Origin of the sequence: Streptomyces sp. ISL-12 (genome assembly GCF_018614415.1) — a bacterium.
Classification (GTDB): Bacteria; Actinomycetota; Actinomycetes; order Streptomycetales; family Streptomycetaceae; genus Streptomyces.
In genome coordinates, this window is sequence record NZ_JAGGOO010000002.1 from 1 (window position 1) to 88,205 (window position 88,205).

Here is an 88,205-nt window from a genome sequence, read left to right on the forward strand (position 1 = left end):
GGGTGAGTGCGGGCCGCCGGGGGCGGGGACGAGGCGCACCTCGTGCCCGTGGTCCTGGACCCAGAGCGCGGTCTCGACGCCCATGAGTCCGTCGTCGTCGAACACCACGACCTTCATACCGGGATCCCCTCCAGCTCTCGTGTCACCGCCGAACGGTCTGACCGTCCGGGTCGCTCAGGTGTGACAGCGGCGTTCGTGGGGGGGGGCGGGAAACGGCGTGTGCAAGCATGAAGCACACTGTGTTGCACTTAGTCACATGGTGAGAGAGGTAGTGTTCATGGTGGACGCGATGGCGTCGGTGTTCGCCAACTTCCGGCAGTACCTGATGGGGTGGGGTCCGCAGGACGGTCCGGGCGACGGTGTCGACCGGTCCCGCAGCGGGCTGGCCGCCCCGCAGTTCAACGGTGTGGTGCGGGTGCGGTCCGGGTCGGCGGCCGGGCTGGACGTGGCGGCCGTCCGCCGGGAGCTGGCGGGTGTGCCTTGGTGGTGGTGGGTCGGGCCGGACAGTCCCGAGGACACCGCCGGTGTGCTGCGGCGGCACGGCGGCCGGGAAATCGCGGTCATGCCGGTGATGGTGCGGCCCCTCGGCCGCCCCACCGGGCCGGACGGCGGACCGGGCGACGGACCGGGCGGGGGCCCGGCCGGCGCGGATGCCGGGCTGCGGGTGGCTCCGGTGCGGGACGGGGAAGGGCTGGCCGAGCTGGTCCGCACGTACCGGACGTCGATGGGGATCGGGCCCGGTGCGGAGGCCCGGATGGTGCGTGTCGAGACGAGGCGCGCGGACAACGCGGACATCGTCCGGCTGGCCGCGTCGCTGGAAGGCCGGGTGATCGGCACCACCGTGGTGATCACCGCGCACACGGTGGCCGGGATCTTCCTCGTGCACGTGGCCGAGGAGCAGCGCCGGCGAGGCGTGGGGACGGCGTTGACGGCGGCCGCGCTCCAGGTGGGACGGGAGCGCGGGATGCGCCACGCGGCGCTGGTGGCCAGCCCGGCCGGGGAGCCGCTGTACCGGCGGTTCGGGTTCGTGACGGCGGCCGAGTACCGGCTCTTCGGCTTTCCGTCCTGAGCCGGGGCGCCGCCGCGTGGACGGGGTGCGGTACCGCCCGCGCGGCGGCTCGCCGGTCAGGAGAGCCAGTCGGTGTACCGGGTGGCGGCCAGGTGGGCGTTCTTGTCGGTCAGGACGTCGCCCTCGACGGCGGCGAACATGCCGGCGGTCGGGTCGGTGACCACGGTGCGCGTGTCGCCCTTGTGGGACAGGGTGATCCGGCCCAGCTCGTCGAGGGCGAAGACCTCGGGGCCGACGATGTCGCGGATGCCGTTCAGCGGGGCGCCCGCGGCGACCTCCGCCACGGCGCGGGAGACGTCCTCGGCGGCGATGGGCTGGATCGGGGTGGCGGGCAGCCGGACGGTGTCACCGTCGGTGGTCCAGGACAGGACGGCCTCGATGAACTCCATGAACTGCGTGGCCCGGACGATCGAGTAGGGCACCGGACCGGCTTTGAGGAGGTCCTCCTGAAGCACCTTGGCCCGGTAGTAGTCGAGTTGCGGCACCTGGTCGACTCCGACGATCGACAGGATGACGAAGTGTCCGACGCCGGCCTCGTGGGACGCGGCCAGGAGGTTGTCCATCGAGGTCCGGAAGAAGGCCGGGGACGCCTCGTCGAAGGTCGGTGAGTTGGTGAGGTTCACCACGACGTCGGCTCCGGTGACGGCCTGCTGGAGTCCCTGGCCGCTGATGACGTCGACCCCGGTGGACTGCGAGTGCGGTACGGCCTCGTGGCCGGCGTCCTTCAGGAACTGGACGACCCGCGAGCCGATCAGCCCCGTTCCGCCGATCACTGCGATCTTCATGACACGCCTTTCGGTGTGGGTGGTGTGGGTCCGGATGGTTCAGTGGTACCGCCGGGGCGGCCCGGTCAGACGAGATCCAGTCCGCCGTCGACGGTGATCACCTGACCGGTCGCATGGCGGCCGGCCGGGTCGGCCATCCGCAGGACCCAGTGCGCCACCTCGTCCGGGTGCGCGATGTGGTGGGTGGGGATGCGGTCGCGCTCGTAGGCGTACATGTCGTTGGCGGCCTCCGGGGTGAGACCGGCGTGCAGCATGACATCGGTGCTGGTGGGGCCGGGCGCCACAGCGTTGACGCGGACGCCGTCACCCGCGAGTTCCAGCGCCCAGCTGCGCGTCAGCTGTTCCACGGCCGCCTTGGTGGCCGCGTAGTGCGCGCCGCCCGGCATGGGCCGGTGTCCGTAGGTGCTGGACAGGTTGATGATCGAGCCGGACGACTGGCGCAGGTGCGGCAGGGCGGCGTGGGCCAGGAGACTCGGTGCGACGACGTTCAGCGCGAACAGGTCGACGACCGTCTGCCGGTCGGTCTCCGCCAGCGGCATCACCGCCGTCGCCCCGGCGTTGTTGACCAGGTGGTCCAGACGTCCCCACCGCCGCACGGCGGTCCCGATCACCTCGGCGGGAGCTCCGTCGGCGCAGATGTCGGCCGCCAGGATCTCGATGCGGGGGTGGGCCGCGGCGGTCTCCTTCAGCGGCTGTTCCCGGCGGCCCACTCCGAGCACCCACGCCCCGGCCTCGGCGAAGGCGACGGCCGTGGCCCGGCCGATCCCGGACCCGGCGCCGGTGACGACGACGACCTGGCCGTCGAAGGTCCGGTCCGATGAGGGCCGGCCCGAGGTCCGGCCCGATGAGGTCTGGCCGGACGGGGTCTGGCCGAGGGGGTCTGCGGGCATCACGTGCTCCTCGTTCGATGTTCGTTGAACATGGAACACACTATGGTGATTTCCCACGTTCGCGTCAAACGTTGGCAGTGGGTGTGGTGTTGTCGGGTGGCACAGTGTGTCCGGGTCGCTGGGCGTACCGCTCAGGCGGCGCGCGGCACGCTCCGCTGGTCCGCGCCGGGCGACCGACGGGACGCCGACGGCAGTTGGTGCACCTGCGCGTCCCTGGGGACGAGCAGCCGCACGAGGTCTTCCATGTCCCCGGTGCCGGCCGCGGTGCGGAACGCGGCGACCAGACGACGGTGCGACTCGGCGGGCACCGGCCGCTCTCTCCCGCACTCCAGGCGGGCCTGTGCCCGATGCACCACCACCCGTGCGTTGGTGGTGCTGATCCTGAGCAGCGCAGCGACCTCGGCGTAGGCGTAGCCGAACCCCTTGCGCAGCACGTAGGCGGCGAGCCGGTCCGGGGTCAGCCGCGCCATCAGCAGGGCCAGGGCGCCCTCGACCGCCGCGGCCCGTTCGGCGCTCAGCACGGGGTCCTGGGCGGTCCGGTCACCGAGGTCGGCCAACTGCGGCTCGTCCGGTATCTCGCGGCGGTGCCGGGCGGACTGGACGACGTTGAGCGCCAGCCGGGTGGTGACCGTGACCAGGAATGCGGTCGGGTTGTCGATCTCCGCGCGCCGGGTGAGCTGCCAGCGCAGCCAGGCGTCCTGGACCACGTCCTCGGCGCCCGTGACGTCGCCGACGATGCGGTAGGCGATGCGGAACAGCCGTGTCCGCTGGGCCAGGAAAAGGTCGAGCGCGAGGTCCAGGCCGTCCTCGGCCGGCTGGGTGACCGGGGGTGCGGTCGGCTGGGTCGTCTCCGGGCTGGGCGCGGACATCGGGAACTCCTCGGGGTGGACGGGCGCCCGTCGAGGGGCGACGATTCCACCCTCGCCCCGTGGCCCGGCCCACCGCGCCCTTGCTCCCCGTGGTCGAGTCCGTGGGACCCCGTGGGAGCGGTCCCGTGGGAGGCGGCGGAGGCCGGGGGCGGCCGTACGGAGTGCGTGGGAAGGCCGTGGGAGAGGCCGGAGGCGGCCGTGGTGGCGGGCCTGGTGAGGCGACATCGGTGAGTGTCCGCAGGGCCTCCCGGGGGGGACCCGTGGTGCGCACGTGGGGCCCCGTAGTGAGTGCGTGGTGAGTACGTGGCAGAACCCCGTGGTGAGTACGTGGCAGAGCCCCGTGGTGAGTACGTGGCAGAACCCCGTGGTGAGTACGTGTGAGTCACCTGGGGGCGATGGCCACCGCGGCCGGCCCCGCCGTGCTCAGGCGGTGCGGGCCGTTTCCTCGTCGTCGAGGGCGACGGCCGGGGTGTTCGCCAGGGCGCCCGGCAGGGCGCGGCGGGAGTTGATGCCGAGCTTGGTGTACACCTTGCGCAGGTGCCACTCCACGGTGTGCGGGCTGATGAACAGCTCCGCGCCGATCTTCGCGTTGGTCATGCCGTCCGCGGCGAGCGTGGCGACCTGCGACTCCTGCGGGGTGAGGGCGCTCAACGGCTTGTTCTCCCGCACCCGGACGTGCTCGCCGGTGGCGAGCAGTTCGCGGCGGGCGCGTTCGGCGAAGGCGTGCGCCCGCATGCCGTCGAACATCCCGTGCGCCGTGCGCAGGTGTTCCCGGGCCAGCGCCCGGCGCCCGTCGCGGCGGAGCCACTCGCCGTACAGCAGGTGGGTCCGGGCCACCTCCACGGTCACCCCGCCGCGGCCGAACTCCTCGATCGCCGACCGGTACAGCCGGTCGGCCTCGTCGCCCTCGGTGAGCAGTGCCCGGCTGCGGGCGGCGGCGCCGTGCGCCCAGCCGGAGTCGGCGGCCCGGGTGAGTTCGAGCAGCCGGGCCAACGAGGCGCGGGCCTGGTCGAGTTCACCGCACCGCGTGGCGGCCTCGACGTGCTCGACCAGGGACAGGCCGGTGAAGTTGAAGCCGTCGTGCTCGACGCCCTCGCGAGCGGCCTCCAGGGCCTCCTCGTAGCGGGCCAGGCCGTTGAAGAGCACGCCCTGGATGTAGCCGGAGGCGCCCAGCAGGGACACCTCGCCGCGCTCTTCGGCGCGTTGTCTGGCTTCCTCGATGATGCCGGCCGCGACGTCCGCCTCGCCCCGCCAGGCGGCCAGCACCAGCGTCGCGTACTGGTGCGGAGCGTGGCCGGTGGCCGCGGCCAGCGCGTCGGCCTCGTCGATCATCCGGGCGGCCTCGGCGAAGTCCCCGTAGTGGATGTGCACTCCCCCGGCGTAGATGAGGGCCGGCGGGAGCGCGCCGAGGGCGCCGATGTCACGGGCCAGCCGCACCGCACGGCTGGACAGGGTGTCCCAGGCGTGCAGGTCCCAGGCGTAGTGGATGAACGCCTCCAGCGCGACCGGCACCAGCAGCAGCCAGCGCATGGTCGCCTCCCGGGTGCCGAGTTCCTCGTGCGCGAGCAGGTCCAGTGCGGCGCGCAGGGCCGGGACGCCGGTCTCGTACCCGTCGGTGAGGAGCGCGGCGACCCCGTCGAGGAGGAGGTCGGCGGCCTCCGAACCCGAGGGCGGCGCCCCGGACTTGCGGGCCGCGATCGCGGCGGCGCGGGCCCCGGTCGGGCCGTGCACCCGGCCCGCGAAGATGGTGGCGCTGATCGCCTCCAGATACGTCTCCCGGGCCAGCGGTGACCCGGCGGCGGTGAACTGGGCGGCGGCCTCCAGGAGCAGCGGGGCCGCCTCGTCGCTGCGGCTGCGGGCGAACAGGATCCTGGCCCGCAGCCGGGCCAGCCGGGCGCGGTCCAGCGTGCTCAGCGGGCACAGCTCGGCGACCGTGGCGAGTTCCGTGGCCCGGTCGGGCGCGGCGGCCGAGAAGTGCGCCTCGGCGGCCGCGAGGGCGCGGCGGCCGCGCTGCCCGGGGTCCGGCGTGATCTCGGCGGCGCGTTCCAGCAGCACCGCCTCGGCCGCGATGCCGCCGCGCTGCCTGGCCCGGTCGGCGGCCCGTTCCAGGCCTGCGGCCACCTCCTCGTCCGGTCCGGCGGCGGCCTGGGCGGCGTGCCAGGCCCGCCGGTCGGGGTCGAGGACCGGGTCGGTGGCCTCGGCCAGCGCGCGGTGCACGGCCCGGCGTTCCTCGGGTTCGGCTCCGTGGTAGACGGCGGACCGGACCAGCGGGTGCCGGAACCGGACGGACTCGCCGAACTCGATCAGCCCGGCCGCCTTGGCCGGCGCGGCGTAGGGGACGATCTCCAGTGCGGCGGCCGCGCGGACCAGCAGCCGGGCGTCGCCGACCGGTTCCGCGGCGGCGATCAGCAGCAGTGTCCTGGTCGCCGCCGGCAGCGCGGCGAGACGGCCGGCGAAGTCCCGTTCCACCCGGCTGGCCACCGGGCCTTGCACGCCGGGCTGCCCCGACGCGTCCAGCCCGTAGGCCAGTTCGGCGGCGCTGCGGCCGCGGGAGAACTCCAGCAGGGCGAGCGGGTTGCCGTGCATCTCGGCGACGAACCGGTCCCGGACCCGCTTCTCCAGCCGGCCGCCCACCGTGGCCTCCAGCAGTTCGCCGGCCGCGGCGGCGTCCAGGCCGTCCAGCCGCAGCGTGGGCAGGCCGCTCAGCGCGGACTGGCCCTCGGGGTCGCGGACCGCGAACGCCATGACGACGGCCTCGGCGAGCAGCCGGCGGGCCACGAACTCCAGGGTCTGCAAGGACACCTGGTCCAGCCACTGGGCGTCGTCGACCAGCACCAGGACCGGCCGGGTCTCCGAGGCGCGGGTGAGCAGGGTGAGGACGGCGAGACCGACCAGGAAGCGGTCGGGCGGGTCCCCGGCGGCCATGCCGAAGGCCACCCGCAGGGCCTCGCGCTGGGGTTCGGGCAGTGTGTCCAGTTCGTCCAGGAACGGTGTGCACAGCTGGTGCAGGCTGGCGTAGGGCAACTCCATGTCCGCCTCGATGCCGTGCGCCCAGGTCACCTTCATCCGGGACGCCCGCGCGGCCACGTACTCCAGGAGCACCGACTTGCCGATGCCGGCCTCGCCGCGGATCACCAGCACCCGGGCCCCGCCTTCGCGCAGCCCGACCAGCAGATCGTCCAGTGCCGCGCATTCGCGTCGCCGGCCGACCAGGTCGGGAAGCGGGCTGGCGATCATGCGACGCGGCTCCTCGGGGAAAGTCAGGGAGGGAGAGTCCCACAAACAGTGTCGGAACGAGCCTTGTAACGATACCCGGAACGGCCCACACACGGTGTGTCCGGTGCCTGTGACGGACTCCACTCGGGGAATTCCTCTTCGGCTGTCACAAACCGGCCCGCTGTCCGGTCCTCCACTGCCGGTGATCCAGTTCGTCCGTCGTCGCCTCCCCTCCTCCCCCGGTTCCTCCCCCTGCCTTCACCGTCCGCTCTTCCCTCCCTCGTCCCGTCCGTTTCTCTCCCCCGTCCCGTCCGTATCTCTCCCCCCGTCCCCGTCCGTTCGTCTTCGCCGTCTGTCCGTCGCTCTTCCAGGAGGTCCCCCATGTCTTCGCTCGGACACCAGCTCGCCACGTCCGTCCTCGTGGTGGGAGCCGGTGGGGCCGGCCTCCGGGCGGCCATCGAGGTCGCGGAGGCCGGTGTCGCGGTCATCGCGGTGGCCAAGCGCGCGGCCGAGGCCGCGCCCGCGGCCACCGCGCCCGGGGGCGCCCCGTGGGAGACGGCCGGCACCGGCGAGGCGTGGGAGCGGCACGCGGCCGACACGCTGCGCGAGGGCCATCTGCTGGCCGACCCCCGCACCGCCCAGGTCGTGGCCCGCTACGCGGCGCGCGGGCTGCAGGACGTGCGGCGCTACGGCACGTGGCCGGACCACCGGGGCCGGGGCCTGCCCGGCCGGCACCGGCCGCCTTGGCGTCCCGGGGACCGGCACGCAGCGTTCGAGGAGGAGTTCACCGGCGCCGAGGTACGGCGGGCGCTGCGCTCCCGGGCGGCGGAACTGGGCATTCCGGTACTGACCGGCGTCTACGTCACCCGGCTGCTGGTGGACGACGGATCGGTCTTCGGCGCCTACGGGTTCGACCTCGCCGACGGCTCCCGCTACCTGGTGCACGCCGACGCGGTGATCCTCGCGACCGGCGGGCACACCCGTATCTGGCGGCGTACCGCCGCGCGCCGCGACGAGGGCGGCGGCGACGCGTTCCGGCTCGCCGTCGAGGCCGGCGCCCGGCTGCGCGACCCCGAGCTGGTGCGCTTCCATCCGCTGGGGCTGATCGGGCCGGAGCCGGCGGCCGGCCTGCTGGTCAGCGAGGCGGCCCGCGGCGAGGGCGGGGTGCTGCTCAACAGCCTCGGTGAGCGGTTCATGGCCCGCTACGACGCCGAGCACATGGAACGGGGCAGCCGGGACCGGGTCACCCGGGCCGTGCACGCGGAGATCGAGGCGGGCCGGGGCACCCGGTCCGGCGGGGTCTGGCTGGATCTGTCCCATCTGCCACGGGAGACCGTGCTGACCCGGCTGCCGTGGGTGCACCAGACCTTGCTGGACGTGCAGACGCTGGACATCACCCGCGATCCGGTCGAGGTCGCGCCGACCGCCCAGTACTCGATGGGCGGGGTCTGGGTGCGGCCCGAGGACCACAGCACCGAGGTCGGCGGGCTGTTCGTGATCGGGGAGGCGGCCAGCGGTCTGCACGGCGCGGACGGGCTGGAGCAGAACGCGCTGATCGAACTCCTCGTGTACGGCCGGATCACCGGCCGGGCGGCGGCGGAGTACTCGGCCGGGCTGACCGTCCAGCGGCGGTCGCCGGCGGCGGTGCGGGCCGCGGCGGCGGATGTGCACCGGCTGCTGTCCGCCGACGGCGACCAGAACGTCCGCGCGCTGCTGCGGTCGGTGCGCCGGGTGATGACCGAGCGGGCCGGTGCCGCGCGCGACGAGGCCGGGCTCACCGCCGGACTCGACGAGATCGGCGAGATCGCCGACCGCGCGGAGTTCGCGGGGGTGCACATCGACATCGGCGGTTTCCAGGAACTGGCCCACGCCTACGACTTGAGGTCCGCCGTCCTCGCCGCCCGCGCGACGCTGGAGTGCGCGAGGGAGCGGCGGGAGACGCGGGGCAGTCACCACCGTTCCGACCACCCCGAGGCGGATCCGGACCTGACGGTCAACCTGGTGTGGTCGCCGGCGACCGGGGTGCGCCGGGAACCCGTTCCGCCGATCCCCACCGACATCGCCGAGTTGATGCGGGACGTCGCAGTGGACGCGGGGCGGCCCGGGTAGCCGGCGGGGCGGCCCGGGTCAGGACCGGCCGAACCGGGAGACCTCCTGATAGACGGCGGGTTCGGAGGTGATGTGCAGTCCGGAGTCGTCGAACAGGCGGCGCAGCGAGGCGAGCCACGCGGGGTCGGCGGTGGCGCGGTCGAGCGCGGTGCCCGAACTCCAGTCGGCGATGTGCAGGAACCGCGCCTCGGGTGCGTCGGCCAGCGGCCGGTGCAGGCGGGAGCGGACGAAGCCGGGCTGGGCCGCCATGAGGCCGGCGTTCTCCCGGTACGCCTCGACGAAGCGGTCGGCTTCCGCCGCCGGCACGGTGTAGCTCTTGATCACGGTGACCGGGCCGTCGACGCCGGTCTTCCAGGTAAGGGACTGGCTCATACGTCGATGACCGGGCCGGCTCCCTCGGTGTGACAGGCGGTCCGGTCGTCGAGGGCGGGCAGCAGCGACAGCAGCCGCAGAGCGGTGTGGCTCTCGGTGCCGGGGGTGGCGGTGTAGACCACCAGCCGCTGGGACTGGTCCGGGTCGACCAGGGTCTGGCAGTGCAGTTCCAGGGTGCCGACGGCCGGGTGCCGGGAGCGTTTGACGCCGCACTGGGGGCCCAGCACGGGCCGCTCCCGCCAGATGCGGGCGAACTCCGCGCTGCGCCGGTTCAGCGCGTCCACCAGTTCGGCGGCGCGGGAGTCGTCGCCGTCCCGGGTGCGGGCGCCGTGCAGGTCCGCCACGAGCAGGCGGCTGTGCTCGGCGTGGTCGCTCTCGGGGTGCGGGAGGCGGGCGGCGGGATCGGTGAACCAGCGGTAGTGGGCGCTGCGGGCCAGTCCGGTGTACGCCGTCCCGTCGCCCAGCAGCGCCACCGCCGGGTGGGTCTGCCTCAGGGTCTCGCCGACGTGGTTGACCACCTGGGCGGGCGTGTCCTGGAGCCGGTCCAGGATCCGCATCATCCCGGGGTTGATGTGGTCCCCGCGCCGCACCCGGCGCGGGGAGGCGTGACCGGCGAGCCGGAAGAGCAGGTCGCGTTCCTCCAGGGACAGGCGCAGGCCCCGGGCGAGTACGGCGAGCATCTGCTCCGAGGGGTGGGGGCCGCGCGGCTGTTCGAGCCGGGCGTAGTAGTCCGCCGACATGGCGCAGAGCGCGGCGACCTCCTCGCGGCGCAGCCCTCCGGTGCGCCGGCGCCGCCCGCGGGGCAGTCCGACGTCCTCCGGCTGGAGCGCTTCCCGGCGGGCCCGCAGGAAGGCCGCCAGTGCTGCTCGGTCACTCATGGCTGTCCTCTCCCACATGACACTGTCACCGTGTCAAACAGTGGGGTCGCAGTGCGGCATTCCCCCACACACTGTGCCGGGTACGGTCAGCGGGTGATCGCCTTGGTCTCCAGGAACTCCTCCAGACCGGCCCGGCCCATCTCCCGGCCGTTGCCGGACTGCTTGTACCCGCCGAACGGGGCCTGGAAGTTGTGCGGTCCGCCGTTGACGTCGACCTGGCCGACGCGCAGCCGCCGGGCGATGGCCATGGCGTGCTCCTCGTCGCCGGTGACCGCGCCGTTGAGCCCGTAGATCGTGCCGTTGGCGATCTCCACGGCGTGGTCGTCGTCGGTGTAGGGGATGACGACGAGGACGGGGCCGAAGATCTCCTCCTGGGCGATGGCCGACGCCGGGTCGACGTCGGCGAAGACGGTGGGCCGGACGTAGGCGCCGGTCGTCCGGTCCGCCGGGCGGCCGGGGCCGCCGGTCACCAGCGTGGCGCCGTCGGCGATGCCGCGCCGGATGCAGCCGTCCACGCGCCGGCGCTGGGTCTCCGAGGCGAGCGGGCCGATCCGCGTGTCCTGGCTCGCCGGGTCGCCGACGACGTACTCCTCGGCCGCCGCCCGCAGCTTGTCGACCACGGCCGGCTGGAGGTGCTCGGGCACGAGCAGCCGGGTGTACGCGCCGCACGCCTGGCCGGCGTTGGCCCAGGCGAGGGCCAGGCCCCGGGTGACGGCGAGGTCGAGGTCGGCCTCGGGCAGGACGATGTGGGCGGCCTTGCCGCCCAGTTCGAGCGCGACCCGCTTGACGGTGCCGGCGGCGGCGACGGAGACGCTGCGGCCGGCCCGGGTGGAGCCGGTGAAGGAGACCATGTCGACCTCGGGGTGCCGGGACAGGGCCTCGCCGACGACCGGACCGGTGCCCTGCACCATGTTGAACACCCCGTCGGGCAGCCCCGCCTCGCCGGCGATCGCGGCGAACAGCCGGGCGCTGAGCGGGGACAGCTCCGAGGGCTTGTGGACGACCGTGCTGCCCGCCAGCAGCGCGGGGACCACCTTGGTGACCAGTTGCTGGAGCGGGAAGTTCCACGGGGTGATCGCCGCGACCACGCCGATCGGCTCGCGCACCACGAGGGAGTTGCCGACCTGCTCGCTCCACTCGAACTGTTCGGCGGTGGTGACCGCGGCCAGGACGGAGGCGATCGGGAAACCCACCTGCGCCTGCCGGGAGAAGCCGATCGGGGCGCCCATCTCCAGGGTGATGACGGCCGCCAGTTCCTCGCGGTGCCGCTCCAGTGCCCCGGCCAGGCGCCGCACGATCGAGGAGCGGTGCTCCGGGGTGGTCGCCGCCCACTCGGGGAACGCGGTGCGCGCGGCCCGCACCGCCAGGTCCACGTCGGCGGCCGTGGCCTCGCGCACCGTGGCGACGACCGACTCGTCGGCGGGGTTCACCACCTCGATGAGCCGCCCGGCGCCCTCGACGGCACGGCCGTCGATCCAGTGGGCCGGGGCGGGGAAGGAAACGGTGTGTTCTTCGTTCATGCCGCCCAGGGAACACCCGGGGCGGTACGGCAGCCATGCCCTGCGGTGTCCGTGATCGCCGTCACTGGCCCGCCGGGCGCCCGCCCGGGGTGTTGTTATGCTCCCGGCGTGGCGGGGACGGAGTGAACGGCCGGGAGGTCCCGGAGCGGTTGCGGGGCCGGCGACGGGAGCGGGAGCTGCTCGACGGGCTGGTCACGGAGGTGGCGGCCGGACACAGCGCCGTACTGGTGCTGCGCGGCGAGGCCGGGATCGGGAAGTCGGCGCTGCTGGACCATGTGGCGGACCGTGTCGCGCGGTACCGCGTCGCCCGCGCGGCGGGTGCCGAGTCGGAGATGGAACTCGCGTTCGCGGGACTGCACCAGCTGTGTGCCCCGTTCCTGCCCCGCGCCGACCGGCTGCCGCCGCCGCAGCGGGCGGCGCTCGCCACGGCGTTCGGGCTCAGCGCCGGGCCGCCGCCGGACCGGTTCATGGTCGGTCTGGCGGTGCTCGGGCTGCTCACCGATGTGGCCGCCGAGCAGCCGCTGTTCTGCCTGGTGGACGACGCGCAGTGGCTGGACCGGGTCTCCGCGCAGACGTTGGCGTTCGTGGCGCGGCGGATGCTCGCCGAACCGCTGGCGCTGGTGTTCGCCACCCGCGAGCGGCGGGGCCGCGACGAGCTTGCCGGGCTGCCCGAGCTGGCCGTGACCGGTCTGGACGACGCCGACGCCCGGGCGCTGCTGAACGCGGCGGCCGAGGGGCCGATGGACGAGCGGGTGCGCGACCGGGTGCTGGCCGAGGCCCGCGGCAATCCGCTGGCGCTGCTCGAACTCCCGCACGGCCGGCTGGTCGCGGACCCGGCCGACGGGCCCGACCGGACCGGACCGCACCCGGTCACCGGCCGCATCGAGCGCAGTTACCTGGCGCGGGTCCGCGCGCTGCCCGAGGAGACGCAGCGGCTGCTGCTGGTGGCCGCCGCCGAGCCGGTCGGTGACGTGACGCTGCTGCGGCGGGCCGCCGAGCGGCTCGGCATCGATCCGGGCGCGGCCGGCCCGGCGGTGGCCGCGGGCCTGCTCACCGTCACCGCCCTGGTCCGCTTCCGGCATTCGCTGCTGCGCTCCGCCGTCTACCGGTCGGCCGGGCTCGCGGAACTGCGGGAGACCCACCGGGTGCTGGCCGAGGTGACCGACCCCGCCCTCGACCCCGACCGGCGCGCCTGGCATCTGGCGCGGGCGACGGTGCGGCCGGACGAGGCGATCGCCGGGGAGCTGGAGGCGTCGGCCGGGCGGGCGCTGGCCCGGGGCGGCACCGCCGCGGCAGCCGCGTTCCTCGCCCACGCGGCCGTACTGACGCCCCATCCGGGGCGCAAGGCGACGCGGGCGCTGACCGCCGCCCGCGCGAAACTGCGCGCCGGGGCGCCCGCCGCGGCCCGTGATCTGCTGGCGCTGGCCCGCGGCGGCGCGCTGGATGAGCCCGGCCGGGCCCACGCGGACCTGGTGCGGGCACAGATCGCGTTCGCCACCGGGCGCGTCGACGAGGCGCTGCCGCTGCTGCTGGCCACCGCGCGGCGCCTGGTGCCGCTCGACGCCGCGCTGGCCCGGGACACGTTCCTGGAGACCCTCTCGGCCGCCATGTTCGCCGGGCGGCTGGCCACCGGCGCGGACGTACGCGCGGTGGCGGCGGCGGCCCGGCAGGCCCCGCCGCCCGGCCGGCGGCCACCGCGCGCCGCCGACCTGCTGCTGGACGCCCTGGCCACCCGGTTCACCGGCGGGCACGGCGCCGGGGTGCCCGAGGGGCGCGCGGCGCTGGACGCGTTCCTCGCGGAGTCCGACCCGGGGCAGATCCTGCGCTGGTCCTGGCCGGCCTCGACGCTGGCCGCCGACCTGTGGGACGACGAGCGCTGGACGGAGCTGGTGACCCGGCACGTACGGACCGCGCGGGGCGCCGGGACGCTGGCCGAGCTGCCGCTGGCGCTCAACTCCGGGGTGGTCGTGCACACCTGCGCCGGCGATCTGGACGCGGCGGCGCTGCTGGTGGCGGAGATCGGACGCCTACAGGAGGCGTCCGGCGGCACCTTCGCGCCGTTCGGCACGATGACCCTGGCCGCCTGGCAGGGGGACGCGCGGGCGGCCGGTCCGCTGATCGGGGCGAGCGCGCGGGAGGCCGTGCGGCGCGGCGAGGGCATCGGGGTGGCCGTCGCCCGGCGGGCGGAGGCGGTGCTCCACAACGGGCTGGGCAGGTACGAGGAGGCGTTCGACGCGGCCCGGGCGGCGAGCGCCCATCCGCAGGACCTGATCGCGGCCAACTGGGGGCTGGTGGAACTGGTGGAGGCCGCCGTGCGCAGCGGCCGGCCGGACCCGGCCCGGGCCGCGCTGGACCGGCTGGTGCGGACCACGGACGCGGCCGGCACGGACTGGGCGCTGGGTGTGCAGGCCCGCTCCCGGGCCCTGTTCGAGCAGGGCGCCGTGGCCGAGGAGGGGTACCGGGAGGCGGTCGAACGGCTGGGCCGTACCCGGATCACGATGGAACTGGCCCGGTCCCGGCTGCTGTACGGGGAGTGGCTGCGGCGGGAGAACCGGCGCGCCGACGCCCGGGAGCAGTTGCGTGAGGCGCACGCGCTGTTCACCCGGTTCGGCGCGGGCGCGTTCGCCGAGCGTGCCGTACGGGAGCTGCGGGCGGCCGGGGAGACGGTGTCCCGGCGGGCCGGCGCCGCCGCGGCGGCGCTCACCGCGCAGGAGGCGCAGATCGCGCGGCTGGCCCGGGACGGACTGACCAACTCAGAGATCGGCGCCCAGCTGTTCCTCAGTCCGCACACCGTGGAGTGGCACCTGCGCAAGGTGTACGCCAAGCTCGGCGTCACCTCGAGGCGGATGCTGCGCACGGTGCTGTGAGAGAGGCCGCCACGTGGGTCGGCTGCCCTCCGGCGGGGCGGCGGTCACCGGCCGGCCGCGGACGGTTCCAGCGCCGCGAGGTGCTCGGCGAACGTCCGGCGGCCCCGCAGGTACTCCCCGCGCGGCAGCAGGCCGCCGCCGGTCATGGCCTTGCCCACCCGGCCGGGCAGGGTCACCGGCACGACGAGGCGGCGGCGGCCCCGGACGCGTGCGGCACGGCGGGCCATGTCCACCATCTGCAGCTGTTCGGGGCCGGCGATCTCCCGGGCCGTCCCCGCGGGTCCCTCCACGGCGTGCCGGACGAGCCGCTCGGCGACGTCCCGGGCGGCGACCGGCCGGGTGAGCATCCTCGGCACCACGGCCACCGGTGACCGGCCGGCCAGCAGGGGTTCGGGGAACTCGAAGAACTGGGTGGCGCGCAGCACCGTCCACGGCACCCCTCCGTCGCGGACCAGTTCCTCCTGTACGCGCTTGCCGTAGTAGTACCCGAAGTCGACCTTGTCGCTGCCCACGACGGACAGCGTCACCAGGTGCCCGATCCCGTGCGACCGGGCGGCGGTGAGCAGATGGCCGGTGGTCAGGGCGAAGAAGCCGACGGCGGTCTTCTTCCGCGTGGTGACGACGTTGGTCACATCGATCACCGCGTCGACGCCGGACATCCTCTCCTCCAGGCCGGCCCCGGTGGTGAGGTCCACCCCGTGGGAGCGGGCCAGGACGACGGCCCGGTGCCCTTCGGCCTCCAGTTCCGTGACGACGTGCCTGCCCACCAGACCGGTTCCTCCGGCCACGGCCACTCGCATCTGACGCCTCCTTGAGCCTGTGACGGTCACCGCCCTACCGACCGGGTGGCGCGGGCTGCTGTGACAGGCCGGGTGTCACAGCCGTCAGCGCCGCCCGGTCTGTGCGGGAAAGGGGCACCCGGCCGAGAGGAATCTCAATGACCGTGTCAACCCGTCTGCGCGACCGGCGGGGCGGAGGTGAAGAGCCTCTTGTCGCGCGGCATCGCCCACAGCACGTCGACCCGGCGACGGGCCAGCGCCAGCAGAGCCTGGGTGTGCAGCAGCCCCTCTCCGCGCTTCTTCAGGTAGTAGTCCCGGGACGGACCGGGCCGCATCATCGAGGTCTGCGCGGCCAGGTGGAAGATGTGCCGCAGGCGCCGGTTGTACCGCTTGGGCCGGTGGTAGTTGCCGGTGCGGCGCCCGGAGTCCCGGGCGACCGGGGCCAGGCCGGCGTGGGAGGCCAGGCGGCCTGCGTCCAGATAGCCGGACAGGTCACCGCCGATGGCGACGAACTCCGCGCTCAGGATGGGGCCCATGCCCGGCATGGACTCGATGATCCCGGCGCGCCCGTCGGCGCGGAAGGTCTCGCGGATCTCACGGTCGTTGTCCTTGATCCGCTCGTCCAGGGCCAGCAGCTGGTGGGCAAGGTCGCAGACCAGCTTCGCGGCCCGCTTCTCGCCGGGCAGTTCGGCCGTCTGCGACTGGGCGGCCTCCACTGCCTTCGAGGCAACGGCACCAGCTCCGCGGACCTTGCGGCGTTCCAGCCAGGTGGTGAGCCGTTTGACACCGATCCGCCGCAGGGCGGCCGGGGTCTGGTACTCGGTCAGCATGACGACCGGGCCCTTGGCCGCGGAGCAGTCGAAGGCCCGCTCCAGGGCCGGGCAGATGCCGACCAGCAGGTCCCGCAGCCGGTTGATCAACCGGACCCGGTCGGCGATCAGGTCGGCCCGGTAGTTGGTGAGCACCCGGAGCGTGGTGACCAGTTCGGGAGGCGTGTCCAGCCGGGCGAAGCCCTTCGGGCGCATGCGTACCTGATCGGCGATGACACGCGCGTCCTTGGCATCGGTCCTGCCTTCGCCCTGGCAGGCGCCGGACATGCGGTTGACGGTGCGGCCGGGCACGTAGACAACGTGCTGGCCGTGGGTGATCAGCAGGGCCAGCAGCAGCGTCGAGGCACGTCCGGAGATGTCCACCGCCCACCGGATCTCGCCGGCCCTCTCCCGGGCGGTCTCGATGAGGGCGAGGATCTGCGACTCGTCGTTGCTCACCTTCGCCGAGAACACCGTCTCGCCGTCGGCGTCGACCGCCACCGCCCAGTGATGCCCCTTGCCGGCGTCGATGCCGACCCATATCCGCTCGTGAGACGCGCCCAAGCCCGTCGCTCCGTTCCACCGTGACCAGCATCTTCGTGGCCCGAAGAACACTCCGCCGACAGGTCCCTAACCAGCGATGACCGCAGTTCTCGATCAGTGGTCGGAGCGTCCCGAAGGACCGGGCGGCCATTCCTCGCGAGCCACAAGCGGCAAACACCCATCAGCCACACCCGGTCCTCCCGGACCGCCTCACATTCTTAGGGAACACCCATGAACACGCGTCTTGTGTCCGTCGCCGAGGGCGCACGGCTCACCCGCTCCGTCGCGATCGGCGCGCACACGCTGACGGCCGACGAATCCGAGCCCGTCGGCGCGGACGCCGGCCCCACCCCTGGGGAGCTGCTGCTGGCCGCGCTGGGGTCCTGTACATCGATGGCGGTGCGGGCGCTGGCCGACCGGCGGCTGGACCGGGTCGACGTGGCCGTCCGGTTCGGACCCGGGGGCCGGGTGGTGAAGAACGTCGGGCTGACCGGTGACCTGGAGACCGGCCAGCGGGAGCAGTTGCTGGCCGCCGCCGGGCGGTGCCCGGTGCACCGGCTGTCGGCCAAGGAGGTCACCATCCTGACCGTGCCCGCGCTGCCGGCCGAACCCGAGGACACCGGCGCGGCCGGGGTCTCGCCCCGGTGAGCGGCGGGCCGGCCGGGTCAGGGGGTGGCCGGCTGGGCGTCCAGCCGTACCGAGCCGATCTCCTTGCGGGAGGAGATGCCGAGCTTGGCGAAGACCTTCCTCAGGTGCCACTCGACGGTGTGCGGGCTGAGGAACAGCCGGGCGGCGATCTCCGGGTTGGTGAAACCGTCCTGGGCGAGCCGGGCGATCTCGGTCTCCTTCGCGGTGAGCGCGGCCGGGGTGGCCGGGGCGGGGCCGCGTACCGTCACCCCGGCGGCCCGCAGCTCCCGCCGGGCGCGCTCGGCGAACGCCTCGGCACCGGCCTCGCTGAGCATCTCGTACGCCTCGCCCAGCCGGGTACGGGCTTCGGCCCGCCGGTCGTTCAGGCGCAGCCACTCGCCGTACCGCAGCCGGGCCCGCGCGCTGTCCATCCGGGTGCCGGCCGCGTCGAGCCGCTCGACCGCCTCCCGGTACAGGGCTTCGGCGGCCGGACCTTCGCTCACCAGGGCCCGGGTGGCGGCGGCCGTACCGCGGGCCCAGGGGGTCGGGCTGACCTCGGCCATCTCCTCGATGACCCGCACCGCTGCGGCCGCCCGCTCGGTCCGGCCCAGCCGGACGGCCGCCTCGACCAGCTCCACCCGGGACTGCAGGGACAGTCCGAGTTCCTGCGGGTTCTCGCAGCCGCGCTCGGCGGCGGCGTACGCCTCCCGGTACCGGCCGAGGCCGTTGTGCAGGACCGCCGACGCCCACTGGGTGGCCGTCACCACCTTGCCCTCGCCGCTGAGCAGCCGGTCCTGGGTGACGGCCTCGATCGCCCGCCGGGTGGTGGCCTCCCCTCCTCTGAACGGCTCCACGACGAGCGCCCCGTAGTGCGCGAAGAAGCTGCTGCCGGTGGCCTCGCCGATCGCGTTGGCCTGCGCGGTCAGCGAACCGGCGCCGCGCAGGTCGCCGGCGAACACCCGGTTGGACAGGCGCAGCAGGAGCGCCGAGGGCAGCACGGCGAGCGCGCCGCCGGCGCGGGCCAGGTCGACCAGCCGGGCCGACAGCTCCGACCAGGCGGCGAAGTCCCAGACGTTGTGCGCCATGCGGCACACGAACGGCAGCCAGCCCAGGCCGTCCTCCTCCGCCCACCCGTGCGTCCGGAAGGCGGTGACGGCCCGCGTCAGCAGGGGCGCGCCCACCGCGTACCCCTCGGTGACCACCCGTGCCAGTCCGGTCAGCAGGAGCGTCTCGCGGGTCTCTGCGGCGTCGTGGCCGGGCACCCGCAGCACCGTCTCGGCGACGTCCCGGACCCCGCCGGTGGCCAGCCGGCCCGCGGTGAGGGCGGCGTAGACGGCGTCCCGGTAGGTCTGGGTGGCCAGCCGGGGGTCGTACGGCCGGAGCCGTTCGGCGGCTTCGAGCAGCAGCGGCAGGCCGGCGCTCGCGCTCTGCGCGGCGGAGACGATCTGTCCCCGCAGCAGCAGCGCCCGGCCGGCCCCGGCCTCGCCGAGCGGGGCGGACTCGGCGGTGTCGACCAGTTCCAGGGCGGTGTCGAAGGCGCCCGCCTGGTAGGTGGCCCGCGCGGCGGCCAGCGCTCTGGTGCCGCGGCGTACCGGGTCGGGGGTCAGTTCGGTGGCGCGGTGCAGGAAGGCCGCCGCCGCCGCGACGCCGCCGCGGGCGTGTGCCCGGCCGGCCGAGCCCTCCAGTTCGGCGGCGACGGTCTCGTCCGGCTGTGCCGTCGCGCTGGCCAGGTGCCACACCCGGCGTTCGGGGTCGAGGCGCGCGTCGATCGAGTCGGCCAGCGCCTGGTGCACGCGCCGGCGTTCCTCGAAGGCGGCGGCGCGCTGGGCCGCGGAGCGGACCAGGGGGTGGCGGAAGCGCACCCAGGTGCCGAGCGTGAGCAGGCCGGAGGCTTCGGCATGGGTGACGGCGGTGTCCACGGGGATGCCCAGGCGTTCGGCGGCCCGCCGCAGCAGGGCCACGTCGCCGACCGGCTCGATGGCGGCGATCAGGAGCAGCCGCTGGGCCTCGGCCGGGAGCGACTGGATGCGGCGCAGGTAGCCCGCCTCGATCTGGCTGGTCAGCGGCCGGGCCGTGGGGCCTTCGTAGCCGCCGGCCGTCTCCACGGCGCTCAGGCCGTGCGGCAGTTCGAGCAGGGCCAGCGGGTTGCCGCGGGTCTCGGCGACGACCCGGTCGCGCACCCGCGGGTCGAGGGGGCCGGTCAGGACGGAGTCCAGCAGGCGTCGGGAGTCGTGCTCGTCCAGTCCGCGCACCGGCAGTTCCGGCAGGTCGGGCAGGATGTCGCGGGAGCCGGACTCGCGGACGGCCAGCACCAGCAGGACCGACTCGGCGTCGAGCCGGCGGGCTACGAACTCCAGGGTCTGGGACGACACCCGGTCCAGCCACTGGGCGTCGTCGACCAGGCAGACCAGGGGCTCGTCGCCGGCCGCGCCGGCCAGCAGGCTCAAGGTGGCCAGGCCGACCAGGAACCGGTCGGGCGCGGCACCGGAGCGCAGGCCGAACGCCGTGCGCAGGGCGTCGCGCTGCGGCTCGGGCAGTGCGTCGAGGAGGCGGGACAGCAGCGGAGCGCACAGCTGGTGCAGCCCGGCGTAGGAGAGTTCCATCTCGCTCTGTACGCCGGCCGCCTTGACGACGCGGCATCCGGTGGCCCGGCCCAGGAGGTGGTTGAGCAGTGCGGTCTTCCCGATGCCCGCCTCTCCGCGCACCACCACGACCCCGCTGCGCCCGGCCCGGACCCGGGCGAGCAGGTCGTCGAGGACCTGGCACTCGGCCTGCCGTCCGACGAGCCCGACGCGTGCTCGCTCCCTCACCATGCCCGCCTCCCCGCGGTCACGATACCCCTGGCGGCCGCCGGACCGGCCGGGCGGTGGCGGCGCCGTCGCGGGTCAGGCCGTCGAGCCGACGACGACGGCGGTGCCGACGAAGGTCACCAGGGTGATCACGGTCATGGCGATCATGGTGCCGCGCAGCCATCGCGCGAACCGGACGCGGTGTGCCGCGTCGGCCGCGTCGAGGCGGTCGGCGATGTGCTGCGTCACCATGCGCGCCACGTACCGCTGTTCATCGAGGTACCACGACTCGATGTCCCTCCTCTGTTCCTGGGTGAGCCCGTCCGTGCGTGCCGTGAAGGCGGTCACGCGGCGGCGGGCGGCGCCGAGGTGGGCTTCCTGGTGGAGGTACGCCTCTATGTCGACCAGTCCACGGGCGGCCTGCTTCTCGGTGTTCACGAGGTGCTCCGCCGGCCGGTGGCCCGCGCCGCCTCGTCGATCAGGCGGGCCACCTCGTCCGGTCGCGAGACACTGACCGCGTGGGAGGCGTCGACGGTCCTCGCCGTGGCGCCCGCCCGCTCGGCCAGGAAGGTCTGCAGCCGCGGCGGGACGGTGCGGTCTGCCGTGGGCACCAGGACCCAGGACGAGATGTCCCGCCAGGCCGGCTCGCCGGCCGCCTCGGCCAGGGCGGTCTCGGTCACGGGCCGCTGGGTGGCGGCCATGACCGCCGCCGTGTCCTCGGGTACGTCGGCGGCGAACTGCTGGTGGAACCTGGCCTGGTCGATGTAGAGGTCCGTGCCCGGGCTGCCGTCGGGGAGGGTGACCGGCACCGGGCGCAGGGTCTCCGCCAGGGTGCTGCCCGGGAACCGGGCGGACAGCGCGACCGCGCTCTCGCCGGCCTCCGGCAGGAACGCCGCGGCGAAGACGAGCGCCCGGACGTGGTCGAGTCCGCGCGCGGCGGTGCTGATGACCGAGCCGCCGTAGGAGTGCCCGCCGAGCACCACGGGGCCGTCGATGGAGGTCAGGAGCTGCCTGACGTAGTCGCTGTCCGCCGCCAGTCCGCGCAGCGGGTTGGCGGCGGCCACCACCGGGTAGCCGCGGGTCCGGAGCCGGTCGACGACCCCGTTCCAGTTGGAGGCGTCCGCGAACGCGCCGTGGACGAGGACGACGGTCGGCTGCTGTGCACGCATGGATGTGCCTTTCGGTCGGTGCGCCGAGCGCGGGTCAGTCGGTGCCGAGGGCCTGGCGCAGCACGTGCACGGCCTGCTCGATCGCCGCGGTGGACGCCTGGGTGCCGCGCACCGGGTCGAGCATCATGAAGTCGTGCAGGGTGGCGTTGTAGCGCACGCTCGTGGTCGGCACACCGGCCTGGATCAGCTTGCGGGCGTACGCCTCGCCCTCGTCGCGCAGGACGTCGTTCTCGTCGATGACGACGAACGCCGGGGGCAGGCCCCGCAGTTCCTCCAGGGTGGCGCGCAGCGGGGAGACCGTGGCCTGGTCGCGTTCGGCGGGGTCGGCGGTGTAGGCGTTCCAGAACCACTCCATCGCCTTGGCGGTCAGGTGCGGTCCGTCGGCGAAGAGGCGGTAGCTCTCGGTGTCCTGCCCGGCGTCGGTGACCGGGTAGTACAGCGACTGGTGCCGGAAGGTCACGTCGCCGCGCCGCTTGGCCAGGTGGGTCAGGGCGGCGGTCATGTTGCCGCCGACGGAATCACCGGCGACCACCATGCGGGAGCCGTCCAGGCCCTCTTCGGCGCCCTTGGCGGTGACCCACTGGGCGGTGGCGTACGCCTGCTCGACGGCGACCGGGTACTTCGCCTCCGGGGAGCGGTCGTACTCGACGAAGACCACGGCCGCCTCGGCGCCCACGGCCAGTTCGCGCACCAGGCGGTCGTGGGTGCCGGCGTTGCCGAGGATCCAGCCGCCGCCGTGCACGTACAAGACGACGGGCAGGACCCCGGTGCTGCCGACGGGCTTGACGATGCGCACCCGCACGTCGCCGACCGGGGCCGCGACGGTGATCCACTTCTCGTCCACGTCGGGCTTGTCGACCGGCCCGGACTGGACGTCGTCGAGCAGCTTGCGGGCGCCTTCGACACCGAGTTCGTACAGCCGCGGCGGCTGGGCGGCGGCGTCGGCGAACTGCTGCGCGGCGGGTTCGAGAACGATGTCACTCATGGTGGTCTCCTGGGTGAGGCGATGAGTGTGAGAACTTCGTGTGAAGGGCTCGTGCGAGGGGCGCTTCACCTCTTGAGACCGGGGCGGGGCGTGATGTGTGACGTTCCGGGGGGAACGGTTCGTCACCTCACTGTTCGGCGGGTTTCGGCAGCCGGTGGCCGTCGACGTACAGATCGACGTGTTCGTTGTAGAACGCGGTCAGCCCGGCGATGCGGTGGGCCTGGAGGGTGGGGAAGTCGTACGCCCAGGCGATGTCCTCGTGGGTGGCGTCCGGGCCGCCGAAGGACCAGTAGCCGCTGGTCGTCCCCTTGTACGGGCAGCGGGTCACCGTGTCCGAGGGGCGCAGCCGGGTCCAGTCGACGTCTGCGCGGTCGAGGTAGTAGCGGGTGGGCAGGCCGGTCTCGAACAGCTTCACGCAGCCGGTGGCCTCGGCCAGGACGACCCCTTCGACCTCGACCCGGACCGTGCTGTTCGACCGCAGGGCGTCCACCCGGGAGTAGGGGCTGCGGGGGTGCACGAAGACCGGTTCGTCCTCCTCGAACCAGGAGTCCAGTGCGTCCCACTCGAAACGCACGGTGTTGTGCAGGGGGGCCGGGGCGCCCTCCGCCCAGACCCACGCCGCGCCCGCCCGGGTCTCCGGCCCGACCTGGAGCGTGTGCCGGTGGGCGGGGCCGGCCCCGAGTTGTTCGGTGTGTCCGTCGTCGTGCAGCACACCGTCCACCAGGTCCTCGACGGGGATGCTGAACTGGGGGTACGCCTGCCATTCCCACACGTACAGGGCACGCCGGGTGTCGAAGGCGACCCGGCCGCCGATCGTCCCCCGGATGCGGCGGGGCACGGGTTCGACGTGTCCGACCGGGACGATGAGGCGGGGGTGCAGCACACTTTCGGTTGCCATGGTGACCACCTTGCGTTCGTCGGGGCCATCGACGGCCCCGGTCTGTGCGCCCGATGCTAGTGGCCCACACTGTGTGCTGGGTCATGTCACAGACGCGGTGGGTGTCCGGTCAGTGGGATGTAACTGTTTCTCACGTGGGAGATCCGTCATGGAAGCTCGACTGGACTACTTCGGCAACGCCCTGGCCGGCAAGGTCATGAAGCACCTGAACTCGGCCGGTGCGGCGGTGCACTCGGCCCTGCCGGTGGCCACGCAGGAGCTGGTGAAGATCCGCGCCAGCCAGATCAACGGCTGCGGTTTCTGCACCGACATGCACACCAAGGACGCCGCCGCCGCCGGTGAGGACCAGCAGCGGCTGAACCTGGTGGCGGTGTGGCGGGAGGCCACCGTCTTCACCGACGCCGAGCGTGCGGCGCTGGAGCTGACCGAGCAGGGCACGCGGCTCGCGGACGGTTCGGCGGGGGTGTCGGACGAGGCGTGGGCGAAGGCCGCCGAGCACTACGACGAGGACCAGCTCGTCGCGCTGATCTCGCTGATCGCCGTCATCAACGCCTACAACCGCATCAACGTCATCAACCGCCAGCCGGCCGGTGGCTACAAGCCCGGCATGTTCGGCTGATCCGACCGCCGCGGCCGGGCGGGGGCGGGCGGCGCGACCGACCGCCCCCGCGGGGCCCGCGGACCCGCGCCACCGCCACCGCCACCTGATCAGGGCAGGACCCGACATGGACCACTCCGCCGCCGCGGCGCCCGCCGCCGGTCTGCGCGTCGCCAGTGCCCGAGGACGGTGGACGCTGCTGGCCACCGTGCTGGGCTCCGGTGTGGTCCTGCTCGGCTCGACCGTCACCAACGTGGCGCTGCCGCACATCGGTGCCGACTTCGGCGCCGGTCTCGCCGTGCTGCAGTGGACGGTCAACGCCTACATGCTGACCCTGGCGGGGCTGATCCTGCTGGGCGGTTCGCTGGGCGACCGGTTCGGGCGGCGGCGGGTCTTCGTCGTGGGCACCGTCTGGTTCGCGGCCGCCTCCCTGCTGTGCGCCCTGGCCCCGGACGCCGGCACGCTGATCGCCGCCCGGGCGTTGCAGGGCGTCGGCGGCGCGCTGCTCACCCCCGGTTCGCTGGCGATCATCGAGGCGTCGTTCCACCCGGACGACCGGCCGCGCGCGATCGGCCTGTGGTCGGGTTTCGGCGGCATCGGCGCGGCGCTGGGGCCGTTCCTCGGCGGCTGGCTGGTGGACGGCCCCGGCTGGCGCTGGACCTTCCTGCTGAGCACCGTCCCGGCGCTGCTGTGCGTGCCGGTCGCGCTGCGCCACGTCCCGGAGTCCGTGGGGGCGCCCCGGCCGGCCCCGGCCGGCGGGCTGCGGCCGGGTTTCGACGTGTCCGGTGCCGTGCTGGGCGCGCTGGCGCTGGCACTGGCCACCTACGCGCTGACCGAGGCGCGCGGCGGCGGCCCGGTGGCCGTGACCGCCGCCGTCGCCGCCGTCCTGGTGGGCGCCGCGTTCCTGCGCGTCGAGCGGCGCGGCGGTGACCCGATGATGCCGCCGGCGATCTTCTCGTCCCGGCAGTTCACCGCCGTCAACCTGATCACCGTGTGCGTCTACGCGGGCACCGGCGGGTTCTTCTTCCTGACCGCGCTGCACTTGCAGATCGTCGTCGGGTACTCGGCGCTGGGCGCCGGTGCGGCCATGCTGCCCAACACCGTGCTGATGCTGCTGTTCTCGGCCGGTGCCGGGGCGCTCGCCCAGCGGCTGGGGCCGCGACTGCCGCTCACCGCGGGCCCGTTGGTGTGCGGGGCGGGCATGCTGATGATGCTGCGGGTCGGGCCGGGCGCGTCCTACCCGGCCGAGATCCTGCCCGCGCTGCTGGTGATGGGCGCCGGCATGGTGGTCCTGGTGGCGCCGCTGACGGTGACGCTGCTGTCGTCGGTGGACGCCGCCGACGCCGGGCTGGCCAGCGGCATCAACAACGCCGCGGCCCGGGCGGCCGGGCTGGTGGCCGTGGCGGCGCTGCCGCTGCTGGTCGGGATGGGGCCGGACGCCTACCGGTCGGACGCGGCCTTCACCGCCGCGTTCGGCCGGGCCATGCCGCTGTGCGCGGGCCTGCCGGCCGTCGGCGCGGCGCTCGCCTTCGGCCTGCTGCCGCGGACAGCCTCGGCTCCCGGCCGCCCGCACGGGCGGGCCCACGGCTGGCTGATGGAGCCGCCGCTGGTCTCCCGCTTCCTGCACCACCGCACCACCGCACCCCACCTGTGACACCCGGCCGGAACCCCCGGCCGCGAGGAGAAGGAGCACACCATGTCGTACCCGTACCCGGAGCAGAAGTACTGGGGTGAGGACGGTGAGGTCAGCGCCGTCTTCCGGCCGGCCGGCACCCCGCCGGCCCTCGGGGAGAGCGGTACCGGCAAGGACGCCACCCACTATCTGGCGACCACCGCCACCACCCGGGGCGAGTTCGGGCTGTACCGGGTGGAGATGCGGCCCCGGGCGGGCGGCCCCAAGACGCACTTCCACAAGCGGATCTCCGAGTCGTTCTACATCCTGGACGGCACCGTGCGGGTCTTCGACGGGGTGCGGTGGGTGGACGCCCGCAAGGGCGACTTCCTGCATGTGCCGCAGGGCGGGCTGCACGCCTTCCGCAACGACTCCGACGCGCCGGCCGACATGCTGCTGCTGTTCACCCCGGGCGCCCCGCGCGAGGAGTACTTCGAGCAGGTGGCGCACCTGGCGCACGCCCCGGAGGAGGAGCGCGCCGCGTTCTTCGACAAGCACGACTCGTACTTCGTGGAGTAGCCGGTCCTACGACGGGGCCCCGCGCCCGTGACATCCCGGCGGCTTCCGGTGTCACGGGCGCGGGGCCCCGTCGTACGAGTCAGGCCCTGGGCCGGGGGGCGCGCAGGTGGGCGCGCTCCTTCAGTTCGGCCTCGTCGACCAGGGTCAGCATGGGCTGGCCCGGGGCGCACAACATGGTGACGACGAACTCGGTGCGCTCGTCGGCCAGGGCGTTGCCGTCCTGGTAGTGGATGGCGTCACCGCCGGGCTCCCAGAAGGTGCCGCCGGCCTCGACGACCCGCTCGGGCTCGCCCTCCAGCTCGAAGCGGACAGCGCCCTTGGTGACGTAGCCGAACGCCGGGCCGGAGTGGCGGTGCGGCGGGGTGCCCGGGTCGCCGGGCTCCCACTGGACGTGGATGGTCATCGCCGAGGCGCCTTCGGGGATGACGACCGGGGAGGCGTCCTGGATCACCTTCGCCGCCCGGGTCCAGCTGGGGCCGTCCTCGCCACCGGCTGCGTGCCCGTGGTGGCCGTGGTGGGTGTGCTGTGCGTTCTCCGACACTGGGTCGCACCTTCCGTAGTCGTGTCCGTGGCCCTCGGCCGCGGTGGCCGTGCCACCCTCCTGACCGGCTGACCGGTGGATCTGTGACAGTGCGCGCACGACACGGTGTCACAGGATTCGAAGCGGGCCGGTCTAGGTGGATGAGCACGGTGGCACTCCGACGCCCGCCACCGGCCGCGACGGAGGAGAGCCAGATGAGAGTCGTCGTTGTAGGTGCCACCGGTCTGATCGGTGCGCGGACCGTCGCCCGGCTGCGGGACCACGGGGTGGAGGCCGTGCCGGCCTCCCGCGAGCACGGGGTCGACGTCATCACCGGGGAGGGCCTGGACCGGGTACTGCGCACGGCCGAGGTGGTCGTGGACGTCACCGACGCGCCCACCCGGGAGCAGGACGTCAGCACCGCGTTCTTCACCACCGCCACGGGCAATGTCCTCAAGGCCGCCGCCGCGGCCGGCGTCGAGCACTACGTGGCGCTGTCGTTGGTGGGCGCCGACCGGGTCGGCTCGGGCTACTTCCGGGCCAAGGCGGCGCAGGAGGACCTCGCCCGGCACGCCACCGTGCCGTACTCCCTGGTGCGGGCCACACCGTTCTACGAGTCCCTGGCGGCCGTCGCGACCGCCGGTCTGCGGGCCGGCGGTGTGCATGTGCCGCCGCTGCTGCTGCGGCCGGTCTCGGCGGACGACGCCGCGGCGGCACTCGCCCATGTCGCCGTGGGGTTGCCGCGGTTCGGCGTGCTCGAAGCCGCCGGGCCCGAGGAGCTGAAGCTGGAGAGCGCCACCGTCGAGCTGCTGGCCCGCCTCGGCCGGACCGGCCCGGTGATCCCCGACCCGCGCACCCCGTTCTTCGGCGCGGTGCTCCAGGAGCGGACCCTGCTTCCCGGACCGGACGCCCACCTGGGCAACCACAGCTTCGCCCAGTGGCTGCAGAGCCGCTGAACCCGCCCGCCCGCACCGACCGGAAGGCCGCCATGAGTGTTCCGTCCCGGCCCGCTGAGCCCCCCGTGCCCAGTGAGCTCGACCAACTGCCCGACCGCGACCGGGAGGAGACCGCCGAGTGGCAGGCGTCCCTGGACGCCGTCGTGCGCCACGCCGGGCCGGAACGGGCCGCCTATCTGATGCGGCGGGTGCACGAGTTCGCCGAGCGGACCGGCACCGCCCTGCCGGGGCTGCTGTCCTCCGACTACATCAACACCGTGCCGGCCGCCGCGCAGCCGCCGTTCGACGGCGACCTGGAGCTGGAGACCCGGATCACCGCGCTCAACCGGTGGAACGCCGCGGCGATGGTCACCCGCGGCGCCCCGCTGGGGCTGGGCGGCCACATCTCCACGTACGCCTCGGCGGCCTGGCTCTACGAGACCGGCTTCCACCACTTCTTCCGGGGCAAGGACGGCGACGGCTCGGGCGACCAGCTCTTCCTCCAGGGGCACGCCTCCCCCGGCATCTACGCCCGGGTGTTCCTCGAAGGGCGGCTGAGCGAGCGGGAGTTGGACGCCTTCCGGCGGGAGGCGGGCGGGCACGGGCTGCCGTCCTACCCGCACCCGCGGCGGCTGCCGTGGCTGTGGGAGTTCCCGACCGTCTCGATGGGGCTGGGCCCGCTCAACGCCGTGTACCAGGCCCGGTTCAACCGCTATCTGCACGCGCGCGGCATCAAGGACACCTCCGCCTCGCGGGTGTGGGCCTTCCTGGGCGACGGCGAGACGGACGAACCGGAGTCCCTGGCCGCGCTGACCCTGGCCTCCCGCGAGGGCCTGGACAACCTGACCTTCGTCATCAACTGCAACCTGCAGCGCCTGGACGGGCCGGTACGGTCCAACTCCAAGATCGTGCAGGAGCTGGAGGCACGGTTCCGCGGCGCGGGCTGGCACGTGGTCAAGACGCTGTGGGGCGCCGCCTGGGACCCGCTGCTCGCCCGGGACACCACCGGTGACCTGGTGCGCCGGCTGGGCGAGGTGCCCGACGCGCAGTTGCAGACGCTGGCCGCGCGGGACGCGGCGTACGCCCGCGAGCACTTCTTCACCGGGCCCGCCCTGGCCGCGCTCGCCGCCTCGCTGAGCGACGCGCAGGTCACCGACCTGTTCGAGAACTCCCGTGGCGGACACGAGCCGTTGAAGGTGTACGCCGCCTACCGGGCCGCGGTGGAGCACCGGGGGGCGCCGACGGTGGTCCTCGCCCAGACGGTCAAGGGACACACCCTCGGCTCGGCGTTCGAGTCCCGCAACGCCAACCATCAGATGAAAAAGCTGACGATGGCTCAGTTCCGGGAGCTGCGCGACCTGCTGGACCTGCCCATTCCGGACCGCGCGCTGGCCGGCGACCAGGTGCCGTACTGGCATCCGGGCGAGGACTCCCCCGAGGTGCGGTACCTGCGCGCGCGCCGGGCCGCGCTGGGCGGTCCGCTGCCGCTGCGGCGGGTGAGCGCGGGGCCGCTGCCGCAGCCGTCCGCCAAGCCCTTCGAGGAGCTGGAGAAGGGCTCCGGGCACCAGGAGATCGCCACCACCATGGCACTGGTCCGGCTGGTCAGGGAGCTGATGCGGGACGAGCGGACCGGGGCCCGCTGGGTGCCGATCATCCCCGACGAGGCCCGTACCTTCGGCATGGAGTCGATGTTCCCCACGGCCGGCATCTACTCGCCGCTGGGCCAGACGTACGACCCGGTCGACGCCGGCCAGCTCCTGCACTACAAGGAGAGCGAGACCGGGCAGCTGCTCATCGAGGGCATCACCGAGGCCGGTTCGGTGGCCGAGTTCACCGCCGCGGCGACCTCGTACGCCACGCACGGCGAGCCGATGATCCCGTTCTACATCTTCTACGCCATGTTCGGTTTCCAGCGCACCGGCGACCAGTTCTGGGCGCTCGGCGACCAGATGGGCCGCGGTTTCGTGATCGGCGGCACCGCCGGGCGTACGACCATGACCGGTGAGGGCCTCCAGCACGGCGACGGCCACTCGCACCTGCTGGCCGCCACCAACCCGGCGGCGGTCAGCTACGACCCGGCGTTCGCCTACGAGATCGCCGTGATCGTCCGGGACGGTCTGCGCCGGATGTACGGCGAGCGGCCCGAGGACGTCTTCTACTACCTGACCGTGTACAACGAGCCCCGGCACCAACCCGCCATGCCGGCGGTGCCGGGCGTCGAGGAGGGCATCGTCCGGGGCGTCTACCGGTTCCGGCCCGCCGAGCCGGCCGCGGCCGCGGCGGCCGGGCCCCGGCTGCAACTGCTCGCCTCCGGTACGGCGATCCACTGGGCCCTGCGCGCGCAGGAACTGCTCGCCGCCGACTGGGACGTGCACGCCGACGTGTGGTCGGTGACGTCCTGGACGGAGCTGCGGCGGGACGCGATGGCGGCGGACGACGCGCGCACGCGCGGCGAGGACCGCACGCCGTACGTCACCCGGGCGCTGGCCGGGGCGCCGGGGCCGGTGCTGGCGGTCAGCGACTGGATGCGGCAGGTGCCGGACCAGATCAGCCAGTGGGTCGAGCAGGACTACTACTCGCTGGGCACCGACGGTTTCGGCCTGTCCGACACCCGTGCGGACGTACGCCGGTACTTCGGGGTCGACCCCGAGTCGATCGTGGTGACGGCCCTGGACCGGCTGGCCCGGGCCGGGCGGCTGTCCGCCGAGACCGTCGCGCGGGCCCGCGAGCGCTACCGCCGGGGGCCGTCCGGGCCCGCCGGTCAGTGAGGAGTTGACCGACGTCATGACGATTGCCCTGACCCTGCCCGCGCTCGGCGAGTCCGTCACCGAGGCCACGGTGACGCGCTGGCTGAAACAGGCGGGCGACCGTGTCGAGGCCGACGAGCCGCTGCTGGGGGTGTCCACCGACAAGGTCGGCACCGAGCCCCCCGCCCCGGCCGGCGGGGGGCTGCTGGAGATCACCGCCGCCGAGGACGAGACGGTGGAGGTCGGCGCCCGGCTGGCCGTCATCGGGACCGGGACGACGGCGGACACGGGGGGGGGGGTGGTGTCTGAGGGGGGTCCGGCGGTGCCGGCGACTCCGGTGGCTCTGGTGACTCCAACTGCCCCTACCACTCCGGTAACCACACCGATGAGCCCCGCCCCGGCGGCGGACCGCCTCCCGCTGCGGGGCCGGACCGTTCCGCTGACCCGGATGCGCCGGGCCATCGGCGACAACCTGAAGAAGGCGTTGCGCGAGCAGGCGCAGCTGACCACCACGGTGGAGGCCGACGTCACCCGGCTGATCCGGCTGCGGGCCGGTGCGAAGGACGGGTTCCTCGACCGGGAGGGCGTCAAGCTGTCACCGCTGCCCTTCTTCCTCAAGGCCGCCGCCCAGGCGCTGAAGGCGCACCAGGTGGTCAACGCCAGGATCGACGAGGCCGCGGGGACGATCACCTGCTTCGACACCGAGAACGTCGGCGCCGACGGCAAGGAGTCCATCGGCGTCCGGGACCTGGTGCACCTGTCCCTGTCGTACGACCACCGGCTGGTGGACGGTGCGGACGCGGCCCGCTATCTGACCACCGTCAGGGCGCCGCGGCCACCCGGGGCAGCCAGGTGCGCCGCGCCTCGGCCGGCGGGTGCCCGCAACACCCAGGGCCGTTCCGAGGCAGGCGGCCAGCGCCACCGTGCAGGGATCACCGGAGGTGCCGAGGAGCACGGCACCCGGCGGTCACCGCGGACAGCGTCAGGTTCGTCGCGGCGAGCAGCCACTGCCCGCGCCCAGCACCAGGCAGCCAGTCAGCAGCAGCACGACGCCGCCGGCGTCGAAGCGGTCAGTTGGCCCATGATGTGGGCGGCCTGGCCGTCGATGCGGGCACCGGCTCCCTCCAGGTCGGTGCCGACCCGGACGGGCGTGCTTTCGGTGTCGGGCATCTGATGTCCTTCGGCGGAGAGGGGTGGTCATCCCAGCCGGGCCGGCGGGAGCCGGACGGCGGTGAGGTCGGCCAGGTTGGCCTGCGGGGCGGTCACCTACTTCCGCCGCCGGCGGCGGGGATCCGGCCGGCCGGGCCGAGGAGCCGGACCGAGGCGGTGACCGCGCCGTCCGTCTCCACCCGCCGCACGGGGACGGGCGCGTGCCGCAGGATGGCGTCGATCCGTGTGTCCCCCGGCAGACAGAGCCCGTAGAGCGTCTCCCAGCCGCCGTCGAGCGCGTGCCGGAGCAGGGCGTGCAGCAGGCGGGTGCCCAGTCCGCGGCCCTGCCAGGCGTCCTCCACCAGCAGCGCGGCCTCCACGTCGGAGTGGTCCGGCATCAGGTGTCCCACCGCGACGAAGCGGCCGGTGGTGTCCCGCGCCGCCAGATGGACCGACCCCGGCCGGCCCAGCAGCGTGGGCAGACAGGTTCCGGGGTCGGCCATCGCACGGTGGTAGCGGCTCCACAGGGTCCGGGTGGAGCAGCGGCGGTGCAGCGCCACGACCCGGGCGAGATCGGCGGGTCCGGTCGGGACGATCCGCGGTGCGCGACGCATCGGTTCGCCGCCGGTCAGCGCACCGAACGGGCGGCGTCCTCGATGACGTCGGTGACCGTGTCCGGCCGTGACACGCTCACCGCGTGCGAGGAGCGGACCTCGAAGGTGTGGGCGCCGGCCCGCTCGGCCATGAACCGCTGGGCGGCGGGCGGGATGTTGAGGTCGCGGGTGGCGACCAGCACCCAGGACGGGATGGTCTTCCAGGCCGGCTCGGCCGCGCCCTCGGCCAGGGCGGCCTCGGTGACCGGCCGCTGGGTGACGGCCATCAGGTCGGTCTTGGCGCGCGGCACGTCCGCCGCGAACTGGTGACGGAACTTGTCCTGCTGGATGTAGAGGTCGGTGCCCGTGGAGCCGTCGGCGCCGGTGACGGGCACCGGCCGCAGCGCCTCGCCGAGCGTGCCGCCGGGGAACTTCCCGGACAGGTCGACCGCGCTCTCGCCCTCCTCGGGGAGGAAGGCGGCCAGGTAGACCAGTGCCTCGACGTCCCGGTCGCCGGTGGCCGCGTTGCTGATCACCGAGCCGCCGTAGGAGTGGCCGGCCAGGACGACGGGTCCGTCGATGCCGGCCAGGACGTCCTTGAGGTAGGCGCTGTCACCACTGAGGGAGCGCAGCGGGTTGGCGACGGCGACCACCGGGTAACCGTCGTGTCTCAGTTTCCCGATGACGTCGTTCCAGCTCGTGGAGTCGGCGAACGCGCCGTGCACCAGGACGACGGTGGGCTTGGCGGCGGGGGCCGGGGCGCCCTTGTCGGCGGCGGCCGGGCCGACCGAGGTGACCAGGACGCTCGCGACGACACTGGCGCCGGCCAGGACGGTCAGGGCGAAACGGGCCCGGGCGGTGCGGGTGGTACGGGTTGACAGGGGGGTGCCGGTGGTGTGCGGGGAGCGGTTCATGTCGATCGCCTTTCGTGAAGGGGTGGGACGGTGCGGTGAGCGAGCCGGGGGTCAGGGACGGGTGCGGCCGGTGATCTCCCGGTACTCGGTCTCCGAGGGCTTGGTGATCTGGCTGCCGGGGCCGTAGAAGGCCCGGCTGAGCCCGGTGCGCAGCCGCCGGGTGCGGGCGGTCGGGGAACCGTCCGTGTCCCGGGCGGGGACGGGCTCCAGGGGGCGGTACTGCTCGTGCGCGGTCAGCGCGTGCCGGTGTGCCTGGTCCAGGGGTTCGTGGACCTCGACGTACTCGCCGTGCGGGAGGCGTTTGATGACGCCGGTCTCGCGCCCGTGCAGCACCTTGTCGCGGTCCCGGCGCTGCAGGCCCAGCGCCAGGCGCTTGGTGACGACGAAGGCCAGCACCGGGACGACGAACAGGCCGATCCGCACCGCCCAGGTGACCCCGTTGACGGAGACGTGCAGCCGGGTGGCGATCACGTCGTTGGCGGCGCCGGTCAGCGCCACCGCGTAGCCGCTGAGCCAGGCCACGCCCAGGGCGGTGCGCACCGGCCGGTTGCGGGGGCGGTCCAGCAGATGGTGGTGGCGGTCGTCGTCGGTGACCCATGCCTCCAGGAACGGGTAGGCGCCCAGGGCCAGGAAGAACAGCACGCCGGCCAGCAGCGGAAGGAAGTTGTCCAGGGCCAGGGTGTGGCCCCACACGTCGATCTCCCAGCCGGGCATGACCCGCAGCAGGCCGTCGGCGACACCCATGTACCAGTCGGGCTGGGAGCCGGCGGAGACCTGGTCGGGGCGGAAGGGACCGTAGTTCCACACGGGGTTGATCTGCGCGACGGCGGCCATGACGAAGATGACACCGGCCACGAAGCAGAACAGGCCGGCGGCCCGCACGGCGTACACCTTGGCCGGCCGGCCGACCACGTTGCGTTCGGTACGCCCCGGCCCCGGGTACTGCGTGTGCCGGTGGAGCACGGCCAGGGCCAGGTGGGCGGCGAACAGGGCGACGATCAGCGCGGGGATGACCAGCGTGTGCAGGGTGTTGAAGCGGGCGATCAGGTCCTCGCCGGGGAACTCGCCGCCGAACAGGAAGAACGACAGGTACGTCCCGACCACCGGGACCGACAGCAGCGTGCCGTTGACCACCTGCAGGCCGGTGCCGGACAGCAGGTCGTCGGGCAGGTCGTAGCCGGTCAGCCCGGCGAACATGGCCAGCACGAGCAGCAGGAAGCCGAACACCCAGTTCAGCTCGCGGGGTTTGCGGAACGCGCCGGTGAAGAAGACCCGCATCAGGTGCGTGAACAGGGCGGCGACGAAGACCAGCGCCGCCCAGTGGTGGGCCTGGCGGATGAGCAGTCCGCCGCGGACGTCGAAGGACAGGTGCAGGGTCGAGTCGAACGCCTCGGAGACCAGCTGGCCGCGCAGCGGGGCGTAGCCGCCGTCATAGATGACGGGGTCGGTGGAGGGGTGGAAGTAGAAGCTCAGGTAGACGCCGGTGACCAGCAGGACGACGAAGCTGTAGAGCGCGATCTCGCCGAGCAGGAACGACCAGTGGTCGGGGAAGACCATGCGCCGGGTGGAGGAGGTCAGCCGGTGGTAGCCCGAGCGGCTGTCCAGCCAGCGGGCGAGCCTGTCCCCGCCGTGCCCCTGTTCCGGCCCGGCCGGCCGGCTGTCGTTGCCCATCTCTTCACCATTCGTTTCTGCCGCCCGCGCGGCGCACGGCGGAGCCGACTCGTCCATGACGGTGCCGTTCGCGGTGATGGGGATGATTCGTGAACGGCTGTCGTGAGTCATGACCGGTGACCCGGCGAGGGTGTGACACCCGGCCCGGGTCAGCGCGCGACGACGTTCCGCAGTTCCGCGCCCGCGGCGAACCGGGCCAACTGGTCCCGGATGAGCGTTTCCAGACGGGGCCACAGGGCCGGCGTGAACGCGCCGACGTGCGGGGTGATCAGCACCCCGGGCACGGTGCGCAGCGGGTGCCCCGGCGGCAGCGGTTCGGGGTCGGTCACGTCGAGCGCGGCCCGCAGCCGGCCGCCGTCGGCCTCCTTCAGCAGGGCGTCGGTGTCGACGACGGCCCCCCGGGCGACGTTGACCAGCAGGGCGCCGTCCTTCATGCGGGCGAGCAGCCCGGCGTCGAACAGCCGCCGGGTGTCCGGGGTCAGCGGGACGCACAGCACCACCACGTCCGCGTCGGCGACGAGCCGGGGCAGGCGGGCGACGGAGTGCACCGGCCCCCGGGGCGTCCGGCGGCCGGTACTGGCGACGCGGGTCACGGCGCAGCCGAACGGGGCCAGGAGGTCCTCCAGCGCGGATCCGACGGCGCCGTAGCCGACGATGAGCACCGACCGCCCGTACAGCGAGGAGTGCACCCGTGGCTCCCAGGCCCCCTGCTCCTGGGCGCGGAGCGCCTCGGGGACACCCCGCAGGGAGGCGAGGACCAGGGTGAGCGCCAGCTCCGCCGTGCCGGGCGCGGGGACACCCCGCGCGTTGCACAGGGTCACCTCGCGGGGGACGCGGTCCAGTGCGGCCCGCAGTTCGTCGGTGCCGGCGCTGAGGGCCTGGACCGCCCGCAGCCGGGTCATCCGGGCGAGCGGCCCGGCGATGACATCGATGTCCTGGGTCAGCGGCGGGGCGTAGAACTCCACTTCGGCCGGGTCCGTCGGGTAGGGCGAACGGCCGTCCCAGCGGGCGTACTCGAGCCCCGGGGGCAGGTCGGTGAGACGGGTGAACTGCGCGGGCAGCCATACCTGGGGGGAACTCGCGGTCATGACGACGTACTCCGCTCTCACTACGGTTTCACGAAAGCCGCAGAGTTGACTGCGCGTCCCGTCCCGCTGTGACAGCGGACGGCGGTGACAACGGTCACTCCCCCAGCAGCGGATGACACTGTCACAGGTCCGGTCCACACGTTGTCTTGCTGGACATGCATACCGTTGTCACCCGAGCGCCGGCGGCCGTCCGGCCGGCCCCGGACGCCTACGCCGTCACCGCCGAGTTCTACGACATCCTGCAGGCCGAGGCGGACGCGGCGCGGGTGCGCCGGCTCTACCGCCGGGCGGTCGCGTCGGCCCGGCTGGGTGTGCTGGACATCGGTGCCGGCACCGGACGGGTCACGCTGATGAGCCTGGCCGAGTCCCGGGCCGACGTGCACGCCGTCGAACCGTCCCGGGCCATGCGCGGCGCCCTGCTGACCCGGCTCGCCGCGCTGCCCGCGCGGCAGCGGGAGCGGGTGACCGTGCACCCGTACCCCCTGGACCGGGCGGGGCCGGCCGCCGTCGCGGACGTGGCCGTCTGCCACAACATGGTCGGCTGTCTGCCGCCGGCCGCGCGGGAGTCGCTGTGGCCCGGGATCGGCACCGCCCTGGTGTCCGGCGGTTCGCTGTTCCTGCAACTGCCGCCCGACCGCATGCCCGCGCGCACCCTCGTGCGGCTGCTGCCCGAGCAGCGGGTCGGTGCGCACACCTACGGCGGGCGCCTGACGATGTCGCCCGCCGGGTACCGCATCCGCACCCGCGCCGACTACTGGGTCAGGGGCGCTCAAGGGGTACTGCGGGAGCACACCGAGACGTTCTGGATGTGGCCCGCCTCGCGCGCCCGGCTGACCGGGGAACTGGCGCGGTACGGGTTCGTGCCGCTGCCGGGGCACGACGAGCCGGAACTGCTGGCGGTCACGCTCGCCGGACCGCACTGAGGCGGCCGGAGACGGACGGTGTCACAACCCGTGCCGCCGCCCGGTCTCATGGACGACCGCACCGCACGGCTCGCTGTGCGCGCCGCACGACCTGGGACTGGGATCATCATGCCGCGTGTCAATACGTTCGTGATCGTCGGAGGCGGCCTGGCCGCCGGCAAGGCCGCGGAGGAACTGCGCGAGCACGGCCACGACGGGCCGCTCCTCGTCATCGGCGACGAACCGGAACGCCCCTACATCCGCCCGCCGCTGTCCAAGGGTTATCTGCTGGGCAAGGAGGACCGCGAGTCGATCCATGTGCACCCCGAGAGCTGGTACCGGGAGAACGGCGTCGACCTGCTGCTGGGCACCCGGGTGACCGCCGTCGACCCCGGCGGGAACACGGTGACCCTGGACGACGGGCGCCGGCTGCCCTACGCCGCGCTGCTGCTGGCCACCGGCTCCACCCCGCGCCGCCTGGCCGTGCCGGGGGCGGACCGGGAGAACGTGCTGTACCTGCGGCGGGTCGGCGACAGCGAACGCCTGAAGGCCGCCTTCACCGAGGGCGCCCGGATCGTGGTGGTCGGCGGCGGCTGGATCGGCCTGGAGACGGCGGCCGCGGCCCGCGCGGCCGGCGCCCGGGTGACCCTGCTGGAGCGCGGCGAGCTGCCGCTGCTGAAGGTGCTGGGCCGGGAGGCGGCCGAGGTCTTCGCCCGGCTGCACCTGGACCACGGTGTCCATCTGCGGCCGCACGCCCGGGTCGAGCGGATCACCGGAACCGGCGGCCGCGCGGACGGCGTACTGCTGGCCGACGGCACCCGCCTGCCCGCCGACGCCGTGGTGGTCGGCGTCGGCATCACCCCCAACGTCCAGCTCGCCGAGGCGGCCGGGCTGGAGGTGGCCGACGGCATCGTCACCGACCAGCATCTGCGCACCTCCGCGCCCGGCGTGTACGCCGCCGGTGACGTGGCGGCCGCCTACCACCCGCGGCTCGGCCGGCGCCTGCGGGTGGAGCACTGGGCCAACGCGCTGCACCAGCCGCGCACCGCCGCGCTGAGCATGCTGGGCGAGGACGCGTCCTACGACCGGCTGCCGTACTTCTACACCGACCAGTACGACCTGGGCATGGAGTACACCGGCTGGACCGAGCCGGGCGGTTACGACCGGGTGGTCTTCCGCGGTTCGCGGCAGGAGCGGCGGTTCGTCGCGTTCTGGATGTCCGGCGAGCGAGTGGTCGCGGGGATGAGCGTCGACGTGTGGGACGTCATCGGCACGGTCCGCGCGCTGATCGAGTCCGGCGCGGCGGTGGACGACGCCCTGCTCGCCGACCCGGGGCTGCCGCTGGAGAGCCTGCTGCCGTGACCCGCCCGGCCCGCGCCGCCCAGCGCCGCACCGCCCAGCGCCGCAGCGCCCCTCGCCCGCACCCCGTGCCCGAGTTCACGAGAGCAGACCCATGACCGACCCTTCCCCGCCCCCGCTGCCCCCGCTGCGCCCGATGCCGGACGACTGGCGGCGGGCGCTGGCCGTGGTGGCCCACCCCGACGACCTGGAGTACGGCTGCTCGGCGGCGGTGGCCGCCTGGACGGCCGGCGGCCGGGAGGTGAGCTACGTCCTCGCCACCCGCGGCGAGGCCGGCATCGACACCCTCCCCCCGGCCCAGGCCCGGTCGCTGCGGGAGGCCGAGCAGCGCGCGGCGGCCGCGGCCGTCGGCGTCACCACCGTGGAGTTCCTCGGCCACCCCGACGGTGTCATCGAGTACGGGACGCGGCTGCGCCGGGACATCGCCGCGGCCGTCCGCCGGCACCGGCCCGAGCTGGTGCTCACGCTGAACCACCGGGACACCTGGGCCACCGGCGCCTGGAACACCCCGGACCACGTGGCGGTGGGCCGGGCCGTGCTGGACGCGGTGGCGGACGCGGGCAACCGCTGGTTCTTCCCGGAACTCACCGGGCGGGGGCTGCCGCCCTGGAACGGCGTGCGGTGGGTGGCCGTCGCCAACTCACCGGCGCCGACCCACGCGGTGCCCGCCGGGCCGGGGTTCGACCAGGGGGTGCGGTCCCTGCTGGCGCACCGCACCTACCTGGAGGCGTTGAGCGACGCGGACCCCGAGACGTACGCGCGCCGTTTCCTGGCCGACAGCACCGGCACCCACAGCGCCCGGTTCGGCGGCCGGCCCGCCGTCGCCTTCGAACTGTTCGGCCGGTGACCGGCCGCCGGCCGGCCCGACCGCCGAGAAAGGACCTCCCATGAGTGACGACTCCCCCGCCGTCCTGGACGCCGGACCGTCCGACGGCGTCGACCCGGACGCGTTCGTACGCGCGGCCATGCGGTGGCACTTCGCCCCGGAGACCGGCTCCCGCTACTGGCTCGACCGGGCCGCCCGCCTCCCCTTCGACCCGCGCCGGGACGTCAAGGGGGTGGCCGACCTGGCGCTCTTCCCCGCCCTCACCGACGACCTGCGCGAGGTGCCGGTGGCCGACCTGGTCCCCCGGGGCTACGGCAGCGGCGTGCGGGTGCTCGACGTCTTCGACAGCGGCGGCACCACCGGGGCGCCCAAGCGGGTGATCCAGCTGGCCGACTGGGCGCGGCACAGCACCGAGCAGGTCGACCGGCGGCTGCGGGCCCACGGGGTGCCGGCCGGCCGGCCGTGGCTGACCGTGGCCCCGACCGGCCCGCACCTGGTCGGGGACGTGCTCCAGCGGGCGGCGGCGGCCCTCGGCGGTCCGGCGCTCGGCGTCGACATGGACCCGCGCTGGGTACGGAAGCTGATCGCCGCCGGCCGGAGCGACGAGGCCGAGGCGTACACCGACCACCTGGTCGAACAGTGTCGGCGCATCCTGCTCACCCAGGACATCGGCGTGCTCGCCGCCACCACCCCGCTGCTGGAGCGGCTGGCCCGCGAGGACGACCTGCTGGAGCGCATCAACGGCTCCGTGGGGGCGATCGTCTGGGGCGGCACGCACATGGACCCCGACACCCGCCACCTGCTGGCCACCGAGGTCTTCCCGGAGGTCCCGCTCATCGGCATGTACGGCAACACCATGATGCTCACCGCGCTGCTGGAGCGGCCCGGTTCCGGCGCCGCGGAGCCCTGTGTGTTCGACCCGGTGTCGCCGTACGTGTTCCTGTCGGTGGTGGATCCCGGCACCGGGGAGCGGGTCGCGGTGGGTGAGCGCGGCCAGGTGGTGGTCAGCCACGTCAGCAAGTCCATGCTCATTCCCAACAACGCCGAACGGGACACGGCCGTGCGGGTGCGGCCAGCCGGCGGTCAGGCGGGCGACGCGGTCGCCGATGTGGCGCCGGTGCCGGTGGTGCGCGGCGAGACGGTGATCGAGGGCGTGTACTGATGGCGGACCGGGAGACGGCCGACCGGGACCCGGCCGCGGCGGCGGTGGCTGAGCCCGGCGGCCCGCCGTACCTGGACGCGCTGGGCCCCGGCGGCCCGTACCGGACCCGGCGGCCGAGCGCGGTGACCGATGTGTCCGGGGCCGAGGTGGCCCGGCTGAGCCTGGTGCCACCGCTGTACGTCGGCCGGACGCTGGCCGCGCTGCGCAAGGCCCCGCCGGTGGCACCGGCCGGCCTGGACGCGGTACTGGCGGCGGCGGCCGGGGAGTTCGCCGCCGGCACCGTCGGCGGACTGGGCGTACGCGCCTACGAACACCTCGTCAGCCGGACCTCCGGCACCCCGCTGGCGGTGGTGCGCGCCGCGACCCGGGGCACCGCCCGCTTCGTCGCCCTGGCCCGGTCCTCCGCCGAACAGGGCCGGCCGCGCGGGACGGTGGCCGGCCGCCGGGACCCGGTCCTGGGCGCCGGGCACGCGGTGTGGGCCCGGCGCGGCGAGGTGTTCGCCGTGAACGCCTCCGGCAACCACCCCGGTGTGCACCGGCTGTGGCTGGAGGCGCTGGCCCTGGGCTACCGGGTCGCCGTCCGCCCGTCGCGGCGCGAGCCGTTCACCCCGCACCGGCTGGTCGCGGCGCTGCACCGGGCGGGTGTCCGGCCCGACCAGCTGGTCCTGCTGCCCACCGACCACCCCGGCGCCGACACCCTGCTCCGGGGCGCCGACCGCGCGGTGGTGTATGGCGGCGACGAGGTGGTGGCCCGGTACGCCCGCGATCCGCGGGTGCTGCCGCAGGGTCCCGGCCGGAGCAAGATCCTCGTCACCGCCGGCACCGACTGGCGCGACCACCTGGACACGATCGTCGGTTCGGTCGCCGACGAGGGCGGCACCGCGTGCGTCAACACCACCGCCGTCTACGTCGAGGGAGACCCCGCGCCGCTCGCCGAGGCGCTCGCGGCCCGGCTGTCCTGGCTGCCCTCGCTGCCGCCCCAGGACCCGCGGGCGGTGCTGCCGGTGGTCCCGCTGGACCGGGCCCGGGCCCTCGGCGGCTACCTGCGGTCGGTGGCCGCGGGGACCCGCGCGTGGCTCGGCGCGGACGGTGTGGTCGACGGCCTCGGGGACGGCAGCGCCGTCCTGCGTCCCGCCGTCCACCAGGTCGCCGACGCCGGCGCGGCCCAGCTGCGCACCGAACTCCCCTTCCCCTGCGTGTGGGTGGCGCCCTGGGACCGGGCGGCCGGCACCGCCGTGCTGCGGGACACCCTCGTCCTCACCGCCCTCACCCGCGACCGGGCACTGCTCGACGCGCTGCTGGCGGAACCCACCATCGCCAACGTGTACGTCGGGGACCACCCCACCCACTGGATGGCGCCGGGCGTGCCGCACGACGGGTATCTGTCGGAGTTCCTGATGCGCGGCAAGGCGGTCGTCGGCGGCCTGTGACCGCCGCGCTCAGTGCGGCAAGAGCAGCATCACGGCCGTGCCGAGCGCCATCGCCCCGTCGCGCGCGTGCCCGTACGGGTCGCGCGCGGCGGTGCGGTGCGCGTCGTCCGTGGCGGACCGCAGCGCGGGCATCGGACGGGTCAACGACCGTACGCCGCACGCCAGCAGACCCACCGCCAGTACCGCGGTGACCGCGGGCTCCGGCAGCGCGGCGGCCGCGGTGTGGTGCGCGGCCGGTCCGCCCGCGGCCAGGGTCCGGTGGGCGGCGCCGTGCGGGGCGCGCAGCATCCAGGCCATCGCCGCCATGCCGGCCGCGGCCGGCAGCCGGGCGGCGACCGCCGCCACGGTGCCCGCCAGGGGCCGGCGCGGCGTGGTGCCCGCCGGGCGGCGGCGCGGCGCGGACAGCACGAACCACAGTGCGGCGGCAGCGCACACGGCCACGGCGGTGCGGCCGGCCAGCGGGTGGGCGAGGCCCCACGGCATCACCGCCATGCCCCCGGCCATGCCGGCGTGCAGCAGGTGGTCCACCCGGTCGCGGCGTCCTGCGCCCCCGGGGCGCAGGACCTGCCGCAGCGCATGGGCCGACACGAGGGTGAAGAGCACCGTCAGCAGCGCGTGCACGAGGTCGGCCGGTGTCTTCTGCCACACGGTGTGTGCCTTTCCTGGTCCGGGCGGTTCACTGTCCTGACCAGGTGTGCGAGCCATCCGTGACACGGTACGCGCGGACGGTGCGGGCGCCCGATGTCACGGTGTGTCCGCACCGTCTCAGGGGCCGGCCCGGGTTGCCACCGGCCACCGGCACGTCCGTCACCGGCCGCTTGTAGCATGATGCGCACGACGCCCGAAGGGACAATCGATGGACGCTGGCTCCCACTCCGACTCCCTCGACCGAGCGACGGAGGACTTCCTCGCGGCGCGCCCCCAGCTCTTCGGCATCGCCTACCGGGTCCTGGGCAGTGCGGTGGAGGCCGAGGACGTCGTACAGGAGACCTGGCTGCGGTGGCAGCACACGGACCGCGCCAAGGTGAAGGAACCCGCCGCCTTCCTGACCACGGTCGCCACCCGGCTGGCGATCAACCTGGCGCAGTCCGCGCGGGTGCGCCGGGAGTCCTACGTCGGGCCCTGGCTGCCCGATCCGGTGGACACCGTGCAGGACCCGCAGTTGGGCGCGGAGCGGGCCGAGGCGCTGGAGCTGGCGGTGCTGCTGCTCCTGGAGAAGCTCAACCCCGTGGAGCGCACCGCCTATGTGCTGCGGCAGGCGTTCGACTACCCCTACGGGCGGATCGCCGAGATCCTGGAGACCACCGAGGCCAACGCCCGTCAGCTGGTCAGCCGGGGACGCAAGCACCTGGCCGCCGAGCGCAGGGAACGCGTCACACCGGCCGCCCACCGGCGGCTGCTGGAGGTGTTCCTCTCCGCGGCCCGCACGGGCGACCTGTCGGTCCTGGAGGACGTGCTGACCGCCGACGTGGTCAGCTACTCCGACGGCGGCGGCATCCGCGGCGCGTCCAAGATCCCGGTGATCGGCCGCACCCATGTCTCGCGGTACCTGGTGGCGTTCGCCCCGCGCTTCTGGCCGCAGGCGGAGATCCGGTGGGTCGAGGCCAACGGCCTGCCGGCGGTGCTGGTCTCGATGGGCGGCACCGCCGTCGCCCTGCTGTGCCTGGACATCTCGACGGAGGGCATCGACCGGATCATGTGGGTGATGAACCCGGCGAAGCTGACGCCCTACGTGGCCTCCCTGGCGGGCTGACCGGCCGGCGTCACAGGAGCGGGCGCCGGCCGGTCATCCAGTAGTCCGGCCCCGGGCTCGCGCTGATCCGGAGGCGGACCGTACCCAGGCCCCGGGTACGGCGTGGCCGCCGGCGGCGGGACGCCGTACCACGACGACATCGGAGTCACGCCGTGACCGACCGGATACCGCTGCCCGCCCTGTCCACCGAGAAGGACTACGACGGGGACGAGTTCTGGCCCCTCTACACCACCACCGTGACCGTGCACGGCGGCGCGGTCTCGCACGGACGGGCCTCCGGCCGGGCCCGTTCGTCCGACGGCGCCCTGGACCTCGATCTGCGGATGCCCGCCGAGCTGGGCGGCGACGGGCGGGGCACCAACCCCGAGCAGCTGTTCGCGGCTGGTTTCGCGGCCTGCTTCCACGGCGCGCTGAGCCTGCTGGCCCGGCAGGAGGCGCTGGACCCCGCGGCGATCTCCGTGCTGGCCACCGTGGCCTTCGGCCGGGACCCCGGGGACGGCGGCTATCTGCTCCACGTCGACCTGGTGGTGCGCTGGCCGGGGGCCGACCGGGCCCTGGCCACCGCGCTGATGGAGCGGGCGGACGCGCTGTGCCCGTACGCGCGCATGGCCTGGCGGGGCACGCCGACCACCATCACGCTCGCCTCCTGAGCGGCCGGCCGCCGGTCAGGAGGGGAACCACAGGTCGGCGTCGGCGGCTTCCTCCTTGGCGACGGCGAACACGGAGATCGCCTTCTTGGGCCGGCGCTGCCGGGGCAGAGCCGTGACCAAGGGGTGGTCGCCGGGCGGCACGGACGGGCGGAACTCCGCGTTGACGGCCCGGTAGTGCGCCCAGTGGTCCGGCAGGTCGTCCTCGTGGAAGACGGCCTCCACCGGGCAGACGGGCTCGCAGGCGTGGCAGTCGACGCATTCCTCGGGGTTGATGTACAGCGTGCGGGTGCCCTCGTAGATGCAGTCCACGGGGCACTCGGTCACACACGCCCGGTCCTTGATGTCGACGCAGGGCTGTGCGATGACGTACGGCATGGCCTTCCCCTTCCTCGGGTCCTCCGGCTCGCAGAGGTGACCGGAGACACCGTCATGTTGTGACACCTCACACGGTCGCGGTCGCCGCCGCCGCTGTCCGTGTCACAAACCCCCACCCGGTCCTGTCCTATCGGTGACCCACTCAGAGCGACGGGAGCGATCGTGGCCATTACCGAACAACGTCTTGCCACCACTGTGCTGGTCATCGGTACCGGCGGAGCCGGCCTGCGGGCGTCGATCGAGCTGGCCGAGGCCGGCGTCGACGTCATCGCCGTCGGCAAGCGCCCCAAGGAGGACACCCACACCTCCCTGGCGGCCGGCGGGATCAACGCGGCCCTGGCCACGATGGACCCCGAGGACAGCTGGCAGCAGCACGCCGCCGACACGCTCAAGGAGAGCTACCTGCTCGGTGATCCGCGTACCGCCGAGATCGTCACCCGGGGCGCCGCCCTCGGCATCGACGACCTGGAGCGCTACGGCATGGCGTTCGCCCGCGAGCAGGACGGCCGCATCTCACAGCGTTTCTTCGGCGCCCACACCTACCGCCGCACCGCCTTCGCCGGCGACTACACCGGCCTGGAGATCCAGCGCACCCTCATCCGGCGGGCGGTGCAGCTGGACATCCCGGTGCTGGACAGTGTGTACATCACCCGCATCCTGGTGCACGACGGCGCGGTCTTCGGGGCGTACGGCTTCGACCTCACCGACGGCACCCGTCATCTGATCCACGCGGACGCCGTGATCCTCGCGGCGGGCGGTCACACCCGTATCTGGCGCCGCACCTCCTCGCGCCGGGACGAGAACACCGGTGACTCCTTCCGGCTGGCGGTCGAGGCCGGGGCCCGGCTGCGCGACCCCGAGCTGGTGCAGTTCCACCCCTCCGGCATCATCGAGCCGGAGAACGCCGCCGGCACGCTGGTCAGCGAGGCGGCCCGGGGCGAGGGCGGCATCCTGCGCAACGCCCTCGGCGAGCGGTACATGAGCCGCTACGACCCCGAGCGGATGGAGCTGTCCACCCGCGACCGGGTGGCCCTCGCCTCCTACACCGAGATCAAGGAGGGCCGCGGCACCCCCAAGGGCGGGGTCTGGCTCGACGTCTCCCACCTGCCTCGCCGGACCATCATGGAGCGGCTCCCCCGGGTCTACCAGACCCTCCTGGAGCTGCAGATGCTCGACATCACCCGCGACCCGATCGAGGTCGCGCCCACCGCGCACTACTCGATGGGCGGCGTCTGGGTCCGGCCCGAGGACCACGGCACCGACGTGCGCGGTCTGTACGCCATCGGCGAGGCCGCCAGCGGTCTGCACGGCGCCAACCGGCTCGGCGGCAACAGCCTGATCGAACTCCTCGTCTACGGCCGGCTCACCGGCCAGGCCGCCGCCGCCTACGCGGAGTCGCTCACCGCACAGCCCCGCAGCGCGTCCGCGACCCGCGCGGCCCGCGCCGAGGTCGACGAACTGCTCGCCGCCGACGGGCCGGAGAACGTGCGCGCGCTGCAACGCGCCATCCGCGACACCATGACCGAACACGCCGGAGTGGTCCGCGACGAGCAGGGGCTGCGCGCCGGGCTGGCGGAACTGGACCTCATCGAGAAGCGCATGGAGAACGTCGGGGTGCACCCGGACATCGCCGGGTTCCAGGACCTCGCCCACGCCTTCGACCTGAAGTCGGCCGCGCTGGCGGCCCGCGCCACCCTGGAGGCGGCCCTGGAACGCCGGGAGACCCGCGGCTGCCACAACCGCAGCGACTTCCCGGACCTGGACCCGGCCCTCCGCGTCAACCTCGTGTGGTCGCCGGCCACCGGTGTCACCCGCGAGAGCATCCCGGACATCCCGGCCGAGATCGCCGCCCTCATGGCGGACGTCTCCACCGAGGGCAAGCTCGTCGAGTGACGGTGTAACACAAACCCCGCCTACCCGGTCTTCTCCAGTACAGACAGCATCACACCACCCCGAAAGGATTCCCACCATGAAGGTCGTAGTGATCGGTGGCACCGGACTGATCGGCTCCAAGCTGGTCGCCAAGCTCAACGAGCACGGTCACGAGGCGGTCCCGGCCGCCCCCAACACCGGCGTGAACACGCTCACCGGCGAGGGTCTGGCCGAGGTGCTGACCGGCGCCTCGGTCGTGGTCGACGTCTCCAACTCGCCCTCCTTCGCGGACGACGCCGTCATGGAGTTCTTCCGCACCTCGACCACCAACCTGCTGAAGGCGGAGGCGGAGGCGGGCGTCACCCACCACGTGGCGCTCTCCGTGGTCGGCACCGAGCGGCTCCAGGAGAGCGGCTACTTCCGTGCCAAGCAGGCGCAGGAGGAGCTGATCAAGGACTCGGGCATCCCGTTCTCCATCGTGCACGCCACGCAGTTCTTCGAGTTCATGAAGGGCATCGCCGACGCGGCCACCGACGGTGACACCGTCCGCCTGGCCCCGGTCAAGATCCGGCCGGTCTTCTCCGACGACGTGGCCGCCACCGTGGGCCGCACCGCCGTCGGCACCCCGGTGGGCGGTGTGGTGGAGGTCGCCGGTCCGGACGTGTTCCAGCTCGACGAGCTGATCGGCAAGGGCCTGGCCGCCAAGAACGACCCGCGCAAGGTGGTGACCGACGTGCACGCGCCGTACTTCGGCGCGGAGCTGACGGAGACCACGCTGCTGCCCGGACCGGACGCGCACATCGCGGAGACCCGGTTCACCGACTGGCTGGCGCAGCAGCAGCACTGAGCCGCCGGGGGGCGAGCCCTGTGAGGGGGGCCCGTCACCCGTGCGTGGGGCCTGTCGTCCGCGGCGCGGTACGGCAGGCCCCTTTTTTTCTCATCCCGGCCCACCTCCTTTCCCACCCCGGCCCACCTCGTCACCGACGGGCACCATCGTCCGAGGAAGCGAAGCGAATGACCATGTCCCTCCATCACGATCAGGCCGTCTCCCCCGGCTTCCGTACGTACCCGGGCCTGACCGGCGCGTACACCATCGACCCGGTGCACAGCATGATCGGCTTCTCCGTGCGGCACGCCATGATCTCCACCATCCGCGGCCGGTTCGACCGCTTCGAGGGCCTGCTCCTGCTCAACGGCTCCCACCCCGCCCGGTCCGAGGCGTACGTCAGTGTGCAGACCGACAGTGTGAACACCGGGGTCAAGGAGCGCGACGGCCATCTGGCGGGCCCGGCCTTCTTCGACTCCGCGACGTTCCCGCTGATGAGCTTCCGCTCCACCGGTGTCCGCCCGCTCGGTGACGACACGTTCTGGCTCGCGGGCGCGCTGCGCGTCAAGGACGTCGAACTGCCCCTGGACATCGACGTCGCCTTCGGTGGCGCCGGCGACGACGCCCACGGGCGGCACCGGGTCGGTTTCGAGGGCTCGGCCACCCTGCGGCGTTCGGACTGGGGGCTGGCCTGGAACACGCCACTGGAGACCGGCGGGGTCCTCGTCGGTGACAAGGTGACGCTGACCCTGGACGTCTCGGCGGTCCGCGCCGACCGGGAGTCCGGCGCCTGACCGGCGGCCGGCGCGTGTGGGGCGGGGGTGGTTCCGGTGCCGGAACCACCCCCGCCCCACACGCGGCCGTGCTCACGCGGCCGTCATCGTCCGGGCCGGGCCGAGTGCCGTACGCCGGCGCAGGGCGCGGCGCTCGCCTTCGGTCGTACCGCCCCAGATGCCCTCGACGGGCCCCGCTTCGACGGCCCAGGCCAGGCACCGCTCGGCCACCGGGCACTGCCGGCAGACCGCCTTCGCCTCGTCCGTCTGCACGGCCGACAGGCCGCTGTCGGCACTGCCGACCGGGAAGAAGAGATCAGGGTCCTCGCGCAGGCACAGGCCCCGGTCACGCCAGTCCATGGAACACCTCCGGTGTGGGAAACGGACACTGTGGGGGGGTATCCGGGAAGACCGGACGGTCGACGTGGGTGTGACACGAAAGACGACGGCAAAAGGTGCCAATCGATGGTGTGGTGAATCCGTCGAGAAAGTCGGCGCGCACCTGTTACGAACCGTCCGGCCCCTCGGTCTTCTGGGACGGAGGTGACCGCGCCACCCCACCGCTGACACCGGTCCCGCCCGCCGGCCGCCTCCGTTAACACGTTGGCAACACAGAAACGGAGACCCAAGGACCATGCATCCAGAGGCGTCCACCGTGGGAGGCGACCTGAGCGAGGCCGTCTCCGTCTTCGTAGAGCTACGGCCCCGTCTCTTCGGCATCGCCTACCGCATGCTGGGCAGTGCGGCGGAGGCCGAGGACGTGGTCCAGGAGGTGTGGCTGCGCTGGCAGCGCACCGACCGGTCCGTCGTGGTCAGTCCCGTGGCGTTCCTGTCCAGCGCCACCACCCGGCTGGCCATCAACGTGGCCCAGTCGGCCCGGGTCCGGCGCGAGACCTACATCGGTCCGTGGCTGCCCGAGCCGATCGACACCAGCAACGACCCGCAGGCCGGCGCCGAACGCGCCGAGGCGCTCGAACTGGCCCTGCTGCTGGTGCTGGAGAAGCTCCCGCCGACCGAGCGCGCCGCGTACGTGCTGCGGGAGGCGTTCGACTACGGCTACCCCGAGATCGCGCGCATCCTGGGACTCAGCCCCGTCAACGTACGGAAGATCGTCAGCCGGGCGCGCAGACACCTCACCGACGACCAGCGCGACAGCGTCGACGCCGTCGAGCACCGCAAGCTGCTCGACGCCTTCGTGGCCGCCGCCCGGCGCGGGGACACCGCCTCGCTGGAGGAACTGCTCACGCCGGACGCGGTCAGCCTGTCCGACGGCAACGGCATGCGGGGCGCGGCCCGGGTGCCCGTGCTGGGCCGGGTCCGGGTGGCGAACCTGTCCACCGCATACCCGCGGTTCTGGCCCACGGTCGAGGTGGAGCCGGTGGTGGCCAACGGGCGTGGCGGTGTGGTCCTGCACCGGGACGGACGGCCCGCCACCTTCATGACCGTCGCGGCCACCCGCCGGGGCATCCACCAGGTGATGTGGGTCTTCGAGCCGGGCAAGCTCGCCGCCTACCTGGCCACCCGTCAGGGGCGGTTCCAGGAACGCAGTTTGTCGGGATTGAGGACCACCCAGACCTGGACGACGCGGGAGCCGGCCACGTCGAGGGTGACGACCGCGGCGACCGTCTCCTCGTAGCGGGCCACCAGGCCGGTGCCGCCGTTGACGGGGCAGGCCCGCAAGGTGGTGCGCGGATGCCCGGCGAGCAGGGTCAGCAGGCTCCGGGCGACCCGCTCGCGGCCGGTGACGGGGCCGGTCAGGGCGCGGACCTTGCCGCCGCCGTCGAAGAACGCGGTGACGTCGTCGGCCAGCAGGGCGGCCAGCCGCCCGGTGTCCTCGTCGGCGCACGCCTGCCGCAGGGCGTGCGCGATCTCGTGCTGCCGGCGCGGCGGGGCCGGGCGGGCGGTGCGGGCGCGCAGGCTGTGCCGGGCCCGGTCCACCGGGTCCGGGCGGGCCGCGCGGTCGCCGGCGGCCGGTGCCCCGAAGACGTCGTTGAGCACGAACGCCGCCCGTTCGGCCGGGGACAGGGTCTCCAGCGCCCGCAGCAGCGCCCGGTCGGCCGCGTCCCGCAGCCCGGCGTACGGCTGCTCGCGCGGCGGCGCGGGCTCCGGCGGGTCCGGGCGGCCGGTGCCGGGCGGGGCCAGCCGGGCCAGCGCGAGGCCGCCCACCACCCGCGTCAGCCAGGCCCGGGGCGCCCGTATCCGCGCCCGCTGCCGCTCGGAGAGCCGGTACCACTGGCGGTACGCCTCGTCGGTGACGCGCTCGGCCGCGACCCGGCTGCCCAGCATCCACCGGGCGACCTCCACCAGGTGCCGCCGCTCGTCGAGCAGCTCCGCGAGAGGCACGGTGTCACCGACGGGTTCCATACCGCCTCCTTCCGTTCCGGAACGGCCCTCCGGCCTCTCCCGGCCGCCGCGGTGGCGTACCGCCACAGCACCCGCACCTGAAACACTGTCACACAGTCACGTCGTACCTGGTCACACTTAATGGCAATTCAGTGTGTCGTGTGCGCGGGCCGCCCCTTCGCGGTCTCCCTTACCCCGGGCGTCCGGCCGCACACGCGTCTTTCCGAAGGGAATCAGTATGCGCACCATGTTGCGTGCCGCGGCGGTCGGGGCCGCGGTCACCGGGCTCTCGCTCGTCCCGGGCGCCGCCCAGGCGACCCCCGGCGGCCCCGGCGTCACCGGGACGGTGCTGGCCCAGTGGTCCGAGGCCGGCCGGGACTACGTCCTGCGCGAGATCACCATCCCGCCGGGCCAGGCGACCGGCTGGCACTACCACGACGGCACTCTGTACGCCTACGTCCGGCAGGGGACGCTGAGCCACTTCGACGCCACCTGCGCCTCGGACGGCGTGTACAAGAAGGGCAGCTTCCTGAAGGAGCCGGCGGGCGCGGACCACGTGCACATCGGCCAGAACCGGGGCGCGGACAACGTCGTCCTGGAGGTCCTCTACGTCCTGCCGCACGGCGCCCCGTTCTCCGAGGACGCCCCCGACCCGGGCTGCGAACTGCCGTAACCAGGCGGTGCCGGACGGCTGTCACAGGCTCCCCCACTGCGCGGTCAATGCGGTGTCAACGGCTTGCGGCGGTGTCCGCCCGGGCCCCGCAGCGAAGGAGGAGGAGCATGGCAGGGACACCCGTCGGCCGATGCGTCCGGGCGGCCACCGCCCGGACCGTCGCCGCACGTCAGACGCCCGTCCGCGGGCTTCCGGAGCGAGGGGAGGAGGGCCGGGAGGATGCCGCGCAGCACTGACCGGCCGACCGATCCCGCCGCCGCCACCGCGTCGCTCGCCGCGGAGGCCGCCCTGCTCGAAGGGCGGCTGACCCTGCTCCGCGAGGCGATCGACACAGTGGACGCCCGGATCGACGCGGTCTCCGAGACCCTCAGCCGGCTGCGCCGCTCGGTGGCCGCGCCCACCGACGGTGCGGCGTCCCCGGACGAGGAGCCGGCCACACGTCGTCCATAACAGTGTGTTCCGCACACGGCCCACACCGGTCCGTCCCCGCCCGGTGTGGGCCGCCGCATATGATGTCCGGGTAGCATCCCCCGGTGCCGGGCCAGGATGACGGAACCGGCACATCGGGCGGTTCTGTCCGGACAAGGGTTGAGGACGAGAGGAACGCATGGTCTCCGTGACCCCGACGGCTCGCGACATCGAGAACACCGCCGAGAGCCTCCAGGAGGACCTGGCCCGGCTGGAGATCCAGCGGCAGGCGCTGGAGAGAGAGCTCGCCGCGGTCACCGCGCACCTCGACTCCGTGCAGCGGGCGCTGGCCGCCCTGCAGGCGCTGCTGCCCGGCACCTCCCCGTCCGCGGTCCCCGCACCCGCGGCGGTGCCGGCACCCCCGGTGGATCCGGCGCCCGAGGCGGCCGCCGAGGACGCCGGCGGCCGGTCCGCGGCCGGCCCCGCCGACTCCGGTCCCGTCCCCGCCCCCGAACCCGCCGCCACCCCGTCGCCCGCCGCCACCGCCGCTACTGCTTCTTCCGCTTCCGCCTCCGCTTTCTCCGCTTCAGCCGAAGCCGGGAAGTCGTACGGCAAGCTCACGGAGCAGATCCTGGCGTACTTCGCGGAGAACGCGGGCACCGACGTCCGCGCCCGCGATGTCGCGTCCGCGCTGGGACGCGACACCGACAGCGGCAGCATCAACGCCGTCCGCAGCACGCTCGACCGGCTGGTCGGCAGCTCCCGGGTGCGTCGGGTCGGGCGCGGTCTGTACCGCGCGGTCAAGCAGTGAGCCGGTCCTCGCGCACCGGGGACTCCTCCGCGCGACGTGGTTCGCCGTGCGAGACGAAAGCCTCCCTCGGGTGCTGCACCGAGGCCAGGGAGACGATGTCCCGGCCGTAGAGGGCGGCGGTCACCCACACGGCGAACACCCGTGCCTTGCGCTCCCAGCTCGGTATCGCCAGCACGTGATAGCCGCGGTGCGTCAGCCAGGCCGGGAACCCCTTGATGACCAGGGACCGGTACTGGAAGATGCCACGGCCCATCCCCAGCGTGGCCACCACACCCAGGCTGCGGTGCCGGTACTCCTTGACGGGCCGGCCGCGCAGCGCCGCCACGATGTTCTTCGCCAGCAGTTTGCCCTGCCGGACGGCGTGCTGGGCGTTGGGCACGGTACGGGCGCCCGGCCGGCCGGCCGCGAGGTCGGGCACCGAGGCGTCGTCGCCGGCCGCCCAGACGTCCGCCACCACCCCGGTGTCCGCACTGACCCGCAGGTCCGCGCGTACGGTGAGCAGGCCGCGTTCGTCGACCGGCAGGTCGGTGTGGTTGTGCACGATCGGGTTGGCGGCGTTGCCCGCCGCCCACACCAGCAGGCCCGAGTCGTACGCGGTGCCGTCCGACAGCCGGACGTGGCCGTTCTCCGCCGACACCAGCTGGGTGTTCAGGTGCACCCGGGCCCCCCGCTTCTCCAGTGACCGCACCACCCACGCGCCGGGCCGGTCGGTGACCTCGGGCAGGATCCGGCCCCGCGCCTCGACCAGGTGGAAGGCCGGCTCCTCGGGGCCGATCTCCGGATACTGCTTGAGCAGCGCGGTCGCCAGGCTCAGCAGCTCGCCGAAGCCCTCCACGCCGGAGAAGCCGCCGCCGACGACGGTGACGGTGAGCAGCCGCGCGCGTTCGGGGCCGGGCGGCAGGGTCGCCGCGCGGTCGAACGAGGTGAGGAGGCGGTCGCGGATCGCGACCGCCTCCTCGACGTGCTTCAGTCCGTACGCGTGGTCGTGCAGCCCCGGGATGGGGAAGGTGCGGGTGACCGCGCCCGCCGTCACCACCAGCACGTCGTAGGGGAGGTCGAACGACGGCCCGGACTCCGGGCGGACGGTGACGGTGCGCGCGCTGTTGCGAATCTCCGTCACCGAGCCCGCGATCAGCCGGGTACGGCGCAGATGGCGCCGCAGCGAGACCGCGGCGTGCCGGGCCTCCACCGATCCGGCGACCACCTCGGGCAGGAACGGCTGGTACGTCATGTACGGACGGGGGTCGACCACGGTGACCCGTGCCTCCCCCCGGCGCACCTTCTTCTCCAGGCCCCACGCGGTGTAGAAACCCGCGTAACCGCCACCCACGATCAAGATCTCACGCACGGTGTCCTCTGTTCTCTTGGCTTCACCCTCCTAGACCGGTCGGTGCCACTCGGTGTGACATGGGGGTGTCAGTGCCCGCTGTGCGCGCGAGAGCCGACGGTCACGTCGTTCTCGTAGACCAGCGACGTGCGGTGGCCGTACTGGATGGTGTACATCTTCTTCGCGCCGAAGACGACCTTGGTGGCGGCCGACGGGAAGTAGTCGGTGGTCCGCCGGGGGACGGGGGTGGCCACGTACGCCTGACCGGCCGGCACGGTGTACATGCTCAACGGCGCCTGGGTGGACGGCGAGAGACCGGCGGGGATCTCGGCGGCGTCCGGGTAGCTGGTGCCGTAGACCGGCACCGGGCCGGTGCCGGCCGGCGTGACGATCGTGGCGTCGCGGGCCGGTACGGTGTTGCGGCCGTGCGGGTTGTGGAACCACACCTTGGTGCCGCTGAACCAGATCGCGGTCCAGTCTCCCTCGCGGCCCGCGACGACGAACTGCTGGCCGGCCTGGGCGGTGCTGCCCCAGTCGTTGATGCGGGTGGTGCCGGGCTCCGAGGGGTGCAGGGCCTGGTCGCCGAAGAGGGGCGCGGACGCCCGGGGCGCGGTGCGCAGGTAAACGAAGTTCGACGCCCGGGTCGTGTCGGTGCACTCGGTGGTGGCGCCGGTCGGGTCGTCGGACGGGCAGATCCGCACGGTGTTCCGATTGTGGGTGAAGCCGGGTGCGATGGTCACGGCGGTGCCGACGCCGCCGACGCCGTGCGCGCCCCGGACCGGGACGCCGAGCAGGTCCATGAAGTGCTCCCAGTCCCAGTACGGGCCCGGGTCCCAGTGCACGCCGGACACCAGCGCGGAGTTGGGTCCGACGACGTTGTCGTGGCCGACGATGTGCCGGCGGTCGAGCGGGATGTCGAACCGTGCGGCCAGGTACTTCACCAGCTCGGCCGTCGCCTGGTACTGGGTCTCGGTGTACCAGGTGGCGCCGTGCGCGGCGAACGCCTCGTGCTCGATGCCCACCGAGTGCATGTTGGCGACGTAGTTGCCCGCGTGGAAGGCGAGGTTCTCGGTGGGCACCATCTGGGTCACCGCGGCGTCCGAGGAGCGGATCACGTAGTGCGCCGAGGCCGTGCCCGCGAGCTGGGCGTTGGCGATGGCGGACGCGTAGGACCCCTCGGTGTCGTGGATGACGATCTGGTCGATGACGGTGCCGTTGGCCGGGCGGTCGGCGACCTGCCCGTTCGACGGGTGGGCCGGCACGAACGCGCAGTCCAGGGTGGCCGGGCACTCGGTGCCGGCGTCCGTCCCGGTGGGCAGGTCCAGCGCGTCCAACTGCGCGGGGGCCGGTGTGACGGCGGAGTCGGCGGCGAGCCGGACCCGCTGTCCGTCGGAGGTCTCGCGGGCGGCGCCGTGGCGCATCGTGGCGAAGACCCGGCCCGCGTAGGCGGCGGCGCCGCGCCGGTCGGTCGCCTGGCCGTAGCGGGCGACCGCCGCGTACCAGTCCTCCGGGTCGTCGGACAGCGGACCGTCGAGCTGCCTCTGGTACGACGCCAGCAGCGCCGCCCCGCCGCGGATGTTGGCGGCCGGGTCCGCGCGCAGTTCGGCGGCGGACAGGCCGGTCAGCCCGGCCGCGTCGCGCAGGGTGTGGCGGGCCTTGTCCCGGGCGAGCGCGCGCGCCTCCGCGCGGCCGGCCATGCCCGCCGCCCCGCCGGTCAGCATGCCGGTGGTGACGTCGGTCAGATGCATGGGGCCGTAACCGCCGGAGGCGCTGTGCTCACCCTGGTGCGTCTCCCAGGCCGACTGCTGGTAGGCCACGGCCATCAGCACCTCCCGGGGGACGTGGTAGTCCTCGGCCGCCTCGGTGAACATCCGTTGCAGAGCGGTGTCCTGGGCCGGGGTGTCCTGGGTCGCCTGGGCCACCACGGGGACGGTTATCGCCCCCGCCACCACCAGGGCCGCCGCACCGAGCACGAGGGGCCGTCGGCGCAGGGCACGCCTGCGGTGGGAAGGTGTCTTGTCTGTCAATTGAAGTCCCACTGTCGAAAGAGTCGGTTGACGTCACCGTCAAAGGGTGTGAGGCAGGCCGACGGAGGGCGGCCGCGAGCGGTCCACGGCCGCCAATTCCGGTGGGCGCGCCGGGAGTTCACACCGTTGCACACTGAACGTACCAGACGCCTGCCGGTACCGAGGTGCGGTACGGATCAACCGGTGTTCAGGCGCCCTGGTGCGCGCTCCAGTGCTTCTCCAGGATGTAGGCGACCTCCGCGGGCCGTTGCAGCGGCGGCCAGTGGTTGCAGTCCATCTCGATCACCGTCGAGGCGTGCAGGGAGGTGCCGAGCCGGCGCCCGAACTCGATCTGGCAGGCCGGGTCGAGGGCACCCCAGAAGACCAGGCACGGCGCCGGGACGGCGGACAGCCCCGCCTCCCACTCCGCGCCCATGGTGACCGCGGACCGGTACAGCTTGAGGATGGCGTCCTTCATCGGCTCGTCCACCCGGCCCACCGTCTCCTCGGCCAGGTGCGCGGGCACGTCGAAGCCGGCCGCGAGGTCCTGGGCGAAGGACTCCAGGCGCAGTTCTCTCATGAAGCGGTCGCCCTCGACCGGGTCCTGCCAGATCTTGGCCAACGGATGCCAGACATACCCGGCGTTGACCGGCCCGTTGCCGCCGGCCCAGGTGCGGACCAGGTCGGGACGGAGGCAGGCGACGCGGAGGCTGAGGATGCAGCCCCAGTCGTGACCGACCAGGTCCACCGGCTCACCGACCCGCTCCAGCCGCTCGATCAGCCAGTCGACGTACTCCTCCTTGGTGGAGCCGAAACCGGCCGGGCGCGGGGCGCCGAAGCCGGGCAGGTCCCAGGCTTCCACGTCGGTCCGGGTCAGGTGCCGGCGTACGCCGTCCCACACATGGTGGGTGTCGGGGACGCCGTGGATCAGGATCGCGGGCATGTCTGTGCACTCCTTCATCGGAGGTGGCGCCTCGTACGTGGGCGCGGCACCGCATCTTGTCACACTGTGTTGCACCGACGGTCCGGCCCGTGGGGCTGCCGACGGGCGCGCGGTCGTACCGGGCACGGTGCGAGAGCAACCACGCGCCCTGCCCGGATGTCACATGATCCGTGCGTGTCCGGTCTGCTCTGCGGAGGGCACCGCGGCCGACAGTGCTGGTGGCGATGTGGTGTCCCGGGAGAGGAAGGACCACTCGATGGGCGAGACCGGTGGCGCGGTACCGATCGCGGAGCTGCTCGACGAGCGACGGCATCTGCTCGACGTGGCCCACTGGATGCTGGGCACCGCCCCCGGGGCGGAGGACGCCGTGACCGAGACCTACCGGCGGTGGTACGCCCTGACCGACGCCCGCCGGGCGGCCGTCGCCGAGCCGCGCGCCTGGCTGACCAGGACCACCGGCATCATCTGCCTGGCCCGGCTCGCCCGGCCCGGACGCGCTTCGCCCGGGCGCCTTTCGCCCGAGCACCTTTCGCCGGGACACCCTTCGCCCGGACTCCCCTCGTCGCGGCGTCCCTCCCCCGCGCGTACGGGGTCCGCGCGCACGGGGTCCGCGGCGGCCGGCGGCGGGGCGGGCCGGCCGGCCCGCCCGCCCGATCCGGCTTTGACCGAGGAGATCAGCGGCGTCCTGCTCGACGCCCTGGCCACGCTCTCCCCGGCGGAACGGGCCGCGTTCGTCCTCAACGATGTCTTCGCCATGCCGCCCCGGGCGGTGGCCGGCATCGTGGGGCGGTCACCGCGCGCGTGCGCCGAACTCGCCGACCGGGCCCGGCACAGCCTGCGGGCCGGCCGCGCCCGCCCCACGGCGGACCGGGAGCACGACAGTGTCGTCCGGGCCGTCCGGCGGGCGTGTGCCACGGCCGACACCACCGGGCTGGCGGCCCTGCTGGCGCCGGACGCCACCGCCCTCTTCGACGGCGGCGGCAAGGTCCGTGCCCTGACCCGCCCGGTGCGCGGAAAACACCATGTGACCCGTACTCTCCTCACCCTCCTCGCGCTCCGTCCGCGCACCACCCTCCACCTGCGCCGGGCCAACGGCCGCACCGCGATCGTGGTGCGCCACCGCGCCCGGACCGCCGCCGTCATCAGCTTCGACGTCTCCGGTCACCAGGTCACCGAGGTCTGGGCCGTGCTCAACCCCGACAAGCTGCGGGCCTGGAACCGCTCCCGCTTCCCCGTCGACGAGCGCGGCCCGCGGGACGGCTGAGCGGGCCCGGACCGGTTCCACCCGTTACGCTCTGCCCACAAGAGTGGCAACAATTGACGGACACGTTTTCACCCGTCCATCACTGTGTCTTCCTCGTGGGAACAGGAGGGGCTGGGACAGGAAGCGGCGACGATGAGAGGGAAACATGGTTCCGGCATCTCGCGCAGCACGCACCATCGAGAGCACCGCTGAGCGCCTCCAGGAGGATCTCAGCCGCCTGGAGTGGCAGAAGCGGGCGCTGGAACGGGAGCTGGCCGCCGTCCTCGCCCATCTGACCTCCGTGCAGCGGGCCCTGAGCGCCCTCGAAGCGGTACTGGAGGAACCGTCCGACACGGTGCGGCAGGAACCGACGGGCGCGGCACGGGAGGAACAGCCGGGCACGGAGCGTGCGTACGGCCGGCTGACCGAGCAGATCCTGCACTGCCTCGCGCAGGCCGGTGACACCGATGTGCGCGCCCGTGACGTGGCGGTGGCACTCGGCCGACCCACCGACAGCGGCAGTGTCAACGCGATCCGCAGCACGCTGGACCGGCTCGTCGGTGCCTCCCGGGTCCGCCGTACCGGCCGGGGCCTCTACCGTGCCCAGCGTCCCTGAAGAGGCGGCGTCCGGCGGGCTGATGGCCCCGAACGCCGGCTCGCGGGGGATCGAGCGAACGTCCGGGGCCGCAGCACCCGCTCGGCTCTGGAGAACGGGTGCGACAACGTCGACTCTACCGCAGGTTGACACTCTTTGAAGTCACCGTGGCGACGCGCACCCGACTCCCGTAACAATGTTGTGTCGAGTGTGCGGCCGACTCGGTCGGACCACGCCCACAACGGACCATACTGGTGGATGTGAACGATCCGCACGAGCGCCCGTCCCCGCCCCCGCCGGCGGAGGTCGCCGCGCCGCTCCGGCCGGCCCCGCCGACGCACCCGCCCGCGCAGCCGGGTGACAGTGTGGACGTCATGCTGCGGCAGTGGGAGGGGCCGCTGCCCGGGGTGGACGTGTCGTCGAGCGCGGTGCTGGCGCGGCTGCTGCGCGCGGCCCGGCTGGCCGAGGAACTGTTCGTGGAGCGGCTGCGCCGCCAGCCCGGTCCGGCCCTCACCAACGTCGGGGACTTCGACCTGCTGCGGACGCTGCGCCTGGCGGCCCCCGGCAACGCGCTCACGCCGGGGCAGCTGATGCGTTCCCTCGTCATCTCGTCGGCCGGCCTCAGTGGGCGGCTCAACCGGCTGGAGCGGGACGGCTGGATCGTGCGGACCGCCTCCCCGGACGACCGCAGGCGCTCCCTGGTCACCCTCACTCAGCAGGGCCGGCGGGAGTTCGACCGCCGTCTGGAGAGCCACCTGGCCGTGGAGCGTCAACTGCTGTCCGTGCTCAGTCCCGAGGAGCGCGGCGCCGTAGTGACCGCGCTGCGCAAGCTGCTGCTCGCGCTGGAGACGGCCGAGTGAGCGGCCGGCCCGGTACCGCGGGGCCCGCGCGGTACCGGGGCGGTCACCCGGAAGCCACCAGGACCAGACCGACGCCCAGGGCGATCACCGCCGTCCCCAGTGCCGCCAGCGCCACCCCGGCGAACCGGCGCAGCCGGGCGTAGCGCTGGGTGTGCAGGGCCTCCACCATCGCGATCTGGTCGGTCAGGTGCTCGGTGATGGTGCGGGACACCCCGAGCTGTTCCTCCACGTACCACCATTCGATGTCGGCCCGCTGTCCCTCGCTCAGTCCGGGCACCCGGGCGGCGAACCGCGCGGCGCGGTGGTGGGCGGCCCGGCGATGGGAATCCCAGTACAGATAGTTCTGTATGTCCGTCAGGCCGCGTTCGGCCTCGTCCTTCGGATCCATTGGTGAACTCCCCGGTCGAAACTCGCACCATCGTATCTCTCGCTCGCGAGAGAGGCACACGGTGGCATCTATGCTGTGTTTCCATGTGAGGCATTCCGTAACAGTGTGATCACTTGTGCCGTCCTGACTTGATGTGCCGGCGCCCCGGCCGGATCATCGGGCAGTGTGAAGCACTCATCTCGGCCATCGGCCCTGTCGCCCGGCACCCACTCGATCACCGTTCCGCACGGCCCCGCCCGCGTCGAACAGCGCTACCACGTCGCCGGTTCGGGACCGGTCTGCGTCGCGCACTCCGGCGGCCCGGGCATCGGCTGGGAGTATCTGCGCATGGCCGGGCTGGAGGACCACCTGACCATGGTCTACGTCGAACCGGTGGGCACCGGCCGGTCCGGGCGGCTGCCCGATCCACGCGAGTACACCGTGGCCACGTACGCGGGTCTGCTGCACCACCTGGTCGAGCACCTGGAGCTGCCGCACGTCACCCTCCTCGGCCACTCGCACGGTGGTTTCGTCGCCCAGCGGTACGCCCTCGACCACCCCGGCCGGCTCGCCGCCCTCGTGCTGTACGACACCTCGCCGGTCGCTGACGGGGAGTTCTGGTCGGCGGCGGTCGCGGGCATGGAGCGGTTCGTGGCGCGGCATGCGGCCGACCATCCGGAGGTGACCGATTACGTCACCGCCCTCAACACCCGTCTGGACCTGATGCCCGACACCGGCGCCACCGCCGTGCTGCGGCAGATCATGCCGGCCTACGTCTTCGACTACTGGGGCCGGGAGGCGGAGTTCGCGCCCGCCCGCCGGTCGCTGCGGATGTACGCGGAGCCCAACGGGGGGCAGGGCGCCCCCTTCGACGTCCGCGCCGAGCTGCCCGCCATCACCGCACCGGCACTCGTGCTGGCCGGACAGCAGGACTTCATCTGCGGACCGCGCTGGGCCCGCCTGCTGGCCGAGTCACTGCCCGCCGCCGACCTCACGCTGCTGACCGACACCGGCCACCTCGCACACGTCGAACGCTCCGCCCGGTTCACCACCGAAGTCCTGTCGTTCCTGCGCGCACACGGTGTGCTGGAAGGAGGCGCCTGACCCCGAGCCGCCCCCGGGGGTGTCACAAGTGACGCCACTGTCCGGTCAGTTGGACGAAGACCCGGAAGCTGGCACACGTTCCACCCAACCAAAAATACGCATCTTATCTACCAGTTTGGAGTCAGTATGCTCTCCAGCGAGTCGGCACGGATCGTCCGCACCACACTGCCGGCCGTGGGCGCCTCCCTCAGCACCATCACCGAGCTGTTCTACCGCCGGATGTTCGAGGAGCGTCCCGATCTGCTGCGCGACCTGTTCAACCGCGCCAACCAGGCGAGCGGCGCCCAGCGGGAGGCGCTCGCCGGAGCCGTCGCCGCCTTCGCCACCGCCCTCGTGGACCATCCCGACCAGCGGCCCGACGCGGTCCTGGGCCGCATCGCGAACAAACACGCCTCCCTCGGCATCACCTCCGACCAGTACACGCTGGTCGCCCGCCACTTGCTCGGAGCCGTCGCGGAGGTGCTCGGCGACGCGGTGACCCCGGCGGTGGCGGCCGCCTGGGACGAGGTCTACTGGCTGATGGCCAACGCCCTCATCGCCATGGAGGCCCGCCTGTACGCCCAGGCGCGGATCGAGGACGGCGCCGTCTGGCGGACGATGGAGATCGCCGAGCGCCACGAGGAGACCCCGGACGCCGTCTCCCTCGTCCTGCGGCCCGCCGACGGGTCGCCCACCGAGCCGTTCGTCCCCGGCCAGTACGTCAGCGTCCGCGCCGAGCTGCCCGACGGGGCCCACCAGATACGCCAGTACAGCCTGTCCACCGCGCCCGGCCGCAAGACCTGGCGCATCACCGTCAAGCGCGAGCGCTCCGCCGACGGCCGGGTCCCCGAGGGGGAGGTGTCCTCCTGGCTGCACACGCACGCCCGCCCCGGGGACGTCCTGGAGGTCTCCCTGCCCTTCGGTGACCTGCTGCTCCCCGAGGGCGACGGCCCGCTGCTGCTCGCCTCGGCGGGCATCGGCGTCACCCCGATGCTGGCCATGCTGGAGCACCTGGCCGCCGTCTCGCCCGACCGGCCGGTGACCGTCGTCCACGCGGACCGCTCCCCGGTCCACCACGCCCACCGGCTCGAACTCACCGAGCTGGTCGGGCGGCTGCGCAACTCCTCGCTGCACGTGTGGTACGAGGACACCGACCACCCGGACGCCACCGGGGACCACGTCAACGAGGGCTGGGCCGACATCACCCGGCTCTCCCCCGACGCCGGCACCACGGCGTTCCTGTGCGGTCCGCTGTCCTTCATGAAGGCCGTCCGCACCGATCTGCTCGCCCACGGGCTCAGCCCCAGGGACATCCACTACGAGGTGTTCGGCCCGGACCTCTGGCTCAGCAAGTAACGGCCCCGAAGCGCCGCTCGGCCGGTCCGGACGCCGCCGGCTCCGGCGCCCGGACCGGCCGGCCCGAACACTCCAGAAGGGTGAGGAGAACAGTGTCTTCGCAGACACGGAGTGACGTTCCCCGCGAGGTGCGCGGAATCCCGCCGCACGCGGAGGGACCCCTGCGCGCCGACGCCGAACGCAACCGCCGGCGCATCATCGCGACGGCCCGCCGACTCTTCGCCCGGGAGGGACTCGGGGTCTCCCTGACCTCCGTCGCCCGGGAAGCCGGCGTCGGCAATGCCACCCTGTTCCGCCGGTTCGCCAGCAGGGAGGACCTCATCGACGCGGTGTTCACCGACCGTGTGGACGCCCATCTCGCCGCGGTCGCCGCCGCGCTGGACGAGACCGACCCGTGGCAGGGGTTCACCGGCTACGTCCAGTCCCTCTGCGCCCTGCAGGCCGCCGACCCGGGCTTCATCGAGGTCCTGACCCTGGCCTTCCCCGCGGGAGACCTGGAGCGGCGACGCGCCGAGGCCGCTGACGGCGCCCTGCGGATCATCTCCCGCGCCCAGGAATCCGGTCACCTGCGGGCGGACTTCCACGACCTCGACCTGTCCCTGCTGCTGATGGCCAACGCCGGCGTCGCCGACGCGGCCGGCGACACGCTGCCGGGGGCTTCGCGCCGCCTGGTGGCCGAACTGCTGCGCGCCTGGGCCGCCCCGGGCACCCCCGTCCCCCCACTGCCCGAAGCCCCGCCGCGCACCGCGCTCCACCACGCGATGGTCCGTCTCATCCGCACACGTCCGGTCTGAGTCCTGAACACCGCGGGCACTTGCCGCACCCACCGCAAGGACGTGCGACAGAAGAACCGACGGCACGACCCAGCTGAACGATCTCGGTCAGCCGAGGAAGCTCAGCCGAACCTTGCGGTCGGGGTTGTCCACGTTCGTGTCGACCAGGCACACAGACTGCCAAGTCCCCAGTTCCAGCCGTCCGTCGATCACCGGCAGGGTCGCGTGTGGGGGCACGAGGGCGGGGAGGACGTGGTCGCGGCCGTGGCCGGAGGTGCCGTGGCGGTGTTGCCAGCGGTCGTCGGCGGGGAGGAGGGTGTGCAGGGCGGCGAGGAGGTCGTCGTCGCTGCCCGCGCCCGTCTCGATGACGGCGATGCCGGCCGTGGCGTGCGGGACGAAGACGTTGAGGAGACCGTCGCGGCCGGCCGCGGCCTCGCGCAGGAAGCTCTCGCAGTCGCCGGTGATGTCGAGGACCCGCTCCGAGGAGCCGGTGGTGAGGTGCAGGATCCGGGTGGTGAACGCTTCTGGCATGGGTCCCATCCTGACGTACGCGGCCGGTTGCGGCGGCGGGGTGCGCCCGTCGGTGGGAAGATCCGGTCCGGCCGCGCTGTTGGCAGTGCTGTGAACCGCGTACACGAGACCGAGGTCGTCGTCATCGGCGCCGGGCAGGCCGGGCTGTCCGCCGCCTACCACCTGCGGCGCACCGGGCTCGAACCGGAGCGTGACTTCGTAGTGCTGGACCACTCCCCCGGCCCGGGCGGGGCCTGGCAGTTCCGCTGGCCGACGCTGACGTACGGCAAAGTGCACGGGATGCACTCGCTGCCGGGCATGGAGCTGACCGGCGCCGATCCCGGGCGGCCGTCCGCGGAGGTCGTCGCGGAGTACTTCACGACGTACGAGCGTGAGTTCGATCTGCGGGTGCGGCGGCCCGTCGACGTCCGTGCGGTGCGTGAGGGGCCGGGTGGGCGGCTGCTCGTCGGGACGTCGGACGGGGACTGGTCGGCGCGCGCGCTGATCAACGCGACCGGCACCTGGGACCGGCCCTTCTGGCCGCGCTACCCGGGGCAGGAGACGTTCCGGGGGCGGCAGTTGCACACGGCGGGGTACGCCGGCCCTGAGGAGTTCGCCGGGCAGCGGGTGGTCGTGGTGGGCGGGGGCGCCTCGGGCACCCAGCACCTGCTGGAGATCGCTCCGTACGCGGCCGCCACCACGTGGGTGACCAGGCGTCCGCCCGTGTTCCGGGAGGGGCCCTTCGACGAGGACGCGGGGCGGGCCGCCGTCGCGCTCGTGGAGGAGCGGGTGCGGCAGGGACTGCCGCCGAAGAGCGTCGTGTCCGTGACCGGGCTGCCGCTGAACGACGCGGTCCGGGCCGGTCTCGACTCGGGCGTGCTGGACCGGCAGCCCATGTTCGACCGGATCACACCCGACGGGGTGGCGTGGGCGGACGGGCGACAGGTGTCCGCCGACGTCATCCTGTGGGCGACCGGCTTCCGGGCGGCCGTGGACCATCTGGCGCCGCTGCGGCTGCGGGAGCCGGGCGGCGGCATCCGCGTCGAGGGCACCCGCGCGGTCGCCGACCCCCGGATCCACCTCGTCGGCTACGGGCCGTCGGCCAGCACCGTCGGCGCCAACCGGGCCGGACGCGCGGCCGTGCGGGACATCAGGCGGCTGCTGGCCGGGCAGGAACGCCTGGCCGCCTGACGCCCCGCGGGGCCGCCTCGGCCTCACGTCCTGGCGGGGGCCGTCCCGGGTGAGGATTTCTGGTGAGAGGCACCCTTGGACGGGGCTTCGCGCCGGTTCTCGTTGAACTCGGCGACGTTGCGCTGGTGCTCCTCGTGATCGGCGGTGAACCGCGTGTCGCCGGGCTTGACGGTGACGAAGTAGAGCCAGTCCCCCGGCGTCGGATTGATCGCGGCACGCATCGCGGCACTCCCGGGATTGGCGATGGGCGTCGGCGGCAGCCCCATGCGCTGGTACGAGTTGTAGGGGCTGTCGATCTTCGTGTCGTCCTCGGTGGTGTTCAGGGTGGAGCGGTTCAGCGCGTACTTCAGGGTGGAGTCCATCTGCAGCGGCATCCCGCGCTCCAGGCGGTTGAAGACCACCCGGGCGACCTTGCCCATGTCGGCCTCGGTGGCGGCCTCGGCCTGCACGATGCTCGCGATGGTGACCGCCTGGTAGACGTTCATGGCGTTGCGCTCGGCACCCGCCGCGACCGGAGCGCCGTTGAACTCGCGGTTCGCCGCGTCCACCATCGCCCGCAGCAGTTTCTCGGGGGTGGTCTTGTCGTCGAGCGGATACGTCGCCGGGAAGAGGTACCCCTCGGGGTTGCCCTCCGCGTCGGCGGGCAGCTTCAGGCGGGCCTTGCCCAGGGACTTCCCGGTGGTCCCGGCCGGCAGGGCGAGGGCCTTGTCCACGGCCTCGTACACCTGGGAGGCGCGTCGGCCCTCGGGGATCACCAGGGCTTCGGGGCGGGCGTCCTCCTCTTCGCCCAGCGTCAGCAGCGGCACCGCCACAGCGGCGCCGGCGACGACGGCTCCGGTCGCGATCAGGGCGATCCGGCCCCGGCGCGTCAGTCGAATCGTGCTCCTCGTGCTCCGTGACGGAGTGTTCATCTGCATGCGGGCACGGTAACCCCCGGAACATCACAAACCAGACACACCGGGCATATTTTCATCTTGTCGGTACCTGTCGTGCGTCCCGGCGGACGAGAGCCGCGTACCGGCCGTCCCGCTCCAGCAGTTCCTCGTGGGTGCCCCGCTCGGCCAGGCGCCCGGAGGCGAGGACGGCGATCTGGTCGGCGTCCCGGACGGTGGACAGGCGGTGTGCGATGGTGATCGTGGTGCGGTCCGCGGACAGGGCGTCCACCGCCTGCTGCACGGCGGCCTCGGTGCGCGTGTCCAGGGCGCTGGTCGCCTCGTCGAGGATGAGCACGGGCGGGTCGCGCAGGATCGTGCGGGCGATGGCCAGACGCTGCTTCTCGCCGCCGGAGAAGCGGTGGCCGCGCTCCCCCACCACGGTGTCGTAGCCGTCGGGCAGCGCGGCGATGTGGTCGTGGATCTGCGCGGCCTTCGCCGCCTCCGCCAGTTCCTCGTCGGTGGCGTCCGGCTTGGCGAAGCGCAGGTTGTCGGCGACGGAGGCGTGGAAGAGGTACGTCTCCTGCGAGACGACGCCGACCGCGCGGGCGAGGGTGTCAAAGTCGAGGTCACGCACGTCGACCCCGTCGAGGGTGACCCGGCCGCCGGTGACGTCGTAGAGCCGCGGCACCAGGTAGCCGAGGGTGGACTTGCCGGCGCCGGTCGGGCCGACCACGGCGAGACTGCCGCCCGCCGGGACGGTGATGTCGATGCCGTCGAGGACCGGTCCGCCCTTGTCGTCGTAGCGGAACTCGACGTTCTCGAAGCGGACCTCGCCCTTGATCTGGTCGAGGTGGACGGGGTTCTCGCGTTCGGTGATGTCGACGGGCAGGTCGAGGTACTCGAAGATGCGCTGGAACAGGGCGAGCGAGGTCTGGATCTGGACGCCGGTCGACAGCAGGCTGACCGCCGGGCGGAACAGGCCCTGCTGGAGTGTGACGAAGGCGACGATCGTACCGATGGAGACGTCCGGACCGCCGAGCTTCAGGGCCATGCCCGCGGCCCAGTAGATGACGGCGGGCAGCGCGGCCATGACGACGGTGATGACGGCCATGCGCCAACGGCCCGCCATGTTCGACCGCACCTCCAGGTCGACCAGCTGCTCGGACTCGTCGGCGAAGGAGCGGGTGAGCGAGTCGGAGCGGCCCATGGTGCGGCCCAGCAGGATGCCACTGACCGAGAGCGACTCGGTCACCGTGGCGGCCATCGCGGCCATCTGCTTCTGGCGCTGGGTAGTGATCTTCTTGCGCTCGTTGCCGACCCGGCGGCTGATCCACACGAAGACGGGGAGGAGCAGCAGGGAGACGACGGTCAGGCGCCAGTCGAGGGCGATCATCGCGACGATGGTGGCGACGACGCTGGTGGCGTTGGAGACCAGGGAGGTGGCGGTGGAGGTCACGGTGGCCTGCATGCCGCCGATGTCGTTGGCGATGCGGGACTGGACCTCGCCGGTGCGGGTGCGGGTGAAGAAAGCGAGCGACATGCGCTGGAGGCGGCCGTAGACGGCGGTGCGCAGATCGTGCATGACGCGCTGGCCGACGGTCGTGGAGATCAGCGTCTGGAGCACGCCGAAGACGCTGGTGAGGACGGCGCCGAGGATCATGCCCAGGGCGAGCAGGCTCAGCAGGCCGGTGCGGCCCTGGGGGATGGCGACGTCCAGGATCTCCCTGAGCAGGAACGGGGTGGCGACCGAGACCAGCGACGCGGCGCCGACGAGTGCGCCGACGACCGCGAGACGGCCTCGGTAGGGGCGGAAGAGTCTCAGGATGCGCCGCACCTGCCGGGGCTGTTCCTGCGCGCCGGCGGGAGGGGTCCAGGAGAGGTCGTGGTCGGGTTTCATGGGCTCCTTTCGGAGGTTGTCCGGACGGGCGGCCCGGGGGGTGTCCGGGGCGGTCGGTCGTCCGGCTCGCGGGCTGGGCGGGGGCGAGCGGCACCCGGGGTGCGGCGCCCGCTGTACGGGCCCGCGGTCGACGGTGCCGGACGGTCTTCAGCGGTTGTTCGGGCCTACGGCGGCACAGGGCTGCCGATGACCGGCGGCGGCCATCACCAGCCCCGGTCCGCGCAGGCCTCCCTCGGTGATGCACCGCGCCCGGTACGCAGCCGCCGTACGGGCCGGTGCGCGGCCGGTCGGCACTCGGTGGGCGGTCGGTGCCCGGGCGGGCCTCACGGATCGTAGCTCATTGTTACCTACACTCACAATGAACAGCACCCTGATATTGTTCCCGCATGACCGCCCCCGACCCCGACGGCGTCCTTGCCGAGCAGTTGCTGCGGCTCACCCGCCGGGTGCACCGCATCCAGAAGCGGCATCTGGAGCGAGGCGACCTCGGCATCACCCCCGCCCAGTCCCGCCTGCTGCGCACCCTCGCGCACTACGGCTCGCCGCCCCGGATGACCGACCTGGCCGAGCGCCTGGAGGTCGTGCCCCGAGCGGTGACGACACTCGTCGACGGACTGGAGTCCGCCGGGATGGTGCGCCGGGCGCCGGATCAGGCCAATCGGCGAGTGATCCGCATCGAGCTGACGGACGACGGGCGCACGGCGCTGAGCGAACTGCGCCGCGCGCGCCGCTCGGCGGCGGAGGAGATCCTGGCCCCGTTGACCGCCGAGCAACGCGCCGTGCTCGGCGGGCTGCTGGACACGCTGATCGACGGAACCGCCGTGGTGCGCCCCGGCACCGACGCCGGCTGACGCCGTCGTCCGCGGCGGACCGCCGCGTTCCACCGCCCGGCCCAGCCGCCCCGGCACCGCCGTGAGCAGGGACTTCGCGGGCTCCGAGCCGCCTGGCCCGTACTCCGCCGGGGTTTCCCGGAGTAACTCGAAACGGTCGCAGCCGGATCCCTGCGCCGGTGCGGAAAACCGCTTGATTTCCACTACGCGGCGACGCGAACCTGTCACGGTTTGCTGCCCTCCGGCGCCGCACCGAGCGGCCCCGCCTGACACGAGCCACTGGGACCTCATGCAGATCCAAGACCTTCCGTTCTCCGACCCGGGCGTGCCCGACGCGCGCTCGGGCCCCCGATTCCTGTGGTGGCTCTTCCGGAACCAGCTGGGCGGACAGCTCAAATCGCTGGCCTGGGGGCTGCTGCACTTCGCCTCCGTCTCCGCACTTCCCTTCTGCGTCGGCCTCGCCGTCCAGGCCGTCGTCGACCGGTCCGGCGGCCGGCTCGCCCTGGCCGGCGCTCTGCTGGCCGTGTGCTGCGCCGGCAACGCGCTCGGCGACACCTTCCTGCACCGCGCCGCCATCACCAACTGGATCACCGCGGCCGCCCGCGTACAGCAACTGCTGGCCCGCAAGGCCGCCCTGCTGGGCTCGGCGCTGACCCGGCGGGTCGCGGCCGGCGAGGTCGTGGCCGTCTCCACCGGCGATGTCGAGAAGATCGGCTGGTTCGTCGAGGCGGTGTCCCGGTTCACCGCGGCGGCACTGACCATCGTGCTGGTCTGCGTCGGCCTGCTCCTCTACCAGCCGTCCCTCGGCATCGTCGTCATCATCGGCCTGCCCGTCCTGGCGCTGGCCGTGCTGCCGCTGCTGCCCCGTGCCACACGGCGCGCCGACGTCCAGCGGGAGAAGGCGGGCCGGGCCACCGAACTGGCCTCGGACACCGTCGCCGGACTGCGCGTGCTGCGCGGCATCGGTGGTGAACAGCTCTTCCTCGACCGCTACCGCCGCGCCTCCCAGGACGTGCGCCACGCTGCCGTGCGCAGCGCCCGCATGTGGTCCCTGATCTCCGCGATCCAGGTGCTGTTGCCGGGCCTGCTGCTGATCGCGGTGGTCTGGCACGGCGTGCACCTGGCCCGGGACGGCCGGATAGGCGTGGGCGAGCTGGTCACCGTCTACAGCTCGGTCATGATCCTCACCTACCCTCTCCGGCACTTCGAAGAGATCGCCATGGCGTACTCCTTCTCCCGGCCCTCGGCCCGGCGGGCCGCCCGGGTGCTGGCGCTGGAACGGGCCACGGACGCGGGTGGATCCGGCACGGGCGGCCCCAGGACGAGCGAATCCGGTACGCGCGAATCCGGTACGCGCGAATCCGGTACGAGCGGTGGTCTCCCGTCCGGCGATCTGTACGACCCGGAGACCGGTCTGCTGGCCCCGGCGGGCCTGCTGACCGCCGTGGTGTGCGGTGACCCCGACGCCGCCGGCCGGTTGGCCGAACGGCTCGGCGGCCACCCCTCGGAGCTGGGCACGCCGGTCTCACTGGGCGGGGTGCCGCTGGACGAACTCCCCCTGGACTCCGCGCGCACGGCCGTGCTGGTCCAGGACAAGGACCCGGTACTGCTGTCCGGGACGCTGCGCGACCTGCTCGACGTGCCCGCCTCCGGTGCCGTCGGCGCCGCCCAGGCGCTGGCCGCCGCCCAGTGCGAGGACGTGCTGGCGGCTCTCGTGCAGGGTTCGGTCGACGCGGAGGACCCGATGGACGCCCGCATCACCGAACGGGGCCGTTCGCTCTCCGGCGGCCAGCGCCAGCGGCTCGCCCTGGCCCGGTCGCTGGTGACCGACCCCGAGGTCCTCGTCCTGGACGAACCCACCTCCGCCGTGGACTCGCACACCGAGGCGCGCATCGCGGACGGCGTACGGGGCCTGCGGCAGGGCCGCACCACCGTCGTGTTCACCTCCTCACCGCTGCTGCTGGACCGCGCCGAGCGCGTGGTGTTCCTGCACGAGGGCGAGGCCGCGGCCGTCGGCACCCACCGCGATCTCGTACGCGGCGACCCGCGGTACCGGGCCGTGGTGACCCGCGAGACCGATGAAGAGACCGGCGTCCAGCGGGAGGAGCACGCCGTCCTGGGTGGCCTCGCCGGCGACGGCCCAGGGCTTGCTCCGAGCGGCGACGCCCTCGGGAACGGCCGCCTGGACGACGACGTACTGCACCGCCTGGAAGAAATCGAGGAGACGGCATGATCGGCGTGGCGCCACCGTCGTACGACCCCGCGGCCCCGACCACGGCGAGCACCCTGCCCGTCGGCAACGCCGCGACCGTGCGCGGCTATGTGACGGAGCTGCTGCGCCGGCACCGCCGCGCGTTCGTGCTGCTCGTCACCGTCAACACCGTCGCCGTGATCTCCTCCATGGCCGGTCCCTACCTGCTCGGCGGGCTCGTGGAGCGGGTGTCCGACGGCGCTCGCGAGCTGCACCTGGGCATCACCGCCACGCTGTTCGTGGTCGCCCTGGTCCTCCAGGCCGCCTTCGTGCGTGAGGTGCGGCTGCGCGGCGCGGTGCTCGGCGAGCGCATGCTGGCCGACCTGCGCGAGGACTTCCTCGTGCGCTCGGTCGGGCTGCCGCCGGGGGTGCTCGAACGGGCCGGCACGGGTGACCTGCTGTCCCGGATCACGACCGACATCGACCGGCTCGGCAACGCCATGCGCGAGGCCGTGCCCCAGCTGGCGATCGGTGCGGTGTGGGTGGTGCTGCTGCTGGGCGGTCTGGTGGTCACGGCACCGCCGCTTGCCCCGGCCGTGCTGCTGGCGGTGCCGCTGCTGGTGGTCGGCTGCCGCTGGTACTTCCGGCGGGCGCCCTCCGCGTACCGTTCGGAGGCCGCCGGGTACGCCGCTGTGGCCGCCGCGCTCGCCGAGACCGTGGACGCCGGGCGCACCGTGGAGGCCCACCGTCTGGGCGCCCGGCGCGTCGGGCTTTCGGACCGCCGGATCAGGGAGTGGACGGCCTGGGAGCGGTACACGCTCTGGCTGCGGTCCGTGCTCTTCCCGGTCATCAACGTCACCCATGTGACGGTCCTCGCCTCGGTACTCATGATCGGCGGCGTGTTCGTGCTCCAGGGCTGGATCGGGGTCGGCCAGCTGACGACGGCGGCCCTGATCGCGCAGATGCTCGTCGATCCGGTCGGACTGATCCTGCGCTGGTACGACGAGCTCCAGGTGGCCCAGGTCTCGCTGGCCCGGCTGGTCGGTGTGCGGGAGATCGAGCCCGAGAGTGACGACACCGCGTCGGCCCCGGAGGGACGCGATGTGCACGCCGACCGGGTGCACTTCGGCTACCTGGAGGGGGTGGACGTGCTGCGCAAGGTCTCCCTGGAGGTCGCCCCCGGCACCCGGCTGGCGCTGGTGGGTCCCTCCGGCGCGGGCAAGTCCACCCTCGGCAGGCTGCTCGCCGGTATCTACGCTCCCCGCGAGGGCCGGATCACCCTGGGCGGCGCGGAACTGTCCCGGATGTCCGCCGAACGGGTCCGCTCGCACGTCGCCCTCGTCAACCAGGAGCACCACGTCTTCGTGGGCTCCCTGCGTGACAACCTCCGGCTGGCCCGTGGTGGTGCCACCGACGCCGAGCTGTGGGCCGCGCTGGGCGCGGTCGACGCGGACGTCTGGGCCCGCGCGCTCGACGAGGGGCTGGACACCGAGGTCGGTTCCGGCGGCTTCGCGCTCACCCCGGCGCAGGCACAGCAGATCGCGCTGGCCCGCTTGGTGCTGGCCGACCCGCACACCCTGGTCCTGGACGAGGCGACGTCGCTGCTCGACCCCCGGGCGGCCCGGCATCTGGAGCGGTCCCTGGCCCGGGTGCTGGACGGCCGCACCGTCGTCGCGATCGCCCACCGGCTGCACACCGCCCACGACGCGGATGTCATCGCCGTGGTCGAGAACGGCCGGATCAGCGAGCTGGGCAGTCATGAGGACCTGGTCGCGGCGGACGGAGCGTACGCGGCGCTGTGGCGCTCGTGGCACGGCTGACCCGGACGGGCCCTCACCGGCGGGGTGGGTGACAGGCGTCTCACGGGGCGCGGCCGGGGGCCGGCGGAGAGCGGCGGGTCCCCGGCCCGGGTCCGTGCCGTTGCGTGGTCCCGAGAGGGGGTGGAAATCTGGGAGAAGGCACCGGCGCGGGGAACGCCCGAAGACCCCGCGACGCGTCGACCGGCGACGCCCTGTCCCCGTGCGGCGGCAATCCGCCGAGCCCCGCGGTGTGAGCGGGCCGGGCCCCACCCTCTGGAGGTATCCGTGAACAGCGCCGACGGATGGGGAGACGATGTCTACCAGCCCGACGGTTCCGAACAGAGGGAGGACACCGGGCTGCTCGACGCGGAGGACACCCTGGAGTACGGCGGTGTCGATGACCCCCTCGACGCGGGCTGGTCCCCTCCGGAGCGGCCTTGGGCCGTGGAACACGACGGCGTGACCGCGGCCGAACGCCATCACGGCGAGAGCCTGGACCAGCGGCTTTCCGAGGAGATCCCGGACGCCGCGGTACCCGACGGGGACGGTCTCGGCGACTCCGAGGACACCGACGGCGAACTGCTGGACGACGAGGTCGGCGCCACCCGTTCCGGCCGGCTCGTGGCTCCCGACGAGGGGGCGCGCGAGGACGAGGAGGCCGCCCTGGTCGCCAGGGACGTGGGCATCGACGGCGCGGCGGCGTCCGCCGAGGAAGCCGCGATGCACGTCGTCGACGAGGACGCCCTTCCCCGCTGAACCCGCTGTTCCCCCGGCGTCGCCGCGCCGCGCGCCGCCCCCGCCGCACAAGGAGCGCTCATGCAGCAGGACAAGCACCCCGACTACCATCCCGTCGTCTTCCGGGACCGCGCCGCCGGTTACGCCTTCCTCACCCGGTCCACCGCGACCAGCGACCGGACGATCGAGTGGGACGACGGCCGGAGCTACCCGGTCGTCGACGTGGAGATCTCCTCGGAGAGCCATCCGTTCTACACGGGGCAGGCACGGACGGTCGACACGGAGGGACGCATCGCCCGGTTCGAGCGGCGCTACGGCGGCGGGACGGGCACCGAGGACCGGCCCGCCTGAGCAACCGCCGCGTGCTCCGCCGTCCGACGCGTCGAGGCAGGCAGTCACAGACGGGACGACGTCGAGGGCCCGACGGCCTCGGGCGCGGCTGACGTGTGCCATACGGTCCGGCGGGCAGGGACGCCACGTCGCTCGACGCCGGACGACACCGACGCGCCCCCGCCGTCCGTCAGAGCGTGCGGTGGCGGCTCTCGGCCGCCCTCGACCTCGCCTGACGTCCTGCTCGGGGTTGTCGGGCCGGCGGGGACGTGTCGGCTGCGCTCGGTCCCGTCCGGCGTCCTGCTCCGGGGTGCCGGAGGCGAGACCGCGGGTCAGATGACGTTGAGCGCGGCCGCGCAGCCCACCCCGCCGAGCAGCATGAACGCCGGCATCAGCACCTTGAGCTCGACCCAGCTGCCCGCGCGGAACCGCAGTGCCTTGGGCGGGCCGATCGGGTACCAGCGCTTGCGGCCCACCGGTATGGGCCACAGTATCGGGCAGCCGGACACGGTCAGCGCGTCCCCGATGTCGTGCACCAGCGCGCCCAGCACGATGGGCAGCCCCAGCCACAGGTACTCCTGTCCCGGCGCTGTGAACAGCCAGTCCGACCCGTTGCCCGGTTCGTCCAGGACGCCCGCGATGATCCAGGCGCTGGTCGCGGCCAGCAGCCAGACCAGGACGTCGCTGCTGGAGCCGCGGGCCGCCCGCCACAGCAGGCCCTCGATGGCCAGCACCATGTGGATGAAGAGGATCGCGAGCACACCCCAGCGGTCCCCGGTGATCGCCACGACCGATGAGCCCGCCCCGATCAGGACCGCCCACAGCCAGGTGTGGGTGAGCGTGCGGTGACCGCCGGAGCGGCGCGGGTCGCCCTGCTTCTTGGTGGCCTTGTAGACGGCGTACGAGAGTTTGTCGACGATCTCGCACAGACCCCGGGACACCGGTCCGAAGGCCCGCGAGATGGTCGCGGCTTTGTGGTCGAGGTCCGGAGCGAGCGCGGCGCCGGCGCAGATCAGGGCTCCGGTCAGCAGGACCGGCCAGGGCATCGGGTGCCCGGCCGCGGCGGTCGCCGCCCCTACACCGAGCCAGGCCGCGGCGCCCGACAGTGAGTGTGCTGGTCCCATCATCGCCGTTGCCCGCCCCATTCCTCGTGTGCCGCTGTCCAGTTGACCAGGACCGCCGACATGGCGTCGGCGACCCAGGGTAACCTTCATGATCTTCGGTCCCGCATCCGATTCCCGCATCGGGGTCGGGGCCAGGCAAGATGGTGGCGTGACCCTCATCGATCGCCTGCCGCCGACCGCCGACCCCGACGCCCTTTACGAAGCCTTCGAGTCGTGGGCCCAGGAGCGCGGTCTCACGCTCTACCCCCACCAGGAGGAGGCGCTGATCGAGGCGGTCTCCGGGGCGAACGTGATCGTCTCGACTCCCACCGGATCCGGCAAGAGCATGATCGCGGCGGGCGCGCACTTCGCCGCCCTCGCCCGGGACGAGGTCACTTTCTACACCGCGCCGATCAAGGCGCTGGTCTCGGAGAAGTTCTTCGAGCTGTGCAAGCTCTTCGGCACCGAGAACGTCGGCATGCTCACCGGCGACGCCTCCGTGAACGCCGACGCCCCTGTGATCTGCTGCACCGCCGAGGTGCTGGCGTCGATCGCGCTGCGCGACGGCAAGCACGCGGACATCGGCCAGGTCGTCATGGACGAGTTCCACTTCTACGCGGAAGGGGACCGCGGCTGGGCCTGGCAGATCCCGCTGCTGGAACTGCCGCAGGCCCAGTTCGTCCTGATGTCCGCCACGCTCGGCGACGTCTCCTTCTTCGAGAAGGACCTCACCCGGCGCACCGGCCGCCCGACGTCGGTCGTCCGGTCGGCGACCCGCCCGGTGCCCCTGTCCTACGAATTCCGTTACACCCCGCTCACCGAGACCCTCACCGACCTGCTGACGGCCAAGCAGGCCCCCGTCTACATCGTGCACTTCACGCAGGCACAGGCCGTGGAGCGGGCGCAGGCGCTGATGAGCATCAACATGTGCACCCGCGAGGAGAAGGACAAGATCGCCGAGCTGATCGGCAACTTCCGCTTCACCACCAAGTTCGGCCGCAACCTCTCCCGCTACGTGCGGCACGGCATCGGCGTGCACCACGCCGGCATGCTGCCGAAGTACCGGCGCCTGGTGGAGAAACTCGCCCAGGCGGGGCTGCTGAAGGTCATCTGTGGGACGGACACGCTCGGCGTCGGCGTCAACGTGCCGATCCGGACCGTCCTGTTCACCGCTCTGACCAAGTACGACGGCAGCCGGGTGCGGACGCTGCGCGCCCGGGAGTTCCACCAGATCGCGGGACGGGCCGGACGCGCGGGCTTCGACACGGCGGGGTTCGTGGTCGCGCAGGCACCCGAGCACGTCGTCGAGAACGAGAAGGCCCTGGCCAAGGCGGGCGACGACCCGAAGAAGCGCCGCAAGGTGGTCCGCAAGAAGGCTCCCGAGGGCTTCGTCGGCTGGAGCGAGCAGACCTTCGACAAGCTCATCGCCTCCGAGCCGGAGCCGCTGACGTCCCGTTTCCGGGTGACGCACACGATGCTGCTGTCGGTGATCGCCCGGCCCGGCAACGCCTTCGAGGCGATGCGCCGTCTGCTGGAGGACAACCACGAACCGCGCAAGCAGCAGTTGCGGCACATCCGGCGGGCCATCGCCATCTACCGCTCGCTGCTGGACGGCGGCATCGTCGAGAAGCTGGACACTCCGGACGCCGAGGGCCGCATCGTCCGCCTCACGGTCGACCTCCAGCAGGACTTCGCCCTCAACCAGCCGCTGTCCACGTTCGCCCTGGCCGCGTTCGAACTGCTCGATCCCGAGTCGCCGTCGTACGCGCTGGACATGGTGTCGGTGGTGGAGTCCACGCTGGACGACCCGCGGCAGATCCTCGCCGCCCAGCAGAACAAGGCGCGCGGCGAGGCCGTGGCCGCGATGAAGGCGGACGGCGTCGAGTACGAGGAGCGCATGGAGCGCCTTCAGGAGATCACGTACCCGAAGCCGCTGGAGGAGCTGCTCTTCCACGCGTACAACACCTACCGCAGGAGCCACCCCTGGGTCGGGGACCACCCGCTGTCGCCGAAGTCGGTGATCCGGGACATGTACGAGCGGGCGATGTCCTTCACCGAGCTGACCTCCCACTACGAGCTGGCGCGGACCGAGGGCATCGTGCTGCGCTACCTCGCCGGCGCCTACAAGGCCCTGGACCACACCGTCCCCGACGACCTGAAGTCCGACGACCTCCAGGATCTGATCGAGTGGCTCGGCGAGATGGTGCGCCAGGTCGACTCCAGCCTGCTCGACGAGTGGGAGCAGCTCGCCAACCCCGCGGAGATGACCGCCGAGGAGGCGCAGGAGAAGGCCGACCAGATCCGGCCCGTCACCACCAACGCGCGCGCCTTCCGCGTCCTCGTCCGCAACGCCCTGTTCCGACGGGTGGAGCTGGCCGCCCTCGACCAGGTCGACGAGCTGGGCGAGATGGACGGCGACGCCGGATGGGACGCCGACGCCTGGGGCGAGGCCATGGACAAGTACTGGGACGAGTACGACGACCTCGGCACCGGTCCCGACGCCCGCGGCCCGAAGCTGCTGGTGATCCAGGAGGAGCCGCAGGACCGGCTGTGGCGTGTCCGGCAGATCTTCGACGATCCGAACGGCGACCACGACTGGGGGATCAGCGCGGAGGTCGACCTCGTGGCCTCCGACGCGGAGGGCCGGGCGGTCGTCCGCGTCACCGATGTCGGCCAGTTGTGAACACAGGAGAGCATCACCCATGACACCCACGCCCAACCCGGCCGACAGCCTGGTCGACCTGCTCGACCTGGAACAGATCGAGGTCAACATCTTCCGCGGTCGCAGCCCGCAGGAATCCCTGCAGCGGGTTTTCGGCGGCCAGGTGGCCGGCCAGGCCCTGGTCGCCGCGGGCCGCACCACCGAGGGCGACCGCCCGGTGCACTCGCTGCACGCGTACTTCCTGCGGCCGGGCCGGCCGGGCGTGCCGATCGTGTACCAGGTCGAACGGGTCCGGGACGGGCGGTCGTTCACGACCCGCCGGGTCACAGCCGTGCAGCAGGGACGGACGATCTTCAATCTCACCGCCTCCTTTCACAAGCCTGAGCAGGGAAGTTTTGAACATCAGCTGCCGCCGGCCCGGGCGGTGCCGGACCCGGAGTCGCTGCCGACGGTCGCCGACGAGGTCCGGGAGCATCTGGGCGCGCTGCCGGAGCAGTTGGAGCGGATGGCGCGGCGGCAGCCCTTCGACATCCGCTACGTCGACCGGCTCCGCTGGAAGACCGAGGACATCCAGGACGCCGAGCCGCGCAGTGCCGTGTGGATGCGGGCGGTCGGACCGCTCGGTGACGATCCGCTGGTGCACACCTGCGCGTTGACCTATGCCAGCGACATGACCTTGCTGGACGCCGTGCGCATCCCGGTGGAGCCCTTGTGGGGGCCGCGGGGCTTCGACATGGCCTCCCTGGACCACGCCATGTGGTTCCACCGTCCCTTCCGCGCGGACGAGTGGTTCCTGTACGACCAGGAGTCCCCGATCGCCACAGGGGGACGCGGGCTGGCCCGCGGCCGGATCTACGACACCGAAGGTCGTCTGCTGGTGTCCGTCGTCCAGGAAGGCCTGTTCCGGGCGCTGTAGTCCGGTCCGGCGGCGGAACTCAGCGGGTCGGTCGGGTGGGCCTGGGGTTTCTGCGTCGCAGGCGGCCCAGCAAGCCGCGGCGGCGTTCTGGCGCGGGTGACGGGTGCTGCCGCACCCCCGACGGGCGGGTGGTGCCCAGGGCGGTGGTGCTCGGCGTGGGGGTGTGCCGAGGAGCGATACCCGCCGCGTCGAAGGACTGTGCCGCCGAGGACGGCGCGGTGGTGGCAGAGGGCCGGCAGTGGTGTCCGGCCGCCCGCGGGACCCGGTGAGCCGCCGGGCGGGCTGTCGGCCGGGGTGCTGACGTGTGGTGTTCTCGTGCGGTGCCGACCAGGTGGGCCAGTTCCGCGCGGAGCCAGTGGATCTCGTCCGGGTCGGTCGCCGTCATGATCTCCTCGGCGAGCCTGGCGCTGGGCGAGCCGGGCGCGCCGTGGATCACCGGAGCCGGGCGGAGCCGCTGGAGGTGCGAGCGCTCGTGCGGGTCCCCTACGACGGCCTCGATCTCGACCGGGTCGAGCAGGGACGCCACGGCCGCGGCCCGGGCCCACGGATCGTCGGTCCGGCGGAGCAGGAAACCCAGATGCCGGCGGCGCCAGTTGCGCGGGCGCCGGTCCTGCCCGTCCTTCAACTGCAACCGCAGCCGCTCGGGAGCACGGCCGGTCAGCAGAGCGGCGTTGCTCTCGTCGGACGCGAACTGCCGTAGTTCGTCGGCAAGGTACAGCCAGACGACGGCACCGTAGCGGTTGACGTAGACCTTCACGGGCACCAGCAGTCCCAGCCGCGCGAGGCGGGCGAACCGGGACGTGGGCACCTTCATGAGGGCGGCGCCCTCCGTCGTTCCCACGGTCCGCACTCGCTCCCGCAGGGATTCGGGGAAGCCCTCCTGCTCACGGACCCGTTCGATCTCGGCCCGGGTGACGCACGGTCCCCCTCCTCCTTCATCGGGTACGACACGGATCCGGCCCAGGCCCATCGCGATGTCGAACTCGCTGCGCTTCAACCCGAGTTCACGCGCCGCCCGCCTGGGTGCGAGCCTGTTGCCCCGCGTGGCGGGGTGGTCGGCGGCAGGCGTCGCCTGAGGCGTGAGGATGTTGCCGGACATGCTGGTCTCCCCCGTGGAGTGTGCGCGGACCGCGCCCTGTGCGCCCGTCCGAGAAAAACCGTAGCCGTTCGCCCGACTGCCCGTCGGAGGCTGTGGATAACTCCGCGAACGGCTCCACAGGGACGCGAAACCGGCAGGTCAGGGCTCCATGGCAGAGGTACGGTCGGGATGCCGGGCGTCGACGTGGAGGTGCTCGCCGACCCGGTTCACCAGTAAGGTCATCTCGTAGGCGATCTGGCCGATGTCGGCCTCCGCGCCGCTCAGTACGCACAGGCAGCTGCCGGAGCCGGCCGCGGTGACGAACAGGACCGCGTCGTCGAACTCGACCATCGTCTGCCGCACCCGCCCGGCGCCGAAGTGACGGCCCGATCCCTTCGCGAGGCTGTGCAGTCCGGAGGAGACGGCGGCGAGGTGCTCCGCGTCCTCGCGCCGCAGGCCGGTACTGGCACCTGTCACCAGGCCGTCGTTGGACAGCAGCATCGCGTGCCGCACATGTTCGACGCGCTCGGTCAGATCGTCCAGCATCCAGCCGAGTTTCTGGTTCTGCGCCATGATCCCGTCGCCCCCTGTGCTCCCCGTGTGTCGTCTCCCCCTGGTCGTGGGGGTCTGCTCCGCCAGCCTTCCCCACGGTGGGGCTCCGGGCAAGCAGGATGGGGCCATGGCACAGAAGATGACCGACGAGGAGTGGCGGGCGTTCGTCTCGGAGGGCACCCGCACCATGAAACTCTGCACCGTCCGCGCGGACGGCAGTCCGCATGTGGCGCCGGTCTGGTTCCTGCTCGACGGGGACGAGATCGTGTTCAACACCGGCAAGGAAACCGTCAAGGGACGCAATCTGCTCCGGGACGGCCGGGTCGCCCTGTGCGTGGACGACGACCGGCCCCCGTTCGACTACGTCGTGCTTCAGGGCCGCGCCCGGATCTCGGAGGAACCGGACGAACTGCGGGACTGGGCGGCCCGCATCGGTGCCCGCTACATGGGCGAGGAGCGTGCCGAGGAGTTCGGTGCCCGTAACGGTGTGCCCGGTGAACTGCTCGTGCGGGTCACCGTGGACAAGGTCTCGGCACAGAGGGCCGTGGCGGACTGACTCCGGGTCCGGGCCGGGGCCGGGTGGTGGCCGGGGTCAGCTCACCGAGTCGAGCAGCCGAGCGGTGTGCATCCGCCCGGCGTACGCGACGAGTTGGATCAGCACCTCTTTCCCCGAGGCACGCTCGCGCGCGTCGCACAGCACGACGGGCGTGCCCCGGTCGAGGTCGAGAGCGTGCGTGATGTCCTGGGTGCCGTGCCGGTGGGCGCCCCGGAAGCAGTCGACGGCCACCACGAACGGGATGCGGCGGTGCTCGAAGAAGTCGACCGCCGGGAAGCAGTCCGCCAGTCGCCGGGTGTCCGCGAGGACCACGGCGCCGAGGGCTCCCTCTGCCAGGTCGTCCCACAGGAACCAGTAGCGGTCCTGGCCCGGTGTGCCGAACAGGTAGAGGGCGAGATCGGACCGGAGGGTGATGCGTCCGAAGTCCATGGCGACGGTCGTGGCGGCCTTCCGGGCGACGCTCTCGGTGTCGTCCATCGGGCGGCCCGCCTCGCTGAGCGGTTCCTCCGCGCGCAGCGGTCCGATCTCGCTGACGGCGCCGACCAGGACCGTCTTGCCCACGCCGAACCCTCCGGCGATCAGTATCTTCAGCGCCAGAGCGGCCGTCTCGCCGCCGTCGGCGGCGTCCCAGTCCTCGGAGGCCATCGATCACTTCTCTCGGGAGTGCCGGTGACGCCCCGGCGCGGAGGGGCACCGGTGCCACTCGCCCGGGGGTTTCTGGGCGGTTCGGGGGTGTCCCACGGCCTCGGAACGCTAGCCCGGTGCGGGGGTGCGCGCGGGCTCTGTTCCGGAAGGTGCCGGGATGTGTCCCGGAGGGTCAACGGAACGACCACACCGTGCCCGCATGTGTGCGCTGCGGCGCCGTCCCCGGCCGTACGGAATCATGCGGAGCATGAGCGACGACCACACACACGTCCAGGAATTCTTCACCGCCCGCGCCGCCGACTGGGACAGCCGCTTCCCCGACGACGGTCCCGCCTATGCCGCGGCGGTCGCCGAGCTGGACCTGCGCCGCGGAAACCGTGTGCTCGACGCGGGGTGCGGCACCGGTCGCGCCCTGGCACCGCTGCGCGCGGCCGTGGGCGCGTCGGGGGTGGTGATCGGGGCCGATCTCACCCCGGCCATGCTGCACGCCGCCCGGCGGGCCGGCCGGGACCGGGAGGGGTGGCTGCTGTTGACCGACGTCGCCAGACTGCCGCTGAGATCACGGTCGCTCGACGCCGTGTTCGCCGCGGGGCTCATCGCCCATCTGCCCGATCCGGGCGAGAACCTCCGCGAGTTGGCACGCGTGGTGCGACCGGACGGCGTACTCGCCCTGTTCCACCCGGTCGGGCGGGCGGCGCTGGCCGCCCGGCAGGGCCGTCGGCTCACCCCGGACGACCTGCGCGCGGAGCCCAGCCTCCGGCCCCTGCTGGCCGCTTCCGGCTGGCGTATGACGTCGTACGTCGACGAGGACGCCCGCTTCCTCGCCCTGGCCGTCCGCCAGAGCTGACCACGGCCCGGCTCCCGCCGCTTCCCCCCGGAACCGCGAACGGGCGGCGTCCAGAGTGCCCGTGTCCGCCCCCTTCTGCAGGGGAAGCGGCGTCTCTACGTTGAGTACCGGGAGATACGCACGGTCGGTCATGGCGGCGGCACAGGGGGACGGTGGTCAACTTGTTCGGCAAGACCTGGGACAGATTGCTCAGCGCGCTGAGCACGGCCGAGGAGACCGGACGCGACAGCCGCGGGCACAACCTCTTCGAGGCTGCCGCCGCTTATGTGTCGGCGCACGTGGAGGACGACCAGGAGCGGATGGACGAGGCGGCGGGCTGGGTGTCGCCGGAGGCGTTGTCGTTCGGGGTGAACGAGCTGGCGTGCCGGGCCGTCGTCGCGCTCGCGCGTGAGCGCGACGAGCCGCCACGGACCGTGGCCCGTGCGCTGCTCGGGCTGCCGGTGTCCTGACGGAACATCCGCATCCGGTGGTCGTTTTGGCCCGCCCAGCCGGAAAACTGCAGCTCGGGTACGTCGGGGAGTCGTGACAAGCGACTTCCGGCCGCACTAGGGTGCGCGCCGTTGGTCGAACCGATGGGGAGGCTGGGATGGCCGGGACGGACGAGGACGCCGTCGCCGCCGAGGACGATGCGCTCTACGTGCTCACGGCGGTGCTGCTGACTCCGGCGAAGTTTCCGAGTGTGCTGGGCGACGACTGTCCGGAGGCGTGCGCGGCGCTCGGTCTCCCCCCGCTGGCGGACGGCTACGGGCTGGTGCTCGGGCAGGACGGTGCCGGGGCTCGGTGGACGGTGGTGATCGACGATGTCTCTTTGGTCGCGGTGGCCATAGCCTCCTGGGACTGCGGCATGGAACACGAACTGTCGCCGGACGAGCGCACCGTCGTGACGGCGCTGCCCGGCTGGCCCCTCGCGGTCGCCGTGGCGGCTCCGGGCGTACCCGCGCCGCACGACCCCACTCCCGAGGCGGATGACCGGCCCCCGCTGTCACCGCCCGACACGAGCGCCTGGGGGCCTGCCCAGCGACGCTTGGGAGCCGACGAGATCGCTCTGCAATGGGTGCGGTGGCGGGAGCAGGTGGACGACTCCGGATTCGCGACCGCGGAGGACGGCACCGGCACGACCGAGCGCCCGGAGGACCTGGCGGGCCAAGCGGGCCAGGCGGGTCAGGCGGGTCAGGCGGGTCAGGCGGGAGAACCGGAAGCAGCGGGCGGAGACGAGGCCGGGGGCGAGGTCGGCTCCGGAGAGTCTGCCCGGGAAAGTTCGCCGGGCGCGGGGGCGAGGCAGGGGTTCAGCAGTGTCCGGCGGGTGCTCGCGGAAGCCCGTGCGTACGTCGACACACCGCCGCCGCTCGGCCGGGTCCGGTCGTCGTTCGCGGCGGGCGACGCCCGCACCTTGCGTGTCGACGGTCCGGGCTGGTCGCTCGTGGCACGGACCGACGACATCGCCTTCGTACTGCTTGACGAGGAGCCCGGCGAGGTCCTTCCGGTGGGCCGGGGTCCGGAGCTGCCGGGCCTGCTGAAAGCCCTCGACGAGATGGCCGTACGTCCCGGCTGAGCCGCGCCTCGTCAGGATGTCCGGTCCTCCCGGCTCCTCGGGGCATCCGGCCCCCGGGGCGGCCGACGGCTCGGCTCCTGCGGCCCTCGGTGTCAGCGCGTCAGCGGCCGAGTTCCTTGCGGCTGACACGGCGCAGTCGGCGCCGCTGGGACGGGTCCAGCGTGAGGTACGCGGCGGCCGGGACTCCCAGGACTATCAGGAGGGCGGCCCACCAGGGCAGCCAGATCCACAGGATGAGCCCGACCGCCACACCCCCTGCGGCGATCTTGGCGTTCTTCGACATGATGTCGCCTCCTCCGCGGCCAGTGCCGCTCTCTGTTCTGAAAACGGTCCCGCGCCCGCCGCGGTTCCGATCGCGACCCTGAGCTGTCCCTGAGCCGTCCCTGAGACAGGACCCTGAGTCCTCCCTGAGAGCCGTCGCCATACGGGGGAGCCTGCAGATCCCGTCCCGTCCGGCCTCTGCCTGCCCTGCCTCCTTGCATGGTGTCCCACGTCATAGTCGAGCACACCCGATCGGCGGCGTATTCCTGTAGTATCGGCGACCCGCCACCACTAGTCAAAATTGAGGAGTGAGTCATCGCCGATCAGTCGACTCCCCCGGCCCCTCCGCCAGAGATCCCTCGACTGGCCCGCTGCTGCGCCGTCTTCCTGCCGGGTGAGCCTGCCCGTACCGGTGGTGTCGCCTTCTGGCGGTCGGACGGCGACCCGCCACCGGTCATCGCCGCGGGGACCGCCATGAACCTGACGGTCGCGGTTCCCGACGGCGACCGTGTCGAGAAGGTGGGCGTACCAGCCGTTCTGCTGCCGTTGCGCGAGGCCGTACCGGTGCTCACGCGCACGCGTGCCCTTCAGGACAGGCATCGGGCGGCGGAGTTCTGGGGTGCGGTGGCCGTGCACGCCCTGTACCTCGTGGCGCGCGGCCTGCTGCTGCCCGCGCTGTCCCCGGCCGGCCACGACACCTGGCGCGTGGGGCCGCTGCGCGGCGAGGGAACGGAACTCGTCCGCCGTCTGGCCGCCGCGATGCCGCCCGAGGCACACGCGGTGCCGGTGGAGGGAACCGGCCCCGTGCGGCTGCCCGATCCGGAGCCGCTGGTGCGGGCCTTCCTGGACGCTGTCGCCGACACGCTGCCCCGCTCCCCCGCCGCCCCGCTCGTGACGGGCGGGGACGCCTACGCCACCCGGCGGCAGCGGCTCCGGCCCGAGCTGCGCGCGTGGGCGGACGATGTCGCCGCGGTGCACGACGCGGGGGTGCGGTTGTCGTTGCGGATCGAGGTCTCCGGACTGCCGGCGGCCACGGAGCCCTTCGGGCCGACCACAGGCGGGGAGCGGTCCGGACCGGCCACAGGCGAGCACTTCGGATTCCCCATGGAATCCGTACCAGTCGCAGGCGTGAAGCCCTCTGGGGTGGCCGTCGGCACAGGGCCGTCCGGATCGGCTGTGGACACCGGGGTGGAAGGGGCGCCGAGGTTCCGTGCCGTGCCGCAGGTGCACAGCGTGGGCGATCCCGCGCTGGTCGCGGACGCCGCCGATGTCTGGGCCGGCGCCGCGGGTGACGCCTTCGGCCCACGCGCGCGGACGGACGCCCTGCTCGCGCTGCGCCGGGCGGCCCGTGCCTGGCCGGCGCTCACTCCGCTGCTGTCGGCCGCCGTGCCGGATGCCGTCGCGCTCGCCGACGACGAGGTCGTCGAGCTCCTCGGCAGTGGCGTCCGGGCGCTGGCCGGCGCCGGAGTCGACGTGCACTGGCCCCGGGAGACACGTCACGGTCTGTCCTGCCGCGCGGAGGTCGGGCCTGCGGACAGCGGGGACGGGCCGGGTGCCTTCGTCACCGCCGGCGGGCCGTCGTTCCTGTCCGCCGACGCGCTGCTCGCCTTCAGCTGGACGTTCACCCTGGGCGGCGAGCAGCTCACCCGCGAGGATCTGGACCGGCTCGCCGAGGCCGGCCGGCCGTTGGTACGGCTGCGTGATCAGTGGGTGCTCATCGACCCCGAGGAGGCGCGCCGGGCCCGCGACCGGCAGGACCGCAAGGTCACACCCGTCGACGCGCTGGCCGCGGCCCTGACGGGCTCCGCCGAGGTCGACGGGCACCGGGTCCCGGTGCGGCCCACGGGGTGGCTGGAGGAGCTGCGGGAGCGGCTCGCCGACCCGGAGAGGCAGGAGCCCGTGGATCAGCCGGCCGTCCTGGCCGCGACGTTGCGGGACTACCAGCGGCGGGGCCTCGACTGGCTGGTGCGGATGACGTCGCTGGGCCTGGGCTGCTGTCTGGCCGACGACATGGGGCTCGGCAAGACCATCACGCTGATCGCCCTGCATCTGCACCGGCAGACCGACGCGGCGTCCGCCGGCCCGTCCCTGGTGGTCTGCCCGACGTCGCTGATGGCCAACTGGCAGCGGGAGATCGAGCGGTTCGCGCCCGGCACTCCGGTACGCCGTTTCCACGGCGCCCGACGCGAACTGGAGCATCTGGACGGCGGCGAGTTCGTCCTCACCACGTACGGCACGATGCGCCTGGACGCGGACCGGCTGACCGGAGTGCCGTGGAGCATGGTGGTGGCGGACGAGGCCCAGCACGTGAAGAACCCTTACTCGGCGACCGCGCGGCACCTGCGCACCATCGGGGCACGCGCGCGCGTGGCGCTCACCGGCACGCCGGTGGAGAACAACCTGTCGGAGCTGTGGGCGATCCTGGACTGGACGACCCCGGGGCTGCTGGGCCCGCTCGGCACCTTCCGCGCCCGTTACGCGCAGGCCGTCGAGGGCGGCCAGGACCCGGCCGCGGCCCAGCGGCTGTCCCGGCTCGTCGGGCCCTTCCTGCTGCGCCGCCGCAAGTCGGACCCCGGTATCGCGCCCGAACTGCCGCCGAAGACCGAGACGGACCACGCCGTGTCGCTGACGGCGGAACAGACGGGCCTGTACGAAGCCGTGGTGCGAGAGACACTCGCCGACATCGCCGACGCCGACGGCATGGAGCGACGCGGAATGATCGTGAAGCTGCTGACCGGGCTCAAGCAGATCTGCAACCATCCGGCGCAGTTCCTCAAGGAGGAGAGCCCGCGCATCGCGGGGCGCTCGGGAAAACTGGAGCTGCTCGACGAGTTGCTGGACACGATCCTCGCCGCGGGGGCGAGCATGCTGGTCTTCACTCAGTACGTGCAGATGGGGCGCCTGCTCGAACAGCACTTGGCGGCGCGAGGCGTGGCCTCGCTGTTCTTGCACGGCGGAACATCCGTCACCGCGCGCGAGGAGTCGGTACGGCGTTTCCAGGACGGCGAGGCGCCCGTGTTCCTGCTGTCGCTGAAGGCGGCGGGCACCGGCCTGAACCTCACCCGCGCGGAGCACGTCGTGCATTACGACCGTTGGTGGAACCCGGCCGTCGAGGCGCAGGCCACCGACCGCGCTTACCGCATCGGCCAGACACGACCGGTGCAGGTGCACCGGCTGGTGGCCGAGGGGACGGTCGAGGACCGCATCGCGTCCTTGCTGAACCGGAAACGGGAGCTGGCCGACGCCGTGCTCGGTTCCGGCGAGGGGGCTCTGACGGAGCTGACGGACGCGGAGCTGGCCGATCTGGTGGAACTGCGGGGTGGGGTGTGATGACCGGGTGCGACGACGATGACGCGGAGCGGACGTTCGCCACGCTGCCGCCCACGCCCGGGCGGGGCTTCGCGCGCAGTTGGTGGGGCCGGGCCTGGGTGCGGGCGCTGGAGGAGTCGGCGCTCGACGGGGAGCAGGTACGGACCGGCCGCCGGCTCGCCCGCGCGGGGGCGGTGGGCACGGTGTCCGTGCGGCCCGGGCGGATCACGGCGGTCGTCCGGGACCGGGACGGCACGGGGCATCGGGCGGACGTCCTCCTGCCGGAGTGGTCCGGTGAGCAGTGGGACCGGTTCGTCGGCATGGCGGTCGAGCGGGCCGGTCATGTCGCGGCCCTGCTGGACCACGAGATGCCTCCGCATCTGGTGGAGGACGCGGCGGCCGCCGGCGTCGACCTGCTGCCGGGCACGGGCGATCTGGAGCCGGAGTGCGACTGCGGCGCCTGGGACCACTGCGGGCACAGCGCGGCGCTGTGCTACCAGGTGGCACGGTTGCTGGATCAGGATCCGTTCGTCCTGCTGCTGGTGCGAGGACGCGGTGAGCGGACCGTACTGGACGCCCTCCAGGCGCAGGGAAGCGCGCCCACCGAGGACTCCTACCGGCCTGAGGGGGTGGACGCCGTTGAGGCGTACGCGACGGCCGACGCGCTGCCGCCGCTGCCCGGTCCTCCCGGCGTCCCCGAGGGGCCGGGTGTGCCTCCGTCCCTCGACACGGACACCGCCACCGGGCCGGGTGTCGACCCGGAAGCGCTGGGCTTCCTCGCATCGAGGACCACGGCGGAGGCACATCGCCTGCTCGTCGAGGCCCTGGCCACCGGGCACGGGCAGCGGCCCTTGGAGCGCGAATTGTCCGCCGTGCGGGACGCGGTACGCCTGGCGGCGGACGGTCCGGCCCCGACACCGACACCGGTGATCGCCACCCGCCTCGCTGACGGATCGGGGCGTGACCCGAAGGGCTTCGCGGCGGCCGTACGCGCGTGGCGGCTCGGCGGAGTCGACGCGCTTGCCGTACTGGATGAGGAGTGGACGGTGGAAGGCGAAACGCTGGCACGCGCGCGTGCCGCCCTGGAGTCGGCCTGGGACGAGGATGAACGGCCGTTGCTGCGGGCACGGTCCAACCACTGGACGGTGGCCGGGGAACCCTTCCAGCTGCGCTTGGGCACCGATGGCCGGTGGTGGCCGTACCGCGAGGAGGACGGCCGTTGGGTACCCGCGGGCGAAGCGGCCAGGGACCCTGCGACGGCGCTGGCCTCGGCGACGCTCGCGGCCGGGAACGAGCCCTGACGCGCGGTCTTCCTCGCCCGCCCCCTCAGCCCCCCTGCCTGACGAGTTGGGGTGGGGGTGGGTCCCGCCACTGTTCACATCCAGGCACATGATCAGCGGCCCCGGCGCTGACGAGCTTCCGTTTCCCGGAAGCGCTCACCGGTCAGGGTGTCGTCTGCGCGACCAGGGACGGGATCATGGACTCCAGGTCGCTGGGCAGTTCGCCGGGGAAGCCGGACGGCAAGGACGGCAGCTCGCTGGGCAGTCGGCTCGGCAGTTCGGTCGGCAGGCCGCTCGGCAGTTCGGTCGGCAGGCCGCTCGGCAGTTCGGTCGGGATGTTGTCGGACCGCGAAGGGGTGGCGGTCGCGCTGCTTTCGGCGGGCGGCTCCTCGTCGGTCGAGTCGTCACTTCCCGAAGCCATGAGCACGATCGCGACCACGGCACCGGCCGCCACGATGAGGGCGAGCAGCAGAACCAGCGTGTTCCGGCGCTGTCTCGGGTCGCGTCCGCCTCCGTCCCCGTGTCCCGGCCCGAGGCCGAAGCCATCGGCAGGAGGACCGAAGCCGCCTCCCGGTGGCGGTGGGCCACCCGGTGGTCCGGGCGGCTGTGGCGGTGGTGCGGGCGGCATGGCCATACCGTCCAGAGTCGCCTCCGGCCGGGCGGCACGCGACCCTTACGCGGAAGTCGGGACACAAGCACAGCAGCACGCACGACCTGCCCGCACCACAAGCCCCTGCCGTACCGCCGGGACGACGCACATGGCGTCGTCCCGACCCGCGGACCGGGGGTC

The 88,205-nt window shown here is 73.3% G+C and carries 79 protein-coding genes and 1 pseudogene; 44 read left to right on the plus strand and 36 right to left on the minus strand.

Annotated elements, in window-relative coordinates:
• Positions 1-256: 256 nt before the first annotated feature.
• Positions 257-1,069 (plus strand): GNAT family N-acetyltransferase, encoded by an 813-nt coding sequence (locus J7I94_RS00090; protein ID WP_215164326.1) that lies wholly within the window; start codon positions 257-259, stop codon positions 1,067-1,069.
• 56 nt (positions 1,070-1,125) lie between these two features.
• Here J7I94_RS00090 and J7I94_RS00095 read toward each other — a convergent pair whose 3' ends face one another.
• The 4 genes from J7I94_RS00095 to J7I94_RS00110 all read right to left on the minus strand — a co-directional run bounded on the left by J7I94_RS00095 (position 1,126) and on the right by J7I94_RS00110 (position 6,850).
• Entirely contained in the window at positions 1,126-1,854 is a 729-nt protein-coding gene (locus J7I94_RS00095) for an SDR family oxidoreductase (RefSeq protein ID WP_215164327.1), read from the minus strand.
• Positions 1,855-1,919: 65 nt separating this feature from the next.
• Entirely contained in the window at positions 1,920-2,744 is an 825-nt protein-coding gene (locus J7I94_RS00100) for an SDR family NAD(P)-dependent oxidoreductase (protein ID WP_215164328.1), read from the minus strand.
• 131 nt (positions 2,745-2,875) lie between these two features.
• A complete protein-coding gene (locus J7I94_RS00105; protein ID WP_215164329.1) occupies positions 2,876-3,613 on the minus strand; it encodes a sigma factor in 738 nt (245 codons plus the stop codon).
• 423 nt (positions 3,614-4,036) lie between these two features.
• Positions 4,037-6,850, minus strand: coding sequence for a LuxR family transcriptional regulator (locus J7I94_RS00110; protein WP_215164330.1), 2,814 nt, complete (start codon positions 6,848-6,850; stop codon positions 4,037-4,039).
• A gap of 360 nt (positions 6,851-7,210) precedes the next feature.
• Between J7I94_RS00110 and J7I94_RS00115 the strand changes: the two genes are divergently transcribed.
• On the plus strand, positions 7,211-8,938 hold the full coding sequence (locus tag J7I94_RS00115; protein WP_215164331.1) for an FAD-binding protein: 1,728 nt from the start codon (positions 7,211-7,213) through the stop codon (positions 8,936-8,938).
• An 18-nt stretch (positions 8,939-8,956) separates the two neighbouring features.
• Here the strand turns inward: J7I94_RS00115 and J7I94_RS00120 are convergent, their stop codons facing one another.
• From J7I94_RS00120 to J7I94_RS00130, 3 genes are all read right to left on the minus strand, one after another.
• Entirely contained in the window at positions 8,957-9,310 is a 354-nt protein-coding gene (locus tag J7I94_RS00120; RefSeq protein WP_215164332.1) for an antibiotic biosynthesis monooxygenase family protein, read from the minus strand.
• The gene (locus J7I94_RS00125; RefSeq protein WP_215164333.1) at positions 9,307-10,188 is read right to left on the minus strand and encodes a helix-turn-helix transcriptional regulator; all 882 of its coding nucleotides are present in this window, start codon (positions 10,186-10,188) and stop codon (positions 9,307-9,309) included. The genes J7I94_RS00120 and J7I94_RS00125 overlap by 4 nt, the downstream gene beginning before the upstream one ends.
• Positions 10,189-10,274: 86 nt before the next feature.
• Entirely contained in the window at positions 10,275-11,708 is a 1,434-nt protein-coding gene (locus tag J7I94_RS00130) for an aldehyde dehydrogenase family protein (protein ID WP_215164334.1), read from the minus strand.
• Between the two features lie 176 nt (positions 11,709-11,884).
• Here J7I94_RS00130 and J7I94_RS00135 point away from each other — a divergent pair, with 176 nt between their 5' ends.
• Entirely contained in the window at positions 11,885-14,575 is a 2,691-nt protein-coding gene (locus J7I94_RS00135) for a LuxR family transcriptional regulator (protein WP_251074436.1), read from the plus strand.
• Between the two features lie 44 nt (positions 14,576-14,619).
• On the opposite strand, the gene J7I94_RS00140 is transcribed toward J7I94_RS00135, so the two are convergent.
• Both J7I94_RS00140 and J7I94_RS00145 read right to left on the minus strand, forming a co-directional pair.
• Positions 14,620-15,375 carry an SDR family oxidoreductase gene (locus tag J7I94_RS00140; RefSeq protein ID WP_215164336.1) on the minus strand — a complete coding sequence of 252 codons (756 nt, stop codon included), beginning with the start codon at positions 15,373-15,375 and terminating at the stop codon, positions 14,620-14,622.
• A gap of 146 nt (positions 15,376-15,521) precedes the next feature.
• A complete protein-coding gene (locus J7I94_RS00145) occupies positions 15,522-16,727 on the minus strand; it encodes an IS110 family transposase (protein ID WP_215164337.1) in 1,206 nt (401 codons plus the stop codon).
• A 210-nt stretch (positions 16,728-16,937) separates the two neighbouring features.
• On the opposite strand from J7I94_RS00145, the gene J7I94_RS00150 reads away from it, so the two are divergent.
• A complete protein-coding gene (locus J7I94_RS00150) occupies positions 16,938-17,354 on the plus strand; it encodes an OsmC family protein (RefSeq protein WP_215164338.1) in 417 nt (138 codons plus the stop codon).
• Positions 17,355-17,371: 17 nt separating this feature from the next.
• Here J7I94_RS00150 and J7I94_RS00155 read toward each other — a convergent pair whose 3' ends face one another.
• The 5 genes from J7I94_RS00155 to J7I94_RS00175 all read right to left on the minus strand — a co-directional run bounded on the left by J7I94_RS00155 (position 17,372) and on the right by J7I94_RS00175 (position 23,174).
• The gene (locus tag J7I94_RS00155; RefSeq protein ID WP_215164339.1) at positions 17,372-20,146 is read right to left on the minus strand and encodes a LuxR family transcriptional regulator; all 2,775 of its coding nucleotides are present in this window, start codon (positions 20,144-20,146) and stop codon (positions 17,372-17,374) included.
• Positions 20,147-20,218: 72 nt separating this feature from the next.
• Positions 20,219-20,560, minus strand: coding sequence for a hypothetical protein (locus tag J7I94_RS00160; protein WP_215164340.1), 342 nt, complete (start codon positions 20,558-20,560; stop codon positions 20,219-20,221).
• Complete coding sequence (locus tag J7I94_RS00165; protein ID WP_215164341.1) at positions 20,557-21,291, minus strand: alpha/beta fold hydrolase; 735 nt, start codon at positions 21,289-21,291, stop codon at positions 20,557-20,559. The genes J7I94_RS00160 and J7I94_RS00165 overlap by 4 nt, the downstream gene beginning before the upstream one ends.
• A 34-nt stretch (positions 21,292-21,325) precedes the next feature.
• Positions 21,326-22,276 carry an alpha/beta hydrolase gene (locus J7I94_RS00170; protein WP_215164342.1) on the minus strand — a complete coding sequence of 317 codons (951 nt, stop codon included), beginning with the start codon at positions 22,274-22,276 and terminating at the stop codon, positions 21,326-21,328.
• A gap of 127 nt (positions 22,277-22,403) precedes the next feature.
• Complete coding sequence (locus J7I94_RS00175; RefSeq protein WP_215164343.1) at positions 22,404-23,174, minus strand: DUF427 domain-containing protein; 771 nt, start codon at positions 23,172-23,174, stop codon at positions 22,404-22,406.
• Between the two features lie 148 nt (positions 23,175-23,322).
• On the opposite strand from J7I94_RS00175, the gene J7I94_RS00180 reads away from it, so the two are divergent.
• From J7I94_RS00180 to J7I94_RS00190, 3 genes are all read left to right on the plus strand, one after another.
• Entirely contained in the window at positions 23,323-23,793 is a 471-nt protein-coding gene (locus tag J7I94_RS00180) for a carboxymuconolactone decarboxylase family protein (protein ID WP_215164344.1), read from the plus strand.
• 106 nt (positions 23,794-23,899) lie between these two features.
• Positions 23,900-25,426, plus strand: a complete 1,527-nt coding sequence (locus J7I94_RS00185; RefSeq protein WP_215164345.1) for an MFS transporter — start codon at positions 23,900-23,902, stop codon at positions 25,424-25,426.
• Between the two features lie 42 nt (positions 25,427-25,468).
• Entirely contained in the window at positions 25,469-25,963 is a 495-nt protein-coding gene (locus J7I94_RS00190; RefSeq protein WP_215164346.1) for a cupin domain-containing protein, read from the plus strand.
• A gap of 79 nt (positions 25,964-26,042) precedes the next feature.
• Here J7I94_RS00190 and J7I94_RS00195 read toward each other — a convergent pair whose 3' ends face one another.
• Positions 26,043-26,504 carry a cupin domain-containing protein gene (locus J7I94_RS00195; RefSeq protein WP_215164347.1) on the minus strand — a complete coding sequence of 154 codons (462 nt, stop codon included), beginning with the start codon at positions 26,502-26,504 and terminating at the stop codon, positions 26,043-26,045.
• Positions 26,505-26,698: 194 nt separating this feature from the next.
• On the opposite strand from J7I94_RS00195, the gene J7I94_RS00200 reads away from it, so the two are divergent.
• The 3 genes and pseudogenes from J7I94_RS00200 to J7I94_RS00210 all read left to right on the plus strand — a co-directional run.
• Positions 26,699-27,439, plus strand: a complete 741-nt coding sequence (locus J7I94_RS00200) for an SDR family oxidoreductase (protein WP_215164348.1) — start codon at positions 26,699-26,701, stop codon at positions 27,437-27,439.
• Positions 27,440-27,471: 32 nt separating this feature from the next.
• Entirely contained in the window at positions 27,472-30,186 is a 2,715-nt protein-coding gene (gene aceE, locus J7I94_RS00205) for a pyruvate dehydrogenase (acetyl-transferring), homodimeric type (RefSeq protein ID WP_215164400.1), read from the plus strand.
• A pseudogene (locus J7I94_RS00210) lies at positions 30,122-30,994 on the plus strand (2-oxo acid dehydrogenase subunit E2); the annotation flags it as partial. The gene aceE and the pseudogene J7I94_RS00210, both read left to right, overlap by 65 nt.
• Before the next feature lie 433 nt (positions 30,995-31,427).
• Here the strand turns inward: J7I94_RS00210 and J7I94_RS00215 are convergent.
• The 4 genes from J7I94_RS00215 to J7I94_RS00230 all read right to left on the minus strand — a co-directional run bounded on the left by J7I94_RS00215 (position 31,428) and on the right by J7I94_RS00230 (position 35,580).
• Positions 31,428-31,928, minus strand: coding sequence for a GNAT family N-acetyltransferase (locus J7I94_RS00215; RefSeq protein WP_215164350.1), 501 nt, complete (start codon positions 31,926-31,928; stop codon positions 31,428-31,430).
• 14 nt (positions 31,929-31,942) lie between these two features.
• Complete coding sequence (locus tag J7I94_RS00220; protein ID WP_215164351.1) at positions 31,943-32,821, minus strand: alpha/beta fold hydrolase; 879 nt, start codon at positions 32,819-32,821, stop codon at positions 31,943-31,945.
• 51 nt (positions 32,822-32,872) lie between these two features.
• On the minus strand, positions 32,873-34,492 hold the full coding sequence (locus J7I94_RS00225; protein WP_215164352.1) for a cytochrome b N-terminal domain-containing protein: 1,620 nt from the start codon (positions 34,490-34,492) through the stop codon (positions 32,873-32,875).
• Positions 34,493-34,641: 149 nt separating this feature from the next.
• The gene (locus J7I94_RS00230; RefSeq protein ID WP_215164353.1) at positions 34,642-35,580 is read right to left on the minus strand and encodes a 2-hydroxyacid dehydrogenase; all 939 of its coding nucleotides are present in this window, start codon (positions 35,578-35,580) and stop codon (positions 34,642-34,644) included.
• A 155-nt stretch (positions 35,581-35,735) separates the two neighbouring features.
• On the opposite strand from J7I94_RS00230, the gene J7I94_RS00235 reads away from it, so the two are divergent.
• From J7I94_RS00235 to J7I94_RS00255, 5 genes are all read left to right on the plus strand, one after another.
• Entirely contained in the window at positions 35,736-36,503 is a 768-nt protein-coding gene (locus tag J7I94_RS00235) for a bifunctional 2-polyprenyl-6-hydroxyphenol methylase/3-demethylubiquinol 3-O-methyltransferase UbiG (RefSeq protein ID WP_215164354.1), read from the plus strand.
• A 108-nt stretch (positions 36,504-36,611) separates the two neighbouring features.
• On the plus strand, positions 36,612-37,844 hold the full coding sequence (locus J7I94_RS00240) for an NAD(P)/FAD-dependent oxidoreductase (RefSeq protein WP_215164355.1): 1,233 nt from the start codon (positions 36,612-36,614) through the stop codon (positions 37,842-37,844).
• A gap of 91 nt (positions 37,845-37,935) precedes the next feature.
• Complete coding sequence (locus J7I94_RS00245; RefSeq protein WP_215164356.1) at positions 37,936-38,688, plus strand: PIG-L deacetylase family protein; 753 nt, start codon at positions 37,936-37,938, stop codon at positions 38,686-38,688.
• A 40-nt stretch (positions 38,689-38,728) separates the two neighbouring features.
• Positions 38,729-39,829 carry a phenazine antibiotic biosynthesis protein gene (locus J7I94_RS00250; RefSeq protein WP_215164357.1) on the plus strand — a complete coding sequence of 367 codons (1,101 nt, stop codon included), beginning with the start codon at positions 38,729-38,731 and terminating at the stop codon, positions 39,827-39,829.
• On the plus strand, positions 39,829-41,259 hold the full coding sequence (locus J7I94_RS00255; protein ID WP_215164358.1) for an aldehyde dehydrogenase family protein: 1,431 nt from the start codon (positions 39,829-39,831) through the stop codon (positions 41,257-41,259). Before J7I94_RS00250 ends, J7I94_RS00255 begins: the two co-directional genes overlap by 1 nt.
• A gap of 9 nt (positions 41,260-41,268) precedes the next feature.
• Here J7I94_RS00255 and J7I94_RS00260 read toward each other — a convergent pair whose 3' ends face one another.
• Entirely contained in the window at positions 41,269-41,907 is a 639-nt protein-coding gene (locus tag J7I94_RS00260) for a DUF5134 domain-containing protein (protein WP_215164359.1), read from the minus strand.
• Positions 41,908-42,115: 208 nt separating this feature from the next.
• Here J7I94_RS00260 and J7I94_RS00265 point away from each other — a divergent pair, with 208 nt between their 5' ends.
• Both J7I94_RS00265 and J7I94_RS00270 read left to right on the plus strand, forming a co-directional pair.
• Entirely contained in the window at positions 42,116-43,012 is an 897-nt protein-coding gene (locus J7I94_RS00265) for an RNA polymerase sigma-70 factor (RefSeq protein ID WP_215164360.1), read from the plus strand.
• Between the two features lie 152 nt (positions 43,013-43,164).
• Entirely contained in the window at positions 43,165-43,662 is a 498-nt protein-coding gene (locus J7I94_RS00270; protein ID WP_215164361.1) for an Ohr family peroxiredoxin, read from the plus strand.
• Between the two features lie 15 nt (positions 43,663-43,677).
• On the opposite strand, the gene fdxA is transcribed toward J7I94_RS00270, so the two are convergent.
• Positions 43,678-44,037 (minus strand): ferredoxin, encoded by a 360-nt coding sequence (fdxA, locus tag J7I94_RS00275; RefSeq protein WP_215164362.1) that lies wholly within the window; start codon positions 44,035-44,037, stop codon positions 43,678-43,680.
• A 162-nt stretch (positions 44,038-44,199) separates the two neighbouring features.
• Between fdxA and J7I94_RS00280 the strand changes: the two genes are divergently transcribed.
• The 3 genes from J7I94_RS00280 to J7I94_RS00290 all read left to right on the plus strand — a co-directional run bounded on the left by J7I94_RS00280 (position 44,200) and on the right by J7I94_RS00290 (position 47,529).
• Positions 44,200-45,930: an L-aspartate oxidase gene (locus J7I94_RS00280; protein ID WP_215164363.1), complete on the plus strand. Its 1,731-nt coding sequence runs from the start codon at positions 44,200-44,202 to the stop codon at positions 45,928-45,930.
• Between the two features lie 76 nt (positions 45,931-46,006).
• Positions 46,007-46,756 carry an SDR family oxidoreductase gene (locus J7I94_RS00285; RefSeq protein WP_215164364.1) on the plus strand — a complete coding sequence of 250 codons (750 nt, stop codon included), beginning with the start codon at positions 46,007-46,009 and terminating at the stop codon, positions 46,754-46,756.
• Positions 46,757-46,923: 167 nt separating this feature from the next.
• Entirely contained in the window at positions 46,924-47,529 is a 606-nt protein-coding gene (locus J7I94_RS00290; RefSeq protein WP_251074430.1) for a YceI family protein, read from the plus strand.
• 72 nt (positions 47,530-47,601) lie between these two features.
• Here the strand turns inward: J7I94_RS00290 and J7I94_RS00295 are convergent, their stop codons facing one another.
• A complete protein-coding gene (locus J7I94_RS00295) occupies positions 47,602-47,868 on the minus strand; it encodes a WhiB family transcriptional regulator (RefSeq protein WP_215164365.1) in 267 nt (88 codons plus the stop codon).
• A gap of 274 nt (positions 47,869-48,142) precedes the next feature.
• Here J7I94_RS00295 and J7I94_RS00300 point away from each other — a divergent pair, with 274 nt between their 5' ends.
• A complete protein-coding gene (locus tag J7I94_RS00300) occupies positions 48,143-49,144 on the plus strand; it encodes an RNA polymerase sigma-70 factor (protein WP_215164366.1) in 1,002 nt (333 codons plus the stop codon).
• On the opposite strand, the gene J7I94_RS00305 is transcribed toward J7I94_RS00300, so the two are convergent.
• On the minus strand, positions 49,033-49,872 hold the full coding sequence (locus J7I94_RS00305; RefSeq protein ID WP_215164367.1) for a sigma factor: 840 nt from the start codon (positions 49,870-49,872) through the stop codon (positions 49,033-49,035). The genes J7I94_RS00300 and J7I94_RS00305 overlap by 112 nt on opposite strands.
• Positions 49,873-50,089: 217 nt before the next feature.
• On the opposite strand from J7I94_RS00305, the gene J7I94_RS00310 reads away from it, so the two are divergent.
• The 3 genes from J7I94_RS00310 to J7I94_RS00320 all read left to right on the plus strand — a co-directional run bounded on the left by J7I94_RS00310 (position 50,090) and on the right by J7I94_RS00320 (position 51,743).
• Positions 50,090-50,524 carry a cupin domain-containing protein gene (locus J7I94_RS00310; protein ID WP_215164368.1) on the plus strand — a complete coding sequence of 145 codons (435 nt, stop codon included), beginning with the start codon at positions 50,090-50,092 and terminating at the stop codon, positions 50,522-50,524.
• Between the two features lie 219 nt (positions 50,525-50,743).
• On the plus strand, positions 50,744-50,974 hold the full coding sequence (locus J7I94_RS00315; RefSeq protein ID WP_215164405.1) for a hypothetical protein: 231 nt from the start codon (positions 50,744-50,746) through the stop codon (positions 50,972-50,974).
• 157 nt (positions 50,975-51,131) lie between these two features.
• Positions 51,132-51,743 carry a hypothetical protein gene (locus tag J7I94_RS00320; protein ID WP_215164369.1) on the plus strand — a complete coding sequence of 204 codons (612 nt, stop codon included), beginning with the start codon at positions 51,132-51,134 and terminating at the stop codon, positions 51,741-51,743.
• On the opposite strand, the gene J7I94_RS00325 is transcribed toward J7I94_RS00320, so the two are convergent.
• From J7I94_RS00325 to J7I94_RS00335, 3 genes are all read right to left on the minus strand, one after another.
• On the minus strand, positions 51,733-53,091 hold the full coding sequence (locus J7I94_RS00325) for an FAD-dependent oxidoreductase (RefSeq protein WP_215164370.1): 1,359 nt from the start codon (positions 53,089-53,091) through the stop codon (positions 51,733-51,735). The genes J7I94_RS00320 and J7I94_RS00325 overlap by 11 nt on opposite strands.
• 68 nt (positions 53,092-53,159) lie before the next feature.
• Entirely contained in the window at positions 53,160-55,097 is a 1,938-nt protein-coding gene (locus J7I94_RS00330; protein ID WP_251074431.1) for an N-acetylmuramoyl-L-alanine amidase, read from the minus strand.
• Between the two features lie 187 nt (positions 55,098-55,284).
• Positions 55,285-56,019 carry an alpha/beta fold hydrolase gene (locus tag J7I94_RS00335; RefSeq protein ID WP_215164371.1) on the minus strand — a complete coding sequence of 245 codons (735 nt, stop codon included), beginning with the start codon at positions 56,017-56,019 and terminating at the stop codon, positions 55,285-55,287.
• 256 nt (positions 56,020-56,275) lie between these two features.
• Between J7I94_RS00335 and J7I94_RS00340 the strand changes: the two genes are divergently transcribed.
• The 3 genes from J7I94_RS00340 to J7I94_RS00350 all read left to right on the plus strand — a co-directional run bounded on the left by J7I94_RS00340 (position 56,276) and on the right by J7I94_RS00350 (position 58,717).
• Positions 56,276-57,283 (plus strand): sigma factor-like helix-turn-helix DNA-binding protein, encoded by a 1,008-nt coding sequence (locus tag J7I94_RS00340; RefSeq protein ID WP_215164372.1) that lies wholly within the window; start codon positions 56,276-56,278, stop codon positions 57,281-57,283.
• 145 nt (positions 57,284-57,428) lie between these two features.
• On the plus strand, positions 57,429-57,878 hold the full coding sequence (locus tag J7I94_RS00345) for a hypothetical protein (RefSeq protein WP_215164373.1): 450 nt from the start codon (positions 57,429-57,431) through the stop codon (positions 57,876-57,878).
• Between the two features lie 239 nt (positions 57,879-58,117).
• Positions 58,118-58,717, plus strand: coding sequence for a MarR family winged helix-turn-helix transcriptional regulator (locus J7I94_RS00350; RefSeq protein ID WP_215164374.1), 600 nt, complete (start codon positions 58,118-58,120; stop codon positions 58,715-58,717).
• A gap of 43 nt (positions 58,718-58,760) precedes the next feature.
• Here the strand turns inward: J7I94_RS00350 and J7I94_RS00355 are convergent, their stop codons facing one another.
• On the minus strand, positions 58,761-59,105 hold the full coding sequence (locus tag J7I94_RS00355; protein ID WP_215164375.1) for a hypothetical protein: 345 nt from the start codon (positions 59,103-59,105) through the stop codon (positions 58,761-58,763).
• Between the two features lie 165 nt (positions 59,106-59,270).
• On the opposite strand from J7I94_RS00355, the gene J7I94_RS00360 reads away from it, so the two are divergent.
• The 3 genes from J7I94_RS00360 (at position 59,271) to J7I94_RS00370 (ending at position 62,317) form a co-directional block, all read left to right on the plus strand.
• Entirely contained in the window at positions 59,271-60,188 is a 918-nt protein-coding gene (locus J7I94_RS00360; RefSeq protein ID WP_215164376.1) for an alpha/beta fold hydrolase, read from the plus strand.
• Between the two features lie 126 nt (positions 60,189-60,314).
• Positions 60,315-61,523: a globin domain-containing protein gene (locus J7I94_RS00365; protein WP_215164377.1), complete on the plus strand. Its 1,209-nt coding sequence runs from the start codon at positions 60,315-60,317 to the stop codon at positions 61,521-61,523.
• Between the two features lie 92 nt (positions 61,524-61,615).
• A complete protein-coding gene (locus J7I94_RS00370; RefSeq protein WP_308114464.1) occupies positions 61,616-62,317 on the plus strand; it encodes a helix-turn-helix domain-containing protein in 702 nt (233 codons plus the stop codon).
• 87 nt (positions 62,318-62,404) lie between these two features.
• On the opposite strand, the gene J7I94_RS00375 is transcribed toward J7I94_RS00370, so the two are convergent.
• On the minus strand, positions 62,405-62,827 hold the full coding sequence (locus tag J7I94_RS00375) for a secondary thiamine-phosphate synthase enzyme YjbQ (RefSeq protein ID WP_215164378.1): 423 nt from the start codon (positions 62,825-62,827) through the stop codon (positions 62,405-62,407).
• Positions 62,828-62,917: 90 nt separating this feature from the next.
• Here J7I94_RS00375 and J7I94_RS00380 point away from each other — a divergent pair, with 90 nt between their 5' ends.
• Entirely contained in the window at positions 62,918-63,997 is a 1,080-nt protein-coding gene (locus J7I94_RS00380; RefSeq protein WP_215164379.1) for an NAD(P)-binding domain-containing protein, read from the plus strand.
• Between the two features lie 23 nt (positions 63,998-64,020).
• Here the strand turns inward: J7I94_RS00380 and mltG are convergent, their stop codons facing one another.
• Positions 64,021-64,914: an endolytic transglycosylase MltG gene (gene mltG / locus J7I94_RS00385; RefSeq protein ID WP_215164380.1), complete on the minus strand. Its 894-nt coding sequence runs from the start codon at positions 64,912-64,914 to the stop codon at positions 64,021-64,023.
• Positions 64,915-64,966: 52 nt separating this feature from the next.
• On the minus strand, positions 64,967-66,769 hold the full coding sequence (locus tag J7I94_RS00390) for an ABC transporter ATP-binding protein (protein WP_215164381.1): 1,803 nt from the start codon (positions 66,767-66,769) through the stop codon (positions 64,967-64,969).
• 386 nt (positions 66,770-67,155) lie between these two features.
• Between J7I94_RS00390 and J7I94_RS00395 the strand changes: the two genes are divergently transcribed.
• From J7I94_RS00395 to J7I94_RS00415, 5 genes are all read left to right on the plus strand, one after another.
• Entirely contained in the window at positions 67,156-67,620 is a 465-nt protein-coding gene (locus tag J7I94_RS00395; protein WP_215164382.1) for a MarR family winged helix-turn-helix transcriptional regulator, read from the plus strand.
• 268 nt (positions 67,621-67,888) lie between these two features.
• Positions 67,889-69,832, plus strand: a complete 1,944-nt coding sequence (locus tag J7I94_RS00400; protein ID WP_215164383.1) for an ABC transporter ATP-binding protein — start codon at positions 67,889-67,891, stop codon at positions 69,830-69,832.
• The gene (locus tag J7I94_RS00405; protein ID WP_215164384.1) at positions 69,829-71,610 is read left to right on the plus strand and encodes an ABC transporter ATP-binding protein; all 1,782 of its coding nucleotides are present in this window, start codon (positions 69,829-69,831) and stop codon (positions 71,608-71,610) included. Before J7I94_RS00400 ends, J7I94_RS00405 begins: the two co-directional genes overlap by 4 nt.
• 264 nt (positions 71,611-71,874) lie before the next feature.
• Positions 71,875-72,345, plus strand: a complete 471-nt coding sequence (locus tag J7I94_RS00410; protein WP_215164385.1) for a DUF5709 domain-containing protein — start codon at positions 71,875-71,877, stop codon at positions 72,343-72,345.
• Between the two features lie 60 nt (positions 72,346-72,405).
• Positions 72,406-72,675, plus strand: a complete 270-nt coding sequence (locus tag J7I94_RS00415; protein WP_215164386.1) for a type B 50S ribosomal protein L31 — start codon at positions 72,406-72,408, stop codon at positions 72,673-72,675.
• A gap of 311 nt (positions 72,676-72,986) precedes the next feature.
• Here J7I94_RS00415 and J7I94_RS00420 read toward each other — a convergent pair whose 3' ends face one another.
• Positions 72,987-73,781, minus strand: coding sequence for a metal-dependent hydrolase (locus tag J7I94_RS00420; protein WP_215164387.1), 795 nt, complete (start codon positions 73,779-73,781; stop codon positions 72,987-72,989).
• Between the two features lie 145 nt (positions 73,782-73,926).
• Here J7I94_RS00420 and J7I94_RS00425 point away from each other — a divergent pair, with 145 nt between their 5' ends.
• Both J7I94_RS00425 and J7I94_RS00430 read left to right on the plus strand, forming a co-directional pair.
• Positions 73,927-76,440, plus strand: coding sequence for a DEAD/DEAH box helicase (locus J7I94_RS00425; RefSeq protein ID WP_215164388.1), 2,514 nt, complete (start codon positions 73,927-73,929; stop codon positions 76,438-76,440).
• A gap of 19 nt (positions 76,441-76,459) precedes the next feature.
• Positions 76,460-77,335 (plus strand): acyl-CoA thioesterase II, encoded by an 876-nt coding sequence (locus J7I94_RS00430; RefSeq protein ID WP_215164389.1) that lies wholly within the window; start codon positions 76,460-76,462, stop codon positions 77,333-77,335.
• 19 nt (positions 77,336-77,354) lie between these two features.
• On the opposite strand, the gene J7I94_RS00435 is transcribed toward J7I94_RS00430, so the two are convergent.
• A complete protein-coding gene (locus J7I94_RS00435) occupies positions 77,355-78,434 on the minus strand; it encodes a DUF6397 family protein (RefSeq protein ID WP_215164390.1) in 1,080 nt (359 codons plus the stop codon).
• Positions 78,435-78,572: 138 nt separating this feature from the next.
• Entirely contained in the window at positions 78,573-78,986 is a 414-nt protein-coding gene (locus J7I94_RS00440) for a roadblock/LC7 domain-containing protein (protein ID WP_215164391.1), read from the minus strand.
• Positions 78,987-79,092: 106 nt separating this feature from the next.
• Here J7I94_RS00440 and J7I94_RS00445 point away from each other — a divergent pair, with 106 nt between their 5' ends.
• Positions 79,093-79,521: a PPOX class F420-dependent oxidoreductase gene (locus J7I94_RS00445; protein WP_215164392.1), complete on the plus strand. Its 429-nt coding sequence runs from the start codon at positions 79,093-79,095 to the stop codon at positions 79,519-79,521.
• 36 nt (positions 79,522-79,557) lie between these two features.
• Here J7I94_RS00445 and J7I94_RS00450 read toward each other — a convergent pair whose 3' ends face one another.
• Positions 79,558-80,166, minus strand: coding sequence for an ATP/GTP-binding protein (locus tag J7I94_RS00450; RefSeq protein WP_215164393.1), 609 nt, complete (start codon positions 80,164-80,166; stop codon positions 79,558-79,560).
• 247 nt (positions 80,167-80,413) lie between these two features.
• Here J7I94_RS00450 and J7I94_RS00455 point away from each other — a divergent pair, with 247 nt between their 5' ends.
• The 3 genes from J7I94_RS00455 (at position 80,414) to J7I94_RS00465 (ending at position 82,565) form a co-directional block, all read left to right on the plus strand.
• Positions 80,414-81,013, plus strand: a complete 600-nt coding sequence (locus tag J7I94_RS00455) for a class I SAM-dependent methyltransferase (RefSeq protein ID WP_215164394.1) — start codon at positions 80,414-80,416, stop codon at positions 81,011-81,013.
• A 161-nt stretch (positions 81,014-81,174) separates the two neighbouring features.
• On the plus strand, positions 81,175-81,462 hold the full coding sequence (locus J7I94_RS00460) for a hypothetical protein (RefSeq protein ID WP_251074433.1): 288 nt from the start codon (positions 81,175-81,177) through the stop codon (positions 81,460-81,462).
• 137 nt (positions 81,463-81,599) lie between these two features.
• A complete protein-coding gene (locus J7I94_RS00465; RefSeq protein ID WP_215164396.1) occupies positions 81,600-82,565 on the plus strand; it encodes a hypothetical protein in 966 nt (321 codons plus the stop codon).
• 100 nt (positions 82,566-82,665) lie between these two features.
• Here J7I94_RS00465 and J7I94_RS00470 read toward each other — a convergent pair whose 3' ends face one another.
• The gene (locus tag J7I94_RS00470) at positions 82,666-82,848 is read right to left on the minus strand and encodes a hypothetical protein (protein ID WP_215164397.1); all 183 of its coding nucleotides are present in this window, start codon (positions 82,846-82,848) and stop codon (positions 82,666-82,668) included.
• Between the two features lie 341 nt (positions 82,849-83,189).
• Between J7I94_RS00470 and J7I94_RS00475 the strand changes: the two genes are divergently transcribed.
• Complete coding sequence (locus J7I94_RS00475; protein WP_215164404.1) at positions 83,190-86,156, plus strand: DEAD/DEAH box helicase; 2,967 nt, start codon at positions 83,190-83,192, stop codon at positions 86,154-86,156.
• Positions 86,156-87,436 carry an SWF or SNF family helicase gene (locus J7I94_RS00480; protein WP_215164398.1) on the plus strand — a complete coding sequence of 427 codons (1,281 nt, stop codon included), beginning with the start codon at positions 86,156-86,158 and terminating at the stop codon, positions 87,434-87,436. Before J7I94_RS00475 ends, J7I94_RS00480 begins: the two co-directional genes overlap by 1 nt.
• A 142-nt stretch (positions 87,437-87,578) precedes the next feature.
• Here J7I94_RS00480 and J7I94_RS38040 read toward each other — a convergent pair whose 3' ends face one another.
• Positions 87,579-87,836, minus strand: a complete 258-nt coding sequence (locus tag J7I94_RS38040; RefSeq protein ID WP_251074435.1) for a hypothetical protein — start codon at positions 87,834-87,836, stop codon at positions 87,579-87,581.
• Between the last annotated feature and the right edge of the window lie 369 nt (positions 87,837-88,205).

Coding starts and splice junctions, on each gene's coding strand:
- J7I94_RS00090 (WP_215164326.1), top strand. CDS start 257: ATGGTGAGAGAGGTAGTGTTCATGGTGGACGCGATGGCGTCGGTGTTC.
- J7I94_RS00095 (WP_215164327.1), bottom strand. CDS start 1,854: ATGAAGATCGCAGTGATCGGCGGAACGGGGCTGATCGGCTCGCGGGTC.
- J7I94_RS00100 (WP_215164328.1), bottom strand. CDS start 2,744: ATGCCCGCAGACCCCCTCGGCCAGACCCCGTCCGGCCAGACCTCATCG.
- J7I94_RS00105 (WP_215164329.1), bottom strand. CDS start 3,613: ATGTCCGCGCCCAGCCCGGAGACGACCCAGCCGACCGCACCCCCGGTC.
- J7I94_RS00110 (WP_215164330.1), bottom strand. CDS start 6,850: ATGATCGCCAGCCCGCTTCCCGACCTGGTCGGCCGGCGACGCGAATGC.
- J7I94_RS00115 (WP_215164331.1), top strand. CDS start 7,211: ATGTCTTCGCTCGGACACCAGCTCGCCACGTCCGTCCTCGTGGTGGGA.
- J7I94_RS00120 (WP_215164332.1), bottom strand. CDS start 9,310: ATGAGCCAGTCCCTTACCTGGAAGACCGGCGTCGACGGCCCGGTCACC.
- J7I94_RS00125 (WP_215164333.1), bottom strand. CDS start 10,188: ATGAGTGACCGAGCAGCACTGGCGGCCTTCCTGCGGGCCCGCCGGGAA.
- J7I94_RS00130 (WP_215164334.1), bottom strand. CDS start 11,708: ATGAACGAAGAACACACCGTTTCCTTCCCCGCCCCGGCCCACTGGATC.
- J7I94_RS00140 (WP_215164336.1), bottom strand. CDS start 15,375: ATGCGAGTGGCCGTGGCCGGAGGAACCGGTCTGGTGGGCAGGCACGTC.
- J7I94_RS00150 (WP_215164338.1), top strand. CDS start 16,938: ATGAACACGCGTCTTGTGTCCGTCGCCGAGGGCGCACGGCTCACCCGC.
- J7I94_RS00155 (WP_215164339.1), bottom strand. CDS start 20,146: ATGGTGAGGGAGCGAGCACGCGTCGGGCTCGTCGGACGGCAGGCCGAG.
- J7I94_RS00165 (WP_215164341.1), bottom strand. CDS start 21,291: ATGCGTGCACAGCAGCCGACCGTCGTCCTCGTCCACGGCGCGTTCGCG.
- J7I94_RS00170 (WP_215164342.1), bottom strand. CDS start 22,276: ATGAGTGACATCGTTCTCGAACCCGCCGCGCAGCAGTTCGCCGACGCC.
- J7I94_RS00175 (WP_215164343.1), bottom strand. CDS start 23,174: ATGGCAACCGAAAGTGTGCTGCACCCCCGCCTCATCGTCCCGGTCGGA.
- J7I94_RS00180 (WP_215164344.1), top strand. CDS start 23,323: ATGGAAGCTCGACTGGACTACTTCGGCAACGCCCTGGCCGGCAAGGTC.
- J7I94_RS00185 (WP_215164345.1), top strand. CDS start 23,900: ATGGACCACTCCGCCGCCGCGGCGCCCGCCGCCGGTCTGCGCGTCGCC.
- J7I94_RS00190 (WP_215164346.1), top strand. CDS start 25,469: ATGTCGTACCCGTACCCGGAGCAGAAGTACTGGGGTGAGGACGGTGAG.
- J7I94_RS00200 (WP_215164348.1), top strand. CDS start 26,699: ATGAGAGTCGTCGTTGTAGGTGCCACCGGTCTGATCGGTGCGCGGACC.
- aceE (WP_215164400.1), top strand. CDS start 27,472: ATGAGTGTTCCGTCCCGGCCCGCTGAGCCCCCCGTGCCCAGTGAGCTC.
- J7I94_RS00215 (WP_215164350.1), bottom strand. CDS start 31,928: ATGCGTCGCGCACCGCGGATCGTCCCGACCGGACCCGCCGATCTCGCC.
- J7I94_RS00220 (WP_215164351.1), bottom strand. CDS start 32,821: ATGAACCGCTCCCCGCACACCACCGGCACCCCCCTGTCAACCCGTACC.
- J7I94_RS00225 (WP_215164352.1), bottom strand. CDS start 34,492: ATGGGCAACGACAGCCGGCCGGCCGGGCCGGAACAGGGGCACGGCGGG.
- J7I94_RS00230 (WP_215164353.1), bottom strand. CDS start 35,580: ATGACCGCGAGTTCCCCCCAGGTATGGCTGCCCGCGCAGTTCACCCGT.
- J7I94_RS00235 (WP_215164354.1), top strand. CDS start 35,736: ATGCATACCGTTGTCACCCGAGCGCCGGCGGCCGTCCGGCCGGCCCCG.
- J7I94_RS00240 (WP_215164355.1), top strand. CDS start 36,612: ATGCCGCGTGTCAATACGTTCGTGATCGTCGGAGGCGGCCTGGCCGCC.
- J7I94_RS00245 (WP_215164356.1), top strand. CDS start 37,936: ATGACCGACCCTTCCCCGCCCCCGCTGCCCCCGCTGCGCCCGATGCCG.
- J7I94_RS00250 (WP_215164357.1), top strand. CDS start 38,729: ATGAGTGACGACTCCCCCGCCGTCCTGGACGCCGGACCGTCCGACGGC.
- J7I94_RS00255 (WP_215164358.1), top strand. CDS start 39,829: ATGGCGGACCGGGAGACGGCCGACCGGGACCCGGCCGCGGCGGCGGTG.
- J7I94_RS00265 (WP_215164360.1), top strand. CDS start 42,116: ATGGACGCTGGCTCCCACTCCGACTCCCTCGACCGAGCGACGGAGGAC.
- fdxA (WP_215164362.1), bottom strand. CDS start 44,037: ATGCCGTACGTCATCGCACAGCCCTGCGTCGACATCAAGGACCGGGCG.
- J7I94_RS00285 (WP_215164364.1), top strand. CDS start 46,007: ATGAAGGTCGTAGTGATCGGTGGCACCGGACTGATCGGCTCCAAGCTG.
- J7I94_RS00290 (WP_251074430.1), top strand. CDS start 46,924: ATGACCATGTCCCTCCATCACGATCAGGCCGTCTCCCCCGGCTTCCGT.
- J7I94_RS00295 (WP_215164365.1), bottom strand. CDS start 47,868: ATGGACTGGCGTGACCGGGGCCTGTGCCTGCGCGAGGACCCTGATCTC.
- J7I94_RS00300 (WP_215164366.1), top strand. CDS start 48,143: ATGCATCCAGAGGCGTCCACCGTGGGAGGCGACCTGAGCGAGGCCGTC.
- J7I94_RS00305 (WP_215164367.1), bottom strand. CDS start 49,872: ATGGAACCCGTCGGTGACACCGTGCCTCTCGCGGAGCTGCTCGACGAG.
- J7I94_RS00310 (WP_215164368.1), top strand. CDS start 50,090: ATGCGCACCATGTTGCGTGCCGCGGCGGTCGGGGCCGCGGTCACCGGG.
- J7I94_RS00315 (WP_215164405.1), top strand. CDS start 50,744: ATGCCGCGCAGCACTGACCGGCCGACCGATCCCGCCGCCGCCACCGCG.
- J7I94_RS00320 (WP_215164369.1), top strand. CDS start 51,132: ATGGTCTCCGTGACCCCGACGGCTCGCGACATCGAGAACACCGCCGAG.
- J7I94_RS00335 (WP_215164371.1), bottom strand. CDS start 56,019: ATGCCCGCGATCCTGATCCACGGCGTCCCCGACACCCACCATGTGTGG.
- J7I94_RS00340 (WP_215164372.1), top strand. CDS start 56,276: ATGGGCGAGACCGGTGGCGCGGTACCGATCGCGGAGCTGCTCGACGAG.
- J7I94_RS00345 (WP_215164373.1), top strand. CDS start 57,429: ATGGTTCCGGCATCTCGCGCAGCACGCACCATCGAGAGCACCGCTGAG.
- J7I94_RS00355 (WP_215164375.1), bottom strand. CDS start 59,105: ATGGATCCGAAGGACGAGGCCGAACGCGGCCTGACGGACATACAGAAC.
- J7I94_RS00365 (WP_215164377.1), top strand. CDS start 60,315: ATGCTCTCCAGCGAGTCGGCACGGATCGTCCGCACCACACTGCCGGCC.
- J7I94_RS00375 (WP_215164378.1), bottom strand. CDS start 62,827: ATGCCAGAAGCGTTCACCACCCGGATCCTGCACCTCACCACCGGCTCC.
- mltG (WP_215164380.1), bottom strand. CDS start 64,914: ATGCAGATGAACACTCCGTCACGGAGCACGAGGAGCACGATTCGACTG.
- J7I94_RS00390 (WP_215164381.1), bottom strand. CDS start 66,769: ATGAAACCCGACCACGACCTCTCCTGGACCCCTCCCGCCGGCGCGCAG.
- J7I94_RS00395 (WP_215164382.1), top strand. CDS start 67,156: ATGACCGCCCCCGACCCCGACGGCGTCCTTGCCGAGCAGTTGCTGCGG.
- J7I94_RS00400 (WP_215164383.1), top strand. CDS start 67,889: ATGCAGATCCAAGACCTTCCGTTCTCCGACCCGGGCGTGCCCGACGCG.
- J7I94_RS00405 (WP_215164384.1), top strand. CDS start 69,829: ATGATCGGCGTGGCGCCACCGTCGTACGACCCCGCGGCCCCGACCACG.
- J7I94_RS00415 (WP_215164386.1), top strand. CDS start 72,406: ATGCAGCAGGACAAGCACCCCGACTACCATCCCGTCGTCTTCCGGGAC.
- J7I94_RS00420 (WP_215164387.1), bottom strand. CDS start 73,781: ATGATGGGACCAGCACACTCACTGTCGGGCGCCGCGGCCTGGCTCGGT.
- J7I94_RS00430 (WP_215164389.1), top strand. CDS start 76,460: ATGACACCCACGCCCAACCCGGCCGACAGCCTGGTCGACCTGCTCGAC.
- J7I94_RS00435 (WP_215164390.1), bottom strand. CDS start 78,434: ATGTCCGGCAACATCCTCACGCCTCAGGCGACGCCTGCCGCCGACCAC.
- J7I94_RS00440 (WP_215164391.1), bottom strand. CDS start 78,986: ATGGCGCAGAACCAGAAACTCGGCTGGATGCTGGACGATCTGACCGAG.
- J7I94_RS00445 (WP_215164392.1), top strand. CDS start 79,093: ATGGCACAGAAGATGACCGACGAGGAGTGGCGGGCGTTCGTCTCGGAG.
- J7I94_RS00450 (WP_215164393.1), bottom strand. CDS start 80,166: ATGGCCTCCGAGGACTGGGACGCCGCCGACGGCGGCGAGACGGCCGCT.
- J7I94_RS00455 (WP_215164394.1), top strand. CDS start 80,414: ATGAGCGACGACCACACACACGTCCAGGAATTCTTCACCGCCCGCGCC.
- J7I94_RS00465 (WP_215164396.1), top strand. CDS start 81,600: ATGGCCGGGACGGACGAGGACGCCGTCGCCGCCGAGGACGATGCGCTC.
- J7I94_RS00470 (WP_215164397.1), bottom strand. CDS start 82,848: ATGTCGAAGAACGCCAAGATCGCCGCAGGGGGTGTGGCGGTCGGGCTC.
- J7I94_RS00480 (WP_215164398.1), top strand. CDS start 86,156: ATGACCGGGTGCGACGACGATGACGCGGAGCGGACGTTCGCCACGCTG.
- J7I94_RS38040 (WP_251074435.1), bottom strand. CDS start 87,836: ATGGCTTCGGGAAGTGACGACTCGACCGACGAGGAGCCGCCCGCCGAA.